Genomic DNA, 111,581 nt, shown 5'->3' with positions numbered 1-111,581 from the left:
GCCCCAGCGCCGGCGATCACACGCGCGCTACTGCTACCGAACGAACCGCCCTACACCGAAACCATCCTCAGCCGGCCACACGAAAGATCGAGGCTAGAGGGTTGTGGACGCGCCGATCTGACCGCGCGGGTCGCCGGTGTGCACCACGACCCCCGACGGGCCCGCGAACTCGGTGAGGATCGCGACGTCGCCGTCGGTCACGTCGCCGACGTCCCCGAGCAGCACGCACGCGTCGACACCGGTGGACCCGGAGGCGACCGCCATCGCGACCACCGCCTGCACCGCGCTCAGCTGCAGCGAGGCCAGCGAGACCGTGGCAGCGGCGTAGGTCCGGCCGTCGGTGTCGCGGACCGCGGCCCCCTCGGCCGCCTGGATCCGGGCGCGCGTGGCACGGGCGAGGGTGACGAGCTTCTTGTCCTCGGCGGAGAGATCCGACATGGGTCGATCATCCCGCCTGGTCGTCGGCGTCGGTCAGCCGGGTGATGAGCACCGTGCCGATCCGGTTGCGCCGGCCCGCGACCTGCTCGGCCTCGAACCTGAGCCCGTGCGCCTCGACCGACGCCCCGGCGATCGGCACCCGCCCGAGGTGCTTGGTGAGCAGGCCGCCCACCGAGTCGACGTCCTCCTCCTCGACATCGATGCCGACGAGCTCCTCGAGGTCGTCGACCGGGAAGCGCGAGGACACCCGGATCGAGCCGTCGGGCATGGGCTCCGGCTCGGCCTCGGCCTGGTCGTACTCGTCGGTGATCTCGCCGACGATCTCCTCGAGGAGGTCCTCGATGGTGATCAGGCCGGCGGTCCCGCCGTACTCGTCGATCACCACGGCCACGTGCTGGTGCCGGGCCTGCATCTCGCGCAGCAGGTCGTCGACGGGCTTGGACTCCGGCACCCAGTGGGCCGGGCGCATGATCTCCTCGACCTTCTGGGTCAGCTCGACGTCGGGCGCCTCGAAGTCGCGTCGTACGACGTCCTTCAGGTAGGCGATGCCGCGCACGTCGTCGAGGTTCTCGCCGATCACCGGCACCCGGGAGAAGCCGGAGCGCAAGAACAGCGACATCGTCTGGCGCAGGTTCTTGTGGGTCTCGATGTAGACGACGTCACCGCGCGGCACCATGACCTCGCGGACCGTGGTGTCACCGAACTCGAAGACCGAGTGGATCATCTTGCGCTCGTCGGCCTCGATCACGTCGGTGGCCTCGGCCATGTCGACGAGCTCGCGCAGCTCGGTCTCGGTGGAGAACGGCCCCTCGCGGAAGCCCTGGCCCGGGGTGATCGCGTTGCCGACCAGGATGAGCAGCTTGGGGATCGGGCCGAGCACCGCCGTGAGCGCGGAGAGCGGCCAGGCGCTGGCCAGCGCGACGCGCTCGGCGTGCTGGCGGCCGACCGTGCGCGGGCCGACACCGATGACGACGAACGAGACGACCAGCATCACCGCGACCGCGGCGAGGACGTGCAGGGCGGTGGTGCGGCCTTCGCCGAGGATCACCACCGTCACCAGGACGGTGGCGGTGATCTCGTAGAGCAGCTCCAGCAGGAGCGCGGTGTTGAGGTGGCGCGGGGCGTCGTCGAGGACGGCGACGAGCCGCTTCGCGCCAGGCCGCGCCTCGCCGAGGAGCTCGTGGGCGCGCGCCTTGGAGAAGGAACCGAGGGCGGCGCCGGCCGCGGTCAGCAGCCCGGCGAGGACGACCAGCAGGGCCGCCGCACCGAGCCGCCAGAGATCACCGGTGGCCATCGGCTACTGCGCGCGCCACTCGACGAGCAGCCGGTCCTGCAGCCCGAACATCTCCTTGTGCTCCTCGGGCTCGGCGTGGTCGTAGCCGAGCAGGTGCAGGATGCCGTGGGTGGTGAGCAGCTCGAGCTCGGCGAGGGTGCCGTGACCGGCCTCCGCGCCCTGCCGCTCGGCCACGACCGGGCAGAGGATGAGGTCGCCGAGCACGCCCTCCTCGGGCTCCTCGTCGACCATGCCGGGCCGCAGCTCGTCCATCGGGAAGGCGAGCACGTCGGTCGGGCCCTCCTTCTCCATCCACTGCTCGTTGAGCTGGGCGATGGTGTCCTCGTCCACGGCCTTGATGCACAGCTCGGCCTGCGGGTGGACGCGCATCCTGTCCATGACGAAGCGGGCGAGCCGCTCGAAGTGCCGGGCGTCGAGGCCGGTGCCGGACTCGTCGATGATCTCGATGCTCACTTGTCCCGCGTGACCCTTCGCTCGGCCTGCTTGCGCTGCTTGTCCTGCTTGGCCTGGACGAGGGCGTCGTGCTCGTCGTACGCCGCGACGATCCGGCCGACCAGCTTGTGCCGCACCACGTCGTGGGCGGTCAGCCGCACGAACGCGAGGTCCTCGATGTCCTCGAGGATCTCCTCGACGATGCGCAGGCCGGACCTGGTGCCCGTGGGCAGGTCGACCTGGGTGACGTCGCCGGTCACCACGATCTTGGAGCCGAACCCGAGGCGGGTCAGGAACATCTTCATCTGCTCGGGCGTGGTGTTCTGCGCCTCGTCGAGGATGATGAACGAGTCGTTCAACGTCCGGCCCCGCATGTACGCCAGTGGCGCGACCTCGATGGTGCCGGCGGCCATCAGCTTCGGGATCGACTCCGGGTCGAGCATGTCGTGGAGCGCGTCGTACAACGGTCGCAGGTAGGGGTCGATCTTCTCGCTCAGGGTGCCGGGCAGGTAGCCGAGCCGCTCGCCGGCCTCGACGGCCGGGCGGGTCAGGATGATCCGGTTGACCTGCTTGGCGTTGAGCGCCTGCACGGCCTTCGCCATCGCGAGGTAGGTCTTTCCGGTGCCCGCGGGGCCGATGCCGAAGGTGATCGTGTGGTTGTCGATGGTCTCGACGTACCGCTTCTGGTTGAGGGTCTTGGGCCGGATCGACCGCCCGCGGTTGCTCAGGATGTTGACAGACAGCACATCGGCCGGGCGCTCCGGTTGCTCGGCGCGCAGCATCGACGCGATCCGCTCCACGGTCTCGGTCGAGAGGCCCTGGCCGGTGCGCAGCAGCGCGACGGACTCGTCCATCACCTTCTCCGCGAGCGAGACCTCGGACGCCTCGCCGACCAGGGTGATCCGGTTGCCGCGCACGTGGACCTCGACGCCGAAGGTCCGCTCGATGAGACCGAGGTGCTCGTCGCCGGGCCCGAGCAGGCCGACCATGTCGATGCTGTTGGGGATCACCACGACGTGCCGGGTCACGGACGGGGTGCGGGGTTGGTCGGTCATCGGGTCTTTCTTGGTCGGGGCGGGGAGGTTTCCATGCTACTGGCGCCGCCCGGAGGGCGCCCACTTCCTTTCTTCGGCTGCGGAACCTTCGGGTCTGGCCTCGATCATCGGAAGGAGTGATGGACACCGACGCCGCCTTCAGCGAGTACGCCGCCGCCCGCTGGCCTGCCCTCGTGCGCACGGGCGTCCTGCTGGGCTGCGACGCCGCGACCGCCGAGGACCTGGCGCAGCAGACGCTGCTGCGCTGCTACGTGAAGTGGGCCGCAGTCGCCCGCGCCACGGACCGGGACGCGTACGTCGCGAAGCTCCAGCTCAACCTGCTGCGCCAGAGCCGGCGGCGACGCTGGTGGGGCGAGCGCGCGACCGCTGAGCCACCCGAGCGCGAAGTCGCCGATGCCACCTCGTCGGTCGACGACGCCGACGCCGTGTCCCGGGCGCTCGCTCAGCTGCCGACCGCCCAGCGCGAGGCCGTGGTCCTCCGCCACTACCTGCATCTCACCGAGCAGCAGATCGCCTCCGTCACCGGGGTCGCGCCCGGGACGGTGAAGAGCCGGCTCTCGCGAGCGCTCTCCGCCCTGGCCGCGAGTCCGGACCTGGCCGAGCTGCGGGAAGGACACCGATGAGTGACGAGATCCTGAGCGAGCTGCTGGAGCGGTCCGTGGCGGACGTGTCCCCGGCCGATCCTCCGCTGGCCGAGCTCCTCGCACGCGGCCGGGCCGTCCGGCGCAGCCGGCGTCGTACGACGGTGGTGGGGGCGGTCCTCGCCTGCCTGCTCGTCATCGGCGGGGTCGGTGTCCTCCGGTGGGTCGAGCGTCCGGAGGCGCCGTCGGTCTCGACGAGCCTGCCGACTCCGCCCTCCGGCACGAAGTGGGTAGGCGTCGGGCGCCAGGTCGTTGCGGTGCCGGCCTCATGGCCGGTGTTCCCGAACCGCGTGTGTGGCGGCCCTGGCACACCCTTCGTCACGGTCCTGGACACCGAGCTGCTGCGGCACGCCTTCACCTGTGCCCTGCCGCTGCAACCGGTTCCTCGCCACGTCACGATCAGCAGTGGGCAGGCCCGCAGCCTGAACGCCAGCGGCGCCACCGTCCACGCGACGTTGCCGCCGGATTGGCGAGCGATCCCCGTCGGACGACCGGACCCGACGACGGGCGACATGACGACCGATCGCGTCGTCTCCGCGCTGGAGGCAGCGGGCTTCCAGGCCGAGGTACGAGCGGCCACCACGGGCAGCATGTGGGCGCCGGTGACCACCGACCCCGCGATGGGAACGCCGGCACGCATCGGCAGCACCGTCGTGGTCTACGACCACGGAAAGCTTCCGTCGACGGCCAGACTCACCGGCACCTTGTCCTGGGTCGGCGGGCCTGCGCCGGGAAGCCCGCAGCCCCACTTCGGGTGGCTGCACGTCCTCAACGACGATCGCTCCTTCGAACAGCTCGCCCGCACCGAATCAGACGGCTCGTGGTCGCTCGACGTCCCACCAGGGACGTACACCGTCCTCGGGACTTCGCCGGGCTACCTGAGCCGCGCCGGCAAGCGCGACGCCTGCTCCTCCGAGGGCAAGATCACCGTCGCGGCACATCAGACGGTGCCCGCGAATGTCTACTGCCAGCTCTACTGAGGTCGCTCTCGGGGCTGGTCCTTGGCGGCCGCACCGTAGCCGACCGGTCCCCGCCGTCAAGGACGCCTTCGGCCCCGCTGCGCGGTCGCTTCGCGATCCTTGACCGCGGGTCCTTACCGGTCGGCTTGTACGGCGCGGAGTCGGCACGGGCTTCGCCCGCGCCGCCGCTACGCGGCCGCCACGGGGGTGCGCTCGACCGCGCCGCTGGTCGAGGCGGTAGCGCAGCAACCGACACGAGACCCGGCGCCATGCTCTCGGGGCCGGCCGGCGGTGGTCGCGCCGCTACCGACTATGGGTCACTCGACCCATAGCCCGTAGGCGTCCGACCCTCACGTCCTGCGGTGGAACCGGAAGTCGCCCGAGGCCAGCTTGGTCATCGAGTACCGGGTGTCGTGCGCCCGATGATGGTGGTGCGAGCACAGCAGCACGCCGTCGGCGAGGTCTGTTCTGCCGCCTTCGGACCACGGCTTCAGATGGTGCGCCTCAGTCCAGGCCGCCGGAATCGAGCAGCCCTCCGCGCGGCAGCGTTTGTCCCGCAGACACATGGCCTTGCGCTGATGGGGCGCATAGCGACGTCGACCCCGACCCAGGTCGAGGACCTCGCTCTTCCCGCCGAGGACGGCGGGGATGATCTTGGCGGTGCAGGCCAGGCGGCGTGCCTCGCTCGCCGAGATGACCGTGCTCCCCAGCATCGCGGACCCGAGATCGTCGACCAGGGCCTCGTAGGAGACGGTCACGATCACGGCCGTGGCGTCACCACCGTGGTCGGGCAGCCGGCTCGGGTCGAGCACTTCGAGGAATCGGCAGAACGCCTCACCACGGCTGCGGGACTTCGTCACGCGGGGTGAGTCCTCGGCATCGAGGTAGGTGGTGAGCCGCTCGGCGATCGAGTCGGGGACCAGGGCGGTGATCTTCGTGGTCCCGTCGCCACGGCGTTGGAGCTTCACCGAGCACTTGTCGCGGGCTGCTTGTTCCTCACGCTCCAGTGCCTTGCCGAGCTCGGCCTCGGCGATGTCGGGGGCGACGACTTCGAGGATCTTGGTTCCGAGGACCCGCAGGTCGCGGGGGTCGTAGGTCTGGGCGAGCTTGATGAGGTGCTTCTCGGCGCGGGTCTTGGTGAGGTCGTCGACCTGGTCGGACAGCCTCTCGATCGAGCGGATGATGACCCGCGCCTGCGCCTGGTTGACCTGGCCCGTGCGCATGGCGGCCGCGGTGAGCGGGTGCGCGATCAGGTCGCGGGCGAGGTGGAGGTCGGCACGTGCGGCGGTCGCGGTGGTGCGGGTGGCGTGGGCGTACCAGGTTCCGGCGTCGCGGGCAGCGTGCTCCTCGGCCACATCAGTAGCGGCGGCGAGGACACGGAGACGGAGCTCGGCCAGCTCTGCTTCGGCCCGCGCGAGCCGCAGCAGGGCCTCTTCCTTGTCGCGGGTGCGGAGGTAGTCGGCCGGCATCTCCGCGACGGAGCTCAGGGCCTTCTCGAGGTCTCGGGCGCAGGCGAGGATCGGGTGGCAGAGCACCTGTTCCACGGCCATCGAGACTCCCGAGATACAACTTGATCAACTACCTCCAATGATACCAGTGATCGAACAGACTATCGAGCGTTTCCACAAGCATCATCCCAGGTCAGAGCATGTTTTGTGGCGGCCGCGAAGCGGCGGCGCGGGCGAAGCCCGTGCCGACTCCGCGCCGTCCAAGCCCGTCGTGAGGGACCCGGGGTCAAGGGCGCCGCAGGCGTCGCGCAGCGATGCCGAAGGCACCCTTGACGCCGGGGCACGACGGGCTACGATGCGGCCGCCCGCACCAGCCCCGCAGAGACAGTCAGACCAGCGGCTTCCCCGCCCGGATCCTCCGCCGTACGTCCCACAGGTAGAGGTTGAACGGCAGGTTCCGCACCAGCCGCGGGAGCCGACGGTTCACCGCACCCGTGGTGCTGCAGACGAGGTCGAAGGCCTTCTGGTGGCGGCGCGTCCAGCGGAAGCCGAGCTTCTCGCGCAGCAGGGGCGGGGTGAAGCCGACGTTCATGAACTGCAGGAACCGCGCCAGCGGCCACACCCAGACGGGGAACATCTCGAAGCGGTAGAGCATCCGCACGAAGTCCCGGGTGGGGCCGTCGATGTCGGCGTCGACGAGCCGTCCCTCGAAGTACTCGCGGAACGCGGCACGGGAGGCCGGCCACATGCCCGGCCGCACCTGCAGCGTCGTGCCGAGGACCTCCATCTGCGCGTAGATCCGGTCCGCGAGCTCGTCGGGGAGCGGGCCGTGCAGCTTCTCCCAGGTGTCGACGATGCCGAAGTACAGGCAGGCCGCGACCCACAGCTGCAGGTCCGGCGAGAAGGCGTTGTACTTCACCGGGCTCTCGGGGGTGGAGTGCACGTGGCGGTGCGAGCTGTTGACCGCCTCGCGGTACGCCGCCCGGTCGACGTCGGTGCCGAGCACGGCGACGGCGAGGTAGGTGAGCGTGGTGCGACCGCGCTTGAACGGGTGCTTGTCGATCCGGCCGCTCTCGACCTTCGACTCCATGACGCCGTAGGCCACCCCCGGCGCACCGAGCATCTGCAGCGCGACGTTGGCGCTGCCGGCGTACAGGGCCGTGATGCCGTCCCAGTAGTCCCGCATCTCGACGGGCTCGGTGCTCATCAGGGTCCTCGGATCAGTCATGGTGCCTCATCAGCGCGATCGTGGTGAGCAGGTCGACGCAGTGGGCCACGAACACCTCACGGGGTACGTCGAGGCGGCCGCTCACGTAGAGGTAGAAGTCGTGCCCCAGCGCACCCACCAGGCTCGCGGACTTCAGCGCCCGCACCTCGTCGTCGTCCCGCGCCGGGATCTGGTCGGCGATCATGTGCGCCACGACCGGGAACCACTCGTCGCGCGCGGCGAACAGCGCCGGATCGGTGAGCGGGGCGACGAACAGGACCTGGCCCTTGGCGGGGTCGTCGAGCGCGAGGCCCACGACCGCGTCGACGGCCGCGGGCGCCACCTCGGCGGCGTCGGCGACCTCGGCCACGGCGTTCGCCACCGCCACGCCGCACTCCTCGGCCACCGACCGGAAGACCGCGACCACGAACTCGTCGCGGTCGGCGAACTGCTCGTAGAAGTAACGGGAGGTCAGCCCGGACTCACGGCAGGCGGCGCGCACGCTCACGGCCTGTCCCCCGCCCTCGGCGATGAGGGCGATGCCCGCCTCGAGCAGCCGGGTACGCCGGTCCTCCTGCCGCTCCGCCATGGTGCGGCCGGCCCAGGTGCGCTGGTCGTCGGCGGTCATCATCAGTACGACTTCGGCAGGCCGAGCATCGCGGTGCCGATGTGGGCGAGCACCAGCTCCTCGGCGACGGGGATGTTCTTGGCGATCCGGGCGTCGCGGAAGATCCGCTCGACCGGGTACTCCTTGGAGTAGGCCATGCCGCCCAGCGTCTGGAACGCCTGGTTCGCGGCCTCCCAGCCGACCTGCGCACCGGTCAGCTTCGCGATGTTGGCCTCGTTGCCGCACGGCCGGCCCTGGTCGAACAGCCACGCCGCCTGGTAGGTCATCAGCCGGCCGAGCTCGGTCTTCGCCTTGATCTGCGCGAGCGGGAACTGCAACCCCTGGTTGGCCCCGATCGGGCGGCCGAACACCTCCCGCTCGGAGGCGTAGTCGCAGGCGATCCGCAGCGCGGCGTCCGCCGTACCGATCCCGCCGGAGGCGGCCAGGATGCGCTCGGGGTTGAGGACGTCCCAGAGCACGCCGAAGCCCTCGTCGACCCGGCCCAGCACGTTCTCCGCAGGCACGCGTACGTCGTCGAAGAACACCTGGCTCGAGGCGAGGATGTTGCTGCCCATCTTCGGGATCGGGGTGAAGGAGAGCGTCCCGTCGGCGATCGCCTGCTTCACGTCGACGAGGAACAGCGTGAGGCCCGCCGTGCGGGACAGGCCGTGCTCGCGGGTGTCGGCGGCCGGGACGGTGCGGGTGACCGCCACCATCCAGTCGGCGTTCTCCACGTTGGAGATCCACACCTTCTGGCCCTTGACCAGGTAGTCGCCGGTGTTCTCGTCGAGGCGAGCGGAGGTCGTGATCTCGATCGCGTTGGAGCCCGCGTCGGGCTCGGTGAGCGCCAGGCAGAACTGGATCGACCCGTCCGCGAGACCGGGGAGGATGCGCTGCTTCTGCTCCTCCGTGCCGTGCCGGGTCAGCGTCATCGCGCCGAAGCCGGGCGTGGTCACGTAGAAGAAGGTGCCCGCCACACCACCGGACGCGCACAGCGTCATGTTGGCGACGGCGAGCTCGAGCAGGCCCTGCCCGCCCCCGCCGTACTCCTCAGGGATGCACAGGCCGAACCAGCCGCCGGCGCCGAGGTCGTCGAAGACCTCCTGCGGGAAGCGGTGCTCCTCCTCGCAGCGCGACCAGTACGCGTGGTCGTACTTGGCGGCCACGGCGGCCACGCCCTCGCGCACGGCGAGCGCGGACTCGGGGAGGTCGAAGTCCATGGGGGTCCTCTCGGGTGATGCGGGTCAGCGACGCTGGATCGAGCGGGCGACCAGGTCGTTGGTGGAGCGCTGGAACGCGCCGACGATGGCGTCGAGGGTGAGCTGCCGGAGCATCGCCACGGTGTGCTCGAAGTGCTCGACGTCGCCGCGCGCGTGCGTCGAGGAGCGGTAGGGCTCGAAGACCTGGTCGCGCATGATGTCGGACAGCTCGTGCGCGAGCTGCGCCATGGAACGGGTGATCGCCCGGCCGGCCTGGCGCATGCCGTCCACCGGGATGTCCAGGTCGAGGACCCGGACGCCGACGTCGAAGCCCTGGATCGGCGTGTAGCGGGCGCCCTTCTCGGTCTCGACGACCCGGACGATCCCCCACTCGACGGCCATCTCGAGCTCGTCGTCGGACAACCGCCGCTTCGCGTGCTGCTCGAGCTGGCGCCGCGACAGGTCCCGCGGACCGGGCAGCGTCCAGGAGGTCAGCATCGCGCGCTGCACGGCCAGGTCCTCCAGCGTCGCGTCGGCCGGGATCGAGCCCATGTAGCCCTCGATGGCCTGCAGCGTGAAGCCGTGCTCCTGCAGCGCGCGGATCATCTCCAGTCGGGCCAGGTGGGTGGCGCCGTACCAGGCCACACGACCGCGCCGTTGCGGCGGCTGGATCAGCCCGAGGCTGGCGTAGTAGCGGGTCGTGCGCACCGTCAGGCCGGCCGCGGCCGCGAGCTCGTCGACGGTCATCCCGGCGCCGTCCGACACCTCCCCACGGGGGCTCTCGATCGGCACCGCTGCACTCATGACTGTCACAGTAGAGCTGTCATCGAAACCTCGCAACTACCGATTTCACGCGCGTTTCCGACGGATCTCGGGAAAGTGTTGACGAAACTCCAACTGAGTACGACAGTTCTCACTGTCAACGTCGTGACCGCCTCGCGAGCACCCGAAGGAGACGCCGATGTCCGGTGGCAGCCCCGCTGTGCCGGCCGCCCTGCGCGGCCCGCTCGGCGAGGTGACCGGCCTGGTGCGCTTCACCCGGCGGACGATGATCGCCACCGGGCGCTCGATCGCCGGAGGCCGCTTCCCGCTGGCCGAGGCGGTGGTCCAGACCTGGTACGCCATCCGCGTCTGCACGCTGCCGGCGCTCGCGGTGTCGATCCCGTTCGGCATCATCCTGGCGCTCCAGGTGGGAGTGCTCGCCCAGGAGGTGGGGGCGGTCGCGTTCACCGGCGCGGGCAACACCCTCGCCGTCATCCGGCAGGCCTCCCCCATCATCACCGCGCTGATGCTCTCCGGCGTCGCCGGCTCGGCGATCTGTGCCGATCTCGGCTCGCGCCGGATCCGCGACGAGATCGACGCGCTCGAGGTGATGGGCCTCCCCGTGATCGAGCGCCTCGTCGTCCCGCGGATGTTCGCGATCGTGGCCGTCTCCGTGCTGCTCAACGGCGTGGTCATGTTCTTCACGATCATCACCACGCTGCTCATCTCGGTCGCGATGGAGAACCTCCCGCCCGGCAGCTACCTGGCGTCGGTGACGACGCTCGCGCAGACCTCCGACCTACTGCTGTCCCTGGTCAAGGCGGCCGTCTTCGCGGTCATCTGCGCCGTGGTGGCGTCGTACAAGGGGCTCAACGCGCAGCGCGGTCCGACCGGGGTGGGCGAGGCAGTGACCAGCTCGGTGGTCACGAACTTCGTGCTGCTGTTCGCGGCCAATTTCGTGATCTCGCAGGTCCAGTCGACCCTCTCCGGCGGGCCGCTCGGATGACGGCGACCCGACCGGCCACCCTCGTCGACGACCTCGAGGACGTCGTCCTCACGCCGATGGCGAGCATCGGCGCCCAGCTCGTGCTGGCGTGGCGCGCGATCGTCGCGCTCCCGCTCGCGGTCACCCGCTACCGCGGCGAGATCTCCCGGATCCTGTCCGACGTCGCGCTCGGCTCCGGCATCTTCCTGGTCGGCGGCGGCGTGGTCGGCGTGGTGCTGCTGCTCTCGACCCTGACCGGGACCGAGGTCGGCCTGGAGGGCTACCAGGGCCTCGACGTCATCGGTCTCGCGCCCCTGACCGGCTTCATCTCCGGCTACGCCAACACCCGCGAGCTCGCCCCCATGATCGCCTCGCTCGGCTTCGCCGCGCGGATCGGCTGCGGGTTCACCTCGCGCCTCGGTGCGATGCGGATCAGTGAGGAGATCGACGCCCTCGAGGCGATGGCGATCCGGCCCATCCCGTACCTGGTCAGCACCCGGCTGATCGCGTCCTGGATCGTCGTGCTGCCGCTCTACCTGATCGGGCTGGTCGGCACGTACGTCGCCACCGACCTGATGGTCACCACCTTCTACGGCCAGTCGCACGGCACCTACGACCACTACTTCCGCACGTTCGTGGCGCCGGTCGACATCATCTACTCCGGCATCAAGGTCGTCATCCTCACCACCGTCGTCACGCTGATCCACTGCTACCACGGCTACACGGCCAGCGGCGGTCCCGAGGGCGTCGGCCGCGCCACCGGCCGCGCGATCCGGGCCAGCATCATCTCCCTGACCGTCGTCGACATCCTGCTGACGCTGACCCTGTGGGGGGCGGACCAGCAGGTGCAGATCTCGGGCTGAGCGGCCTCACCGATGTCCGACATCCTCTTCCCGCACACCCGGCTGTCGCGCCGCGCCCTGCGGCTGCGGCTGGCCGCGGTCGGTGTGGTCGGCGCCGTGGCGATCGGTGGGGTCACCGGGGTCCTCGGCATGGAGACGCTCGGGATCATGTCCGGCGACGTGCGCGTCACCGTCCACCTGCCCACGACCGGCGACACCCTGGGCATCAACTCCGACGTGAAGTACGCCGGCCTGCGCGTCGGCCGCGTCGTGTCGGTCGACCCCGGCGTCGCCCGGCACGACCCCACTGCGGTCGTGCTGGTGCAGCAGCGGGACGCCGCCGAGATCCCCGCCGCGGTGAGGGCACGCGTGCTGCCGGGCACCCTCTTCGGCAACGAGTACGTCGACCTGGTGGCCGCCGGCTCCGGAGCAGTGGCCACGACCGACCACCTGACGAGCGGCGTCGACGTACCGGCGGACCGGTCGGCGCGCACCCTGCGGCTGATGGACACCTTCGCGGCCACCCAGCGCCTGCTCGCCGCGGTCGACCCGTCCCATTGGGACACCGCGCTGTCGCAGCTGGCCGGCGCCCTCGCGGGGCGGGGCGACGACATCGCCCGGTTCATGGCCGACGCCGAGAGGATGCTCGGCCGGTGGACGAAGCTGCAGCCCGCCGTGATCCGCGACCTCCACCTGCTCGCGACCGACGCCGACACCGCCGACGGGATCGAGCCGCAGTTGGTGCGGGCGCTGCGCGCGTCCCGGCCGCTGGCCCGCACCCTCGTCGCGCACGCCCACGACACCGACACGCTCCTCGGCGACACCGTCGGCCTGCTCGACGGTTCGACCGGGATCACCACGTTCCTGGCGCTGCACGGCCCGGACGTCGCGCGCCTGCTGGACGCGACCGCGGCCACGCTGCAGACGTTCGCCGACCGGCACCCCGCGTTCGCCTCGCTGCTCGCGAAGGTCCCGTCCCTGCTGCGCAACGGCGCGGCCGCGGTGAAGAACGGCCGGATCCAGATGGAGGGCGTCCTCGCGCCCCAGATGATGAGCCCGTACGGCGCCGCCGACTGCCCGCGCTACGGCGACCTCGCCGGACCCGACTGCCCGAAGGCGGCCCACTGATGGGCCGCCAGCTCAGCGAGCTCCGCCGGCACAAGGGCCCGACGCTCGGTGTCGCGCTCTTCGCGCTCGTGGCGCTGCTGCTCACCTCGATGGTGGCGGGCACGCTCTCGCGCAGCGCGGGCGGCGACACGATGACGGTGACGGCGGTGTTCCGGGACGCGACCGGGTTGCGAGCCGGCGACGACGTCCGCCTGGCCGGCGTACGCGTCGGGCGGGTGACGGGCACGCGCCTCGGCACCGGCGACCAGCGCGGCCTCGCGATCGTGACCCTGCACGTGCAGTCGGACCAGCGGATCGCGGGCAACACGATCGCCGCGATCGACTACCTCAACATGATGGGCCAGCGGTACGTCGCCCTGGAGCCGCCGACCGGCGCCGCTGCCGGACGCCTCACCGACGGCGCCACGATCCCCGTGGCGGACACACGGCCGGCGCTCGACCTGACCGCGATGTTCAACGCGTTCCGGCCGATCTTCGACCTGCTCGACCCGGCCGACGTCAACCAGCTCGCGACCAACGTCATCGGCGCGCTGCAGGGCGAGGGACCGACCCTGCGCGTGCTGCTGCAGCAGACCGCCGCCCTCACCCATGGCCTGGTCGACCGCGAGGCGGTGCTCACCCGGGTCAGCGACAACGTGATCGCGGTGCTGCAGGCCACCGACCAGCACCGGGCGGCCTTCACCCGGCTGCTCGGCGGGCTCGCGCGGCTGAGCACCGGCCTGGCGGGCGACCGGCGCCAGATCGCCGACGGCCTCGACTCCCTCGCCCGGCTCAGCCGGGAGACCTCGCGGGTGATCGAGCAGGCCGGCCCGAGCATCGTGGACGACGCCCGGCTCAGCGCCGCGTGGTTGCGCTGGCTGCAGCTCCACCGCTCCCAGGTCGTGGGCGCGGGCGGCGCACTGCCGACCCAGCTGCGCACCTACCTGCGCACCCTCGACTACGGCAGCTACCTCAACGTCTACGTGTGCTCGCTCGGGATCCGGCTCAAGGGCACGAGCACGACCCTCGACGTCGGCCCCGGCGACCGCCACTCCGCGAGGTGCCGGTGATCGCCTCCGTACGCCGGCTCGGCCGGCCCCTCCAGGTGGTCGTCGCGGTCGTGGCGATCGGGCTCGTCGCGCTGGCCGTGCACGTGCTGCAGGGCGCGCCGACGTACCACGTCCGGCTGCACTCGGCCGCCGGCCTCAAGCCGGGCGCGGAGGTCCGGGTCGCGGGGCTCAAGGTCGGCAGGGTGACCGCCGTGAAGGCGGTGCGCGACCAGGTCGACGTGGCCTTCCGCCTCGACGCCTCCTCCGCCGCCGACGGCATCACGGGCGACAGCCGCTCGGAGGTCAAGCTGCTCTCGATCCTCGGCCAGCGCTACCTGTCGCTCGCTCCGGGGACCGGTCCGGCGCTCGCCGACGGCGGCACGATCGCGATCACGCACGCGCTCGACACCTACCCGATCGAGCGCTTCTGGCTGGACAGCGTGCCGGACGTGGAGAAGCTCGACCTGCCCGTGCTGCAGCGTGCCGTGACCGTGCTCAGCCGGTCGATGGCGGTGGACCCGGGCCAGCTGCACGACGCGCTGACCGGGATCGGCGGCGTGGCCCGCCTGGTCCGTAGCCACGAGGGCCAGCTCGACGCCCTGCTCAACGCGACCCACCAGGTCACCCGCCTGGTGCTCGGCCAGACGCGCAACTTCGACGCGATCCTCGACAAGGGTGGCCAGGTCCTGGCCACCGTCTACCAACGCCGCGCGCTGCTCGCGGAGATGCTGCGGCAGGCCCACCGCTTCGTGACCGGGCTGACCGCCGTCGTACGCGCCAGTGCGCCGCAGCTCGAGCCCGGTCTGCGCGACCTGCGCGGGGTGCTGGCGACGCTGGACCGGCACCGCCGCCAGATCGACCAGACGCTGCGCCTCGCCGGACCGACCATCCGGGTCTTCACCAATGCGGCCGGCGACGGGCCGTGGCTGGGCGTCAACGCGCCGTACGCGATCTTCCCCGACGACATGGTCTGCTCGATCACCCCGGAGAAGTGCTCGTGAGGCGCCGGGTCGTGCTGGGCGTCGTCGCGCTGCTGCTGCTCGGCGGCGTGCTGCAGGGCGCGCGGGTGGCCGGTTGGCTCGGTGGTACGCCGGGCGACGACCTCGTCGTCACCGCCGACTTCGTCGACACCACCGGTCTGTACGTCGGCAACCAGGTGACCTACCTCGGCGTCCCGGTCGGCACCGTGGTCGACGTCGAGCCGCGCGGCGCGTCGATGCGGGTCGTCCTGCACCTGCAGCCCGGCACCCAGGTGCCCGCCGACGCGGGCGCGGAGATCCTGCAGTCGTCCCTGGTGACCGACCGGTACGTCGAGCTCGGGCCGGCGTACACCGGCGGACCGACCCTGGCGTCCGGCGCCCACATCACCGCCGCGCACACCCGGTCCCCGGCCGGCGTCGACGAGATCGCGACCGCCATCGACAACCTGGTCAAGGCGCTCAACGGCAACCTGCGGACCGGCCGCGGAACGCTCGGGAGCGGTCTCGGGACGCTGCTGGCGACCACTGCGAAGGCGCTCCGCGGCAACGGCACCGCCCTCCGCTCCGCGCTGTCGAACGGGCAGGGCGCCCTCCAGGTACTGACCTCCAAGGACGCCGCGCTGACCCAGGTCAGCAACGACCTGCGCGGCCTCGTCGACGTGCTCGCCCGTCGCGACCGCCGGATCCGGACGTTCACCCGGCAGTCCGACGCCACCCTCGGCGTGCTCGCCGGCCAGAGCGGCGAGATCGCCGCGACGATGAAGGCGCTCGACCGGCTCTCCGTGCTGGGCAGCGCCTTCCTGCGCCGCAACGCGGGCGTCCTCGGCCAGGACCTGGCCGGGGTGGACGACATCGTCGGGATCGTGCGCCGGCACCAGGCGTCCCTGGCCGAGGCGTTCGACGACATGCCCACGCTGGCGCAGAACTACGCCCAGGCCTACGACTGGAAGACGCAGCGGCTGCGGGTGCAGTTCTCGTTCGCGGCCGGCCCGTTCTCGTCGCTGTTCCGCGCGCACACCTGCCAGCTGTTCGCCGCCGCCCTGCCCGGCGCCGCCGCCTTCTGCGACGCGCTCGACAACCCCGACGGCACCGGTCTGCTCGACGGGATCCTCGACGGCCTCTACAACTCACTGCCCGGGAACACGCCGTGAAGCGCGTGTTCGGCCTGGTCGTCGCCGCACTCGCGCTCTGCTCGGGGTGCGGTCTCACGCTCACCGACGTCCCGATGCCGAAGCTGGTCAGCGGGCCGACGTACACCTTGCGGCTGGAGTTCGGCGACGCGCTCAACCTGCCCGTCGACGCCCCGGTGAAGCTGGAGGGGGCCACCGTCGGGCAGGTGACGTCGGTGGCCGCCGACGGCTACCGCGCCGACGTCGAGGTCGCCATCTCGACCGCGGTGCACCTGCGCAGCACGAGCACCGCCGAGATCCGCCTCACCGCGCCGATGGGTACGTCGTTCGTGGAGCTCAGCCAGGGCCGCACCGGCGGCTACCTGCCCGCGGGAGGCACGATCGCCCTCGCCGCCACCAGCGAGGCGCCGGACGTGTCGGACCTCCTCAGCGCGCTCTCGACAGTCGTGACCGGCGGCAGCTTCGGCGACATCTCGACCATCATCAAGCAGCTCAACGTCGCCCTCACCGGGCACACCGGCACCGTCCGGGCGCTGCTGTCACGACTCGACACGGCGGTGACCGGGCTCAACCGACAGCTCCCCACGCTCGACCGGCTCACCGGGTCGCTGGACCGGCTGACCCGGCGGCTGCGCGGCGACCTGCCCACCATCACCGCGTCGCTCACCGACCTCAGCCGGCTCATCGGCACCCTCTCCCGGCAGCGGGTGCGGATGATGGGCACCCTCGCCGCGCTCCGCCGCTTCGAGCTGCAGGCGACGCCGTTCACCGAGGCCACCCGCGCCGCCGTCGTCAGCCAGCTCGGGTCGCTGCGCACCGTGTTCCACACCCTGCTCGGCAGCAGCAGCGACATCAACGGCGTGATGGCCGGCCTCGCCGCCTTCGCGAAGGGCAGCGACCGGGCCGCACCCGGCGACTTCGCGAACTTCGACCTGACCCTGCTGCTGGACCCGAGCACCCTGGCGGCGTACGAGAACGGGACCGGAGGCGTGAAGAGGTGAACAACCCCGCCGACATCGCCGCCGCGGGAGCGCGCCGGGTCAGGCGTCGCGCCCACCTGGCCCAGGTGCTCATCCTGGCCGTGCTCGTCGCCGGCACGGTGTACGTCGCCGACACCGTCGTGGGCGGCTCGCTGTTCCACCACCCCTACCACCTGACCGTCGAGCTCGACCAGGCCGCCGGCCTGCACCAGGGCTCCGTCGTCACCTACCGCGGGCAGCGGATCGGTGAGGTCACCGACGTGCGGCTGTCGGGGCGCACCACCGGGGCACGGGTCGTCGCGGAGGTCTCCATCGACAAGGGCGTCGAGGTCCCGCGCAACAGCACGATGAAGGTGCTCGACCTGTCCGCCGTCGGCGAGCAGTACCTCGACATCCAGCCCAGGTCCGCCACCGGCCCCCTGTACGCCGACGGCGACACCGTGTCGCTGGCCCACACCACCACCCCGGTCAGCGTGCCGCAGGTCCTGGTCGACGCGCAGGCCCTGATGCGTCACCTCGACGTCCGCGACGTGCGGACCATCGCGCACGAGACGCAGCGCGTGTTCAGCGGCTCCGACGTGGACCTGCGGGCCCTCTCCATCGACCTGGAGTCGGGGTTCGCGATGCTCCGTCGCCTCGAGCCGACGCTGACCCACCTGGTCCGCACGGCCCGGGTGCCGCTGACCACCGGCGTGGTGCTGAGCCCCGCACTCCGGCGGATCTCCGCCGCCCTGGCCCGCGTGACGGCTGCGCTCCGGTCGGCGACCCCCGCGATCCGGCGTACCGTCGTCAACGCGACGGACCTGCTCCCCCGGCTCGACCGCTGGTGGCGCGCGAACCGCACCACCCTCGTCGCGCTGCTCGACCGCGCGCTCCCGCTCGCGGTGATGTCGGCGCGCCACCTCCGCGGCCTCAACACCTGGCTGGACTGGGCGCCGCTGCAGGCCGTTGCCATGGCCGGCAGCACCCGCGGCGGCAGCGGACGCGTCCTGCTCGTGCCCAAGATCCTGAAGAACTGCGTCTACTCCCCGATGCACCAGCGCGACCTGTACGACCTGAGCCGGCGCCCGCCGCTGCTGGACGAGCGGTGCACCGACCCGCCGGCCGGCACCCAGGCACGCGGCTCGGCCAACGTCCCCCGTCAGTGAACCGAGAGGAAGCCCCATGACCGACACCCTCGACACCCGCGCCCGGATCGAGGCGTCCATCGCCGGCGACACGCTGCCCGCGGCGTTCGCCCGCACGGTCGCCGAGCGCGGCGACACGATGGCGTATGCCGACAAGGTCGGCCTCGACCTGAGCGCCGGCTACGCCCCGGGGTGGCGGTCGCTGACCTGGCGCGAGCTGGCCGGACAGGCCGAGGCGGTGGCTGCGGCGCTGATCGACGCGGGCGTCGCGGCCGGCGACCGGGTCGCGTTCATGTGCGGCAACCGGATCGAGCACGTGGTCGCCGACCTCGGCGCGATGCACGCCGGCGCCGTCACGATGTCGGTCTACAACACCCTGTCGGTCGACCAGGTCGCCTTCGTCGCCGGGCACAGCGAGCCGACCGTGGTCGTGCTCGAGACCGCCGACCACCTGGCGCGGTGGGAACGGGCGCTCGCCGAGAGCTCCTCGCTGCACACGGTCGTGCTGATCGACGCCGAGCCGCCAGCCGGCGACGAGCGGTTCGTCCGCTGGGAGGACTTCGTCGCGGCGGGCTGGGGGTCCGCCGCGACGAACCCCTCGGCCGTGGCCGAGCGCGTGGCCGGCGTAGGTCCTGACGATGCGGTGACGATCCTCTACACCTCCGGCACCACCGGCGACCCCAAGGGCGTCGTGCTCACCCACCACGCGGTGCTCTACGAGGCCGCCTGCTCGCTCGAGGCTGCGGGCGCCACGGGCGACATCGTCTTCATCTCCTACCTGCCGTTCGCGCACATCGCCGAGCGGATGCTCGGCATGTACATCCCGCAGGTCATCGGCGGCGAGATCCACCTGATCGCCGACCCCGCGCACCTGCTCGGTGCCCTCGCGGAGGTCCGGCCGACACGGTTCTTCGGGGTGCCGCGGGTCTGGGAGAAGATCAAGACCGGCATCACGGCGCGGCTCGCCGCCGAGCAGGACCCGGAGAAGCGCGCCCAGATCGATGCCGCGCTCGCCACCGGCCTGGAGTACGTCGAGGCCCAGCAGCTCGGGCACTCCCCTTCCGCCGAGCTGACCGCCCGTTTTGAGGCCGTCGACGCCGCCCTGCTCGGCTTCCTCCGCGCCCTGCTCGGCCTGGACCGCTGCGCGTGGGCGGCATCGGCCGCCGCACCGATGCCGCTCGAGGTCGCGCGGTTCTTCGCGGGGCTCGGCATGCGGATCTACGACGTCTACGGGATGACCGAGACCTGCGCGGCGGTGACGGCCGGCGGGCCGGCCTCCTTCCGGTTGGGGACCGTCGGCCGGCCACTGCCTGGCATCGAGATCTCCCTGGCCGACGACGGCGAGATCCTCGCGCGCGGGCCGGTGGCCTCGCGCGGCTACTACCGGCTTCCTGCTGCCACGGCGGACCTGATCGACCCCGACGGCTGGGTGCACACCGGCGACATCGGTGTCATCGACGAGGACGGCTTCCTCTCGGTCGTGGACCGCAAGAAGGAGCTGATCATCACCTCCACCGGCAAGAACATCGCGCCCTCCAACATCGAGAACCACCTCAAGGAGAGCCCGATCCTCGGCCACGCGCTGGTCTTCGGCGAGGGACGTCCGTACGTCGTCGCCATCCTCACCCTCGACGCCGAGATCGCCCCGCTGGTGGCCGCCCAGCTGGGCCTTCCCGCCGGGCTGTCGCTGGCCGAGCTCGCCCAGCACCCCGCTCTCCTGGCCGTGGCGCAGGCGGCCGTCGACGCGGCGAACGCGAAGCTCTCCCGCCCCGAGCAGGTCAAGGCCTGGGAGCTGCTCCCGGTGGAGTGGACCGCCGAGTCCGAGGAGCTCACGCCCACCCTCAAGCTGAAGCGCCGAGTCGTGCACGCGAAGTACGCCGACGTCCTGGACCGCCTCTACGGCTGACGGTCGGTGACGCAGAAGACTCGCCCGGTCGGGTCGGCGAGGACCGTCCAGCTCTCGCCGTCCCTCACCCGCCGCGCACCCAGGCCGACCAGGCGGGCGACCTCGGCGGGCCGGTCGGTGGTGGCGAGGTCGAGGTGGGCACGCACCGTCGTCGACGGGTCGTCGGGCCCGAGCCGCTGCAGGAGCAGGCGCAGGGGCTGCTCCCGCGGCCGCACCAGGGAGCGGAACTCCGCCAGATCGGTGGGCTGGTCGGCCCAACCGGTGAGGGCGGCCCAGAACCCCACCTCCGCGTCGTACGCCGGCGCAGGGATGTCGAGGCAGACCTGGTCGACCAGCGAGGAGTGGCCGTCCGGCCAGATCGGCGCGGCGGCGCGCTGCGACTCCTCGCCGGCCGGCACGAGGCAGAACGCCAGACCGCCGGGGCTCCGGAGCACGACGTAGCCGCGGTCGGCCACCTCGTCCGCGCCGAGCGCGACCGCGGCGTCGGCAGCCGCGCGCGGGTCGTCGACGTGCAGGTCGAGGTGGAGCCCGGCAGCCCCGGCGTCGATCCGTTGCAGCCGGAGGTGGGCGTCTCCGGAGGGAGGCACCAGCGTCGCGAACTCGTCGCGCTCGCCTCGCGTGGGTGAGATCCGGCTGCCGGTCGCGGCCGCCCAGAACGCCCACGACGCGTCGGCCGTGCCGGGAGCACCGTCCAGGAACGCCGTCAGCCAGCTGATCATCGCGATGCCCCCAGCGCCGGCGCCAGGTCGCCGCGCCGCGCCACGACCACGTCGTCGAGGTCGAGCCAGCCGGCGAGCCGCTGCAGCTCGGCCCGCAGCTGCTCGGCGGTGTCGGGAGGAGCGGCGGGCTCGGCGTACGCGCCCTGGACACGGAGCACGCGCCGGGGCCGGTCGGCCTTGAGGTCGACCCGAGCCACGACCCGGTCACCCAGCAGGAACGGCAGCACGTAGTAGCCGTGCACGCGCTTGTGGGCGGGCGTGTAGATCTCGATCCGGTAGTGGAAGTCGAACAGCGCCTCGGTGCGCGCCCGCTCCCACACCACCGGGTCGAACGGGCTGAGCAACGCTCGCGCCCCGACGCGGCGCGGGAGGCGCGCCGCGCTGTGGAGGTACGCCGGGCGGCGCCAGCCCTCCACCCTTACCTCCTCGACCTCGCCGGACCCGATCAGGGTCACCAGGGCGCGCGTCGTGTCGGCGACCGACATCCGGTAGTAGTCGGCGAGGTCCTTCGCGGTGGCCACGCCGTGGCTGCGGGCCGCTCGGCGTACCAGCTCGACGTGGGCCTCCTCGGGCGTCGGCGTCGGCAGCGCGAGCACCGATGCCGGGAGCACCCGCTCGGGCAGGTCGTAGCGGATCTCGAACTGGCTGTTGCGCCCGGCGATCGCGAGCTCCCCGGTCATGTAGAGGTAGTCGAGGGCGATCCGGGTCTGCGACCAGTTCCAGCCCCAGTGCTCCTTGGCGCGGGGCGCGCCGGTGTCGAGCTCGCGCGCGGTCGACGGGCCGCTGTCGCGGATCGCGGCGAGCAACCCGTCGTGGAGGTCGTGCGGAACGTCCTTCCACCACTTGAACTGGCGTGCCCGGTAGTGGTCCATCCGGTGCTGCATCACTGGCCACAGGTCAACCGGCATCAGCGCCTGCACGTGCGCCCAGTACTCCACCAGCCGGCGCGGGCGGCCCTCACCCGCGCGGCGGAGCAGGTCGACGTCGTAGGGACCCATCCGGGAGTAGAGCGGCATGAAGTGGGCCCGCTGCAGCACGTTGACGCTGTCCACCTGCAGCACCCCGGTCCGGGCGAGCGTCCGGTCCAGCGTCCGCATCGTGGGTACGGCGTGGGCCCGGTCGGTGAACCCCTGTGCGGCCAGCGCGACGCGACGCGCCTGGGCCAGCGACAACGCCTCCACCGCCGACCTCAGCGCGCGACGCGAGCGGCGATCGCCACGTCGTATCCTGCACAGACCGCGGGGTACCACCCCGGCAGCCGCGAGTCCGGGCTGGCGCCGCGCAGCGCGTCGAAGAGCGCGTGCGACGCCCAGCCGCCGGCCAGGACCCGTCGCGCGGTCGCCGACTCCCAGTGCGCCGCCGACGCGGCCAGGGCTCCCGTCGCCGCCACGACCGCCGCCTCGACCACGAGCCCCCCGGTGCCGACCGAGCGGCGTGCCGCCGGGTAGATCAGCGCCGCGACGACGAGCCCGCCACCGATGCCGACCACCTCGGCCCTCCCGCGCATCCGACGGGCGAGCTCACCGCTGGCCCAGCCGGCGGCAGCGCCGACCCCCACACCCGCGACGTTGCTGAGAAGTCCCATGCCGCCCATCCAACCGCAAGCGACCGACACCCGTCCGGCAGTGGAGTCGGACGCGCGCCCCAGGACGGACCGATCGTGAGCAGAGGGGCAGGGTGGCCTCATCGGTACTCGTTGTGCCCCACCGGCCCCGATCGGTCCGCCGCCGGGCAGCACCGAAGTCCTGCCGCCAGACCAAGGCAGGACCTACGGCGGCCAACCGCGAGCGCGGCAGCGCGGCGCCGCCGACGCCGAGCCGGGGTTCACCCGCAACCGAGCGGAGCGAGGGCGCGGGTGAACCCCGGGAAGCGTCGATCAGCGGCGACGCGCTCGCGCCCAAAGAAGCTAGTCGAGCTCGACGATCTTCTCGCGGACCGCGAACATGACCGCCTCCATCCGCGAGTGCAGCTGGAGCTTCTCGAGCATGTTGCGCACGTGGTTCTTGACCGTGTTCTCGCTGATCCGGAGCCGCCCCGCGACCTCGCGGTTCGACAGCCCCTTGGCGACCAGGCGCAGCACCTCGAGCTCGCGCTCGGTGAGCTTGAGCGCCGGGCCGTTGCGCTCGGGCTTCGACATCGTCTTGAACTCGTCGATGAGCTTGGCGGCCATGGAGGGCGAGATGAGCGACTGGCCGTCGGCGACGACCCGGATGCCCTGGGCGACCTCCTCGATCGAGGAGTCCTTGAGCAGGTAGCCCGAGGCACCGCTCTTGACCGCCTCGTAGAGGTCGCCCTCCTCGTCGGACATCGTGAGCATGATGATCTTGGTGGAGGGCAGCGCCTCCTTGATCTGCACGCAGGTCTCGATGCCCGACTGCTTCGGCATCCGTACGTCGAGCAGGACCACGTCGGGCGCGGTGCTGATCGCCAGCTCGGCGCCCCGGACGCCGTCGCCGGCCTCGCCGACGACCTCGATGCCCTCCTCGACACCGAGCAGCATCGTGAGGCCGCGCCGGAACAGCTCCTGGTCGTCGACCACGAGGACCCGCACCGGCTCGGAACCTGCCGGTGTCATCACACTGCTCACGCCCGAGATCATGGCATGGTGCTCCGATCGAACAGCGGTCTAGACCCTCTTTCGGCCCGCTACTCGCCGCCCAGGTCGAGCGAGATCACCCCGTAGTCGTAGCCGCGCCGGCGGTAGACGACCGAGGGGCGCTCGCTCTCCTTGTCGACGAAGAGGTAGAAGTCGTGACCGACCAGCTCCATCTCGTACAGCGCCTGGTCCAGCGTCATCTTGGTGGCGGGGTGCGTCTTCTCGCGGACGACGAGCGGGCCGTCCCCGGTGACCGTGATCGGGCCCACCTTGCGCTCCTCGACCTCCACCTCCGTGGCGACCTCCGCGACGGTCGTGGCTCCGCCGGCCAGCGCCTGGCCCACGGACACCGGCGTACGCCGGCCACGGTGCACCCGGCGGCGGTCGGCGGCGCGCCGCATCTGGGCGGCCATCTTGTCGAGGGCCAGGTCCAGGGCCCCCATCTTGTCCTCGGCGGAGGCCTCGGCCCGGATCACGGGACCCTTGGAGAAGGCGGTGAGCTCTACGTGGACGGCGTGGTCGTGCTGGCGCGGATTGGGTTCGCAGTCGACCTCGACCTGGACCCGGATGATCCGGTGATCGTGCTTCTCGAGCCTGCTCAGCTTGTCAGTCGCGTGCGCTCGGAACCCGTCCGAGATCTCGCAGTGCCGACCGGTGACCACAACGTCCATCGTGAACCTCCATGTGCGGATTGATGGTGCGGAGTCGCGACGGAACCACCGACGTCGATGCGGCGGCCGCAGCCCTGGACCGCCTCGCGTCGAGATGACACGGAAGAGGCATCCAGGTGGACTCCATGCAAAGACGTTAGTGCGCCACGGCCGGTCAGGAAAGGGATTGGCTGCCCGAATTGGCGGAACCTGATGAGTTGCGGCGCCGGGTCGCGGCGACGCAGGCGATCGCGTGGACGCCGATGCCGGCCGCCTCGAGCGCCCGCTGCGCCTCGCGCGCGGTCGCGCCGGTCGTCAGCACGTCGTCGCACACGAGCACCCGGGCCCGCACCCCCGCGTGACGACGGACCAGGCCGCTCGGGCACCACATGCTGCCGGCCAGGTTGCGGGAGCGCTGGTCGGCGCCGAGGCCCGCTTGGTCCAGGACCGGACCGCGCAGCCGCAGGACGGGCGCGACGCCGACGGCCCGTCCGTCACCGCGCAGGACCCGGGCGGCGTGCCGGACCATCGCCCCGGTCGGGTCGTAGCCGCGCTGCCGCTGCGCCGCGCGCCGGGACGGGACCGGCACCAGCAGCACGCCGTGCGCCGGGTCCGCGACGGCCGAGCGGACCGCCACGGCGAGCAGCTCGCCGAGCGGCCGGGCGAGGGCGAGGAGCCGGTCCTCCTTGTGACGGACGACGAGGGCGCGCAGGCCGTCGGCGTACTCCCCGACGGCGTACGGCGGAGCCAGGCCGGGCGGGGTCGGCGTCGGCCAGGCAGGGGCCGCGGTGGAGGGCAGCTCCGCGTGGCACGCCCGGCACAACGGACGACCCGGACGCCCGCAGGTCACGCAGGCGGCGCCGAGCACGAGGTCGGCGAAGGCGTCGTACAGGCCGGCGGTCACCCGGCCATGGCACCAGCCGTCGTCCGCCCCCGCAACCGGGGCCCGCCGGGCTGTGGATCAGCCCGGGTAGGTGAGCTGGCCCAGGCGTGCGGCCACCGGGGTGCTGACGCGCGTGCGTACGTCGACGAGCGCCCCGTCGAGCACCGCGTAGGTCGACTGGTCCGGGTCGGGCGATCCGGCCAGAGCCGTGACGTGGCCGCCGATGACGGTCGAGACGCTGCCCGCGCCGATCGTCGACCCGTCGGCCGGCACGATGTCGACCTGGTAGAGGCTGCCCGGCCGGGTCGGCGACAGCACAGCGAGCAGCGTCGGCGAGGCCCAGGCGATGTCGTCGACACCGCGCCCCGGCCCGATCGGGACCTGGAACGGCGCCACGAGGCGGCGTACCCGGCCGTCGGGGGCGGTGGCGACGCGTGCGCCGACGATTCGATCGCCGCTCGGCCGGTGGACGACGGCGACCAGCCGGGTGCCGTCGCGCGAGACCAGGAGGCGGCGGACCTCCTGACCGGTCGCACCGGGAAGGACGAGCGTGGTCAGGTGCCCGTCCTGCCAGCACCGGACCACGGCGCCGCGGGACCGCCGGTCGACCAGCCACACCCGGCCGGCCAGGTCCACCGTGGGTCGCGCGAGCGACGAGGCACCCGAGAGCAGGATGCGGACCCGCGGGTGCAGCAGCGACGTGGTGGGCGCCTCGATCGCGGTCGTGCCGCCGTCGGTGACGGCCACCGCGTTCCGTCCGTCCGGCACCATGGCAAAGCTGTCGATCGGGTAGCTGCCGTCGCCCAGCGGTCCGGGCACGGGCAGCAGCCGGCTCGGGTCGCCGCCGACCAACCGGCCGCGGGCCACGCCGTACAGGATGCTCGGGGTCTGTGCCATCGCCATCATGCCGGCGTCCAGGTCGACCGGGTGGACGCGGTCCGACCCGCCGACCGGCTGGCCGTTGAGCCGCAGCCGGAACCCGGTGAGGTCGGCGTCCTGCCGCAGGGTGGCCGCCACCTGAGCCAGGATCAGGCGCGCCTCCTCGGCCGACGGCTGGGTGCGTCCACCCGCCAGGTCCACCTGGGCGACGCCGTTGGTGACGGGCACGGACAGGCTGAGGCTGAGGCCGGCCGGGAGGAACGTGCGGACGACGCCGGCGAGCCCGTTCGGCGGGCCGGCGAGCAGGGCCGTCATCAGCGCGGTCGGGAGCTGGTCGCCGCGGGGCGCGAACACCGGCTCGGGCACCAGGTAGCGCGCCGCCGGGTCGAAGTAGGAGAGCGCGACCTCGCTGAAGCGCTGCTGGAACCAGGTGGTCGGCACCAGCATCTGGTCGGGCGGGTCGGCGATGCGGTACTCGCCGTCCTCCCGCACCACGTCGAAGGAGATCGTCCGGTGGGCGGCGGGCACGGCGCCGCGCCACGCGCCGGCCGAGTCGAGGCGCGCGGCCCCGCGCAGCCGCAACGACACCCGGTGGCCGTCGTCGGTCGGCGGGTCGTAGGTGGCGTAGACGACCATCGACGCGACCGGGTTCCACTCCCGTGCCGCATCGGAGGTGAGGTACTCCTTCGCCACCCGCGTGGTGATCGGCCACGCCGTCATCGCCTCGAGGAAGCCGTTGACCACGTCGAGGCGCGACTCGCCGGGCTGCGGCGGCTCCGCGTCGATGTCGGAGGGGGGACGCGTCGTGTCGGCGCCGCGCGACGCGACGCTCACCACCGGACCGGTGTCGGGCAGCTGGACGCAGCCGGCGACCAGCACCGGGAGGAGCAGCACCGTGGCCGCCAGCGATCGCCTCATCGCGCGGTCCCGCCGTCCAGGTGGGCGACGTCGGCCGCAGGAGTCAGGACGTCGTCCTCGGGGGCCAGCGGGAGCGGGCTGGAGTGCAGGGTCTCGCCGGCGTGCCGGGGCACGGTCAGCCGGAACTGGGCGCCCCCGCCCGGTCGACCCCAGGCCTGCAGCCACCCGCCGTGCAGGTGCGCGTCCTCCAGGGCGATGGCCAGGCCGAGGCCGGTGCCGCCGGTGGTGCGGGCGCGGGCGGGGTCCGAGCGCCAGAAGCGGTTGAACACCAGGGCCGCCTCCCCCGCCGCCAGGCCGACCCCGTGGTCGCGCACCGTCACGGCGACGGCGTGGTCGTCCGCGGCCAGCCGCACGGCCACCGGTCGGTCGACGAGCGTCGGGTCGGCGTGGTCGATCGCGTTGCTGACCAGGTTGCGCAGGACACGCTCCACCCGGCGTACGTCGACGTCGGCGAACACCGCCTCGTCCGGGGCGTCCACCTCCACCCGTACGCCGCGCTTGTCGGCCAGCGGGATGCACGCCTCCACCACGCGGCAGGCCACCCCGACCAGGTCGACGTTGTCGGTCTCCAGGACCGCCGCGCCCGCGTCGAACCGGCTGATCTCGAGCAGGTCGCCGAGCAGGTCCTCGAAGCGCCCGAGCTCGCGCTGCAGCAGCTCGGCCGACCGGGCGGTGGCCGGGTCGAAGTCCGCGCGGGACTCGTGCAGGAAGTCGCTCGCCATCCGCACCGTCGTCAGCGGCGTCCGCAGCTCGTGGGACACGTCGGAGACGAACCGGCGCTGCAGCCAGCTCAGCTCCTCGAGCTGGCGGATCTGGCGCTGCAGGTTGGTCGCCATCTGGTTGAACGACAGGGCGAGGCGGGCGAGGTCGTCCTCACCCGAGACGCGGAGCCGCTCCTGGAGGCGGCCGGCGGCGAGCCGCTCCGCGACCTGGCGCGCGAGCCGGATCGGCGTGACGACCTGGCGGATCACGAGCCAGGTGATCCCCGCGAGGAGGGCCAGCAGCAGGGTGCCGGCGACGAGCAGGCCGCCCGCGACGAGGTCGAGGGGGTCCTGCTCCTCGTTGAGCGGGAACAGGAAGTACAGCGGGTAGGTCCGGCCGTCGGCGGGCAGCTGGAGCTCCGCGCCCACCGCGACGCCCGGTTCGGAGACCCTCCCCCCGTCGGGGAGCGTGCGCGTGATCGTCGTGTACGTCCAGGCCGTCCCGAGGCCGACGCTGTCGAAGTGCTGCTGCAGGCCCGCCGGGACGCTGCTCAGGTCGAGGCCGCTGGTGTACTGACCGCCGCCGTCCTGCACCGAGAGACCGGCGCCCACCGGAGGTCCGAGAACCACCAGGTAGCCGCGGCTGGCGCCGCGCTCGATCATCGGGTCGAGCAGGTCGCGCTGCTGGCGGCCGACGTTGACCTCGGTCCCGGAGGCGGCCTCGAGCCGCACGGTCGCGTCTGCCATCTCGCTGTTGACCTCGCCGACGGCGACGTCGACGCGGTGCTGCAGCAGCCCGTCGCGGGTGTGGGCGAGCAGCAGCCATCCCACGGCCGTCACCACGAGCGCCGACATCACCACGGTGCCGACCACGACCCGAGCCTGGATCGAGCGCCGCCAGAACGTCAGCGCCCGACGCAGCCCGCGGGTCAGGACCTTCACGTGGCGGCGCCGGCCTTGTAGCCGACGCCGCGGACCGTCACCACGATCTCCGGGTGCTCGGGGTCGTGCTCGATCTTGGAGCGCAGCCGCTGGACGTGGACGTTGACCAGGCGGGTGTCGGCGGCGTGGTGGTAGCCCCAGACCTCCTCGAGGAGGACCTGGCGGGTGAAGACCTGCCACGGCTTGCGGGCCAGGCAGACGAGCAGGTCGAACTCCAGCGGCGTGAGCGGGAGCTGGACGCCGTCGCGGGTGACCTGGTGCCCCGCGACGTCGATGGACAGGTCCCCGATGCCGAGCGTCTCCGAGGAGGCGCCGTCGCGCCGGCGCACACGCGCACGGATGCGGGCCACGAGCTCCTTGGGCTTGAACGGCTTGACGATGTAGTCGTCGGCCCCGGACTCCAGACCGAGCACCACGTCGACGGTGTCGCCCTTGGCGGTCAGCATCACGATGGGTACGCCGGACTCCGCCCGGATCTCCTTGCACACGTCGATGCCGTCCTTGCCGGGCAGCATGAGGTCCAGGAGCACCAGGTCGGGCCGGTAGTCGCGGAACGCCGCGAGCGCCTCGTCACCGCGCGGGCAGACCCGCGACTCGAACCCCTCCTGCACCAGGACGATGCCGAGCATCTCCGCGAGGGACGCGTCGTCGTCCACGACCAACACCCGTCCCCGGGTGGGGTACGTCGACTGCTGACTCACGTCTCACATCGTAGGCAGATCGGCCGTCGATCCACCGATTCCGCGCCCATTCGCCGGCACCGGCGGCGTTCTCCGGAATCCTTCCATCGCTACACGGTGTAGCGGTAACGTGGGGAACGTGACGCTCACCGAGACCCGCATGGACTACGACGCCACGCTGCGGATGCTCTCCGAGGCATCGGCGGTGCAGCACTTCCAGGCCTTCCGCGACATCGACTGGGACGCCCCCGAGATGCAGTTCCCCGCCGACGACGAGCGGTGGATCCTGCCCGCGTCCGACCCGATCTCGCGCCATCCCTGGTACACCGCGCTCCCCCGCGACCGGCAGATCGCCGTCGGCCGGCACCGGCTCACCGCGCTCACCAAGACCGGGTCGCAGTTCGAGCAGCTGCTGCTCCTGGGCGGCACCCAGTTCCTGATGGGGCTGCGCAACAGCAACCCCGAGTTCCGCTACTTCATGCACGAGCTCACCGAGGAGACCCACCACATCCAGATGTTCCAGGAGTTCACCAACCGGGCGTGCCCGGAGGTGAGCGGCTGCCCGCGCTGGCTGCTGCGGCTGTTCCCGCTCGTCGGCCACCTGGGCGCACTCACCCCGGCGCTGTTCTTCGCGATCATCCTCGCCGGCGAGGAGCCGATCGACCACGTGCAGAAGAACCAGCTGCGAGGCGGCGGCGTCCACCCACTGCTCGACCGGATCTGCTCGATCCACGCCGCCGAGGAGGCCCGCCACATCGGCTTCGCCCACGCCTGGCTCGAGCACCACTCCCCGAACCTGAGCCGCTTCCAGCGCTGGCTGATCGGTGTCCTCACCCCGGTCGTGATGCGGATCGGCTCCGACGCGATCCTGGTCCCGTCGCGCGCCGACCGGAGGATGATGGGCATGCCCCGCTCGGTGATCCGCGACTGCTTCGGCCGCGCGCCCGAGGCCGCGAAGTTCCGCCGCGACCTCTTCGCCGACGTCCGCACGGTCTTCGACCGGATCGGCATGCGCACCCGCTGGACGCTGTGGGCGTGGCGCTGGATGGGGGTCGACGGTCGCCCGTCGCGCTACCGCGGCGAGCCCGCGGCCCCGTCGCACTGACCCACGAGCGGGTCGCTCGGTCGTCCTGCGTCCCGGCTCCGGGCTCCGAGGGGCACCCGGGCCTCCGGTCGTGGGAGGGCTCCGAGGGGCACCAGGTCGGCGAGGCGTCACCCCCTATGGGTCACCACCCGAGATCGGTCACGTCATCGAAACGGCATCCGGGAGGTGACCCATAGGGGGTAGTCCTCGACGACCTGGTGCCCCTCGGAGCCCGGAGACGGACCGGAGGACCGGGTACCCCTCGGAGCCCTCCCACGACCGCGGGACGACCGAGCGGCCCGCACCCCGAAGGGTGCGAGCCGCTCGACGCGAGTCGGTGAGGGTGACTCAGTACCGGTAGTGGTCCGACTTGAAGGGACCCTCGACCGGGACGCCCAGGTAGTCGGCCTGGGCCTGCGACAGCGTGGTGAGCTCGACACCGATGGCGTCGAGGTGCAGGCGGGCGACCTCCTCGTCGAGGTGCTTGGGCAGGACGTACACGCCGACCGGGTACTCGTCGGTCTTGGTGTAGATCTCGATCTGCGCCAGCACCTGGTTGGTGAAGGAGTTCGACATGACGAACGACGGGTGGCCGGTCGCGTTGCCGAGGTTCAGCAGGCGGCCCTCGGACAGCACGATGACCTTCTTGCCGTCCGGGAAGATCCACTGGTGGACCTGGGGCTTGATCTCGTCCTTGACGATGCCCGGGATCTTCGCCAGGCCGGCCATGTCGATCTCGTTGTCGAAGTGACCGATGTTGCCGACGATGGCCTGGTTCTTCATCCGCTCGAAGTGCTCGACGCGGATGATGTCGAAGTTGCCCGTCGTGGTGATGAAGATGTCGGCGAAGTCGACGACCGACTCGAGGCGCTTGACCTCGTAGCCGTCCATGGCCGCCTGCAGCGCGCAGATCGGGTCGATCTCGGTGATGATCACGCGAGCGCCCTGGCCGCGGAGCGACTCGGCCGAGCCCTTGCCGACGTCGCCGTAGCCGCAGACGACGGCGGTCTTGCCGGCGATCATCACGTCGGTGCCGCGGTTGATGCCGTCGATGAGCGAGTGGCGGCAGCCGTACTTGTTGTCGAACTTCGACTTGGTGACCGAGTCGTTGACGTTGATCGCCGGGAAGAGGAGCGAGCCCTCCTTGAAGCGGTCGTACAGGCGGAGCACACCGGTGGTGGTCTCCTCGGTGACGCCCTTGATGCCGTTGGCGATGTTGGTCCACCGCTGCGGGTCGTTCTCGAGGGAGCGCGCGAGGACCCGGAGGACCTCCTTGTACTCCTCGTTGTCGGTGGAGTCCTGGCCCGGCACGGCGCCGGCCTTCTCGAACTCGACACCCTTGTGGACGAGCAGCGTGATGTCGCCGCCGTCGTCGAGGAGCATGTTCGGACCGACCGGGTTGCCGGCCTCGTCCTTGAAGTCGAAGACCTTCTCGGCCTCGTCCCAGTACTCCGCCAGGGTCTCGCCCTTCCAGGCGAAGACGGGGGTGCCCTGCGGGTCCTCCGGGGTGCCCTTGCCGACGACGATCGCGGCGGCGGCGTGGTCCTGGGTGGAGAAGATGTTGCAGGTGGCCCAGCGGACGTCGGCGCCGAGCGCGGTCAGCGTCTCGATGAGGACACCGGTCTGGATCGTCATGTGCAGCGAGCCGGCGATGCGCGCGCCCTTGAGCGGCTGCGAGTCGGCGTACCGCCGACGCATCTCCATCAGGCCCGGCATCTCGTGCTCGGCGAGCGTCAGCTCCTTGCGGCCGAACTCGGCCAGGGAAAGGTCAGCAACCTTGTAGTCCACGTGCATGGGTCCTTCGTGGTCGAAGTGTCGTCTGCGGCGCATCTGCGCTCCTACGGGATCTCCCGCGCAGGACGTGACCCACCTTAAACGGTCGGCGCCAGCAGCGGGGAACTACGACAGGTCGCGGTAGTGGTCGAGGAGACCGGTGAGCGTGGTGACGGCGCGCTGGAGCTCGTCGAGGTGGCCGGCGTCCAGCCCACCCAGCATCTGCTTGATCGAGGTGCTCGAGACGCCCTTGGTGCGCGGCAGGTAGACCACCTCGCACAGCTCCTTCAGGTCGTCGAACTTGCCGGTCCAGTCGTCGCCCATCACGAACACGTCGACGTCGTGGTCGACGATGTCGGTGCGCTTCTGCTCCCAGCTGTTCTCCGGGATGACCAGGTCGACGCCCTTGATCGAGGACACGATGTCGGCGCGGTCCTGGTAGGACACGACGGAGGTCTTGCCCTTGCCCGCGTTGAACTCGTCGGTCGAGACGCCGACGACGAGGCGGTCCCCCATGGCGGCCAACCGCTCGATCAGCCGCAGGTGGCCGACGTGGAACAGGTCGAAGGTGCCGTAGGTCAGGACGGTCTGCATTCGACGGATCCTAGTGAGCGGCAGCGGACCTGCGCGGCAGCAGGTGCATCACGAGCACCACGACCGCCCCGACCAGCAGGCCCACGACCGCCGACACGGCCGTGGCGCTCAGCCAGGCGAGGACCGGGCCGAGCACGGCGACGTCGACGTGGTGGTGCACCGCGTGCTCGAGGTGGTGCAGGGCGTCGTACGGCGCGTGCCAGCCGACCTCGCTCGACTGCGCGAGGAGGATGTGACCGCCGACCCACAGCATCGCGACCGTGCCGATCACGGCGATGCCGGCCAGCACCTTCGGCATCGCCCTGACGAGGGCGGCGCCGAAGCGGGCCACCGCTCCCCTGCCCCGCTCGGCGAGGGCCAGGCCCACGTCGTCCATCTTCACCAGGATCCCGACCAGCCCGTAGACGCCGACGGTGATGACCAGCGCCACCACCACGAGGATCGCGGCGCGGACCCAGAAGCCCTCGTGCGCGACGGAGTCCAGGGCGATGACCATGATCTCGGCGGACAGGATGAGGTCGGTCCGCACCGCGCTGCGCACGACCGCGGCCTCGTCCGGCGCGGTGTCGGCCGGGTCCGGGGTGGGGAGGTCGCCGACGTGGTCGTCGTGGTGGCTGATCCCGCGCGGCAGCGCGTCGTGAGGCCCGCTCAGGAAGCTTGCTTCCCCCTCGACGGGCCGGAGACGCGCTCGCGCAGACAAGGTATGCCAGACCTTCTCGGCGCCCTCGAACGCGAGGTAGGTGCCGCCCAGCATCAGGATCGGCGGCAACAGGCCGGGCAGGAACTCGCTGAGCAGCAGCGCCACCGGCAGGATGATGAGCAGCTTGTTGCGCAGGGAGCCGATCGCGATCTTCTTGATGATCGGGAGCTCGCGGTGCGCGGCGATGCCGTGGACGTACTGCGGGGTGACCGCGGTGTCGTCGATGACGACGCCCGCGGCCTTCGTGGTGGCCTTCCCGGCGGCGGCCCCGATGTCGTCCATGGACGCGGCCGCGAGCTTGGCCAGGGTGGCGACGTCGTCGAGCAACCCGAAGAGTCCGGCGGACATGCTTTCGGTCGACCCCTCAGTCGACCAGGCCGAGGCGGAGGTACTCGGCGGCGTAGGTGCCGCTGAGCAGCAGCGAGGCGTAGCGGGCGACGTCGCCGTCAGCCTCGGTCGACACCGTCTCGATGCGTACGCCGTGGGTGCCGGCCGCGTCCTCGAGCCGCGCCCGCTGCTCGACGAGGACGGGCTCGTCGGCGCCGTCGTCAAGCACGACCAGGACCGGGCGCAGGTCGCCCTCGTCGTCGGCGAAGGGGTCGTCGAAGACGGTGCGCGGGCGGGCGGCCTCGATGACGGGCAGCAGGTGCTCGGCGTCGCCCGCGAGCGCGGTGCGTCCGGAGGTACGCCGGATCGACTCGGCCACGCGGCGGGCCGCGCGGGCGGCGAGGACCGACCCGCCCCACACCAGCGGGTTGGCGTCGGCGAGCGCGATCGCGAGCATCTTGGCCGGGTTGATCGAGATGTCCCGGCGCGGGGCGCAGTCGATCGCGACCGCGTCGAGGGCCTCGGCGACCGCGTCGGGGCTCGCCACCGGGCCGAGGGCGACCTGGTGGAGGAAGGACAGCATCGCGACCGCGATGGCGAGCTGGTCGCCGGTGCTGGTCGGCAGGATCGTCGCCCACTTCGAGCCGGTGTGCTCGGCGACCATCGAGCTGGGCGGGCACGCCACGACCAGCTGGCAACCCCGGCGCGACGCCTCCGCGACCGCGGACGCGGCACCGGGGTCGTTGCCCTCGGGAGCGAGCACGACGACCAGGTCCAGGGCACCAGCCCAGCCGGGCAGCGAGGGGTTCGGCCACGCCACGAAGGGCACCGGGCAGACCGGCTCGAGCACCGCGCGCAGCAGGCGCGAGTCGGGCCCCGCGGCGATCACGGCGCGCGGGCGGGCCTCGGCCGCGCGGGCCACCGCCTCGGCGATCGCGTCGGCGGCGTCACCGACCTCCCGGCGTACCCGCGCACCGGACTCGGCGAGCGTCCGCAGCCGGACGTCGGCCGACCCCAGGGCGATCTCGTCGTCCAGCCGCGACTCGTCGAACCAGGTCATGGCGACGGCTTCCGTGCCTCGTCGACCAGGAGGACCGGGATGCCGTCCACGACCGGGTAGGCGAGGCCGCAGGTCGTGCAGACCAGCTCGTCGCCCGTCGGCTCGAGGCTGCCGCGGCAGTCCGGGCAGACGACGATCTCGAGCAGCTCGGCGGACAGCTCGGCGGCGCTCATGCGGTGCCCCGGATGATCGCGAGGGCCTCGTCGCGGACCCTCGCCATGATCGCCTCGCCCCTGCCCTCGGCGTTGAGCCGCAGCAGCGGCTCGGTGTTCGAGGCGCGCACGTTGAACGCCCAGTCGGGGTGGGTGACGCTGAGGCCGTCCAAGTGGTCGAGCTCGACCCCGTCGCGGCCGCCGTACGTCGCCTCGAGCTGCGCCAGCACGGCCTGCTGGTCGGCGACGGTGGAGTTGATCTCACCGCTCATCGGGTAGCGCTCGTAGGCCTTCAGCAGCTGCGAGAGCGGCTGGTCGGTCTCGGCGAGCGCGGCGAGGGCGTGGAGCGCGGCGAGCATGCCGGAGTCGGCACGCCAGAAGTCGCGGAAGTAGAAGTGCCCGCTGTGCTCGCCGCCGAAGATCGCGTCTGTCTCGGCCATCGTGGCCTTGATGTAGGAGTGGCCGACCCGGGTACGGACCGGCTTGCCGCCGAGTTCCTCGACGATCTCCGGCACCGCGCGGGACGTGATCAGGTTGTGGATCACCGTGGCGCCCGGCTCCTTGGCCAGCTCGCGGGCCGCGATGAGCGCCGTCAGCGTGGACGGCGAGACCGCGACGCCGCGCTCGTCGACGAGGAAGCAGCGGTCGGCGTCGCCGTCGAACGCCAGGCCGATGTCGGCCTTCTCGGCCAGCACCCGCTTCTGCAGGTCGACCAGGTTGGCGGCCTCGATCGGGTTGGCCTCGTGGTTCGGGAAGGTGCCGTCGAGCTCGAAGTACATCGGCACGAGCTCGACCTGGTCGCCGAGCCGGTCGAAGACCGCGGGCGCGGTGTGGCCGGCCATGCCGTTGCCGGCGTCGACGACGACCTTCAGCCGCCGGCCGGAGACCGGCGCGAGGGCGAGCAGGTGGGCGGCGTACGCCTGCAGCACGTCGGTGTTGCTGATCTCGCCCTCACGCGGGCTCGACGCCGAGACGCCCGAGGCGACCCGGTCGCGGATCTCCGCGAGGCCGCTCTCCATGCCGACGGGCTGGGCGAGGGCGCGGCACATCTTGATCCCGTTGTACTGCGCCGGGTTGTGGCTCGCGGTGAACATCGCGCCGGGCAGGTTCAGGTGGCCCGAGGCGAAGTACAGCTGGTCGGTCGAGGCCAGGCCGATCATCGTCACGTCGGCGCCCGCGGAGGTCGCGCCGTCGGCGAAGGCACCCGCCAGGCCGGGCGAGCTGGGTCGCATGTCGTAGCCGATCACGAGGGCGTCGACGCCGAGCACCTCGACGTACGCCGCACCGGTCGCCCGGGCGAGGTCCTCGTCGAGCTGGTCCGGCACCGTGCCGCGCACGTCGTAGGCCTTGAAGACCTTGGTCAGGTTGTCCGTGGAAGTGGTGCCACTGGGCATAGGACGGACCCTAGTGGATGCGGCCTGGGCGACGTAGGTCAGTCGGAGCTGAGGACCCGCAGGTGACCTCGCCGCGCGACCTCGCGACCGGGCTCCTTCGGGACCTCGACCTCGACCGGGGCGCGCTGGATGAGCGGCCGGCCGGCCTCCCGGACGGCGTCAGCGAGCGCGAGCAGGTCGTCCTCGGACGGCTGCGGCTCCTGGGTGCCGAGGGCGAGCCGCACGACCTCCCAGCCGCGCGGCGCGGACAGCCGCTCGCTGTGGAAGGCGCACAGGTCGTAGGCGTGCGGCTCGGCGTACGTCGCCAGGGGGCCGAGGACGGCCGTCTGGTCGCCGTAGACGTAGGTCAGCGTCGCCACGGCGGGACGCTGACACGCCGTACGGGAACAACGCCGGGCCAGACTCACGTCGCGAACGCTACCGCTCGCGCGTGCGCGCGGCGGATAGGCTCGCTGTCATGGATCAGCAGGCCCGGCGACGCGACCGTCGTGGCCGTGGCCAGCGGGGTCCGGCCGTGCTGCCGTCGCCGCTCGCGCCGCAGCCGCCGCTGACCCGGATCCGGCGCGAGTCCTTCGACCGCACGGTGCTCGACATCGTCACCGAGATCGACGCCCGGTGGGCCGAGCACCTCGGTCCCATCGAGTACGCCGTGGAGGACATCCCCGTGCTGCCCGACGACTGGAAGGACGGGCAGGTCCCGCTGTCGTCGGTCGTGCGCAAGAAGGGTGCGCCGACCCGGCTGGTCGTGTTCCGCCGGCCCGTCGAGCACCGCTGCCGCGACCGCGCCGACGTCGAGGCGCTGGTCCTGACCGTGGTGGTCGAGCAGGTCGCCGACATCCTCGGCATCGAGCCGTCGCAGGTCGATCCCCGCTACGTCGACGAGGACTGACCGCACCGTCAGCTCGGGATGACCGCCGGCACCGACGCCGTGCGCACGCTGTCGCGGACCGGGACCACCGAGCTGCCCTTGCGGCCGGCGGTGACGATGCTGGCCGAGATCGGGGTGTTGCGCGGGTCGAGGGTGACCACCGCGGCGCCGGTGGGCAGCACGACAGAGACACCGGCCTGCGCGGTCACCGGGACGGCCTTCTGGGCGAGCACCCGGCCGGCGGCGTTGCGGAAGGTCAGGTTGACCGTGCCGGTGCGCGTGGCGCCCGCGATCACGAGCCGGGACGGCCCGTCGGGCACGACCGCGGCGGTCGGCCCGGTGACCGTGGGCGACATGCCGACGACGCCGAGATCGCCGCCGACCATCCCGCGCGCCTCCGCGAGCAGGGGCTGGTCGGACTGCACGACGAGGCCGAGCATCCCGCTCAGCGCCGACTTCGGCACGACGTTGCGCAGCGGCACCCGCACCAGGCTCTGCGGGGGTACGACGACGGGCTTGGTGCCGGTCGGGGTGAACACCGACTCACCGCTCAGCACCCGGATCGTCGCGCTGGCGGGCTCCTCGCCCGGGTTGGACAGCATCAGGGTTTGACCGGTGACGGTCGCACCGAGCAGCAGGCCGTCCGTCGACGGCTCGTCGAGCGCCGGCAGGTAGTCGCTCACGATCGCCGCGCCACCGAGGCGGTCGTAGCGGTGCTCGACGCTCACCCCGACCCGGCCGCGCGACACCAGCACGTGCGCGGCCAGGGTGAACCGGCTCGGAGCGCGCTTCCCGAGGTCGACGGTGAGGGCGCGGCGCCCGGGCACGACCATCCCCCGCAACGCGGACGCCGAGGTCGCGCCGTTCGGACCGAACAGCTCGATGTCGACGACCGCCTGCCCGCCGTCCGGGTTGACGAGGGTCAGGACCGAGTCGTTGACGGCCGAGGCGCCGACGCCGACGTACCACTCGTCGTACGCGGGGGTCAGGCACGAGGCGGCCGCCTCGGGCTCGCGACGGCCGGCGACCAGGCCGGGCGCGGCGGTCCCGGACGCGGTGATGACCGACGGGCCGCCACCGGCGATCCGACCGGACCGGTCGAGGGTCGCGGTGACCTTGCTCCCGGCGACGAGCCGGCCACCGGCACCGGGACGGCTGACCTGGACGGCTCCCCCGGGGACCTGCGGTGCGCGCGCCACGAGGACGGGCTCGGCGTGCTTGTGCAGCGCCGCGGGGCAGACCAGGGTCGCCGAGGTGAGCCCGGTCGAGACCGGCGGAATGCTGCCGACCGAGGTGCTGCTGCCCCCGCCGACGGCGGCCAGCGCCAGGGACGCGACCGCGGGGAGCGCGACCGCGAGTGCCACGAGGAGGTCGACCCGGCGGCCGCCGCCGGAGCGGCGTCCCGGTGCGCTCGCGTGGGTGTCGGCCCGGCGGGTCGAACGCGGCTCGGTCATGACCTGCTCCTTCGGATCTCGGGCAGCGCGAGGACGACGACGACCAGCACGGCGACGAGCTGGACGACGAGCAGCAGGACCCGCGGCCAGTCGTGCGGCCCGGCGGTGGCGTCGGCGGGCGGCTGGCCCACCACCTCCCAGGCCCGGGTCTCCCGGTCGGCCGTGCTCGCGCGGACCAGGCCGGCGGTCGCGTCGAGGCGCTGCGCCACCGCGCCGTCGCCCGGCGCGGGCTGCACGATGTACTCGATGCCGCGGTTGCGGAGGTCGGCGACGGCCGTCGGCGACGGCACGGTCACGAGGTCCTGGAGGACGGCGTGGACGGCCGACGAGGCCGGCGTCAGCGCCTCGATCTCGTCCTCGCCGACGGTCGGTCCGTCGCCGCGGATCACCTGGTAGGTCAGGCCGTCGGCGACGCTGCCGCGCAGGACGAGGATCCCGTACTGGTCACCCCGCTCGGCCTGCTGCTGCATGAAGACGGGGACGCCCGTGTCCGCCTCCGCGGGCAGCTCGTTGCCGCCTCCGACGGCGAACCAGCCCAGCCCCGCGACCGGTACGGCGATGGCGAGGATCCCGAGCACGGCGACCGCGGCCTGGGCGACCTTGGGCAGGACGACGTCGCGGAGCGCGAGCGATCCGAGCAGGATCGCGGTCAGCCAGGCACCGCCGAGCACCAGCACGACCGCACCGAGGCCGGGCTGCTGGTGCTGCAGGCCCGGGAGCGTCACGGTGATCCGGCCCATCGGCAGGGCCACGACGGCGGCCACCGCCGCGACGAGCCAGCAGACGACGACACCGGCGCGGGTGGCGCGCGGGATCAGGGCCAGCAGCGCCAGGGCCGGCACGAGGACACCGAGCCAGGCGGGCGCGCCGACGCCGCCGAGCCGGCCCAGGACGAGGTCGAGGCCGCTCGTGGGCTGGGTCGGCCAGCGGCCGATGTCGAGGAGCAACCCGGCGCCGGCGCCCTCCCACAGCGACGGCAGCCACCACGGCGCGAGCAGCACGAGCGGGAGGCCCAGCGCTGCGACCGGCGGGCCCCACACGGACCGGTCGGCGACGGCGGCACGCACGACGACGGTCGCGAGGCCGAGCACAGCCACGGCGAGCAGCAGGAACAGCCACCACAGCAGCGGCGCGAACGCGGTGAGCAGGGCGAGCAGCAGCCCGGCCCGCCAGGCGGCACGCCAGCGGCGCGCAGGATCGGGGTCGGCGAAGCCGAGCGCCGCGTGACCCATCCAGGGCAGCACGGCGGCGGCGACGACGACGCCCCAGCGGCCGCTCCCCCACGCCCCCGCGACGAGCGGGACCAGCGCGTAGCTGGTCGAGGCCCAGAGCAGCAGCCACTTGTTCGCACCGCGCGGCGAGGCGAGTCGGGCGACGACACGCAGGAACCGCCACGCGCCCCACAGCGCGGCAGGAGCGGCGCCGATGAGGAGCAGCGACATGGTGAGCCCGGGCCCGAAGACGGTGCCGAGGAGCGCGAGCGGGGCGACGTACGCCGGAGCGGGGACGCCGGTGCCGAACCCGATCGCGTGCCAGCTCTCCAGGTGCAGCGCCCACCAGGTGCCGCGCCCCGACGGCGCCGGGGAGAGCGCTCCGCCGGCGACGTCGCCGAAGGCGCTGCGGGCCCCGACGACGAGGGCGAACCCGATGACGGCGAGGGCGATCGCGATGGGGCTGGTGAAGAACCGGACGATCCAGCCGGTGTCCTCGAAGTCCTCCTCGTCGGTGCGGTGCCGGGCGACGACCTGCTGGTTCGGGTCCTTCTCGGCAGCCGCGATCCGTCGGCGCTCGGCCACGTCGGCGGCCTGGTTGCTCGCAGCGGTGAACAGGTCGACCAGGAAGTCGAGCCCGTGCCGGTAGGGCAGCCACCAGGCGGGCAGCAGCCGGCGTACCCGCTCGCGGTCGTAGCCGGCGGCCGACCGCTCGCGTCGCATCCGGCGCGCGGCGAGGATCTGGAAGGGGTGGGCGAGGACGGCGAGGGTCGCGGCCATCTCATCGAGCGCCTCACCGACGCTGCGGACCACCAGGAAGCCGATCATCCGCACCAGCGAGCCGACCAGCAGCCGCAGGCCCTGGAACGGCAGCCACGCCGGGTGGCAGTTGGCCAGCAGCGTGTAGATCGCGGCGCGCCGCTCCTGGTAGTGGGTGTGCCGCCCCGTCAACGGCGTGCGTCGTACGCCGCGGTGCGCGGACTCGGCGTGGAAGACGACGGCCTGCGGGACGACGAGCGTGGTCCGTCCCGCGGCGGCGGCGCGCCAGCCCAGGTCGATGTCGTTGCCGAACATCGGAAGCTGCTCGTCGAACCCGCCCAGCTCGTCGAGGACCGTGCGCCGGATCAGCATGCCGGCGCTGTTGACGGCGAGGACCTCGCGGACCTCGTCGTGCTGGCCCTGGTCGTACTCGCCGCGCTCCAGGCCGGTCTCGCGCCGGCCGGTGCCGCTGATCGTGACGCCCAGCTCGAGCAGCCGCTTCAGCGAGGGCCACTCGCGCAGCTTCGGGCCGAGGATGGCGGCATCCGGGCGGGCCTCGGCGGCCGCGAGCAGGGTGGCGAGCGCATCCGGGTCGGGGTTGGAGTCGTCGTGCAGCAGCCACAGCCACTCCGGCTCGTGGCCGTTCTCGGCAAGGGCGCGCGTCGCATGGGCGACGGCCTGCGGGTACGACGTGCCGGCATCGGCGCGGAGGACCGCCGCGGGGACCGACCCGGCGCCCAGCTCGGACTCGATCAGGTCCGCACTGCCGTCCGTGCTCCCGGTGTCGACGGCGACCACCGAGGCGATAGGCGCGGTCTGTGCCGCGACTCCGGCGAGAACCGGGCCCAGCCAGGAAGCGCCGTCGTGGCTGACCAGGACGACTGACACCGACGCTGACACAAGTGGCGAGCCTACTGGGCGCACCTGCCAGGCACGAAAGCCTTGCCGCCAGGCTCAGGTGAGCCCTGCGCGAGGCAACCGCGCGCGCGGCAGCGCGGCGCCGCCGGCGTCGAGCCTGGGTTCTCCCCGGAACGAAGAGACGGGGAGAACCCAGGGAGAACGCCGGTCAGCGGCGACGCGCTCGCGCCATCAGACCGCCCTCTTCTTCAGCTTGCGACGCTCGCGCTCGGAGAGCCCGCCCCAGATGCCGAAGCGCTCGTCGTTGCCGAGCGCGGCCTCCAGGCACTCACCGCGGACCTCGCAGGTCTGGCAGACCTTCTTGGCCTCGCGCGTCGAGCCGCCCTTCTCCGGGAAGAATGCCTCGGGATCGGTCTGGGCGCACAGCGCGCGCTCCTGCCAACCGGTCTCCTCGGACTCCGCCTCTACGAGAAATAGTTCCCTCACGGTTCCGCCCCTTTCGACCCCAGACGGATGATCCGCCTGCGTTCGCCGTCCCCCGCCGGAAGCGCCTGTCGAACTTCCCCTGTCAACCGGCCACGCCGGAGAACGACACAGATGAAATTACACGCATGTCATACCCGTGAGTCAACCCCGAACCCTGCTATAACCCGGCGGTCCCGTACCTGATCAGGCCTCCGTCCCGGCCGCGGAGACCGTTCGGGCACAGTTGTGCCATGCGAAGTGAGCCGATCCGCCGCCTGACCGTGCTCTCCGGAGGCATGGGCGGGGCGAAGTTCCTGCAGGGCCTCCTGCACGGCATCCGCGGCGGCACGCTGCCCGGTGTCGCGCCCGACGCGGCGGTCACCGTGATCGCCAACACCGGCGACGACTGGTGGATCCACGGGCTCAAGGTCTGCCCCGACCTGGACACCGTGATGTACACCCTCGGCGACGGCATCGATCTGGACCGCGGCTGGGGCCGGCGGGCCGAGACGTGGAGCGCGAAGGAGGAGCTGGCGGCGTACGGCGTCGAGCCGACCTGGTTCGGCCTCGGCGACCGCGACATCGCCACCCACCTGGTGCGCACGCAGATGCTGGAGGCCGGCTACCCGCTGTCCCAGGTCACCGACGCGCTGTGCCGGCGCTGGCTGACGCCGGTGTACGGCGACGCGCTGCGCCTGCTGCCGATGACCGACGATCGCGTGGAGACCCACGTGGCGGTCGCCGACGCGGAGGCCGCGAGCGGGCGCCGGGTGATGCACTTCCAGGAGTACTGGGTGCGGCTGCACGCCGAGGTCCCCGCCGAGACGGTCGTCGCGGTCGGGATCGAGAACAGCACGCCCGCGCCGGGCGTCCTCGAGGCCATCGCCGAGACCGACCTGGTCGTGCTGCCGCCGTCGAACCCGGTCGTCTCGATCGGCACGATCCTCGGCGTGCCCGGCATCCGCGACGCCGTCCGCGCCACGGCCGCCCCCGTCGTGGGCCTCTCCCCCATCGTCGGGGAGTCGCACGTGCGCGGGATGGCCGAGCAGATGCTCACCTCGATCGGCGTGGAGGTGAGCGCCGCCGGGGTGGCGCTCGACTACGGCGCCCGGAGCGCCGGCGGGGTGCTCGACGGCTGGCTCGTCGACACCCGGGACGCCGCCCAGGTGGAGCGGGTGACCGCGGCGGGGATCGCCTGCGCCGCCGTACCGCTGATGATGACGGACCACGACGCCACCGCGGCCATGGCCGCCGCCGCGATCGCGCTCGTCTGATGCTCGAGGTCGTCGCCCCCGACGGGGTGCCGGAGATCGCCGAGGGCACCGACCTCGCCGACGTGCTGCTGCCGCTGCTCGACCTGCGCGACGGCGACATCGTGGTGGTCACCAGCAAGGTGGTCAGCAAGGCCGAGGGCCGGGTCGTGACTGGCGACCGCGAGGAGTGGATCACCCGCGAGACCGACCGGGTCGTCGCGACCCGTGGCGCCACGCGCATCGTGCGCAACCGCCTCGGGCTCACCATGGCCGCGGCCGGCGTCGACGCGTCCAACGTGGCGGTCGGCTCGATCGTGCTGCTGCCGGAGGACCCGGACCGCTCCGCGCGTGCCCTGCGCTCGGCGGTGGCGTCGCGCACGGGCCGCAACGTGGGCGTGATCGTGACCGACACGGCCGGCCGCGCCTGGCGCGAGGGCCAGACCGACATCGCGATCGGGGCGGCCGGCGTCGTCGTCGCGGAGAGCTTCGTCGGGCGCGAGGACGCCCACGGCAACCCGCTCGTCGTCACCGCACCGGCCGTCGCCGACGAGATCGCCTCGGCGGCCGAGCTCGCCCAGGGCAAGCTCGGGGCGCGGCCCTGCGCGGTCGTGCGGGGCCGGGCCGACCTGGTGCTCGCCCCCGGCGACGACGGGACCGGCGCGGTGGCGCTGATCCGCGCCGACGGCGGCGACCTGTTCGGGTACGGCGCCCGCGAGGCCGTGCTCCGTGCGCTGACCGGAGACCCTGACGACGCCGTGGCGTTCGGCGCCCCCGTCACCGCCGAGGAGCTCCGTGACGTGCTGGCGCGGGTCGGGGTGGAGACGACCCGCGTCGAGGACGGACTCGAGTGCGGCGCGGACCGGGGCGAGGTCACGGGAGCGGTCGCGTTCGCGCACGGCTGGACGTGCTCACCAACCGGTGGCCGTCTGCGCCTCCGCCCACGACTTCCGTAGACTCACGCCGACCGTTTCGCCTGACAAGACCTCGAGGTACTGCGACCGTGGCCAAGCCCAGCAAGTCCGAACGCTCGGAGCGCCAGAAGGTCATCGACGACATCCGGCGCAAGCAGAAGCGCGCCGCCAACCGGCAGGGCACGATGATCGTGGCGATCTGCGTGATCGTCGCGCTGGGCATCATCGGGGCGGCGGCGTACAAGCCGATCAAGGACTGGGCCGAGAACCAGAAGTACAAGGGCAAGGCGCTCAGCGACATCGGTGCGGCCGCGTCGGTGTGCCAGCCGATCATCACGCGCGACGCGGGCAAGGCCCAGCAGCACGTGCCGCAGGGCACCACGGTCACCTACGACCACGCGCCGCCGGCGTACGGCAAGCACTGGAACGTCGCCGGTGTCGCGCCGGCCCCGATGGAGCAGCGCTTCTACGCCGAGTCCGACCCGATCCGCCTCGAGCAGCTCGTGCACAACCTCGAGCACGGCTACACGATCCTCTGGTACGACCAGACCGCCGCGGCGAACTCCAGCTTCATGGACCAGATCAAGGGCATCGCCCGGGTCCTCGACGTCAACGACACCAACAACCGGCTCTCCTTCAAGGCCGTCCCGTGGACCGCTGCCGACCAGAAGCAGGTCAAGCAGGGTCAGCCGACGACCTTCCCCGACGGCACCCACATCGCCTTCACGCACTGGACCGCGGGCGGCACCACCGGCAAGGCCCTGGGGGTCTGGCAGTACTGCTCGGCCCCGAGCGGGGCGGCCCTGGCCGACTTCATGAAGAAGTACCCCTACACCGACGCCCCCGAGCCCATCGGCGGCTACCAGATGCCGACGCAGTAGGGCAGGACCACCGCCAGGCTTGCCGCCACGCGCAGCTGCCACCTACGGAGGGCAGCTGCGCGCGCGGCTCGCGCAGTTCTACGTGAGGTCGGACCGGCCCTTGTCCTTGAGGGCCGCCACGACCGACTTCACGGCCTGGGCCCGGTCGCGGGTGGTGACCAGCAGCGCGTCGGGGGTGTCGATGACCACGACGTCGTCGAGGCCGACCACGGCCACGATCCGGCCGGCGGCGGGCACGACCAGGCCGGTGGCCTCCTCGGCGTGCAGCAGCCCGGGGTCGCCGAGGACGGTGAGCTCGTGGCGGTCGCCGAGCAGCCCGGCCAGCGAGTCGAAGTCGCCCACGTCGTCCCAGTCGAACGCACCCGGTACGACGGCGACCCGGCCGGCCGCGGCGGCCGGCTCGGCGACGGCGTGGTCGATCGCGATCCGCGGGAGCGTCTCCCAGAGCTCACCCAGCCGCGACGGGTCGGCCGCGATCGCCCGCAGGGAATTCGCGAACTCCGGGTCGCGCTCGCCGAGCAGGTCCAGCAGCACCGTGGGTCGTACGACGAACATGCCGGCGTTCCAGCGGAAGTGCCCGGTCGCGACGTACTCCTGCGCGACGGGGACCGACGGCTTCTCCACGAACTCCACGACGCGGTAGGCGCCGTCCAGCCCGGGCAGCGGCTCGCCCTGGTGGATGTAGCCGAAGGCCGAGGACGGGAACGTCGGCTCGATGCCGATGGTGACCAGCCAGCCCTCGCGGGCGGCGGCCACGGCTCGGCGTACCGTCTCGGCGAAGGCCTCGGACTCGTTGATGACGTGGTCGGCGGCGAAGGAGCCCATCACCTCGGCGCCCTGGGCCTCCAGGACCGCCGCGGCGAGGCCGATGGCCGCCATCGAGTCACGTGCCGAGGGCTCGGCCCAGACGGCGTCGTCCCCGAGCTCGGTGAGCTGCGCGCGCACCGCGTCGCGGTGGCGCTCGCCGGTGACGACGAGGAAGCGGTCGTCGGCGAGCGGCGCGAGCCGGTCGTGGGTCTGCTCCAGCAGCGTCCGGCCGTGACCGGTCAGGTCGTGCAGGAACTTCGGCGACCCGGACCGCGAGAGCGGCCACAGCCGGGTGCCTGCTCCCCCGCAGGGGATCACGGCCCAGAAACCCTCGATGCTCTCGGACATGCGGCAGACAGTAACGGGGCGCCTCCTACGCTCTGACCGTGGCCACACCCGACACCTTCGCCGCCGTCCTCGCCGACCGCCTGCGCCGTGATCCCGGCCAGCCGCTCGTCACCTTCTACGACGACAGCACGGGCGAGCGCGTGGAGCTGTCGGTGACGACCTACGCCAACTGGGTGGCGAAGGCGTCCTCGCTGCTCGTCGACGAGCTGGGGCTCGAACGTGGCGACACGATCCGGATCGACCTGCCCACCCACTGGCTCGGCACGGTCTTCCTCGGGGCGGCCTGGACCGCCGGCCTCACCCTGTCCGGCGACGACGCCCCGCACGCGGTCGTCTGCGGCCCCGGCACGCTCGACGCCTGGGCCGCCCGCACCGCGACCACCGAGGTCCTGGCCTGCTCGCTGCTCCCCCTGGGCGTCCGGTTCCGCGAGCCGGTGCCGCCCGGCGTGCACGACGTCGGTATCGAGATCTGGTCGCAGCCCGACGCGTTCCTCCCGTACGACGCCCCCACCGGCGCCGACCTCGCCCACGACGAGCCGGCGACCTCGCAGGCGGAGATGCTGGAGGCGGCCGCCGTCGGGAGTCTCCTCACCGACGGCGGCCGCCTCCTGTCGGTCGCGAACCCGGCTTCCCCACCGGGGCTCGCGACCTTCCTCGAGCCGCTCGTTCGCGGCGGCTCGCTGGTCCTGGTCGCTCAGGCCGACCCGTCGCGGCTCCAGGCGATAGAACACGCCGAGCGCACGACCAGCCGCTTCCCTGCCTGAGCAACCAGGACCCGTCTGGGAGCCTCTCAACCGAACAGGTTGTACCCCTTCGCGTAGCCGACGGGGATGGGCGTGCGCGGCGTCAGCCCGGTGGTGCCCGGCACCACCCACATCCGGCCGTTGCCGTCGCGGACCACGAGGTCGGTGTGCCCGTCGTTGTTGGCCGAGGACACCGCCACCACCTGGTCGTACGGCGAGGCGTCGAAGGCCAGCGTCTGCGAGCCGTTCAGCAGGCCGGGGCCGTTGCCGTAGTAGACGGTGAGCGTCGAGGTCGACGTACGGACCAGGACGTCGGGTGCGCCGTCGGCGTCCCACCGGCCCACGCCCATCTGCTTGCGCACGGGCACGTGGCCGCTCACGGCGTACCCGACGCCGACGCCGTTCACCCCGTAGCCGGGGAACAGCCACATCGGGCCGGTGGACGTCTCGCCCATCAGGTCCGGGTGGCCGTCGCCGTTGAAGTCGCCGACCGGCGCCAGCATCTGCACGCCCTTCATCGCCGAGGTCAGCAGCGTCGGGGCGGCGAAGGTGCCCCGGCCGTTGCCGCGGTAGAGCCAGAGGTCCTGCGGGTCGGCCTTGCGGCGTACGACGACGTCGCCGAACCCGTCGCCGTCCCAGTCACCGACCTTGAGCAGCGTGGTGACACCGGTCAGGTCGATGCGGGTGTCGATCGGCCTGCCCAGCGACGGGATGCCGTCGGAGTTCACGTTGATCGGCAGGATCACGCCCTCGCCGTCGTTGGTACGCCGGGCGATCAGGTCCGGACCGGTGGTGCCCGCCAGGTTGGAGTGCAGCCCCCGCTCCGCCCAGCTCGCCTGGAGCTGCGTGGCCAGCGTGCGGATCGTGGGGATCTTCGCGTAGAGGTACTTGCCCGGGCACAGCGTCTGGCCGACGTCGCGGTGCCCGTTGATCGCGTTCAGGTAGCGCTTGGTCACCCACTGGTGGGTGGAGTTCGCCCGCACGCCGGCCAGCGAGAGCTTCCACGCGAAGAGGGCGGCGTAGGCCTGCACCATCGCGTTCGTCGGCTGGACCTCCTGGTAGTTGCCGATGGCCGACGCGGCGAAGGCGTCGTCGTTGTAGCCCAGGGTGTGCGCGCCGACGGGGTCGCGGTCGACGCCGCCGTACCGGCCCTCCCAGATCCGGCCGAAGCGGTCGACCAGGTAGTTGTAGCCGATGTCGCTCCAGCCGCGGACCTGCGTGTGGTAGTAGTAATCGGCCCGGATCAGCGCCGGCACCTCGGCCCGCGTGTAGTTGTTCGCCTGGACCGTGTGGTGGATGAAGCCCGCGTGGACCTGGCCGTAGTGCAGGGACGACGCGTCCCGCATCCGCTCGTCCGCGCCCCACTGCGCCCGCGAGTAGATCTGCGGCTTCGGGGTCACGCCCGACGCGGCGAGCGTCGAGGTGGTCGTGGTGGTGGTGGTGGTGGTGGTCGTGGTGGTCGACGACGTCGTCGTACGCCGGAGCAGGGCCTGCTGGTCACCCGGGGTGCCGTTGAGCCGACCGGTGTCGATGGCGGGGCGCTCCAGGCGGGTGCGCTTCGGCGTACCCGGGTCGATGACCGACAGCCGCATGCCGTGCGGCACGGGGCGGGAGCTGCTGACCCGGACCTGCACGCGGTCGACGCGGCCGACGAACAGCGCCTCGGTGCCACCGCGCTCGCCGCGCGCCTCCGCCGTCCCGGCGTCGGGCGAGACGTCGTCGGCTCCGAGCGCGGTCCAGCCCGACCAGGCCCCGCCGGTCCGGGTCCGCGCCTGGATCGAGAGGGCGGACCAGCGGACCTTCTGGCCGGGCGCCCAGGACACACCGACCGCGCCGAAGTCCTTCACCGGCAGCGCGCGGGTGAGGATCGAGGTGCCACCCCGCGCGGAGACCCGCGGGGCGAAGGTCGAGCCGCTCGCGGCCCCGAGGGCGTAGTTCGCGACCTTCGCCTTGACGACGCCCGCAGGGACGACGGAGGGCGTCGAGCTGGCCCGGACGTACGCCGACAGCGTGGCCGCACCGACCCGCGGGGTCTCCCCGCCCAGCGGCATGGGCCGCACGTCCATGGTGATCGTGCGGGCGGCCGGCGTGAGGACGGCGAGGACGACAGCCAGGGCGAGGACCTGCTGACACACGGTCACGAACCGGGTGCGGAGGGCCCGCGGGGTCGGCTGCTCAGACATGACAGTTGCTCCATCGTGTGGGGGGAAGGAACCACACGAGCAGCAACTTTCACACCAGTCACACCGGTTGGGAAGAGTTCGTGAGTAACTACAATGATGTAATTTCCACTCGACACGCCGATGAACACGAGATTCCTGAAGATCTCATCGGCCCGCGCGCCGAGTCCTGAGCTCTGGTCGACCGAATCCAGGGTTTCGGTCGACCAGAGGTCGGAACTCGGCTGGCTCGCGCTAAGAGCCGGCGCGGGCGGCGCGGCGCTGACGACGCTCGTCACGCGCCTTGCGCAGACGGATCAGGCCGTCGGCGTACAGGACCAGGTCGGAGACCGCGGTGGCCACCGGGTCGGGCGTGCTCCCCCACTCGGCGGGGCCGACCGAAGCCCGGCGCAGGCGGCGCTTGAAGCGCTTGGCGCGCTCGGGCTTGAACAGCCGCCGGGAGCGTCGGTCGACGAGCCGGCGCATCCGGCGCAGGCCGAACTCGGCCGCCTCGAGCAGCTCGGCGTCGGTGGGCGGCTCGTGCCGCACCTCGACGGCGTGCGAGGGCTGCGCGGTCACCGGAAGGTCGGCGAGGTCGCCGTGGACGCGTACGCCAGAGCCGGCGATCACCTCGCGGGTCGCGGCGTTCCAGCGCAGCGCGGCCTCGAGCGTCCGCGGGTCCAGCCGGGCCCGCCGCTCGACCGAGCGTCGGCGCCCGAGGGTGTTGTGGCCCAGGTCGTCCTTGACGACGGTGTGGTGGCGGACCCGCTCGATCTCGATGATCTCGTTGACCCGACGAACCAGCTCGGCCGACGGATAGCCGAGGGACTCGTTGGCGTTCCTGCCGGGCTCGGGGGCCGCGGCCGGGTCGACCTCGAGCACCTCGCAGAACAGCTGCCAGAGCCGGTCGCGCGGAGAGTCGGGACCCGGTACGACGACCACGTGGATCCGCTCCGCCGGCAGGACGGCGGTCCACACCCGGAGGATCCGGGCGATGTTCACCGCCTCCTGGAAACGCACGGCGGTCGGCAGCCGCACCTTGCTGAGCACGGCGGCGCCGGTGCCGCGACCACGCGCCGCCCACCGGAAGGCCGTGCGGAAGCGCGGCCAGGTCACCGTGCCCCCGCTGGTGACGGTGGTCTGCCACAGGGCCGGTACGACGGCAGCGGTGTCCCGGACCGTCAGGACCACTTCGACGTCGCAGTCGGCGAACGACTCCACCGCACGGCGGGCCTGGCTGCGGTTCGCGAACGCGAAGAACTCCATGGTGAGCAGCGAGGTGCGCGTCGTCGCCGCGTGCACCATGTCGACGACCGCCTGCCACCGACCCTGGTTGCGGCGCTGCAGGTCGGCGTCGCCCTTGCCCATCCCGAGCAGGTCCTGCACGCCCCAGACGACGTCGGCCCAGCGCACCCCGGGCATCGACACGCCGGCGGCCTCGAGCGACTCACGGTTCGCGTACGCCTTGCCCTGCAGGTACGTCGTCCCGGTCTTCATGGCCCCGATGTGCAGGACGACCCTGCGCCGCACCTCGGTTGCCACGGGCGCCACTTTAGAGGTTCCTGGTGGCTGCGCAGGAACGCGGACCCTGCCCTCTACCCTTGGAGCCGTGCAGCGATCCCCCACCCAGGCCTCCGGCCGCGCCTGGGGATGGCTGGCCGCCCTGCTCGACGGATCGGTCACCCCGTGGCGGGAGTCGACGGTCACCGCCGAGCCCCGGCTTCCCTTCTTCCCGGCGGCGCAGCAGCTCGAGTCGCTGCGCCGACTGAACATCGCCGCGGCCGCCTCCGGGCGCCGGGTCTCCCCGGAGCTCGCCCGCGCGCTGCTCGTCGACGGCATCACCGACCGCAACCGCGGCGACCTCCGCCTGGTCGGCGAGGACGAGTGGCCGTTCGGTCCGCCGGCGGTCCGCCCCAGCCGGCTCCCGGCACGCGACCTGCTGCCCGTCGTCGCCGGCCCGCTCGCCCGCCGGCTCGCCGCCCTGCCCGAGCGCGCGCCACGACGGCCGCTCCCCCTCGTGCGTGGCGTGCGCCTCGACGGCGACCCGTGGGCGGTGGCGCTGGCCGAGATCCAGCAGGCCGCCCGCGGGCGCGCCCGGACCGGCCGCCGGGCGATGGTCCTCACCGACGACTTCGCCACCGTGGCCCTGCGTGCGTGGGGCCACCAGGCGGTCTCCGGCGGCGTCCTCGGCCCGCAGGACTGGATGACCAACCGGATCCGCTCCGAGGTCCCTCCCCCGGCCCTGCGGCTCGCGAAGCAGGCCCACCGCGTGGCCGCCGAGGTCGGCGTACGCCACACGCTCGTGGTCGTCGGCCCGCAGCCCGTCGCCGGCCTGCGCCCCACCCCGGCCTTCGACCCGGTCGCGGTCGACCTGGCCCGCTGGGTCGGGAGGCCGCTCGGCGTGCTGGTCTCCCCGGAGCGCCGACGCCACCTGCTGCTGGAGTCGCTGGTCCCCGAGGCCACCCGCCCGACCGGGCCGCTGACGGTCCCCGCTCCCTGGCACGACCGGCTCACGGCGTACGCCGAACGCCAGCGGAGCCTGCTGCGGCAGGCCGGATACCCTGTGCTCGGCTCGCTGGACGGGCTGCTCCCGGCCCCCGCGTCGGCGTCCGCGTTCCACCGCGACGGCGACGTGCTCGACCGGGCGCTGGAACTGCTGCTCGACCCGCGGGAAGGGGTCTCATGACTCGACGCATCCTGGTGCACGTCGGTACGCCGAAGACCGGGACGTCGTACCTGCAGGACGTGCTCCTGCGCAACCGGCGCACGCTGCTCAACGACGCCGGCATCCTCTACCCGGCCGACCGCTTCGACGCGCACTTCCTGGCCGCGCTCGACCTGATGCAGCTGCCCTGGGGCGGCCTGGAGCAGCAGGCGATCGGTGCCTGGGACCGGCTCGCCGAGCAGGTGCGCTCCACGCCCGAGAGCCGGGCGCACACCGTCATCATCAGCCACGAGATCCTCGCCCGCGCCGGTCGCGCGCAGGTCGACCGGGCGCTGACCTCGCTGGGCCGCGACGAGGGCGTCGAGATCCACGTGCTGCTCTCGGTCCGCGACCTGCAGCGCCAGCTCCCGGCCGAGTGGCAGGAGAACGTCAAGCACCGCGCGACGCTCAGCTACCGCCAGTTCCTCGACCAGGTGACCGACCCGGACCGCACCGGCCGCGTGGGCTCCTGGTTCTGGGGCGTCCAGGAGATCCCGGACATCCTCGCCCGCTGGGCCGCCGACATCCCGCCGGAGCGCGTGCACCTGATCACCGTGCCTCCCCCGGGGTCGCCGTCCGGGCTGCTGTGGGAGCGCTTCGTCGAGGCGTTCGGCCTCGGCGGCCTCGACCTCGAGCTCGGCAGCGAGCGCGCGAACCCGTCGCTCGGCGTGCCCGAGACGACCCTCGTACGCCGGATCAACCGCGCCGTCAACGCCGACCTGCAGCCCGCCGACTACCGCCCGCTGGTGCGTGAGCTCCTCGCCCACCAGACCCTGTCGCTGCGCACGTCCTCACCGCGCCTGTCGGTGCCGCCGTCGCTGCTGCCGTGGGTGCAAGACGTCGAGGCCGCCTGGTGCGCGGAGATCGCGGAGCGCGGCTACCACGTCATCGGCGACCTGGCCGAGCTGCGCGGCGCGGGCGCCAGCACTCAGGCCGAGGTCTGGGACGACCCGGACGAGCCGGACGAGGCCCAGGTGGCCGACGCCGCGCTGACCGCGATCAGCGCGCTGCTGGGCGAGGCCGCGGAGGCTCGGCGCGAGATCGAGCGGCTCCGGACGCAGCTCGGCGAGACCGAGCGCCGCCTGGAGCGGTCCTACCTGCGCCCGACGTACCGGCTGCGCGAGAAGGTCGTCCGCCGGCTCGGCGAGAACCCGGCCGGGCAGAAGGCCCTGAAGGCCTACCGCTACGCGCGGAAGCGCTGAGCGCTCCCCCGGGCTACTCGCCGCCGAAGTCCCCGCCGTCGATGTCGCCGTCGAGCTCGGTGGTCTGCTCGTCGTACTCGTCCTCGTAACCGAGGAAGCGGATGCCGTCGTCGGTCGGGCCGTCGAAGACCATCCGGCCCTCCTCCAGCACGATGACCCGGTTGCACATGCTGCGTACCGAGGACGTCGCGTGGCTGACGTAGACGATGGTGCAGCCGCTGTCCTTGATCTCGGCCATCTTGTCCATGCACTTGAGCCGGAACGGCCGGTCACCGACCGCCAGGACCTCGTCGGCGAGGAAGATGTCGGCGTCGACGTGCACGGCGATCGCGAACCCCAGCCGCGCCTGCTGGCCCGAGGAGTAGTGGCCGACCTGGGTGTCGAGCTTCTTCTCCAGCCCCGCGAAGTCGACGATCGCGTCGAACTTGCGCGCGATCTCCTTGTCGGACATGCCGAGGATCGCGGCGTTGAGCATCAGGTTGTCGCGCCCGGTCAGCTGCGGGTGGAAGCCCGCACCCGTGGCGATCAGTCCGGCGATCCGGCCCCGGGTGAGGACCTTTCCGCCGTCGGGGCGCATGACGCCGTTGACCATCTTCAGCAGCGTGCTCTTGCCCGAGCCGTTCAGGCCCATCAGGCCGACCGCCTCGCCCTGCTCGACGCTGAACGACACGTCGTTCACGGCCTGGAAGGTGTGGCTGGTCTGGTTGCCGCGCGCCATCGCGACGGTGATGTCCTTGAACGTGCGGTGGTAGCGCAGCGTGAAGTTCTTGGTGACGTTCTCGCAGACGATCGAGGTGGCCATCTCAGAGCATCTCCGGGATCTTGTTGTCGAGGCGGCTGAAGATCACCTGGCAGATGCCGAGCAGCACCAGGCTCCCGCCCACCATCACGACACCGCGGAACAGCAGGTGGTCCGGCATCTGGGTGGCGACGGTGTACGCGCGGTCGTCGGTCGTGCCGACCCAGAACGCCCGCTGGAACAGTACGACGGCCTCGGCGAGCGGGTCGAGCATGTAGTACTTCGCGAACGAGCCGAAGCGCTCGTGCACCATCGAGTACGAGTACATCATCGGTACGCCGAAGCGGACGAACATCAAGATGATGTTGACGATGTTGCCGAAGTCGCGGAAGAACACGTTGGCGACGCTGAACAGCAGCGCGGCGGCGAGGCCGAGGATCATGATCAGCGCCAGCGCGAGGACGAGGGCGATCATGCCGGCGGGGTCCGGCGTCCAGCCGGTGACGCCCGCCGCGATGAGGAGGATCACCACCTGCGGGCCGACGTGGTACAGCGAGGTGAGCATCGTCGCGACCGGGAACATCTCGCGCGGCATCGCCATCTTCTGCACGATGGTCCGGTTGCGCACGATCGAGCGGGTGCCGGCGCCGAAGGTCTCGGTGAAGAAGTGCACGATGACCAGACCCGCGAACAGGTGGATCGCGAAGTGCTGCAGGTCCTTGTGCAGCCCGAAGATCATGCCCATCACGACCCAGTAGGTCACGAAGTGCGCGAACGGGTTGATGTAGGACCACAGCAGGCCCAGGAAGGAGCCCTGGTAGCGGGCGCTGATCTCCCGGCGTACCAGCAACTTGAGCAGGTAGCGGCGGTGGAAGACGCCCACCAGCCCGTTGTCCGCGGTCGGCGGCGCCAGCTCGGCGCCCGAGCGGGACACCTGGAACTTGATCGGCTCGATGACCCGCTGCACGGTGACGCCGCTGGACGTCTGCTGCGCGGTGTCGCTCACGGTGTCGCTCACGCGTCGCCTCCCTCGTCCTGACCGGTCCACGGCGCGAACGTGCGCTCCCACGCCTCGGGCGAGGTGATCTCCCCGAGCTGGTCGCGGTAGGTCTTCGCCAGCGTCGGCCACTCCTTGCGGAACCGCTCGTGCAGCGCGAGGGTGCGCTTGAGCTGCGAGCGGAACAGCTCGGGGTCACGCTGGTAGAGCGCGGCCGAGGTGCCGTCGTTCATCGACACGATCGCTGAGTCGAACTTCGCGAGCTGGTACCACTTCGCGTCCAGCGCCGGGATCTCGACCTCCGGGTACTCCCGGGACAGCGCCCGGGGCGACTTCAGCTGGCGCAGCGGCCCGGTGACCGCCGAGATCAGCTGGGAGCGACGGCTCGGCACGTGCGAGATGTGCATGCCCTTGGCCCGCGGCTTCTCCCGCTTGACCGGCGGGAGGTCGTCGCGGTCGGCGACCAGCACGGCGTCGTTGAACTGCTTGCGCAGCGCGTTCACCTCGGCCAACCGCGTCGGCAGCATCTCGTGCAGGTGCCCGGGGCCCTGCAGGATGTCCTCCATCGCCTGGAGCCGCAGCTCCGCGGTGGAGTACTGCATGCCGACCAGGTGCGCGATCTGGTTGTTCAGGCTCTCGCGCAGCAGCCGGCCGCCCTTGGGGTACGTCGAGTGCAGCAGCGCCGCGATCAGCCGGTTGCGGTGGTGGAAGTACGCCTGCCAGTCGAGCGCGTCGTTCTTGTCGCTCCACGGGACGTGCCAGACGGCGGCGCCGGGCAGCGTGACCGTCGGGAAGCCGGCCTCCTTGGCACGCAGGCCGTACTCGGAGTCGTCCCACTTGATGAAGACCGGCAGCGAGAGGCCGATCTCCTCGAGCACGACCCGCGGGATCAGGCAGGAGAACCAGCCGTTGAAGTCGACGTCGCACCGCTTGTGCAGCCAGCGTGCGGAGCGGATGTTGCGGGTGGAGAAGTCCCACGAGCCGTACCCGTCGGGCGGGGTCATCCAGAGGAACCGCCACGGGTTCACGATCTCGCCGAAGCTGTGCAGCCGCGAGCGCGAGTAGATGTTGAACATCATCCCGCCGACGATCGTGGGCCGCCGCGCGAGGTCACCGAAGGTGACCTGGCGGATGATGCCCTCGGGCTCGCAGATGACGTCGTCGTCCATCATCAGCGCGTACGTCGCCGTGCCCTTGCGCACGCACTCCAGCTGGCCGCGCGCATAGCCGCCCGAGCCGCCGAGGTTGCCCTGCTGCAGGACGCGCAGCTTGCCGCCGAGCATCTTCTCCGCAGCGGGGAACTCCTCGTCGTCGACGACGAGCTTGGTGCCCTGCTCCATCACGAAGACGGTGTCCAGGTAGGGCAGCAGGTCGGGGTCGGCCATCTGCTGGAGCAGCTTCGCGCACCAGTCCGGCCGGTTCATCGTGGTGATCGCGATGTCCACGGTGCCGTGCTCGGCACGGTCCTCCGGCACGTCCGCGAACCACTGCGCGGACACCACCGCGGGCGTGTCGCCGGCGATGACGTCGTACCAGTACCAGCCGCCGTCGACGAACGGGCCGAGCGAGAGGTCGAAGGCGAAGGTCTGCTCGCCGGACTCGGTGACGACCGCCGCGTCGACGCGCTGGCTGTTGCCGTTGGCGAGCGACTTGTTGACCACGACGTGGGCCCCGCGGCCCTCGACGGTGACCTCGAGCCGGACGCGGTCGACGATGGTCCAGCGCCGCCAGTACGACGCCGGGAAGCCGTTGAACAGCGACCCGAACGAGACGCTCTGGCTCGCGAGCACCTTGAACCGGGTGCGGTCCAGGAGCTGCTCGGGCGCGACCCGGCGCCCGTTGCCGGTGCCCTGGCGGATCTGGGCGTTGTTGATCGCCTTGGCGGCGGAGTCGCCGCCGACGACGTACTTGTCCTCGTCGAGGCGCGCGTCCTCGAGGTCGACGTACAGCGACATGACCTCGAGGTCACGGTCCAGCGGCATGATCTGCCGCTGCAGCAGTCGGCGGGTCACTCGTCCACACCTCCGGACTTGAGCTCGGCACCGTCGGCGAAGTGCGGCGCGAGCTTGTTGTCGAACATCGACAGCGCTGAAGCGATCGCCATGTGCATGTCGAGGTACTTGTAGGTGCCGAGCCGGCCGCCGAACAGGACCATCGGCTCCTTCTCGGCGAGGTCGCGGTACTGCAGGATCTTCTCCCTGTTGTCCGCGGTGTTGATCGGGTAGTACGGCTCGTCGCCGTCCTCGGCGAAGCGGCTGTACTCGCGCACGACCACCGTCTTGCCCTTGGTGTACGACGCCGCGCGCTCGGGGTGCAGGTGCTTGAACTCCAGCTCCCGGGTGAACGGGACCTCGGGGTCGTTGGCGTTGACGACGCCGGTGCCCTGGTAGTCGTCCACGTCGAGGATCTCCGACTCGAGGTCGACGGTGCGCCACGAGAGCTTGCCGGCGGAGTAGTCGAAGTACTCGTCGACCGGGCCGGTGTAGACGATCGGGACCTTGCCCTTGTAGTCGTCGACGACGTCGAAGAAGTCGACGGAGGTGCGCACCTCGATGTTGGGGTGGTCGGCCATCCGGGTCAGCCACGCGGTGTAGCCGTCGGTGGGCAGTCCCTCGTACTTGTCGTTGAAGTAACGGTTGTCGAAGGTGTAGCGGACCGGCAGCCGGGTGATGATGTCCGGGCTCAGGTCCTTGGGGTCCTTCTCCCACTGCTTGGCCGTGTAGCCCTTGATGAACGCCTCGTACAGCGGGCGCCCGATCAGCGAGATCGCCTTCTCCTCGAGGTTCTGGGCGCCCTCGGTGTCGAACTCGCTGGCCTGCTCGGCGATCAGCGCCCGCGCCTCGTCCGGGGTGTGCGACTTGCCGAAGAACTGGTTGATCAGGCCCAGGTTCATCGGCAGCGAGTAGACCTGCCCCTGGTACTTCCCGAACACCCGGTGCTTGTAGTCGGTGAACGTGGTGAACCGGTTGACGTACTCCCACACCCGCTCGTTGGAGGTGTGGAACAGGTGGGTGCCGTACTTGTGCACCTCGATGCCCGTCTCCGGCTCGAACTCGGAGTAGGCGTTGCCGCCGATGTGGTCGCGCCGGTCGATCACCAGGACCTTGATGCCCAGCTCGGTGGCACAGCGCTCGGCCACGGTCAGGCCGAAGAATCCGGCACCGACGACGAGGAGGTCCGGGAGGGAATCAGCAGTCGACACGGGGCGTGAGTCTAACCGGGTGCGGGCCACGAACCGGCTTCGGCAAGCCGCGGCAGGGACGTGGTCTTCGTCAACTATCCTCGCTCGGGTGATGAGGGACAGCGCCGCTTTCCGCTCCGCGCGGCTGTTCGGGCTGGCCTGGGCGTGCGGCGTGCTGCTGACGATCCTGATGGTCGTGATGGCGGTCAGCAAGCACCTCCCGGTGCGTGACGCGGACGACACGATGCTGCGGTTCCCGGCGATCCTGGCGGCGGCGATCGCGCTCGACGTCGTACCCCGGATGATCCGGCGGGGCGAGGTCCGCTCCGTGATGCAGGAGCGCTGGCCGGCCCGGCACTGGGCGTTCGCGCTGAGCGGCCTGGGCGCCTGGTACCTCTGCTACGCGACCTTCCGCAACGTCAAGAGCATGGTCCCGTTCGTCAACCACCACCTGTACGACGACCGGCTGGCCTCCATCGACCGGTGGATCTGGGGCGGGCACACGCCGGCGGTCGTGCTGCACGACGTGCTCGGCACCCATCTGGCGGCTCACCTCTTCTCGGCCGTCTACATCGGCTGGATCGCCCTGGTGCCCGTCTCGATCGCGATCGCCCTGGTGTGGACCCGGTCCACCTCGGCCGGCTCCTGGTACGTCACGGCCGTGGCCGTCGACTGGGTCCTCGGCGCCGTGCTGTACCTGCTGGTCCCGACGCTCGGCCCCGTCTACAGCTCGCGCGCCGACTTCGCGACGCTCCCCCACACCTACGTCACCGACCTGGTCAACAGCCTGTGGGACGACCGGGTCGCGGTCACCGCGCACCCGTGGGCGTCCGGCACGCTGCAGACCATCGCCGCGTTCCCGTCGCTGCACGTCGGGATCATGACGACGATCGTGCTGTCGGTGACGCTGTTCGGGCTCCAGCGCTGGATCCGGGTGGCGGCCTGGGTCTTCTGGGTGCTGACGGTCCTCGCCACGCTCTACATCGGCTGGCACTTCTTCTGCGACATCATCGGCGGCACCGTGGTCGGTGCGTTCGCGGTGTGGATCTCGGCGATGACGACCGGCAACCACGTCGGCCTCCGCCCGCAGCTGCGGCGGACCCGCGACCGGATCAGGGAAGAGCCCGCGGGTCGGGGCGGCGCATCCGGCGCGCATCCCGCACCGCTCGGATGACGTTGCGGGCCTCGGCCCGCCCACCCCGCACGGGGCTCAGCAGCACCACCACGAGCGCGATCAGCCACGGCTTGAGGCGGACGGCCGGGTTCTCGGCGTACCGGAAGTGCACCGCGAACAGGTTGCGGTACATGTAGTAGCCCTTCCAGCCGGACAGGTCGTGCTGCTGGTTGAAGTCGAGCTGGCGGACCAGCACCGCGTCGCGCACCGCAAGGATCGGGAAGCCCGCGCGCCGGGCGCGGATCGCGTAGTCCACGTCGTCGTAGAAGATGAAGAAGCTCGGGTCCGGCAGGCCGATCCGGTCGACCACCTCGCGGCGTACCAGGAAGCCCTCGAAGGCGACGTTCTCCACCGCGACCGTGGCCGGCATCGCGGCCCGGGAGGAGTACGTCGAGTCGATGCTGGCCGTCTTCGGCCGGATCGCGAGCGGGTTGCGCAGGTCGAAGCGGAGCGCGGCCTTCTCGATCAGCTCACCGCTCAGGTCCTCGCGCACGCTGATCAGGCAGCTCGCGTCGACCTCGAGCAGCCGGGTGAGGCAGTCCGGCGCCGGGACGACGTCGTCGTCCATCAGCCACATCGCGTCGAAGCCCTGGTCGTAGGCGGCCTTGAGGCCGAGGTGGAAGCCGCCGGCGCCGCCCAGGTTCTCGGTGGTCCGGATGGTCTGCAGCCCCGGCAGCGAGCTCGCCGCCAGCACGTCCGGGGTGTGGTCGGTGCTGGCGTTGTCGACCACGATCACCGCGTCGGGTGCGCGGTCGAGGCCGGAGAGGCCGTCGAGCATCCGGGCCAGCAGGTCCGCTCGGTTGTAGGTGACGACGACCACCGCGACGCGCTCGGTCACCGCAGGTACCTCTCGTGGCCGGTGAAGTCGCCGCGCAGCCCGGCGTACGCCGCCCGCGCGCTCGTGGCGATCCGCGCGGGCTGCGGGCGCGTGAACAGGTAGAACCAGACCGTCTTCACCCAGAACAGCAGCACGTGGAGCCAGCCGCGGTAGCGCAGCAGGTTGACGGTGTTGTTGCGGGCCATGCAGTAGTGCTTGAGCTCGCTCGGGCTGTGGTTGTACGTCGTCCTGCCGAACATCATGGGGGTGCCGAGGCTGCCCACCGACGGGTGGCGGACCGTGGCGTCGACGATCGTCGCGATGCGGGCGCCCGCGGCCTCGGCCCGGAGCCGGTACTCGTGGTCGTCGCCCCAGATGAAGAACTCTGCGCGGGGGTAGCCGATCCGCTCGACCAGGGCGCGGGTGACCAGGACGCCGTTGAACGGGATGACGATGTCGTCGAGGCGGCCGTCGCGCGCAGCGGCACGCACGTCGGCGAGGTCGTGGACGACCCGGGTGCCGCCGGGCAGCCGGATCGGGAAGACGAGCCGGTCCGGGGCGGCCTGGTCGACCACCACCGGGCCCCAGAAATCGAGGTCCTGCTGCTGCAGGAGACGGTCGAGGCAGTCGGGATCGGGCAGCCCGTCGTCGTCCATCAGCCACACCAGGTCCGCGTCGGTCTCCTCGACGGCCCAGCGCAGGCCCTCGTGGAAGCCGCCCGCTCCCCCGGTGTTGGTCGCGAGGGTGCGGTGCTCGACACCGTTCGCGGCCAGCCAGGCGCCCGTGCCGTCGGTCGAGGCGTTGTCGATGACGAGGACCCGGTCCAGCGCATCGATCGAGCGCAGCCGCGCGACCAGGGTCTCCAGCAGGGGCAGGCGGTTGAAGGTCACCACCACCGCCACGACTGCCACGACTGCCACGGCCGCCACCCTAGTGGAGGGCTCCCGATAGCCTGGGTTCGTGGACACCGCTGAGGTACTCGCCCTGCTCCAGGACGTCGCCGCGGAGGTCATCACCCCGCGCTTCCGGGCCCTCGCGGACGCCGAGGTGTCGGAGAAGAACCCGGGCGACCTCGTCACGGTCGCCGACCACGAGTCGGAGGCGCTGATCACCGAGTCGTTGCAGGCGGCGTACCCGGACGCGCTCATCCTGGGCGAGGAGGCGATGGCCGCCGACCCGACGCTCATCGACCGGTTCTCCGCCGCCGAGCACACCTTCACCGTCGACCCGGTCGACGGCACCAAGAACTTCGTGCACGGCTCCCCCGACCACGCCGTGATGGTCGGCGAGGTGCTCCGCGGCGAGATCGTGCGGGGGTGGATCTGGCAGCCCCAGCACGAGGCGGCGTACGTCGCCGAGCGCGGCGCGGGGGCCACCCTCAACGGGGAGCCGCTCCGGGTGGCCGATCCGGGCGCTGCGCCGTACCGCACCGCCAGGCGGCACTGGGTCGGCCGCGACCTGCCCGGCCTGGGCACCCTCGAGCTCACCTGGGCCTGCTGCGGTGTCGACTACCCGCGGCTGATCGCCGGCGAGGCGCGGGTCCTGCTCTACAGCCGCAGCATGCCGTGGGACCACCTGCCCGGCGCGCTGATCCTCACCGAGGCGGGCGGCACGATCGGCACCCACGACGGCAGCCCGATCAACCCGCAGCGCCTCGGGGGCGGCCTCGTGGCCGCGCCGGACCGGGCGACGTACGACGCCGTGGTGACCTCCCTGCGCTCCTTCTAGCGAAGGCTTGCCGCCAGGCCGAGGCATGGCCTACGGATGCCGCCTGCGAGCGCGGCAGCGCGGCGCCGCCGACGCCGGTTGCCGAGCCTGCGGGGAGCGATCCCGGAGGAAGCGAGGAACGAGCGACCGGAGGGTCGCGCCCCGCAGGTGAGGCAAGGCGCCGATCAGCGGCGACGCGCTCGCGCGATTATCAGCAGCTGGCGCCGAGGTCCGAGGTGTCGTTGGCCGTGTAGCCGGTCTGGTAGGAGCCCAGCGAGCCCTCGCCCATCTGGGTCGCCCGCTCGTGCTTCTTCTTCGCTCCCCCGCTCGTCCCGTGCTCGGACTTGTCGATCGCCGCGGCGATCATCGCGTGCACCTTGGCGATGTCCGGGTTCGACGTGCTGACGGCCGGGGGAACGATCGAGACCGTCGCCACCTTCTGGCTGCGGGCCTTGAGCGCGAGCTCGGCGAACCGCGGCACCTCGGAGGACGGGAGGTCGGTCGAGATCGTGCCCGTGGTGGCCTTCTCCAGCGCGCTGAAGTGCTTGACGACGTCCATCGGGCTGATCTGCTGCAGCATCGCGCTCATCACGCACTTCTGCCGCGCCATCCGCGAGTAGTCGTCGGAGGTCGCGCGGGACCGGGCGTACCAGAGCAGCTGGTCACCCTCGAGCTTCTGGCGGCCGGCCGGGATGTAGCCCTTGACGTCGCCGGTCTTGCCGATGGCGATCGGCTGGCGGACGTTGAGGGTGACCCCGCCGACCGCCTTGGACAGGTCGCGGAAGCCCTGCAGGTCGACCATCGCCCAGTAGTTGATCTGCAGGCCGGACACACCCTCGATGGCCGAGATCACCGCTTCCTTGCTGGCCTTGTCGGGGTCGCCGCCGAACAGCCGGGCGTGGTCGACGGCCCAGGTGCTGACGGCGTTCAGCTCACAGCTGGGGATGCCACAGTCGAACCCGTGGGGCCACTGCCGGGCCATCACCGAGCCCGGTGCGAACGGGAAGTTCTGCAGGTTGCGCGGCAGGCCGATGAGCACCGTCTTGCCGGTGTGGGCGTCGATCGAGGCGATCGTCATCGAGTCGGTGCGCATGCCCACCCGGCTCTTCCCGGAGTCGCCGCCGAGCAGCAGGATGTTGTAGCGGCCGTCGTGGGCGCCGGTCACGGCCCCGTCGCCGAACATCGCGGACAGGAACGCGTCACCGGTGGCGGCGAGGTGGGCACCGAAGAGCAGCCCGCCGGCCACCGAGAAGCACAGCAGGCCGTTGACGCCGGTCATCATCAGCCGCTGCTGGCGGACCAGGGTGAGCGGCTGGCCGATCCGCCACGCGTCGACGAAGAGGTAGACCCAGCCGAGCGCCAGCGCGATCATCGCGACCCGCGCGATCGCGAACAGGTGGAGCTTGATGGCCAGGCCGAGCATGAAGAACGGCCACAGGTAGGTGCCCAGCAGGCCGAGCGCGCCGAGCGCCAGCACCGTGAGCCAGATCCGCAGCGCCAGCCGGCCGACGGCGCGGTTGCCGGCGACGAGCTGGGCCGAGCCGGGCACGAGCAGCGTGAACGCCATCAGCACGACCGCGCGGCGGAACCGCACGCTGGCGGCGCGCTCCGCGACGGACTGCGGCGCGGGCCCGACGGTCGCGGCGGTGTAGGTGGCCATTCGGCGGCATCTCCTGCTGGGGAAGGAAGCAGTTCGAGCCAGTATCACCAGTCACACAGGCAACAGCCGTCCCGACGCGCCGAGAGAGCCGGTGCCCGAAGAGCTACTGCAGGCCGCCCAGGCTCGGCCGCGCCGCCTTGAGGTCGACGCACTGCCACGAGGACCGGTCGCCATGGGCGTTCTCGGCGAAGACGCAGGTGCTGCCGCCGCGGTTCTCGACCTTGATCGTCACCCCACGCGGCGGGTCGAACCGGTGCCCGCCCACGAAGGCGGGCTGGCCGTGCTTGACGACGATGTCCTGCGCGGGCTTGCCCTCCTTGAGGAGGTCCCACTGCAGGCCCTCCATCTGGAGCAGCGCGCGGTACATCGGGCGGCGCCGGTCGGCGCGCTTGTCCAGCATCAGCGACGCGGCGACGAGGCCGATGATGACAACGACGGTCACCACCAGGGCGATGACACGTTTCGGCGACAGCAGACCGCGGAGCATGGACGGCATCCTACGGATCACCAGGTGGAACCCTGGATTTCCCTACGGTGTGATGCCGCGCGCGTGGTCGATCTCGCGCCGACCCGCGAGCCGGTGCGCGCGGCGGATCTCCGCCTCCCGCCAGCGGCGGTGCTCGTCCTCGTCCTGCAGGTCGAGCGGCGGCACCGGGCGCGCCTGCCCGCTGCCGTCGATCGCCACGAACACGAAGTACGCCGAGCCGACGTGCCGCCACTCGGTCGCCGCGTCCCAGGGCTGGGTCTCGATCCGCACCCCGATCTCCATCGACGACCGCCCGACCCAGTTCACCTGGCCGTAGGTGCGCACGATGTCGCCGACGCGCACCGGCTCGAGGAACGCCATCTCGTCCAGCGCCGCCGTGACCGCCGGACCACCGCTGTGCCGCTGCGCGACGACGCCCGCCGTGGAGTCGGCGAGCTTGACCACCTCACCGCCGTGGACGTTGCCGAGCAGGTTCGCCTGCGCACGCGACGTCACCGCCGCCAGCTCGATGCGGGAGTACGACGGCGAGCGTGCCGCCAGGGATTCGCTCACGGGCTGACGGTAGCGTCTCGGACCATGGCAGGGGGTAGTGACGACACCGACGGCTCCGACGAGTTCGGCTGGATGTACGGCGACCAGGCGAAGGGCCGCCCCAGCGGCGCGAGCCGTCCCGCCGGCGACCCCGAGCCGACCCGGAAGATCCCGACCGTGCCGCGTTCCGGCGCCGGCACGCCACCGCCGAGCCGCGGGCTCCCGCCGGCGCGCCCGTCGGAGACCCGCTACGGGGCGAGCGTGGAGCCGCCGAAGCCGCCGCGCCCGGCCTGGTCGAAGGGCCCGAGCGGGTGGAAGCAGCCGAGCCGCTGGGTGAAGGTGGTCGGCGCGCTCGTCGTGCTGTGGCTCGTCTACACGCTGGCGGTCCCGTTCTTCACCTGGACCCGCGTCGCCAAGATCCCCTACGAGCCGACGGGCGCGCGCCCGGCGGACCAGCCCGGGACGACGTACCTCATGGTGGGCAGCGACTCCCGCGCCGGGCTGACCACGGCGCAGAAGAAGGAGTACCACACCGGTCTGCACCACAACGAGAACCTGTCGGACACCATCATGATGCTGCACACCGGCTCCGGGCCGGACGTGCTGATCTCCTTCCCGCGCGACTGGTACGTCCACGGCAGCAGGATCAACGGGTACTTCAAGCAGGGCGACGCGCGACCGCTCGTGCACGCGATCGAGGAGGAGACCGGCGTCCGCATCGACGACTACGTCCAGGTCGGTCTCGGTGGTGTCGCGGGCGTGGTCGACGCGGTCAGCGGCATCACGATCTGCCCGAAGAGCCGGATGGACGACAAGGACGCCGGACTGCACGTGAAGAAGGGCTGCCAGGAGGCCGACGGGCGCACCGCTCTGGCGTACGCACGCTCGCGGCACGCGCAGCGCCTCGGCGACCTGGACCGGGTGGCGCACCAGCGGGAGGTCGTCGCCGCGATCGGCAGCAAGGTCTTCTCGCCGTGGTCGGTCATCAACCCGTTCCGCTGGTGGAAGCTCAACCAGGCGGTGCCGGACTTCTTCTCCTTCGGCGACGGCACGAACCAGCTCGCCGTGGCCAAGTGGGCGCTCGCCATGCGGCACGCCGGCGGCAAGGGCGGCCTGACCTGCACGATGCCGGTCACCGACGGGTCGGCCCACTACATGGACGAGTCGCGCGCGAAGCCGCTGTTCAAGGCGATCATCGAGGACCGAACGCAGGACATCACCAAGAAGGAGTGCACGGCCTCCGGGCTCCCCTCATGACCAGCTACGAGACCCTCGACTGGAGCGTCGACGCCGACGGCATCGCCACGCTCACCCTGCACCGTCCCGACGCGCTCAACGCGTTCAACCTGACCATGGCCCGCGAGCTGCACCAGGTGTTCCTCACCGACGCGCGCAGCGACGAGGTGCGCGCGGTCGTCGTCACCGGCTCGGGCCGGGCGTTCTGCGCCGGCATGGACCTGTCGGCGGACGGCAACGTGTTCGGCCTCGACGAGAGCCTGTCGCCGACGCCGGAGGAGTTCCGGGCGGCGTACGACGAGGCGCCGTACGACGCGGGCATCCGCGACACCGGCGGCAAGGTCACCCTCGCGATCCACGCGCTGCCCAAGCCGGTCATCGCCGCCATCAACGGCCCGGCGGTCGGCATCGGCGCGACGATGACGCTCGCCATGGACCTGCGGCTGGCCTCGACCACGGCGCGGATCGGCTTCGTGTTCGGCCGCCTCGGGATCGTGCCGGAGGCGTGCTCGACGTGGTTCCTGCCGCGGATCGTCGGCATCCAGCAGGCGCTGGAGTGGGTCTACTCGGCCGACATCCTCACCGCCGAGCAGGCGTACGCCGGCCGGCTGGTGCGCAGCCTGCACGAGCCCGACGAGCTGCTGCCCGCGGCGTACGAGCTGGCGCGGAGCTTCGTCCGCGACCGCTCCCCCGTCGCGCTCGCGCTCGCCAAGCAGATGCTCTACCGCAACGGTGCCGCGGGCGACCCGCTCGAGGCGCACCTGTCCGACTCGCTGGCGATGTACTACACCTCGATCGCCGACGGGAAGGAGGGCGTGGCCGCGTTCCTGGAGAAGCGCACGCCCAGCTTCACCGGCAAGGCGTCGGAGGTCCCGCGGATCTACCCCGCCTGAGCCCGACTCTCCGCGAGTTCAGGCTTGTGGTCAGCCGAAACGGTGGTTTCGGCTGACCACGAGGCCGAACTCGCGGAGAGTCACGTGGCCATGAAGAGGATCTCTTCCCTCGAGTACTCGCGGCCGGGGTGCTCGGCGGCGAGGTGTTCCTGCACCTTCTCGACGAGCTCGTCGTCGGTCTCGCCACGCAGGGTCGTGTCACAGGGGCAGCGCAAGGACGGCATGGTCCGAGCGTAGGTCATGTCTCCTCGTCTGGCGCCGCCGCGCAGCAGGCGTCAGACGAGGAGACGTGGCCTTGGTGCTCGGAGCATGCCGTCCGCGATGGTTCTGTTCTGGATCAGGCGTGGGCCGGGGTGCGGCGCCGGCGGCCGGCGTAGGTCGCCGCGCCTCCCGCGAGCACGAGGCCGAAGCCGGCGATCAGCCACCACTCCGAGGGGCCACCGGTGTTGGGCAGGCCGCCCCCACCGCCGCCGCCGTTGGTGTGGTGCTCGCCCGCGACTCCCTTGGTGCGGAAGTTCCCGAAGCACTGGCAGTCGAGGTAGACGCCCGGGTCGGCGGTGAACTTCGCGACGGCACGGTAGCTGCCGCGCTTGAGGACCGGGCCGGTGATCGACAGCGGGGTGCCGTTGTAGTGGACGGTCTTGCTCCAGACCGTCGTCGCGCGCGCAGCCGTGCGGGGCGCGCTGCCGGAGCGGAACACCTCGATCGTGACGTCACCGGAGATGGTGCTCGACGCGTTGCCCTTGACGTCGATGAACGCCGAGATCGGCTTGCCTGCCTGCGCGCTGACGTTGACGTTGCACGAGGTGCTGACCCCGTTGCCGTAGCCCGATGCAGCGCCTCCGGACGCGACGACGAGCACCGCCGCCAGCCCGGACGCGATGCAGGTGATGAGCCTCCCGAACATGCTCCTACCCCCTTCAGAGGTCCACGTGTCCCCAGACAACGACAACACTAGGGGTCAGGTGACGCACCCCACGCCAGTTTTCACCATCCGGCACGGTCGGTTTTTTGCGAGCCTCGGTAAAGCCTGGTACTGCGACAGCGTGTCACAGGCGTTTCACAGGGTCCGCGCCAGGAGCGACCGGAGCGCGTCGGCAGCCCGCTCCGCGGCCGCCTCGTCGTACGACGAGGTGTCGGCCATCGTGTAGCCGTGCTGCGCTCCGGCGTACACCTCGTTGGTGGCGGTGAGGCCGGCGGCGGCCAACGCCTCCCCCAGCCGAGCGACCGCGTCGGGCGGCATCGAGGGGTCCAGGTCGGCGTGGCCGTACACGACCTCGGCGCGCGCGTGGGCGAGCAGCAGGTGCGGGCTGTCCGGGTCCTCGGTGGCGAGACGACCGCCGTGGAACCCGGCCGCGGCGGCCACGTCGTCGGGGTGGTTGCCGGCGGCGCGGGTGGCCAGGCGGGCGCCCATGCAGTAGCCCGTGACGCCGATCGGCCCGTCGCCGACCTCCGGCCGCGCGCGCAGGGCGGCGAGGTAGGCCACCGTGTCGGCATCGGAGCGGTCCGGGGTGAGCGCCGCGAAGTGCGGGCGCAGGGTCGCGAAGAACCGCTCACGCTCCTCGGGGATCCGCAGGTCGGCGGTCGGGGCGATGTCGGCGACCGTGCCCGTGCGGTGGAAGACGTTCGGCGCGAGCACGACGTACCCCCACGCGGCGATCCGCTCGGCCATCGCCTCGATCTGCGGGCGCAGACCGAACGCGTCCATGAAGAACAGCACGCCGGGGCGGGTCTCCCCCGGGGCGAGGTCGGGCGGGAGGGCGAGGTACGCCTCGACGGTCCCGTCGGGCAGGGGCAGGTCGATCATCGGCACAGAGCCGAGGTTACGACCTGCCCCGAGCCCCTCAGCTCGTGACCAGGGGCGCGTCCCAGGCGTGCAGCGGGTTGCTGCTCCACTGGCCGTACGCCGAGTCCGGGAACGCGATCCACGAGGTGCCCCAGCGGGCGTCGTACTGGTCGACGAGCTGCTGCTGACGCGCCGCGGTGGCGCCCTTGAACTCCTGGGAGAAGTCGGTCAGCGAGTCGCCGAGCTCGAGCACGATGTCGTGGTCCTTGCTCACGATCGCGCGGCGCTGGGCCTTGGTGGGGCCGTAGAGCAGCACGTGGTCGTTGCTGACCTGGGGCAGGCCGAGCTGGCGCAGGGTCGCGAGGGTCGACGGCTTGTTCTCCTGGAACCGGTCGGAGATGTAGTAGACGGCGAGGCCGAGCCGGTCGGCCTCGGCGAAGAACGCGGCCGCGCCGGGGATCAGCGTCGGGTTGCCGTTGACCTCCCAGTCCGACCAGGTGTCCCAGGTCGTGTAGGTGTGGCAGGCCTGCAGGTCGCGGGCGAGCAGCGCGGTGTTGTCGAGGACGGTCTCGTCCAGGTCCGCGACGACGGCGAGGTGGCCGTTGCGCTTGACCAGCCCGGCCCGCCCGCCGTTGCCCTGGTAGGCCTGCATCGGACCCACGAGGTCCTCCAGCCGGTCGGTCGCGAGGCGGTAGGACTGCTTCTGCAGCGCTGCCACCGACGCGGACTGCTGGTAGCGCAGCGCCATCGTGTAGTCAGTCACCGGGCACCCGGCCGACTCGTCCGTGGACGACGCCGGCTGGGCCATGACGAACCCGGTGATGACGCTCGCCGCGGCCGCCGCGAGACCGGCACTGAGGAACCTCTTCACGAAACCACTTCCTTCTCTCCTACGTGCAGGGCGGAGCTGCCGAGCACGGACCTGGGGGCGCTCAGGTGCGTTCAGCGCAGGACGAGCAGCAGGTCGCCGCCGTCGACGGCCTGCGGGCCGGAGACGGCCACGCGGTCGACCACGCCGGCGACCGGGGCCGTGATGCTGGCCTCCATCTTCATCGCCTCGATGGTGGCCACGACGTCGCCGGCCTCGACCTTGTCGCCCGTCCCGACGGCCACGGTGACGACGCCCTGGAACGGCGCGGCGACGTGACCGGGGTTGCCGGCGTCGGCCCGCTCGGCGCTCACCACGTCGGTCGAGATGGCGCGGTCGCGCACCGAGATCGGACGCAGGTGCCCGTTGAGGGTGCACATCACTGTGCGGTAGCCGCGCTCGTCGGGCTGGCTGATCGCCTGCACCCCGACGACGAGCTTCACGCCGGGCTCGAGCTCGACGACGTGCTCGTCGCCCTCGCGCAGCCCGTAGAGGTAGTCGAGGGTGTCGATGACGGACAGGTCGCCCCAGCGCTCGCGGGCGTCGAGGAACTCGCGCGTGGGACCGGGGAAGAGCAGCCTGTTGAGGGTCGCCCGCCGATCGGTGCGCAGGCCCTCCTCCGCGTCCGCGGGGAGCGTCTCGTCCGGCGCCGACCACGGCTTGTTCCCGATGGCGCGGGTCCGGAACGGCTCAGGCCACCCTCCCGGCGGGTCGCCGAGCTCACCGTGGAGGAACCCGATGACCGAGGCCGGCACGTCGTACGACGCCGGGTCGTCCTCGAACGCCGACGGGTCCGCGCCGGCGGCGACCAGGGACAGGGCCAGGTCGCCGATCACCTTGGAGCTCGGGGTCACCTTGGGGACCCGGCCGAGGATGTCGTCGGCGGCGGCGTACATGTCCTCGATCTGCTCGAACTTCTCCCCGAGCCCGAGCGCGATCGCCTGCTGGCGCAGGTTGGACAGCTGGCCGCCGGGGATCTCGTGGGTGTAGACGCGGCCGGTCGGTGCCGGCAGGCCGGACTCGAAGGGTGCGTAGACCCGGCGTACCGCCTCCCAGTAGGGCTCCAGCGCGTTGACTGCGGCGAGGTCCAGGCCGGTGGCCCGGTCGGTGAAGTCGGTGGCGGCCACGAGCGCCGACATCGGGGGCTGCGAGGTGGTGCCGGCCATCGCGGCGCACGCCACGTCGACGGCGTCCACGCCGGCGTCGATGGCGGTGAGGACGGTGGCGAGCTGGCCGCCCGGGGTGTCGTGGGTGTGCAGGTGGACGGGCAGGTCGAACCGGCTGCGGAGCGCCGTGACCAGGGTCCGCGCGGCGGGCGCCCGGAGCAGGCCAGCCATGTCCTTGATCGCGAGCACGTGCGCGCCGGCCTCGACGATCTGCTCGGCCAGGCGCAGGTAGTAGTCGAGGGTGTAGAGGTCCTCGGCCGGGTCGGAGAGGTCGCCGGTGTAGCAGAGCGCGACCTCCGCGACGGTCGTGCCGGTGGCCCGGACCGCGTCGATGGCGGGGCGCATCTGGTCGACGTCGTTGAGCGCGTCGAAGATCCGGAAGACGTCGATGCCGGTGGCCGCGGCCTCCTCGACGAAGGCGTCGGTCACGGCGGTGGGGTACGGCGTGTAGCCGACCGTGTTGCGGCCGCGCAGCAGCATCTGCAGGCAGATGTTCGGCACCGCCTCGCGCAGCCCCGCCAGCCGCTCCCACGGGTCCTCGCCGAGGAAGCGCAGCGCGACGTCGTACGTCGCCCCACCCCAGCACTCCAGGGACCAGAGCTCCGGGGTGGTGCGGGCGACGTGCCCGGCGACGCGCAGCAGGTCGGTGGTGCGCACCCGTGTGGCGAGCAGCGACTGGTGCGCGTCGCGGAAGGTGGTGTCGGTGACGGCGACGGCCTCGGCGGCGCGCAGCCGGGCCGCGAACTCCTCCGGTCCGGTCTCGCGCAGCAGCTGGCGGCTGCCCGCGGGCGGCTCGCCCGGCTCCAGCGGCGGCAGCTTGCTGGCGGGCGCGACACTCACCGGCGCCTCGCCGTACGGCCGGTTGACGGTGACGTCGGCCAGGTAGGACAGCAGCTTGGTGCCGCGGTCGCCGGAGCTGCGGGCGTCGAGCAGCTGCGGGTGCCGGTCGATGAAGGAGGTGGTGAGCCGGCCGGCCTGGAAGTCCGGGTCGCGCAGCAGCGCCTGCAGGAACGGGATGTTGGTGGAGATGCCGCGGATCCGGAACTCGTCGACGGCCCGCCGGGCACGGCGTACGGCGTCGTCGAAGGTGCGGCCGCGGCAGGTGAGCTTGGCCAGCATCGAGTCGAAGTGCGGGCTGACCTCGGCGCCGGTGAACGTCGTACCCCCGTCGACGCGGACGCCGGCTCCGCCGGGTGAGCGGTACGCCGTGATGGTGCCCGTGTCGGGACGGAACCCGTTCGCGGGGTCCTCGGTGGTGATCCGGCACTGCAGCGCGGCGCCGCGCAGCCGGATCTCGTCCTGCGCCAGCCCGAGCTCGGCGTGCGTGGCGCCGGAGGCGATCCGCAGCTGCGCCTGGACCAGGTCGACGTCGGTGACCTCCTCGGTGACCGTGTGCTCGACCTGGATCCGCGGGTTCATCTCGATGAAGAAGTAGTCACCGGCCGGGTCGAGGAGGAACTCGACCGTGCCGGCGTTGCGGTAGCCGATGTGCTGCGCGAAGCGCACCGCGTCGGCGCACATCCGGTCGCGCAGCTCGGGGTCGAGGTTCGGCGCGGGCGCAATCTCGACGACCTTCTGGTGGCGCCGCTGGACCGAGCAGTCCCGCTCGAAGAGGTGCAGCACCTCGCCCTCGCTGTCCGCGAGGATCTGGACCTCGATGTGCCGCGGGTCGACGACGGCCTGCTCGATGAACACCGTCGGGTCGCCGAACGCGCCGGACGCCTCGCGCATGCAGGTCTCGACCGCCTCGCGCAGCGCCTCGGGCCGCTCGACCATCCGCATGCCACGGCCGCCACCACCGGCGACCGCCTTCACGAACAGCGGGTAGCGCAGGCCCTCGGCGGCGGCGACCAGCTCGTCGGCGTCGTCGGTGGGAGCGATCGACGCCAGGGTCGGTACGCCGGCCTCGCGGGCCGCCGCCACGGCGCGGGCCTTGTTGCCCGTCAGCTCCAGGACCGGCGCGGGCGGGCCCACGAAGGTGATGCCGGCCTCCGCGCACGCCTCCGCGAGCGCGGGGTTCTCCGAGAGGAACCCGTAGCCCGGGTAGACCGCGTCGGCGCCGGCCTCGACCGCGGCCGCCACGATGGCGTCGGGGTCCAGGTAGGCGCGCACGGGGTGGCCGCGCTCGCCGATCTGGTAGGCCTCGTCGGCCTTCAGCCGGTGCTCGGAGCCCCGGTCCTCGAAGGGGTAGACGGCGACGGTGCGGGCGCCGAGCTCGTTCGCGGCACGGAACGCACGGATCGCGATCTCTCCGCGGTTGGCGACCAGGATCTTCTCGAACATGACACTCCTCAGGGGCGGGGACTGCTCGGCACGGGACGCCCGGCGGCGCTGCCGGGGCTGGGGCGCTATGGCGCTGTGGTCAGCGGACGGCGGAACCCGTCGGCGTACCGAGGCGTTCGACCTGTACCCGCCGCCACGCCTCAGTCTCGGCCACCTGGTTGAAGGTGAACAGGTGCAAGCCGGCCACGTTGGCCTCGGGCTCCGAGGCCGCCACTGCGACGGCCGTGAGGAAGCGCATCGGCTCGTAGCCGCCGGGCGACATGATCCGGGTGAAGAGCGTGCGGTTCTTGGCGAGGAACTTCGTCGACTCGCCGACGCCGATCTTCGTCGCCATCTTCAGCAGCGGCCCACGGTCGACCGGGCCGACGAGCCCGATCAGGATCGGTGTCTGCACGCCCCGGGCGCGCACACGGTCGATCCAGCCGGCGACCACCTTGGGGTCGAAGACGAGGTTGCTGACGATCTGCGTGGCGTGCCGGCGCTTGTCCCACATCGCCTGGACGGTGACGTCATCGCCGATGTGCGGGTGGGACTCGGGGTAGCCGGTGATGCCGACCTGCGGGAACGGGTCGCCGAGGGCCTCGAGGTCGGCGAGCAGGTCGAGCGCGCCGCCGTAGGCGCCGGGCGCCGGGTCGGCGTCGCCGGCGGGCACGAACACGCTCGTGACTCCGGCCTGTCGCAGCCGGGCGCAGATCTCCTCGAGCTCGGCACGGCCCGCGATCATCCGCGCCGCGAGGTGGGGTACGACGTCGAAGCCGCGGCCGGCCAGCTCCTCGGCGCAGTCCAGGGTCGCGGCCAGGCCCTTGCTCGGCGAGGCGGTGACCGTGACGGTCGCGCCGGGGCTCAGGTGCGTCGAGACCTCGTCGACGATGCGAGCCGTCGGAAGGACCTCGAAGCGGGCGTTCTCCAGCCAGGCGCGTGCGGCGGCGCGGGTGCGGGCCCTCATCGGGCGACCGCCGCGGTCAGGCCGGACGCCGCGGCACCCGCGGCCGCGCGGGCGAGCCGGCCGACGACGCGAGCGCCGGCCACGGCGGGCGCGGGCGCGTGGACGCGCACGCCCCACACCCCCTGTGCCGCGACCACCGCCGCGCCGGCGCTGGAGACGTCCTCGCGTGCGAGCGGGTCGCTCGGATCGGCGTACGCCGGGACGCAGTCGGCGAGGAAGCGCTTGCGCGAGGCCCCGATCAGCAGGGGCAGGCCCAGCGACTGCAGCCGCGGCAGGGACGCGAGCAGCTCCCAGCTGTGGTCGGCGTCCTTGGCGAAGCCGAGGCCCGGGTCCAGCACGATCCGCTCGGGACGTACGCCGGCGGCGACCGCCGCGTCGACGCGGCGGCCGAGATCGGCGCGCACGTCCTCGACCACGTCGGCGTAGACGGCGAGGTCCTGCATCGTCGCCGCGTGCGAGCGCCAGTGCATGAGCACGCACGGCACCTCGGCCTCGGCCAGGAACGGCAGCATCGCGGGGTCGGCGAGACCGCCGGACACGTCGTTGACGAGCACCGCGCCGGCCTCGACGGCGGCGGCCGCCACGCGGGCGCGCATGGTGTCGATGGAGACGCCGATGCCGGCGGCGCTGAGCGCGGCGACGACGGGCACGACCCGACGCAGCTCCTCGGCCTCCTCGACCCGTGCGGCACCGGGTCGCGTCGACTCCCCGCCGACGTCGACCAGGTCGGCGCCCTGGTCCGCGAGCCACCGGCCACGCGCGACGGCCGCGTCAGTCCCGGCGTACCGACCACCGTCGGAGAAGGAGTCCGGGGTGACGTTGAGGATGCCGAGCACCTGGCAGCGCTCGTGCGGGGTCACGAGGCGCTCCCGGCCGGCACCGGCCGCGCGGCGGTCTGCCGCTCGGCGATCTCCACGATGTTGGTGAGCAGCATGGCGCGAGTCATCGGTCCCACCCCGCCGGTCGCGCCGCTCAGCTTGCCGGCGACCTCGCCGACCTGCGGGTGGACGTCGCCGAGGATGCCCTCGACGGTGCGGGTGACGCCGACCGACAGCACCGTCGCGCCGGGCATCACCCAGTCCGGCTTGACCAGGTGGGCGACCCCCGCGGCCGCGACGACGACGTCGGAGGCACGGGCGTGCGCGGCGACGTCGAGGGTCGCCTCGTGGCAGAGCGTGACCGTGGCGTGCTCGGTGGGGCGGGTCAGCATCAGCCCGAGCGGGCGGCCGACGGTCAGCCCGCAGCCGATGATGCAGAACCGCTGGCCGGTGATCGGGACGTCGTGCTCGCGGAGCAGCTCGATGATGCCGCGCGGGGTGCACGGGAGCGGCCCGGGGATGCCGAGGACGAGCTTGCCGAGGTTGGCCGGGTGCAGGCCGTCTGCGTCCTTGTCCGGGTCGATGAGCTGGAGCACGCGGTGGGTGTCGACGTGCGGTGGGAGCGGCAGCTGGACGATGAACCCGGTGCAGGCGGGGTCGTCGTTGAGGCGGCGTACCGCCTCCTCGATCTCGTCCTGGGTCGCGGTGGCCGGCAGCTCCACCCGGATCGAGGCGATGCCGACGTCGGCGCAGTCACGGTGCTTGCCGGCCACGTAGGAGTGGCTGCCCGGGTCGTCGCCCACGAGGATCGTGCCGAGGCCCGGCAGGCTGCCCTGGGCGCGCAGCGCGGCGACCCGCTCGGCCAGCTGCTCCTTGAGTGCGGCCGCAACGCGCCGCCCGTCGATCTTCGTCGCGGTGACCACGGGTCGCCCTCCTGGACATCAGATTGGTGCGAATCACACAACAGACCTCGTTATGCGCAACAGTCTGGAGAGCGCTGCGGACTGTGTCAAGGGCCACATCGGGTCGCCCAACTCCCGTGCATCCTCCAGAAGCGCGGTTATGGTTGCGTCATGAGCAACGAGACGCGCGAGACGAAGGCCCGCACGGCACGGAGCGGCACCGAGGGATCGGGAGGCGTGCAGTCGGTCGACCGCGCCATCACCGTCCTGGAGATCCTCGCCCGCGAGGGCAGCGCCGGCGTGAGCGAGGTCGCCGCCGAGATCGGCGTGCACAAGTCGACCGCCTTCCGCCTGCTCGCGGCGCTCGAGGAGCGCGACCTCGTCGAGCAGAACATGGACCGCGGGAAGTACCAGCTGGCCTTCGGCATCCTGCGCCTGGCGAGCGCCATCCCCGCCCGCATCGACATGGTGCGACAGGCCCAGCCGGTCATGGACGAGCTCGCCGTCGAGCTCGACGAGACCATCAACCTCGCCGTGGTGCGCGAGCAGTACGTCGTCAACGTGCAGCAGGCCCGCGGCTCCGCAGCCGTCTCCAGCCACAACTGGGTGGGGCAGCTGACCCCGATCCACGCCACCTCCAGCGGGAAGATCCTGCTGGCCCACATGAGCCCCGCGCAGCGTGACGAGGTGCTGGGGACCGGCCAGCTGGCGTCGTACACGGAGCACACGGTGACGTCCCGCCGCACCCTGCTCGCCGAGCTGGACCGGATCCGGGCCGAGGACTACGCCACGACCTTCGAGGAGCTCGAGGCCGGACTGAACGCGTCGGCCACCTCGGTCCGGGACCACACCGGAGCGGTCGTAGGCGCGCTGAGCGTCTCGGGCCCGGCCTTTCGCTTCGACAAGGCCCGGATCGAGGCCGTCGAGGACCAGCTCAAGGCTGCCGCCGCGCAGATCAGCCACCGCCTGGGATGGCCGGGCTGAGCCGGACCGACCCCGTCGAGCGACGACGGCGAGCCCTGCAGGGCTCGCCGTCGTCGCGTTTTTCGCCGTACCCCGAGAAACCGTCGGGAACCCCTTGACCGGCCTCACCCTGCCGAGGCATTGTGTTGCGTATCACTCAATCTGTTGTGTAATACGCAAAGGAGAAGCCGATGGCGCCCGACCCCCGCCCCGGCCAGGAATTCGTCCTGACCCTGACCTGCCCGGAGGCCCCGGGCATCGTCTTCGCCGTCAGCCGCTTCGTCATGGAGCACGGCGGCAACATCAGCGCGAGCCACCAGTTCGACGACCGGCTCACCGACACCTTCTTCATGCGGGTGCAGTTCCGGGTCGCGGAGGGCTCGGTCGACGACCTGCGCCGCGACTTCCTGCCGATCGCCACCCAGCTCGGCATGGCCTGGCAGCTGCACGACCTGCAGACCCCCACCCGGACGCTGCTCATGGTGTCCAAGTTCGGGCACTGCCTGAACGACCTGCTGTTCCGCACCTCGACCGGTGCGCTGAACATCGAGATCCCGCTGATCGTCTCGAACCACCGCGACTTCGAGGGCGAGGCAGCCGCGCACGGCATCCCGTTCGTGCACGTCCCGGTCACCCCCGAGACCAAGCCCGAGGCGGAGGCCCGCCTCCTCGAGCTCGTCGATGAGTACGACGTGGACCTCGTCGTACTCGCTCGCTACATGCAGGTGCTGTCCAACGAGCTGTGCGGCAAGCTCGAGGGCCGCGCGATCAACATCCACCACTCGTTCCTGCCGAGCTTCAAGGGCGCCAAGCCCTACCACCAGGCGCACGCCCGCGGCGTGAAGCTGATCGGTGCCACCGCCCACTACGTCACGTCGGACCTCGACGAGGGCCCGATCATCGAGCAGGACGTCGCCCGGGTCGACCACTCCCTCGACCCTGCCGAGATGACCGCCGCCGGTCGCGACGTGGAGGCCCAGGTGCTGGCCCGCGCCATCCGCTGGCACAGCGAGCGTCGCGTCCTGCTCGCCGGCAGCCGGACCGTCGTCTTCCGCTGACCCGCTCGCCGAGTCCGGCCTTGGGGTCGACCGAACCAGGCGTTTCGGTCGACCACGAGGCCGGATTCGCGCATCACGGGGCCGGGTCAGCACTCGATGACGTTGACGGCGAGGCCGCCGCGGGCGGTCTCCTTGTACTTGTCCTTCATGTCGCGGCCGGTGTCGCGCATGGTCTTGATGGCCTTGTCGAGGCTGACCTTGTGGATGCCGGTGCCGTTGATGGCGAGGCGGGCGGCGTTGATGGCCTTGGTGGAGGCGATCGCGTTGCGCTCGATGCAGGGGATCTGGACCAGGCCGCCGACGGGGTCGCAGGTCAGGCCCAGGTTGTGCTCGATGCCGACCTCGGCGGCGTTCTCGACCTGGGCAGGGCTGCCGCCGAGGACCTCGGCGAGGCCGCCGGCGGCCATGGAGCAGGCCGAGCCGACCTCGCCCTGGCAGCCGACCTCGGCGCCGGAGATGGAGGCGTTGGTCTTGAACAGGATCCCGACCGCGGCCGCGGTGAGGAGGAAGCGGACGATGCCGTCCTCGTCGGCGCCGGGCACGAAGCGCACGTAGTAGTGCAGCACCGCGGGGATGATGCCGGCGGCGCCGTTGGTGGGTGCGGTGACGACGCGGCCGCCGGAGGCGTTCTCCTCGTTGACCGAGAGCGCGAACAGGTTCACCCAGTCCATGACGTGCAGCGGGTCGCGCTCGCCGTTGGCGGTGAGGTCGCGGAACATCTGCGGCGCGCGGCGCGGGACCCGCAGGCCGCCGGGCAGCACGCCCTCGCGGTGGAAGCCGCTCTCGACGCAGGCGGCCATGACCGACCACAGGTGCAGCATCCCGGCACGGATCTCGTCCTCGGTGCGCCAGGCCTGCTCGTTGGCGAGCATGACGTCGCTGACGGACAGGTGCTCGCGGTCGCAGATCTCGAGGAGCTCGGCGCCGGTGCTGAAGGGGAACTTCAGCGGGGTCTCGTCGACCACGATCCGGTCCGCGCCGGTGGCCTCCTCGTCGACGACGAAGCCGCCACCGACCGAGTAGTAGGTGCGGGCGTCGAGCTCGTGGCCGTTCTCGTCGTACGCCGCGAAGCGCATGCCGTTGGGGTGGGCGGGCAGGCTCTTGCGCCGGTGCATCACCAAGTCGGTGTCGACGTCGAACCGGACCGGCGTGGTGCCGGCGAGCAGCAGGATGCCCTCGTCGCGGATCTGGGCGATGCGGCCCTCGGCGCGGTCGGTGTCGGTCGTGGCCGGGTCCTCACCCTCCAGGCCGAGCACGACGGCCTTGGGCGACCCGTGGCCGTGGCCGGTGGCGCCGAGCGATCCGAACAGCTCGGCCTGGACCCGGCGTACGTCGCCGAGCCGGCCGGCCTCGGCCAGGGTGTCGACGAACCGCTTCGCGGCCCGCATCGGGCCCACCGTGTGCGACGACGAGGGCCCGATGCCGATCGAGTAGAGGTCGAAGGCCGACAGCGCCATCAGACCGGGCTGCCGTCGCGGAGGCTGTCCCGGAAGTCGGAGCCGAACTCCTGCATCGCGTCGAGCAGCCAGGCGGCGACGTACTGCGCGAACGAGGCCCGGGGCAGCAGCCGGTACGTCGTCGGGCCGACCTGCCACAGCAGCAGCGGGACCCGGGCCAGCGTGGTCGTGATGGCCGTGCCCGGACCGAACGCCCGCGGGTGCAGGTCGGTGGGGCAGCCCTTCTCCAGCACGGCGCGGGCCGCGACACCGGAGAGCTCGATGACGGTCCGGTTCGCCGAGACGTCGACGATCGCCGGGGAGCCGTCGCCGGCGGCCACCGCGGCCGCCCGCAGCTCAGGAAGCAGCAGCTCGGCGCTCATGTCCGAGACCACCAGCCACTCGTCGGGGCCCAGCCACAGCACGCTGTGCGGGCCGTGCGCGGTGACCTCGCCGGACCGGGCCGGCAGGCCGGCGCCGAGCACGTCGCCCAGGGCCCGGGCCGCGGCGGAGTCCGGCGCGACGCGGACGCTGATCATGGTCGCGTAGCGCGCCTCCGAGACGCGCACGTTGCGCGCACCGGTGATCGACTTGTCCATCATCTCCCGCGCCATGGCGCCCAGCGGGCTGCGCCGCAGCATCGTCAGAGCACTGGTCTGGTCAGCCATCTCGCTTGGTCCCTTCGGGGTCGTAGAGCACGTGCGAGGTCACCTCGACCTCGACGAGGCGGGAGCCGACCGGCGCGATCAGCACCTCGCCGATCCGGTCCGCGCCGCCCTTGACCAGGGCGAGCGCGAACGGCCGCTCCAGCGCGGCGCTGTCGTAGCTGGAGGTCACGTGGCCCAGCATCGGCACCGGGTCGGAACCCGAGTCGATCCCACCCTCGGCCACGGCCCCGGCCTCGATCACCTGGCTGCCTTCCGGCAGGACCGTACGACGGTCCACGGGCAGCAGCCCGACCAGCTGCTTGCGGTCGCTGCGCAGGTTCTCCTCGCGGGTGTAGGAGCGGTTGCCGACGAAGTCCTTCGTCTTCGACACCACCCACGACATCCCCAGGTCCTGCGGGGTGATCGTGCCGTCGGTGTCCTGCCCGACGATCGGGAAGCCCTTCTCGGCCCGGAGCACGTGCATCGTCTCGGTGCCGTACGGCGTGATGCCGAGGTCGGCTCCGGCGGCGTACACCTGCTCCCAGACCGCCCGGCCGTACCAGCCGGACACGTTGATCTCGAAGGCCAGCTCACCGGAGAACGAGATCCGGCACACCCGCGCCGGGATCCCCGACGCGAGCGTCGTCTCCTGGAAGGTCATGAACGGGAACGCGTCGTTGGACACGTCCAGGTCCGGGCACACCTGAGCGATGACCTCGCGCGACCGCGGGCCGACCACGGCCACCGTCGACCACTGCTCGGTCACCGACGTGCACCGCACGTCCAGCTCCGGCCACTCGGTCTGCAGCCACTCCTCCAGCCAGTCCAGCACGCCGGCCGCACCACCGGTGGTGGTGTGCAGGTAGAAGGTGTCCTCGTCCAGGCGCAGCACCACGCCGTCGTCCAGCACCATGCCGTCCGGCTTGCACATCACGCCGTAGCGTGCGGCGCCGACGGCCAGCTTCTTGTAGGCGTTGGTGTAGATCCGGTTGAGGAACTCCCCGGCGTCGGGGCCCTGGACCTCGATCTTGCCGAGCGTGGAGGCGTCCATCATCGCGACGCCGGTGCGGGCGGCACGGCACTCGCGCAGCACCGCCGCGTCCATGTCCTCTCCGCGCTGCGGGTAGTAGCGGGGGCGCAGCCACTGGCCGACGGTCTCGAAGACCGCGCCGTGCTCGGCGTGCCAGGAGTGGATCGGGGTGGTGCGCTCGGGGTCGAAGAGCTTGCCGCGCTCGCGCCCGGCCAGCGCCGAGAACGAGACCGGCGAGTACGGCGCGCGGTAGGTCGTCGTACCGATCTCACCCATGCTCTCCGCGCCCCCCAGGGCCGCCGCGATCACGCCGATCGCGTTCACGCCCGAGGTCTTGCCCTGGTCGGCACCGGTGCTGATCGACGTGTAGCGCTTGACGTGCTCGACGCTGCGCATCCCCGCACCCACCGAGCGCCACACGTCGGCGACGGTCTGGTCGCGGCCGAGGTCGACGAAGTGCTCGTCCCACTCCCCCGGCTCGCCCTCGGCACCGGGCACCAGCCAGAGCTGGCGGACCTCACCGACCTCGGTGAGGGCGCTGGTCGCGCTGAGCGCGACCGGCTCGGCCGGGAAGCCGGCACGGGTGGCGGCCTCCGCACCGGCGCCGGCCCCGTGGGCGAGGCAGTCGGCCAGCAGCACGGCACCGGCCGCGGAGCCGACGACCTGCTGGTCGGCGACCTCGCCGTCGGGGACGAACGCCGCGAGGGCGTCGTCCCAGCGGAGCCGGCCCTGGCGCTGGCTGTGCAGGTGGACGACCGGGCTCCAGCCGCCGGAGACGGCCAGCAGGTCGCAGTCGAGGTCCTCCCAGCAGGTGGGCACGTCGTCGTCGCCGAGGGTGCCGACGTGGACCTGGGTGATCCGGCCGGTGGTCTCGTCGACCTCGGTGCCCTGGACGGTGCTCGAGAGCAGGACGCGTACGCCGTGCTCCTCGAGGACCGCCGCGCGGGCGGAGAGGACGTCACGGGCGTCGAGGACGCCGACCACCTCCGCGCCCGCGGCGCGGAGCGCGTCGACGGTGTCGTAGGCGCTGTCGTTGGTGGTGGCGACGACGACCCGGTCGCCGGGCAGGACGGCGTACCGGTTGACGTAGGTGCGGACCGCGCCGGCGAGCATGACGCCGGGCCGGTCGTTGCCGGCGAAGACCAGCGGACGCTCGTGGGCGCCGGTGGCGAGCACGACCTGCCGGGCACGGACGTGCCAGACCCGCTGGCGCGAGACGCCGATCGGGGTGGCCGCGTCGAGGTGGTCGGTGCGGTTCTGCACGGCGAGCACGTAGTTGTCGTCGTACGAGCCGAAGGCGGAGGTGCGCGGCAGGAGGGTGACCTCCGGCGCGGCGGCCAGCTCGGCGAGAGCGGCGTCGAGCCACTCCAACGCGGGCAGTCCGTCGATCGTCTCGTCACGACCGCTGAGCAGCGACCCGCCGAGCTCGGACTGCTCGTCGAGCAGCACGACGCGGGCACCGGAGCGCGCGGCCGACAGCGCGGCGGCGATGCCGGCGGGTCCGGCGCCGACCACGAGGACGTCGGTGTGGGTGAAGACCTTGTCGTACGTCGCGTCGTCGCCGATCGGGTCGAGGACACCGAGGCCGGACAGGGTGCTGGCCGACAGGCCGTCGGTCAGCGCCCGGACCGTGGCGGGCACCATCGGCTCGGGGCAGTCGCCACCGACCTGGAGCAGCGCGTTGGGCTCCTCCACGCCAGCGGCGAGGATGCCGCGGGGACGAGACCGGTAGATCGAGTCGCCGACCCGGATCCGGCCGTTGGCCAGCAGCGCCGAGGCGACGGTGTCACCGGGGTGTCCGACGTACGAGCGGCCGTCGATGGTGAAGCTCAGGCTCCGGTCGCGGTCGATCCGGCCGCCGGTGGGGAGCCGGCGGGGCTGGGTGCTCATCGGGCTCCTCCTGAGGTGACGATCGCGGGGCGGGGGTCGGTGTTGGTGTAGGTCGCGAGCACCTCGTAGGTGCGGGTGTCGCGCACGACGTTGAACCAGCGACGGCAGCCCGTGCTGTGCGACCAGCGCTCGGCGAACGGGCCCTTGGGGTTGTCGCGGAAGAACAGGTACTGCGCCCACTCCTCGTCCGACAGCGCGCTGGGGTCCTCGGGGTAGGCCACGTGGGCCTGGCCGCCGTAGTGGTACTCGGTCTCGTCCCGCGGGCCGCACCACGGGCAGGTCAGCTGCAACATCGCTGGGTGCTCTCTTCCTTGTGCTCGCAGATCAGGTCGGTCAGTGGGCCACGGCGGCAGCGCCGTGCTCGTCGATCAGGTGGCCGGTGGTGAACCGCTCCAGCCCGAAGGGCTTGTTCAGCTCGTGGGGCTCGCCGGTGGCCATCGTGTGGGCCATCGCCCAGCCCGCGCCGGGGGTGGCCTTGAAGCCGCCGGTCCCCCAGCCGCAGTTGACGTACAGGCCCTGCACCGGGGTGGCGCCGATGATCGGCGAGGCGTCCGGGGAGACGTCCACGATGCCGCCCCAGGTGCGCAGCAGGCGCGCCCGGCCGAAGATCGGGAACAGCTCCAGGGCCGCGGCCATCTGGTGCTCGATCACGTGGAAGGACCCGCGCTGGCCGTAGCCGTTGTAGGCGTCCACGCCCGCGCCCATGACCAGCTCGCCCTTGTGCGCCTGGGAGACGTAGACGTGCACGTGGTTCGACATCACGACCGTCGGGTGCACCGGCTGGTAGAGCTCGGAGACCAGGGCCTGCAGCGGGTGCGACTGCACCGGCAGCCGGAACCCGGCCTTCTCGGCCAGCACGCTGGAGTGACCGGCCGCCACGAGACCGACGGTGTCGGACAGGATCCGGCCCCGGTTGGTCTCCACACCGACCACGCGCTCGCCGTCCTTGAGGAAGCCGGTGACCTCGCAGTTCTGGATGATGTCGACACCCATCGCGTCGCACGCCCGCGCGAACGCCCACGCGACGTGGTCGTGCTTGGCGATGCCGGCACGGGGCTGGAAGGTCCCGCCCAGCACCGGGTAGCGCACGTCCTGCGAGACGTTGACGATCGGGCACACCTTGGCGACCTCGTCGGGCTCCAGCCACTCCGCGTCCACGCGGTTGAGCCGGTTGGCCTCGATCCGGCGGCGCGAGTCACGCACGTCCTGCAGCGTGTGCGCGAGGTTGAGCACGCCGCGCTGGCTGAACAGGAAGTCGTAGTCCAGCTCCGCCGGCAGCAGCTCCCACTGCTTGAGCGCGAACTCGTACATCGCCGCGCTCTCGTCCCACAGGTAGTTGGACCGGATGATCGTGGTGTTGCGGGCCATGTTCCCGCCGGCCAGCCAGCCCTTCTCCAGGACCGCGATGTTGGTCAGGCCGTGGTTCTTGGCCAGGTAGTACGCCGTGGCCAGGCCGTGCCCGCCACCACCGACCACGATGGCGTCGTACGACGACTTCGGGTCGGGGTCGCGCCACAGCCACTCCGGGTGCTCGCCGGGGAAGGGGTTGCCCATCACGCCTCCAGGTCGGGGTAGAGCGGGAACCGCTCGGCGAGCGCCTCGACACGAGCCCGCAGCTTGGCCAGCTCGCCCTCCTCGCCGGACCCGGCGAGCGTCTCCGCGATCACGTCGGCGACCTCGGCGAAGGCCTCCGCGTCGAAGCCGCGGGTGGCCAGGGCCGGCGTACCGATGCGGACGCCGGAGGACACCATCGGCGGGCGCGGGTCGAACGGGACCGCGTTGCGGTTGACCGTGATGCCGACCTCGTGCAGCCGGTCCTCGGCCTGCTGGCCGTCGACCTCGGAGTCACGCAGGTCGACCAGCACCAGGTGCACGTCGGTGCCGCCGGACAGGACCGTGATGCCGGCCGCGGCCACGTCGGCCTGCATCAGCCGCTCGGCGAGGATCCGCGCGCCCTCCAGCGTGCGCTGCTGGCGCTCCTTGAACGCCGGCTCCAGCGCCATCTTGAACGCGACCGCCTTGGCCGCGATGACGTGCTCCAGCGGGCCGCCCTGCTGACCGGGGAACACCGCGGAGTTGATCTTCTTGGCCAGCTCGGCCTTGGAGAGGATCACGCCACCACGCGGACCGCCGAGGGTCTTGTGCGTCGTCGTGGTCACCACGTCGGCGTACGGGACCGGGCTCGGGTGCAGACCGGCGGCGACCAGCCCGGCGAAGTGCGCCATGTCGACCATCAGGTACGCGCCGACCAGGTCGGCGATCCGGCGGAACTCCGCGAAGTCCAGCTGGCGCGGGTACGCCGACCAACCGGCCACGATCAGCTTCGGCCGGTGCTCGACCGCGAGCCGCTCCACCTCGGCCATGTCGATCCGGAAGTCCTCCGGCGACACCTGGTAGGCCACGACGTTGTAGAGCTTGCCGGAGAAGTTGATCCGCATGCCGTGCGTCAGGTGACCGCCGTGCGCGAGGTCCAGGCCCAGGATCGTGTCGCCCGGCTCCAGCAGCGCGAACATCGCCGCCGCGTTCGCCTGCGCACCCGAGTGCGGCTGCACGTTGGCGGCCTCGGCACCGAAGAGCTCCTTGATCCGGTCGATCGCGAGCTGCTCGATGACATCGACGTTCTCGCAGCCGCCGTAGTAGCGGCGGCCCGGGTAGCCCTCGGCGTACTTGTTGGTGAGGACCGAGCCCTGCGCCTGCATCACCGCGGTCGGCGCGAAGTTCTCCGACGCGATCATCTCCAGCGTGCTCTGCTGGCGCACCAGCTCACGCCGGACCTGCTCGGCGACCTCCGGATCGAAGTCCGCCAGGGTCTGGTCGAGGACGGGGTTCGAGTTCGAGGACATGAGGTCTCCCATGGGGTCAGGCCCGGACCATGCCGTGCGGGTCGATGACGAACTTCTGGGCGGCGCCCTTGTCGAAGGCGGCGTAGCCCTGGGCGGCCTCGTCGAGGGTGATCGTGGTGGCGTTGACGGCCTTCGCGATCTGCGCCTTGTCGGCCAGGATCAGGTTCATCAGCTGGCGGTTGTACTGCTTGACCGGGCACTGACCGGTGACGAGCGTGTGCGACTTCGCCCACCCCAGACCCAGGCGTACGCCGATCTGGCCGATCTTCGCCGCCTCGTCCACCGCGCCCGGGTCGCCGGTCACGTAGAGGCCGGGGATGCCGAGCGAGGCACCGGCGCGGGCGATGCTCATGACGTCGTTGAGGACCGTGGCCGGCGCCTCGGCGGCACCGGCACCGTGGCCGCGCGCCTCGAAGCCGACGGCGTCGATCGCCGCGTCGACCTCGGGCTCGCCGAGGATGTCGGCGACGATGTCGGCCAGCGCGTCCCCCTTCGACAGGTCCGCGGTCGCGCAGCCGAAGCTCGCGGCCTGCGCGAGCCGGTCGGCGTTCATGTCGCCGACGATGACGGTGGAGGCACCGAGCAGCTGCGCGGAGTGCGCGGCCGCCAGGCCCACCGGGCCGGCCCCGGCGACGTACACGGTGGAGCCGGTGGTGACGCCCGCGGTGTAGGCACCGTGGTAGCCGGTCGGGAAGATGTCCGAGAGCATCGTCAGGTCGAGGATCTTCTCCAGCGCCTGGTCGCGGTCGGGGAAGCGGAGCAGGTTGAAGTCGGCGTACGGGACCATGACGTACTCCGCCTGGCCACCGATCCAGCCGCCCATGTCGACGTAGCCGTACGCCGCACCGGCGCGCGCCGGGTTCACGTTCAGGCAGATGCCGGTCTTGCCCTCGTTGCACATCCGGCAGCGCCCACAGGCGATGTTGAACGGCACCGAGCAGATGTCGCCGACGTTGTGGAACAGGACGTCGTCACCGATCTCGACGATCTCGCCGGTGATCTCGTGACCCAGGGTCTGACCGACGGGTGCCGTCGTCCGGCCGCGGACCATGTGCTGGTCGCTGCCGCAGATGTTCGTCGTGACGAGCTTGAGGATCACCGCGTGCGGGGCGGCCTGCTTGATCCCGAGGCCCTGGGCGACCTCCGCCGGGATCTCCAGCTTGGGGAACTCGATGTTCTCGATCGCGACCTGGCCAGGTCCCGCGTAGACGACGACTCGGTTGTCAGCCATGGGTGGACTCCGTTTTTCTCGCTAGTGGTGAAGGGTGAGCTGCTCGGGCGATCAGGCGTCGAGGGTGAGGTCGCTGAGCGGCTTGGAGCAGCACGGGAGGAACTTGCCGGCGGCGACCTCACGGGGGCGGATGCCGCCGTTGTGGTTCATGTCCACCTCCCCGGACAGCTTGGGGATCTTGCAGGTGCCGCACATGCCCTGGCTGCACGACGACGCGAGCCGTACGCCGGCCGCGAGCGCCGCGTCGAGCACGAACTCGTCGGCGCGGCAGGTGACGGTGCGACCGGTCTTCGCGAACTCGACGGTGAAGGTCGCCACCCCGTCGTCGGAGGCGGGAGGCGTCGGCACCGCGATGTCCTCGTAGGCGACACCGTCGGGCGGCGGCGTGGCGCCGGGGACCGACGGGTCGTCGAAGGTGAAGCTCTCCTCGTGGTAGCGGCTGAGGTCCGAGCCGAGCTCGCCGAGGATGCGGCGTACCGCGTCCATGTACGGCGCCGGACCACAGTTGTACGTGGTCCGCTCCAAGAAGTCCGGCACGACCGTCTGCAGCATGGTCGGCGAGATCCGGCCGCGCATGCCGCCCCACCGCTCGGAGGGGTAGTCCGCCTCGCAGATGTGCACGACCCGCAGGTTCGGCATCAGCATCTCGATCGCCGCGAGCTCGCTGCGGAAGACGATGTCGCTGGGCGTGCGCGCGCTGTGCAGGAACACCACGTCGGCGTCCGACCCAAGGTCGTAGAGCGTGCGCAGCATCGACATCAGCGGCGTGATCCCGCTGCCGGCAGAGAGGAAGAGCAGCTTCTCGGCCGGCTTGCTGGTGAGCGTGAAGGAACCGAGCGGCGCCAGGGTGGGGATCTTGGTGCCGGGCACGACGTTGTCGTGGATCCAGTTCGAGACCTTGCCGCCCACGACCCGCTTGACCGTGATGGCGATGCGGTTCGGGCGGGTCGGCGGCGACGAGATCGTGTAGCACCGGTTCACCGGGGTGCCGTCGATGTCGAGCTTCAGGGTCAGGAACTGACCCGCGTCGAACTCGAAGAGCTGGCCGCCCTCGGGCTCGAACACGAAGTTCTTGACGTCGTGGGTGACATCGCTGACCGCGGTGCACACCAGGACGGTCTCGTCCTCCTCCGCCCAGCAGACCGGGGACTGCAGGGACGGCACGAGGCTCTCGAGCTCCGGTGACGACATCTCTTTCTCCTGCCGATGAATCAGGTGGTGGCTACTGGCCCGCGACGGCGTTGAGGTGGCCGAGCCGCTCGACGCTCTCGCGGTGCGGAGCGAGGTAGTCGTGGAGGCGGCCGACGTACCAGTTGATGAAGGCCTCGACGTCGTCCTCGATCAGGGCGTAGGGACCGGGGGCGTAGCCCGGGTCGGTGACGCCGCGCTGTGCCTTCTCGACGAGCACGCGGTCCTGGTCGTTGGTCGCCTTCCAGACGCTGGTCAGTCCCTCGATCGTGTAGTCCTCGCCCTCGACGGCGTCGGGGTGGACCAGCCACGTGGTGCGGACCAGTGACTTGTCGGGCCCGAGCGGCAGGACGCTGAAGACGATGACGTGGTCGCTGAGGAAGTGGAACCACGAGTTCGGCTGCATGTGCAGCGACAGGTCGCCGAACTTCTCGGTGGGCGCGTCGCCGATCAGCTTCTTGCAGACCTGGGCACCATCGATGCCGAACGAGGCGCCGTCGCCGTCCAGCGGGAGACGCATGATCATGAAGCCGGTCTCGCGGGTGTCGAGCTCGTGGACGAGCTCGCGCGGGACGCTGTTGAGGCGGCAGACGTTGTCGAGGTCCTCGGTCGCCTTCAGGTAGCGCTCGTAGAGCGGCTGCAGGCGCGGCGTGACGTCGGCCTCCTCGTACTGCAGGAACGGGAAGTACGACGTGATCAGCTCGGGGTGGGACGCGTCGCAGTGGTGGCACTCGCGGTTGTTCTCCATCACGAGCTTCCAGTTGCCGTTCTCCACCAGGTCGGTCTGGTGGGCGACCTTCGCCTCCGCGATCCGGTAGGTGCGCAGGTAGGGCTCGATGACCGCGGCGACCTCGTCGAAGTCCGCCGGCGGCTCGTCGGCGAGGCAGATGAAGATCAGGCCGGCGACGGTCCGGACGTGCACCTGCTTGAGGTTGAACTTGGACTTGTCGAACGTCGGCGGCTGGCTCTCGGCGTACATCAGCTCGCCGTCCGGCCGGTAGGTCCACTGGTGGTAGGGGCACACGATGTTGCCGATCGAGCCGCACGGGTCCTCGAGCAGGCGCGAGCCGCGGTGGCGGCAGATGTTGCGCAGCGCGCGGATCTCCTCGTCGTCGTCGCGGGTGATGATCAGCGACTGGGTGCCGATCTCGACCGTGACGAAGTCGCCCGGCTCCGGGAGCTCCGCCTCGCTCGCGACGAAGATCCAGTGCTCGCCGAAGATCGCCTTGATGTCGAGGTCGTAGACCTCCTTGCTGGCGTAGAACGCGGACTCGAGGCTGTAGCCCACCTCGCGACGCTCGACCATGGCGGCGATCTCGGCCATGTTGGCCGCGGGGGCGGTCTTGAAGCTCACAGGAAACCTCCGGAAAGAGAAGAGTGGGGAGAGAGGGGCGATCAGCCGCGGAGGCGGGTCATCGTGGGGTCGAACAGGGGCTCGGCCGTGACGACGGCCGGGACGCGCTGGTCGAAGTAGCCGATCTCGACCTCGGTGCCGACCTCGGCGACCTCCAGCGGCAGCCACGCGTAGGCGATACCCTTCTCGATCGTGTAGCCGTACGCCGCCGAGGTGACGTAGCCGACCGGCCGGCCGCCGGCGTACACCGGCTCCTTGCCCATCACGACGTCGACCGAGCTGTCGATGGTGAGGCAGGCCAGCGTCCGGGTCTGGTTCTCCTTGCGCTCGACGAGCGCGTCCCGGCCGACGAAGTCGCCCTTGTCGAGCTTGACCGCGAAGCCGAGGCCCGCCTCGTACGGGTCGTGCTCGTTGGTCATGTCGCCGCCGAAGGACCGGTAGCCCTTCTCCAGGCGCAGGCTGTTGAAGGCCCCGCGGCCGGCGGCGATGATGCCGTGCTCCTGACCGGCCTGCCACAGGGTGTCCCAGAGGCGCTGGCCGAGGTCGGCGGTCGTGTAGATCTCCCAGCCGAGCTCACCGACGTAGGACAGCCGCCACGCCGTGACGGGCACGTTGCCGATGGTGAGCCTCTTGGCGCGGAAGTACTTCAGGCCGGCGTTGGTCATGTCCGCGTCGGTGACCGTGGCGAGCACCTCGCGGGCCTTCGGGCCCCACAGACCGATGCAGCAGGTGCCCGGCGTGATGTCGGTGACCTGGACGGTGCCGTCCTCGGGGAGGTGCCGCTCGAACCAGTCGATGTCGAGGGCGCCGTTGGCGCCGACCTGGTAGTGGTCCTTGCCGAGCCGGGCGACCGTGATGTCGCTGCGGATGCCGCCGTCGACGTCGAGCAGCAGGCTGTAGACGACCGAGCCCACCGACTTGTCGACATCGTTGGTGCAGAGCCCCTGCAGGAAGTCCACGGCGCCGGGGCCGGTCACGTTGATCCGCTTGAGCGCGGTCATGTCGTACATCGCGACGCCCTCGCGGGTGGCCTTCGCCTCGGCCCCGACGATCGGGTCCCAGTAGCGGGCGGCCCAGGCGTTGGGGGTCGGGACGTCGTACCGCTCGAGGAGGCCCTGGTTGGCGGCGTACCAGTGCGGCCGCTCCCAGCCGTTGGCCGGCAGGAAGAAGGCGCCGAGCTCCTGCTCGCGGGCGTGGAAGGGCGAGAGCCGGACGTCGCGCGGGGAGTCCATCGGCTGCAGGGGGTGCAGGATGTCGTAGACCTCGCGGAAGTTCTGGCAGTCGCGCTCGAGCACGTAGTCGGGGGCGAGCTGGTAGTCCTCGAAGCGGTTGACGTCGCACTCGTGGATGTCCCAGGACTCGCAGTAGCCGTTCGCGATCCACTCGGCGACGGCGCGGCCGACGCCGGCGGAGTGCGTGACCCACACGGCCTCGGCGACCCAGAAGCCCTTGACCTCGCGCGACTCCCCCAGCAGCGGCATGCCGTCGGTGGTGAAGGAGAAGAGGCCGTTGATACCCTCCTCGATCTTGGTGTCGGCGGTCGAGGGCAGCAGGCGCTGGGTCTCCTCCCACGCGGGCTCGAAGTCCTCGGGGGTGAAGGTGAGGACCGACGGCATCTCCTCGGTCTCGTCGACCGCGCGGATGTCGAAGGCCGAGATCGGCATCGCCTCGTGGTGGTAGTAGCCGATGCCGACGCTCTCGTAGCGGTCGCGGTAGTAGAGGCCGGAGTCCTGGTGGCGCAGGATCGGGCGGACCGCCTCCTGCGTCTGCCCCTTCATCGCCGGGACCTCGGCGGTCCAGGCGAGCTGGTGCGCGAGCGGGGTCAGCGGGAGGTCCAGGCCCACGAGCGAGGCGACCTTCGGGCCCCAGATGCCGGCGCAGGACACGACGATGTCGGCGGGCAGCTCGCCCTTGTCGGTGACGACGGTGGTCACCCGGTCGTCCTCGACGACGATGTCGGTGACCTCGTGGCGGGCGAGGAAGGTGACGCCGCGGGCCTTGGCCCGCTCGATCTGGGCGTCGACCGCCCAGACCGCCTTGGCCAGACCGTCGGTCGGGCACCACAGGCCGCCCAGGACCACGTCGCGGTCGACCAGGTCGTGGAGCTCGACGCACCGGTCGACGTCGACGACCTCGGCCTCGACGCCCCAGGAGGTGAGCCAGCCCTGGCGGCGGTGCAGCTCGGCGAGGCGCTCGGGCGTGGTCGCGACCTCGAGGCCGCCGACCTGCAGGAAGCAGGACTGACCCTCGTGCTGGAGGTCGACGAACTTCTCGACGGTGTAGGTCGCCAGCTCGCTGAGGATCTTGCTGCCGCTCGCCTGGAACACGAGGCCCGGCGCGTGGGACGTCGAACCGCCGGTGGCGGGCAGGTCGCCCTGGTCCACGACGGTGATGTCGGTCCAGCCCAGTGCCGACAGCTCGTCCGCGAGCGCCGCGCCCACGACTCCGGCACCGATGATGACGGTCCTACGTCCGACCATGCCCTGGCCTCCTGTTGCGTATGTTGCACTCGATTGCGGCACAAGCAACAATGCAGTGGTCCGGGTCACAGCGTCAAGAGGGTCGGCCGGATTGGATCGATGAATTTCCGACGGAGCCCTCCGGCCGGCGCGGCGGCATGATGGACGGCATGGGCCCGAGCACCGATCCGGCCCCTCGACAGGACCTCACCCGCCCTCGGGGCGCCCGTTTGTTAAAGCCGTGTGACAGTTGGGCGGACCCCTTGACATGTGGCCCAGGTCACCTATTCTCCTCTACACAAGACGTTGCGAACTAAGCACCGAGTTGTGCAGATCGCAACAAATGGCTCCAAGTCCGAAGCGGGCGAAAGGAACGGCCCATGCCTGAGTTGTACATCGCCGGCGAGTGGGTGGCCGCGGCGGAGGGGGGCACGCGCACCATCGCCTGCCCGGCCGACGGCACCGTCGTGGGCGAGGTCGACGAGGCCTCCGCGGTCGACACCCTCGCTGCCATCGCCGCCGCCCACGCGGCCTTCGCCGACGGCGAGGGCGCTTGGGCACGCACCCCCGCGCGCGAGCGCGGCGCGCTGCTGCTGCGGGTCGCGGACCTGCTCGAGCGCGACACTGCCGAGATCGCCCGCGCGGAGTCGATGGACACCGGCAAGCGCCTGGTCGAGAGCGAGTACGACGTCGCCGACGTCGTCTCGGTCTTCCGCCACTACGGTGCGATCGCCGCCGAGTCGGCCGGCCGGGTCATCGACACCGGACGCGCGGACGTCGCCAGCCGGGTCGTCCACGAGCCGATCGGCGTCTGCGCCCTCATCACCCCGTGGAACTACCCGCTGCTGCAGGCCGCGTGGAAGGTCGCGCCGTGCCTGGCGGCCGGCAACACCTTCGTGCTCAAGCCGAGCGAGCTGACCCCGCACACCAGCATCCTGCTGATGCGCGCGCTCGCCGAGGCCGGCCTGCCCGCGGGCATCGGCAACCTGGTGCTCGGCGCCGGCCCCGCGGCCGGCGCGCCGCTGTCGGAGGACCCGCGCATCGACCTGGTCTCCTTCACGGGCGGCATCGACACCGGCCGGCGGCTGATGGCCACCGCGGCGGCCACCGTGAAGAAGGTGGCCCTCGAGCTGGGCGGCAAGAACCCCAACATCGTCTTCGCCGACGCCGACCTCGACGTCGCCCTCGACTACGCGCTCACCGCGGTGTTCCTGCACTCCGGGCAGGTCTGCTCCGCGGGCGCCCGGCTGCTGGTCGAGGAGAGCATCCACGACCGGTTCGTCGAGGCCCTCGTCGCCCGCGCGAGCAACATCCGGCTCGGCGGTCCCGAGGATCCCAAGGCCGAGACCGGTCCGCTCATCAGCGCGGCCCACCGCGACAAGGTGGCGGCGTACGTCGAGCGCGGCATCGCCGAGGGCGCCGTGCTCCGCTGCGGCGGCTCCGCCCCCGAGGACCCTGCCCTCGCCGGCGGCTTCTACTACCTGCCCACCGTCCTCGACGGCTGCACCAGCTCCATGTCGGTCACCCAGGAGGAGTCCTTCGGCCCGGTGCTGACCGTCGAGACGTTCCGCACCGAGGACGAGGCCGTGGCGATCGCCAACGACTCCATCTTCGGCCTGGCCGGTGCGGTCTGGTCCCAGGACGCCGGGAAGGGCCAGCGGATCGCGGCCCGGCTGCGGATGGGCACGGTCTGGATCAACGACTACCACCCCTACGTGCCGCAGGCCGAGTGGGGCGGCTTCAAGCAGTCCGGTACCGGACGCGAGCTCGGCGAGGCCGGCTTGGACGAGTACCGCGAGATCAAGCACGTGTGGCAGAACCTCAGCCCCACCGTGCAGAACTGGTTCCAGGAGTAGTGGTGCGTCCAAGAAGTTCTGAAGCGCTTCGCGCACCCACAGCACGCACCTCGCGGCGTTGCCGGCGCTTGCGAGACGACCCGGTATGGCTGCGCACCGGCGCCTTGCGATCCACGCACCGTGAGCACGCCAACCGTTCCACAACTTCTCGGACGCACCACTAGGAAGGCTCAGAATGCGCCAGGAACGCTACGACATCGTCATCGTGGGAGGTGGCTCGGCCGGCTCGGCGCTGGCCAACCGCCTCTCCGCGGACCCCGGGACCAGCGTGCTCGTCCTCGAGGCAGGACACTCCGACTGGCGGATCGACCCGTTCGTGCACATGCCGGCGGCGCTCCCGATCCCGATCGGCAACCGCTTCTACGACTGGAAGTACGAGACGGACCCCGAGCCGCACATGAACGGCCGGCGCGTCTCCCACGCCCGCGGCAAGGTGCTCGGCGGCTCCTCCAGCATCAACGGCATGATCTTCCAGCGGGGCAACCCGATGGACTACGAGCGGTGGGGCGCCCAGCCGGGCATGAAGGAGTGGGACTACGCCCACTGCCTGCCGTACTTCAAGCGCATGGAGTCGCTCCACCTGGTCGACGGCAGCAACGGTGCCGACGAGTGGCGCGGCGGCGACGGCCCGCTCAACCTCGAGCGCGGCCCGGCCACCAACCCGCTGTTCGGCGCCTTCTTCGAGGCCGCTCAGCAGGCCGGCTACCCGCTGACCGACGACGTCAACGGCTACCGCCAGGAGGGCTTCGCCCGCTTCGACCGCAACATCAAGAACGGCCGGCGCTGGTCGGCCGCCCGGGCCTACCTGCACCCGGCGATGTCGCGGAAGAACCTGAGCGTCCAGACGCTCGCGATGGCCACGAAGGTCCGCTTCGAGGGCAAGCGTGCGGTCGGCGTCGAGTACCTGCGCGCCGGGCGGCCCCGCTACGTCGCGGCCCGCGAGGTCATCCTCTGCGGTGGCGCGATCAACACCCCCCAGCTGCTGCAGCTGTCCGGTGTCGGCGACCAGGAGCACCTGGCGCAGGTCGGCGTACCGCTCGTGCACCACCTGCCCGGTGTCGGCGAGAACCTCCAGGACCACCTCGAGGTCTACATCCAGTACGCCTCCAAGCAGCCGGTCTCGATCGCCCCCGGCCTGCGGATGCGTGCCCGCCCGGGCATCGGCTACCAGTGGCTCTTCCACCGCCGCGGACTCGGCGCCACCAACCACTTCGAGGGTGGCGGCTTCTGTCGCAGCAACGAGGACGTCGACTACCCGAACCTGATGTTCCACTTCCTCCCCGTCGCCATCCGGTACGACGGCACCCAGCCCACCGAGGGCCACGGCTACCAGGTGCACATCGGCCCGATGTACGCCGACACCCGCGGCCAGGTGCGGATCAAGTCGCGTGACCCGAAGCAGCACCCGTCGATGGTGTTCAACTACCTGTCGACCCCGAACGACCGGCGCGAGTGGGTCGAGGCGGTCCGGGTCGCCCGCGACATCCTGAACCAGCCGGCCTTCGCGCCGTACAACGACGGCGAGATCTCCCCCGGCCCCTCGGTGGAGACCGACGAGGAGATCCTCGACTGGGTCCGCAAGGACGCCGAGACGGCGCTGCACCCCTCCTGCACGGCGGCGATGGGCATCGAGGAGATGTCGGTCGTCGACCCGTCCAGCATGAAGGTCCACGGCGTCGAGGGCCTGCGCGTGGTCGACGCGTCGGTCTTCCCGTTCGTGACGAACGGCAACATCTACGCCCCCGTGATGATGGTCGCCGAGAAGGCCGCCGACCTGATCGCCGGGAACACCCCGCTGCCCCCGTCGGACGCGCCTTGGTACCGCTACCGCGACGGCAGCCAGCTCTACCCGCCGGGCGACCCCCGCAACAACGAGGAGTGAGCATGTCCACGACGATCCCCAACCCGGCGGCGACGAAGCCCGCCAACGGCAGCACCGTCGAGCCCGCCGTCCACGTCGAGGGCCTGTGGAAGGTGTTCGGCCCGCGTCCCGACAAGATCATGGCCTGCTCCGACAAGGACCTGAGCCGCAAGGAGCTCCAGGAGAAGACCGGCCACGTGGTCGGCATCCGGGACGTCAGCTTCGACGTCGCTCCGGGTGAGGTCTTCGTCGTGATGGGCCTGTCCGGCTCGGGCAAGTCGACCCTCGTGCGCCTGCTCACCCGTCTCATCGAGCCGACCGCCGGCACGGTGAAGCTGTACGGCGAGGAGGTGACCGGCATGTCCGACAAGGCCCTGCTGGACACCCGCCGCCGCAAGGTCTCGATGGTCTTCCAGCACTTCGGCCTCCTCCCCCACCGCAAGGTCGTCGACAACGTCGCGTTCGGCCTGGAGGTGCGCGGGGAGAACAAGACCCAGCGCCGCAGCCGGGCCCAGGAGATGGTCGACCTGGTGGGGCTCTCGGGCTACGAGAACAACTTCCCCGACCAGCTCTCCGGCGGCATGCAGCAGCGCGTGGGCCTGGCCCGGGCGCTCGCCGCCAACCCGGACATCCTGATGTTCGACGAGCCGTTCTCGGCACTCGACCCGCTGATCCGCCGCGACATGCAGAACGAGGTCATCCGCCTGCACCACGAGGTCGGCAAGACGATGGTCTTCATCACCCACGACCTCAGCGAGGCGCTGAAGCTGGGCGACCGGATCCTCATCATGCGCGACGGCGAGGTCGTCCAGATCGGTACGCCGGACGAGGTCGTCGCCGCTCCGGCCGACGACTACGTCGCCGACTTCACCCGCGACGTCCCCAAGTCCCACGTGCTGACGCTGCGCTGGGTGATGCGTCCCCCGACGCCGGGCGAGGTCCTCGACGGGCCCGTCCTGCGCTGCGACCAGATCGTCCGCGACGCCGCCCGCATCGTGCTCGCCCACAAGGGCCCGTGCCGGGTCGTGGACGGCGACCAGGTCGTCGGCGTCGTGACCGAGGAGGACATCCTCCGGGTCGTCGTCGCGGAGGAGGCCGGATGACCACCGCGACGACCGAGCCGACGGGCACGGCGGCCGCGCCCGAGGAGCGACGTACCGGCGCGGGGCTGAAGCGACCCAGCACGCCCGTGCTGCTGGCGGCCATCGTCGTCGTGTGGGTGGCCGGCTGGCTGGTCTTCCGCGGCCAGGACACCCTGGTCCGCCCGTTCCAGGACCTCAACGGCTTCGACCGGTGGCTGAACGGGATCCGGGACTGGGTCAGCAACGCCTCCCTCAACAACTGGTTCTTCCACGGCGTCCTCGGCCACTTCTCGACCTTCGTCAACTGGCTGGTCACCGAGGTCGGCCAGCTGGTCTCGCACCCGACCGGCGGCCGACCGGTCCCCGCCATCGGCTGGGTCGGCGTGCTCGCGATCCTCACCTGGCTGGCGTACGCCGCCGCCGGGCTCCGCTCCGCCGTGCTGGTGGCCGTGTCGATGTTCCTCTTCGCCTGGATGGGCTACTGGACCGACAGCATGGACCTGCTCATCGTCACGGCGCTGGCCGTCGCGGCGAGCCTGCTCGTCGGCATCCCGACCGGCATCCTGATGGCCCGCAGCAAGCGGCTCTCCAACGTCCTGACGCCGGTCCTCGACGCGATGCAGACGATGCCGTCCTTCTGCTACCTGCTGCCGTTCTTCATGCTCTTCGGCCCGGGCGCGACGTGCGCGATCGTCCTGACCGCCGTCTACTCGCTGCCGCCGCTGGTCCGCATCACCGAGCACGGCATCCGCTCCGTCCCGGCCACCACCCTCGAGGCGGCCCGCTCGCTGGGCGTCACGCGGAGCCAGCTGCTGCGCCAGGTGCAGCTCCCGATGGCGCGGCGCACGATCGTGCTCGGCATCAACCAGTGCACGCTCGCCGCCATCTCGATGGCGGTCATCGCCGCGCTGGTCAACGGCCCCGGCCTCGGCACCGACGTCGTGTCGGCGCTGGCGAGCCTCAACGTCGGCCAGGCCGCCGTGCCCGGCCTGCTCATCGTCCTGATGGCCATCGTCCTGGACCGCACGACCTCCGCGGCCAGCGAGGCCAGCGAGAAGCGCAGCCGCAACCTCGCGGGCGCCACGCGCCGACGCCTGGTCCTGGCCGGCGGACTCGTTCCCGTCGTCGTCGCGGTCTACCTGTCGCGCAGCTACCTGGACTTCGCGAAGTTCCCCGACGCCTCGACCCAGGGCGCCCGTCTGGCGACCTGGATCAACGACGTCACCAACGGCATCGTCAACCACATCGACAAGATCACGCTCGCGTTCAAGAACGTCATCAGCTACGGCATCCTCAACCCGCTGCAGAGCCTGCTCACCGACTGCCCATGGTGGCTGATCGCCGCGGTCATCCTGGCCCTCGCCTACGTGCTGGGCGGCCTGCGTCCGATGCTGATCACCCTCGCCTGCGAGACCGTGATCCTGCTGCTCGGGCTGTGGAACGACTCGATGGTCACGCTGACCTCGACCATCGTGGCGACCGCCCTGGTGATGATCCAGGCGGTGGTCCTCGGGGTGTGGATGGGGCGCAGCCGGCGCGCGGACACGGTGATCCGCCCGGTACTCGACGCCTTCCAGACGATCCCCGCGTTCGTCTACCTGGTGCCGGCGCTGGCATTGTTCGGCTCGACGCGGTTCACCGCCATCGTCGCGGGCGTCGCGTACGCCGCCCCCATCGCGGTCAAGCTCGTCGCGGACGGCATCGTCGGCGTACCCGCGACCACGGTCGAGGCGGCACGCTCCAACGGCGTCACGTCCTGGCAGATGATCCGCAAGGTGCAGCTGCCGATGGCGCTCCCCTCCCTCGTCCTGGCTGCCAACCAGGGACTGCTCTACGTCCTGTCCATGGTCGTCATCGGCGCCATGGTCGGAGCGGGAAGCCTGGGCTACCTCGTGGTCTCCGGCTTCTCCCAGGCCCCTCAGTTCGGCAAGGGACTGGCGGCCGGCATCGCGATCACCGCGCTCGGCATCATGCTCGACCGGATCGCCAAGGGCGCTGCCGAGAGGCAGAAGGCATGACTGCGCGTCGCCGCGACGAGCAGATCTCGGACCCCTGTGTTGCTCTAGAGAGGAAAACCCGCATGACCCGTGGCATCAAACCCGCCGCACGCCGCATGGGCGTCCTGGCTGCCGTGGCTGCCCTGGCCCTGACCCTCGCCGGGTGTGGCGGCGGCAGCATCAAGGACACGACCGTCGCGGGCGGCCAGTCCTGCGGGACCGTCAACATGGCCCTCAACGCCTGGGTCGGCTACACCGCCGACGCCTACGTGCTCGGCAACGTGCTCGAGCAGAAGCTCGGCTGCACCGTCAACTACGTCAAGCTCGCCGAGCAGCCCAGCTGGGCCGGCATGGCGAACGGCACCGTCGACACGATCGTCGAGAACTGGGGTCACGACGACCTGGTCGCGAAGTACATCACCCAGCAGCACACCGTCCAGGACGCCGGCCCGACCGGCAACACCGGCGTCATCGGCTGGTTCGTCCCGCCGTGGATGGCCCAGAAGTACCCGGACATCACCAACTGGCAGAACCTGAACAAGTACGCCTCGCTGTTCAAGACCAGCGAGTCGGGCTCCCAGGGCCAGCTGCTCGACGGCGACCCGAGCTACGTCACGAACGACCAGGCGCTGGTGACCAACCTGCACCTGAACTACAAGGTCGTCGTCGGTGGCTCCGAGGCGGCGCTCATCCAGAGCTTCCGCACCGCCGAGGCCAACAAGACCCCGCTGCTCGCCTACTTCTACGAGCCGCAGTGGTTCTTCTCGGAGATGAAGCTGGTCAAGGTCAACCTGCCCAAGTACACCCCGGGCTGTGACTCCGACCCGGCGAAGGTCGCGTGCGACTACCCGCCGTACAAGCTCAACAAGCTGATCTCGACGAAGTTCGCGAACTCCGGCTCCCCCGCGGTCAAGGTGATCAAGAACTTCCACTGGACCAACGACGACCAGAACGAGGTCGCGAAGGCCATCGCGAAGGACGGGAAGACCCCGGACCAGGCGGCCCAGGCCTGGATCTCGGCCCACTCCAGCGAGGTCGACGCCTGGCTGCAGTGACGTGACGAGGGCCGGTGCCGGGACGCGCGTCCCGGCACCGGCCCTCGGCGTCTGCGCCTCCTAGGCTCATGCCCATGCACGCTCCGGACCTCGACCACACCTCCTTCGCCGTCCCCGACGCCCTCGCGGTCGCACGTCGGTTGCGGGCCGAGCTCGGCGCCGTGCCGATCTTCGGCGAGACTCTGGCGGAGTTCCGCTACGTCACGCTCTACGCCGGCACGACCGAGGCGGGCGCGAACATCGAGCTGCTGGAGCCCACCGGGCCGGGCTTCCTGACCCGGTTCCTGGACGCCCGCGGCGCCGGTCCGCACCACATCACCTTCACCGTGCCGGACCTGGCCGCCTCCGTCGCGCAGGTGCGCGAGCTCGGCCTGACCGTGGTCGGTGAGAGCTACGACCACGCGCCGTGGCGGGAGGCGTTCATCGCGCCGGACGGTGTCCACGGCACGGTCATCCAACTGGCGCAGACAGACCGGCCACATCCCCCGCTCGCCGAGATCCTCGGCACCCGGGAGCGCTGTCCGGAGGACTTCCCCGTCGGCGCCGGTGCGACCGACCTGGACTGGTGGACGCCGGTGTGGGACACGGAGCCGGGGGCGCAGGGCCGGCTCGGGGCGACGTACCTCGGCACGACCGACCCGGACCTCTCGCACCGCCTGTTCAGCGGCGTGCTGGGCGCGACGGCCTCGCCGGAGGAGGACGACGTCCGGTTCACCTGGCCGGGCGGCTCGCTGCTCGTCGACACGACCGCGACGCCGGGCGTGCGCGGGATGGAGATGAGCGGCGGCCCGACCGGAGGGATCCCGATCGGGCCGGCCCGGCTGGGCCTGTGACCGTCAGAGGGTGCTCTGGATGCCGGCGAGGAGCTGGCGGGCCATCACGATCCGCTGGACCTGGTTGGTGCCCTCGTAGATCTGGGTGATCTTCGCGTCGCGCATCATCCGCTCGACCGGGTAGTCACGCGTGTAGCCGTAACCGCCGAGCGCCTGGACCGCGTTCGTGGTGACCTCCATCGCCACGTCCGAGGCGAAGCACTTCGCGGCCGCGCCGAAGAAGGTGAGGTCGGCGTCGCCGCGCTCGGAGCGCCCGGCGGCCGCATAGGTCAGTTGACGGGCGGCCTCGACCTTCATGCCCATGTCCGCGAGCAGGAACTGCAGGCCCTGGAAGTCCGCGATCGGCTTGCCGAACTGCTGCCGCTCCTGGACGTAGCCCAGCGCGTAGTCCAGCGCCCCCTGCGCGACACCGACCGCTTGGGCGGCGATCGTGATCCGGGTGTGGTCCAGGGTCTTCATCGCGATCTCGAAGCCCTTGCCCTCCTCGCCGATGATCCGGTCGCCGGGGATGCGGACGTTGTCCAGGTAGACCTCGCGGGTCGGGGAGCCCTGGATGCCGAGCTTCTTCTCCTTCGCGCCGAAGGACACCCCCTCGTCGGACTTCTCCACCACGAAGGCGCTGATCCCCTTCGAGCGCTTCTCCGGGTCAGTCATCGCGAGGACGGTGTAGTACTCCGAGACGCCGGCGTTGCTGATCCAGCGCTTGGTGCCGTTGAGCACCCACCCGTCACCGTCGCGCACCGCGCGGGTCTTCTGGTTGGCCGCGTCCGACCCGGCATCGGGCTCGGACAGGCAGTAGGAGAAGCCGCCCTCCCCGCGCGCGAGCGCGCCGAGGTACTTCTTCTTGAGCTCCTCCGAGCCGCCGATCTGGACCGGCAGCGAGCCCAGCTTGTTGACCGCCGGGATCAAGGACGCGGACACGTCGGCGCGGGCGATCTCCTCGATCACGATGACCGTTGCCAGCGCGTCCGCGCCCACGCCGCCGTACTGCTCCGGCACGTGCGGAGCGTAGAAGTCGGTCTCCAGCAGGGCATCGTGCGCCTCCTGCGGGTACCGCGCCTCCTCGTCGACGGCCGCCGCGTGGGGCGCGATCTTCGCGTCACAGATCTCGCGGATCGCCTTGCGGATCTCCTGCTGCTCCTCGGAGAGGCCGTACATCGGGAAGTCGCTCATGGGAATAATCGTAGGACGTCCAACATTCTGCGGATATGGCGCCCTGGACCAATCCTGACGTGATCGATGTGTTGCTCGACGACAGCGAGGTGTGGGCCGTGGTGGGTCTCGGTGGCGACCCGTACCGCACCGCCTACTCGATCGCGCAGGAGCTGCAGCAGCACGGCAAGAGGGTGGTGCCGATCCACCCGTCGGCCGACGGGACCAAGAAGGTCCTCGGTGAGCTGGTGTACGGCACGCTCGCGGAGGCGGCCGAGGCCGTGGGTCGGATCGACGTCGTCGACGTGTTCCGGAGGTCCTCCGAGGCCGGTCAGTACGCCGACCAGGCGGTCGCCGTCGGGGCGGGAGGCGTCTGGTTCCAGATGGGCGTGGTCGACGAGGCGGCGTACGAGCGCACGGTGGCCGCCGGCGTACCGATGGTGATGGACGTGTGCCCGAGCCAGGTGTGGTTCCAGCGTGCCCGGCGAGCTTGACCTGCGCATCGACCCGGGCCCCGGCCTTCCCGACGGCCTGGTCGTCCCCGCGGCCGAGCTCGTCGAGCGGTTCAGCCGCTCCTCGGGCCCGGGCGGTCAGTCGGTGAACACGGCCGACAGCCGGGTCCAGCTCGAGCTGTCGGTCGAGTCGTCGACGGCGTTCACGGAGACCCAGCGCGCTCGGCTGCTCGATCGGCTCGGTCCGGTGGTCGCCGTGGCGGCCTCCGAGCACCGCTCGCAGCACCGCAACCGGGTCGCGGCGCGCGAGCGGCTCGCCGCGCTGATCCGGGACGGGCTCGCTCCCCCGGCGGCTCCGCGCCGCCCGACCCGACCCAGCCGGGGCTCGAAGGAGCGTCGGCTGCAGTCGAAGCGGGAGCGCTCGGAGACGAAGTCGCTGCGCGGTCAGGTGCGCCGCGAGGACTGACGTCACGGCCTCACTCACGTGTGAGTGAATCCGATTCACTCACACGTGAGTGAGGGGACGTGGGGTCCGGCTCAGAAGCCGGCGCGACGGCCGGACTGGGCCGAGCGGACGACCTCGCCCTTGGCCTGAGCCGCTGCCTTCAGGTCGGCCTGGAAGGCCGTCATCTTTTCCTGGAGTGCCGGGTCGGTGGCGGCGAGGATGCGCACGGCCAGCAGGCCCGCGTTGCGCGCTCCCCCGACGGCGACCGTGGCGACCGGTACGCCGGCCGGCATCTGCACGATGGAGAGCAGCGAGTCCATGCCGTCGAGGTACTTCAACGGCACCGGTACGCCGATGACGGGCAGCGGCGTGACCGACGCGAGCATGCCGGGCAGGTGGGCCGCACCGCCGGCGCCGGCGATGATCACCTGGAGACCGCGGCCGGCCGCCCGCTTGCCGTAGTCGAGCATCTCCTCGGGCATCCGGTGCGCGGACACCACGTCGGCCTCGTGCTCGATGCCGAACTCGGCCAACGCCTCAGCCGCCAGCCGCATCACCGGCCAGTCGGAGTCCGAGCCCATCACGATGCCCACGCGCGCAGTCATGCCCGAAGGCTATCGAGAAGGTCCTGTGGTGCCGGGGATCGGCACCTCAGACCGACGCGCGGCACCCGCGTCCGTCCCTAGCGTCGGTGGCATGACAAGTCCCGTCCTGCTGGCGGACCCGCGGGTCCACGCGATCCCGCTCGTCGAGTCCGGCGATCCCCTGGTCGAGCTGCCGCCGGCCCTCGCGGCCCCCGGCGTGCTGGTCCGGGTCGGTCTGGCCGAGCGGTTGCGGGTCGCGGCCCGCTCCCTCCCACCGTCGGTGCGGCTGCACGTGGTCGAGGGGCACCGCAGCCCGGCCGACCAGCAGCGGATCATCAACCGCTACTCCAGCGAGGTGTGCGCGGCCCGTCCCGGGTGTGGCCCGGCCGAGCTCGACCGCCTGGTCAGCCGCTTCGTCGCGCCGCTCGCCGTGGCACCGCACGTCGCGGGTGCCGCCGTCGACCTCACCCTGACCGACGCCGACGGCGCTCCCCTGGACCTCGGGACGCCGATCGACGCGACCCCCGAGCAGAGCGGCGGCCGCTGCTACTTCGCCGCCGTCGACATCAACCCCGCCGCACGCGCGCGCCGCGACCTGCTCGCCGGTGTGCTGACCGCCGCCGGGTTGGTCAACTACCCGACCGAGTGGTGGCACTGGAGCTTCGGCGACCGGTACTGGGCGCTGCTGACCGGCGCCGCGCACGCGACGTACGGGCCGGTCGAGGTGCCCGTCCCCGCAGGGGCGCTGCGATGAGCGCGCTGGCCGTCGCGCCGGCGTACGACGCCCGACGGGGTGCCGCCCTGACGGTCGACCTGACCGCCGTCGCCGACAACACCCTGCGTCTCGCGGCCCGCGCGAGCGGCGCGCTGATGGCCGTGGTGAAGGCCGACGGGTTCGGTCACGGCGCGAGCGCGGTCGCCCGCACCGCCCTGCACCACGGCGCCTCCTGGCTGGGTGTGACCAGCATCGACGAGGCGCTCGCGCTGCGCTGGGACGGCCTGAGCGCTCCGGTGCTCAGCTGGCTGAACCCTGTCGACGCCGACCACGCCACGGCGCTCGCGCACGGCATCGACCTCGCGGTGCCCGGTCTGGACCACCTCGCCGCCATCGAGCGCGCCGCCGCGCGCACGGGGCACCTGGCCCGGGTCCACCTCCAGCTCGACGTCGGCATGGCGCGCGACGGAGCCGCGCCCGCGGCCTGGGCGCGGCTGTGCGCCGCCGCGCGCCGTGCCGAGCGGTCGGGCACGGTGCGGGTGGTCGGGCTGATGGGGCACCTGGCCTGCGCCGACCGACCCGCGCACCCGAGCAACGCGGTGGGCCGCGACCGCTTCCTGTGGGGGCTGGCGGTCGCGCGGCGGCACGGCCTCCGGCCGCCGCTGCGCCACCTCGCCGCGACCGCGGCCACCCTCACCGACCCGCTCAGCCACCACACGCTGTGCCGGGTCGGCGCGGGCCTGGTCGGCATCGACCCGACCGGCACGACCCGGCTGCACCCGGCGATGACGCTCACCGCGCCCGTGGTCTCGATCCGCGACGTGGCTCCCGGGGCCTCGGTGGGCTACGGCCACACCTGGAGCGCACCCCGCGCGACCCGGCTCGCCCTGCTGCCGGTCGGGTACGCCGACGGCATCCCGCGCACCGCCTCCGGTCGCGCCCAGGTCTGGCTGCACGGCCGCCGCTGTCCGGTGGTCGGGCTGGTGTCGATGGACCAGGTGGTGGTCGACGTCGGCACCCTGCCGGTGCAGGTCGGCGAGGTGGCGACGATCTTCGGCAGCGGCACCCAGGGCGAGCCGAGGGCCGCCGAGTGGGCCACGTGGGCGGGCACGATCGAGCACGAGATCGTGACCGGCATCGGATCGCGGGTGCGGCGATGAGCGCACTGGTGGACGACGGCCGGATCAGGGTCGCCGTCGTCGGAGGCGGCGCGAACGGTGAGCACGAGGTGTCCCTGGCATCGGCGGCCGCGGTGTGCGCGCACCTACCCGCCTCGGCGTACGACGTGGTGCCGCTGACCATCTGCCCGGACGGGGGCTGGCGCGACCGCGGCGGCCGGCCGCTCGGCCTCCGCGGTGCGCTCGCCGTGCTCACCAGCTGCGACGTCGTCTTCCCCGCGGTGCACGGTGCGGGCGGGGAGGACGGCACGCTCGCCGCCCTGTGCCGGGTCCTCGGCCTCCCCTGCGTCGGCTCTCCCACCGCGGCCGGCGCGATCGCGATGGACAAGCACCTCACCAAGCTGGTCGCCGCGGCGGCCGGCATCCGGGTGGCGGCAGGGACGCTGCTGACCCGGTCCTCGGCGTACCGCTGGACGGGGCCGGTCGTCGTGAAGCCGGCGGGGGCCGGTTCGAGCCGGGGCGTCTCACTGGTGGAGAACCGCGAGGACCTCGCCGCCGCGCTCGACGAGGCGTTCACCTACGACGACCGGGTGCTGGTCGAGGAGGTGGTCGCCGGCCGGGAGATCGACGTCGCGGTCTTCGGCAGCGCCGACGGCGGCCGGCTCGTCGCGCCACCGCTCGAGATCGTCGGCCCCGGGCTCTTCGACTACGAGAGCAAGTACGGCGGCGGCGCCGACCTGCGCGTCCCCGCCGACGTCACGACCGCCGAGCGCCGGGACCTGCGCGACACTGCCGTCCGGATGTACGACGCCCTCGGCTGCCGCGGGCTCGCGCGGATCGACTTCTTCCTCACCGACGACGGCCCGGTCCTGCTCGAGGTCAACACCATGCCGGGGCTGACCGAGCACTCCCAGGCGCCGCGGATGTTCGCCGCCGCGGGTGTCTCGTACGCCGAGCTGCTGGACCTCATGGTCCGCGACGCCCTCCGGTGAGCCGGCTGCGCAGCGCCGGGCTGGACCAGCTCCGCGGGATCGCGATCGCGCTGGTGCTGCTGCGGCACCTGACCGACACCCTGCTGCCCGGCCCCGGTGTCGTCGGGGTGGTGATGTTCTTCTCGATCAGCGGCTACCTGATCACCGGCGTGCTGATGCGCGACCTGGCCGAGCACGGCCGGTTCCGGGCCGGGCACTTCTACGCGCGCCGCGCGTGGCGGCTGGTGCCGGCGCTGCTCGTGGTCGTGGCGGTCCTCGTCGTCGTGACGCTCGTGCTCGACCCCGTCGGCGACCGCGGCCGGCTGCCGCGCACGGTCGCGGTCGCCCTCACCTGGACCGCGGACCTCCCGTTCCAGCACGGCAGCACGGCGATCTTCCACCTGTGGACGCTGGCGATGGAGGAGCAGTTCTACCTGCTGTGGCCGCTGGTGCTCGTCCTCGCGGTCCGGACCCGGCGTCCGGCCCCGGTGCTCGCCGGCGCCGGGCTGCTCTGCCTGCTCGCGTGCGTGGTCACGGTCGTGCACTACCGGCACGCCCTCGACCTGGCCTACCCGCTGCCGACGTCGTGGGCCGGCTGCTTCGTCATCGGCGGCGCCGCCCGCTGGTGGTCGGACCGGGTGCCGGTGGTGACGCGCAGCTGGCCGCTGCTCCTCCCGCTCGTGGTGCTCTGCTTCGTCCCGCTGCGCGGGCACGCGGCGACGTACCTGCTCGGCGCGCCGCTCATCGCTGCCCTCACCGCGGTCCTCGCGCGGTCCTGGCACGATCGGAACGTGCAGAACCGGATCGGAGGCGCCCTCGCCGCGCTCGGGACGGTCTCGTACGCCGCCTACCTGTGGGACTACCCGCTCACCGTGTGGCTCCGCCCGATCGGTTGGTACGGCGGGCCGCTGGCCCTGCTGCTGACGCTGGTCGCCGCCGCGGCCTCCTGGCGCTACCTCGAGCGGCCGCTGCTGCGGTGGCGCGACCGCGAACGAGCGCCGTCGGCCGCCCTCGCAGGAGCCCGATGATCGAGCGGATCCGCACCTCCGCCTGGACGCCGGCCGTCGTGATCGGCGTCGTCGTGCTGTTCCTCGGCATCTGGGAGATGGACCACGAGGACGTCGTGGCCATCCCCTCGACCCGCGACCAGGTGCTGTTCGTCGTCGTGTTCGCGGTCGCCGTCGCGGCCTACCGGCTGGGCCCCGCCCTGGCACTCGTCCTGCTGTGGTGCCTGGCGCTCGCCCAGCTGCTGCGCGGGTTCCCGGTGCTGCCGGTCGAGGCCGCGGTGGCGATCGTCGCGTACGGGTGCGCGCGCTACGGCTCGGTCGCGACGCTGGTCGCGAGCGCCTCGTCGGTCCCGGCGATCGCCCTCATCGCCGAGCTGGCGGTCCGGACCGGGCGGATCGTGCGGTTCTCCGATGCTCGGCTCTACACGCTGCTCGGCCCCGGCAGCTCGATCCGGTCCCTGGTGGGCCACCTGCTGCTGGTCGGGGTCGGGCTGCTGATCGTGCCGTGGCTGGTCGGACTGCTGCTGCGCGTCCTGCGTCGCGAGGCGGCGACCCGCGCCGAGCAGATCGAGACCGCCCGCGAGCGGGACCAGGCCGCCGAGCTCGCCGAGCTGCGCGAGGGCCAGGCGCGCCTCGCACGCGACGTCCACGACGTGGTCGGCCACTCGCTCGCGGTGATCCTGGCGCAGGCCGAGTCCGCGCAGTACCTCCCCGACGACGACCCGGCCCGGCTCAAGGAGACGTTCGCGACCATCGCGACCTCCGCCCGCAGCTCGCTGCAGGACGTGCGGCACGTGCTCGGCGCGACCGACAGCCGGCCCCCGAACGGCGGGCTCGACACCCTCATCGACGGTGTGCGCTCGAGCGGGCACGAGGTGCTCTCCTCCGAGGTCGGCGAGCCGCGCCCGCTGCCCCCGGAGCTGGCGACGGTGGCCTACCGGGTGCTGCAGGAGATGCTGACGAACGCGATCCGGCACGGTCGCCGGGACGAGCCGGTGCGGGTCGAGCGGCACTGGCAGGACGAGCTCAGGATCGAGGTCAGCAACGTGGTGGACGACCAGGACGCGGTCGCTTGCTTGCCGGCAGGTAACCACTTACCTGCCGGCAAGCAAGCGGAGACGGGCAGTGGCCTGAGCGGCATGCGCCAGCGCCTGGAGTCGGTGGGCGGCCGGCTCGACGTACGGCCGCGGACCGTGGACGGCGTAGCCACCTTCACCGTGACCGCGTGGCTGCCGGTGGGTGCCCGGTGACCGCCCCGATCCGGGTGGTGCTGGTCGACGACCAGGACCTGTTCCGCGAGGGCGTCCGCGTCATCGTCGACGCGCAGGAGGGCATGGAGGTCGTCGGTACCGCCGCCGACGGCGTCCAGGCGATCGCCGTGGCCGAGGAGACGGCGCCCGACGTGGTGCTGATGGACCTGCGGATGCCCGAGATGGACGGCGTCGAGGCGACCCGCCAGCTGCTCGCGCCCGAGCGTGCCGCCCGGCGCGAGCGCCCGCTGCGGGTCGTCGTGCTCACCACCTTCGACCTCGATGACCGCGCCGCCACCGCGATCCGGTACGGCGCCAGCGGGTTCCTGCTCAAGGACACGACCCCGCAACGGCTGGCCGAGGCGATCCGCACCGTGGCGGCCGGCAACGCCGTGCTGGCACCCGCCGACCTGGCCACGCTGCTCGATCGCAGCTTCACCGCGCGGGTGGCTCCCCCGGCGGCGTACCTCGCGCTGACCGACAAGGAGCGCGAGATCTTCACGGCCGTCGCGCGCGGGCTCTCCAACAGCGAGGTCGCCGGCACGGTCCACCTCAGCGAGTCGACGGTCAAGACCCACGTCGGCGCGATCCTGCGCAAGCTGGGCCTGCGCGACCGCGTGCAGATCGTGGTCTTCGCCCACGAGCACGGGCTGCTCTGACCACCGTTGGTTGAGTAGTCCGAGCCGCTAGGCGAGGACGTATCGAAACCAACAAGGACCCCAGCCGCTACTCCGACTCGTTCCCCAAGTCCCCGCGGAACCACGACGCGGCGTGCCGAGCGCGCGACAGCACCTCGTCGAGGTCGTCGCCGTAGGCGTTGACGTGGCCGACCTTGCGGCCCGGCCGCAGCTCCTTGCCGTACAGGTGCACCCGCAGCCGCGGGTCGCGCGCCATCGCGTGCGGGTAGCCGTCGTAGAGCCGGCCCACCGACGGGTCGGACGAGCCGAGGATGTTCACCATCACCGTCCACGGTGCTCGCGGCTCGGGCGAGCCGAGCGGCAGGTCGAGCACCGCGCGCAGGTGGTTCTCGAACTGGGAGGTCACGGCGCCGTCCTGCGACCAGTGGCCCGTGTTGTGCGGACGCATCGCCAGCTCGTTGACCAGCAGCCGGCCGTCCACGGTCTCGAACAGCTCGACCGCCATCACCCCGGTCACTCCGAGCTCGCCGGCGATCCGCAGCGCGAGTGCCTGCGCCTCCCCGGCCATCTCGGCTGACAGCGACGGTGCGGGCGCGATCACCTCGTGGCAGATGCCGTCGAGCTGGGTGGTCTGCACGACGGGGTACGCCGCCGCCTGGCCGCTGGGCGAGCGCGCCACGATCGCGGACAGCTCGCGGCGGAAGTCCACCAGTTCCTCGGCGAGGATCTGCACACCTGCAGAGGCCGCGACGGAGAACGCCTCCTCCGCGTCGGCGGCCGAGCGGACGACCCAGACCCCCTTGCCGTCGTACCCGCCGCGGGCGGTCTTGAGGACGCAGGGCAGGCCGAACGCCTCGACGTCCGCGACCGTCGACACCAGCGCGTTGCGCGGGCAGGGCGCGCCCAGCTCACCGAGCCGCGCCCGCATCAGGCCCTTGTCCTGCGCGTAGACCAGCGCGTCCGGACCGGGCCGGCAGGCGACCCCGGCGGCGTCGAGCGCGCGCAGGTGCTCGGTCGGGACGTGCTCGTGGTCGAAGGTGACGACCGCGCAGCCGTCGGTCACCGCCTGCAGCGTGGCCAGGTCCCGGTAGTCACCGACCACCTGGTCGGGGATCACCTGGGCGGCCGAGACGCCCTCGGCCTCCGCGAGCAGCCGCAGCGGTACGCCGAGCGCCACCGCCGGCTGGGCCATCATCCGGGCGAGCTGACCGCCGCCGATCACGGCGATCCGAGGAGCGAAGGACACCCCCGCACCCTAGAGGCTCGGGCCTCAGGCGACCGACTCCTGGTTGCCGATCTCGAAGCGCAGGCCCTGCCCGCGGATCGTCGTGATCAGCCGGTAGGGATGGCGATCGTCGCCGAGCTTGCGGCGCACCCATCCGACGTGGACGTCGATCGTCTTCGACGACGTCCAGAAGGTCGCCTGCCACACCTCGCGCATCAGCTCGTCACGGGACACGATCTCCCCAGCGCGCGACATCAGCGCGTGGAGCAGCTCGAATTCCTTGCGTGTGAGCCGGATCTCCCGATCCCCCCGCCAGGCACGACGAGCGGCCGGGTCCAGCCGCACATCCTGTACCTCGATCACACCGATCAAGGTAGGGACAGGAAGCCTCGCGTGCGCCCTGTTTGGAAAAGTTTTGTCCGATCAATAGCGCTGTGACCTGCAGGAACGTGCAACACGTCCACGAAATAGTGGGTCCGGAAAGCCTGCGGAGATCCTACGGCCGTCGTACGGCGACCGGCTCGACCACGCCGAACCCCCGGACCGGTCGCGCGGGCAGCCGGCGGGACTCGATCTGCTCCTCGGGCAGCAGGTCGGCGGTCTCCTGGTCGACGATGATCCGGTTGCGCCGCGCCACCTGGGTGAGCCGGCTCGCCAGGTTGACCGGCGGCCCGAACACGTCGCCCAGCCGGAGCACCACCGAGCCGGTGGCCAGGCCCACCCGGACGTCGGGCATCCGCTGGTCGCGCCCGATCACGTTGATGATGCCCTCGGCGGTCTCGAAGGCGTGCAGCGGATCGTCGTTGACGAACAGCACCGCGTCGCCGATCGCCTTGATCAACCGGCCGTGCCGGCTCGCGATCACCTCGCCGCACCGGGACTCGAAGATCTCCACGAGGTCGCCGATCCGCTCCCGGCTGACCTCGTTGGACAGGGCCGTGAAGCCGACGATGTCGGCGAACCCGACGGTCAGGTGGGTGGTGCCGGGCGCCTCCTCGATCGCGCGGGCGGCCTCCATCCGACCGGTGGCGGCCACGAGGTGACGGCGCCAGGCGTAGATGAGCAGGTCCTCGAAGCGGTCGCCGTACTCCTGGGTGAGCCGGACGGCCGCGGGGACCGCGCTCGGTGCGCCCCCGTGGGCGGCGTCGCGGGCGGCGTACATCTCCTCGGCCCGCTGGATCAGCGCCCCGACCTCCCAGTCGGCCAGCCGGGACATCGTCAGCCCGATCCCGCGCGCGACGTTGAGCACGCTGTCGAAGTCGACCAGGCCGTCCTCGAAGAAGGAGACGAACAGCCCGAGGGCGGCGACGTCGGCCTCGGTGTACGCCGCCTCGTCACCCCGGTCCGGGAAGCCGAGCGTGCGCCACAGCCGTCGCGCCCGGCCGACGGGTACGCCGGCGGCGGCGGCGGCCTCCTCGGCCGTCAGCCGGGGCCCGTCGCCGAGGACCTCCTGCTCGAAGCCGCTCTCGCTCACGCTCTCGCTCACGCGTCGGGTTCGGCGGACTGCGGGGTGCCGCCCTGGTGCAGCTGGAAGAGCAGCTCGTTGAGCCGGCGCTGCACCGACTCGACCTGCGGGATGTCGTTGAGCCGCGTGGTGCCGTTCGTCGACGCGTCGGAGATGAGCAGGCTGCCGCAGCCGAACGGCCGGTCCATCAGGTTGATCTCGATCTCGATGTCGCTGACCCGCGACAGCGGGATGTCGTGGCCGCGGCGGGTGAGGATGCCGTGCCGGGTGATGATCCGCCGGTCGGTGAAGCCGTAGACCGTGGCGAGCCAGTCGAGGAACGGGCGGACGAAGAACCAGACCACGCCGATGAGGACGAGGACCCACACCGTCCAGCGGATCCAGGCGTGGTGGTCGGCGGCGACCTGCACCGCGACCCCGACCGCCAGCAGCACGACCAGCACGAGGACCGGGCCGAACAGCTTCTTCACGTGCTGGCGGCAGCTGAGGACGAGGTGCTCGCCGGGGTTCAGCAGCTTGCTGGAGATGGCCACGGCGGCATCATCGCATCACAGCGCGGTCAGGCGGGGCGGACGTGCACCACGTCGCCGGCGCCGACCGCGCGCGGGCCGTCGGCCGTCTCCACCACCAGCCGGCCGTGCTCGTCGATGTCGGTGGCCTTGCCCTCGAGGCTCCCGCCGCCGGGCAGCTCGGCCCGCACCTGCTGGCCGACCGTCACGCAGTTGGCCAGGTACGACGCCCGCAGCCGCTCGTGCGCGGGGT

At 71.7% G+C, this 111,581-nt stretch carries 104 protein-coding genes (1 of these 104 only partly in view); 39 read left to right on the top strand and 65 right to left on the bottom strand.

The window, feature by feature from the left end; genetic code table 11:
• Window positions 1–93 precede the first annotated feature (93 nt).
• Genes ACYVAQ_RS01725 through ACYVAQ_RS01710 form a run of 4 tightly spaced genes read right to left on the bottom strand, consistent with a single transcriptional unit; the run spans window position 94 to window position 3,219 of the window.
• Window positions 94–438 carry a cytidine deaminase gene (locus ACYVAQ_RS01725; RefSeq protein WP_460786705.1) on the bottom strand — a complete coding sequence of 115 codons (345 nt, stop codon included), beginning with the start codon at window positions 436–438 and terminating at the stop codon, window positions 94–96.
• A gap of 7 nt (window positions 439–445) precedes the next feature.
• Window positions 446–1,732 (bottom strand): hemolysin family protein, encoded by a 1,287-nt coding sequence (locus ACYVAQ_RS01720; RefSeq protein WP_460786704.1) that lies wholly within the window; start codon window positions 1,730–1,732, stop codon window positions 446–448.
• 3 nt (window positions 1,733–1,735) lie between these two features.
• Window positions 1,736–2,185 (bottom strand): rRNA maturation RNase YbeY, encoded by a 450-nt coding sequence (ybeY, locus tag ACYVAQ_RS01715; RefSeq protein ID WP_460786703.1) that lies wholly within the window; start codon window positions 2,183–2,185, stop codon window positions 1,736–1,738.
• On the bottom strand, window positions 2,182–3,219 hold the full coding sequence (locus tag ACYVAQ_RS01710) for a PhoH family protein (RefSeq protein ID WP_460786702.1): 1,038 nt from the start codon (window positions 3,217–3,219) through the stop codon (window positions 2,182–2,184). Before ACYVAQ_RS01710 ends, ybeY begins: the two co-directional genes overlap by 4 nt.
• Before the next feature lie 119 nt (window positions 3,220–3,338).
• On the opposite strand from ACYVAQ_RS01710, the gene ACYVAQ_RS01705 reads away from it, so the two are divergent.
• Window positions 3,339–3,842 carry a SigE family RNA polymerase sigma factor gene (locus ACYVAQ_RS01705; protein WP_460786701.1) on the top strand — a complete coding sequence of 168 codons (504 nt, stop codon included), beginning with the start codon at window positions 3,339–3,341 and terminating at the stop codon, window positions 3,840–3,842.
• Window positions 3,839–4,840 (top strand): PASTA domain-containing protein, encoded by a 1,002-nt coding sequence (locus ACYVAQ_RS01700; RefSeq protein ID WP_460786700.1) that lies wholly within the window; start codon window positions 3,839–3,841, stop codon window positions 4,838–4,840. Before ACYVAQ_RS01705 ends, ACYVAQ_RS01700 begins: the two co-directional genes overlap by 4 nt.
• A gap of 329 nt (window positions 4,841–5,169) precedes the next feature.
• Here the strand turns inward: ACYVAQ_RS01700 and ACYVAQ_RS01695 are convergent, their stop codons facing one another.
• The 5 genes from ACYVAQ_RS01695 to ACYVAQ_RS01675 form a co-directional block, all read right to left on the bottom strand.
• Window positions 5,170–6,369 (bottom strand): HNH endonuclease signature motif containing protein, encoded by a 1,200-nt coding sequence (locus ACYVAQ_RS01695; RefSeq protein ID WP_460786699.1) that lies wholly within the window; start codon window positions 6,367–6,369, stop codon window positions 5,170–5,172.
• A gap of 286 nt (window positions 6,370–6,655) precedes the next feature.
• Window positions 6,656–7,495, bottom strand: coding sequence for an oxygenase MpaB family protein (locus ACYVAQ_RS01690; RefSeq protein ID WP_460786698.1), 840 nt, complete (start codon window positions 7,493–7,495; stop codon window positions 6,656–6,658).
• On the bottom strand, window positions 7,488–8,105 hold the full coding sequence (locus ACYVAQ_RS01685; protein WP_460786697.1) for a TetR family transcriptional regulator: 618 nt from the start codon (window positions 8,103–8,105) through the stop codon (window positions 7,488–7,490). The genes ACYVAQ_RS01690 and ACYVAQ_RS01685 overlap by 8 nt, the downstream gene beginning before the upstream one ends.
• On the bottom strand, window positions 8,105–9,301 hold the full coding sequence (locus ACYVAQ_RS01680) for an acyl-CoA dehydrogenase family protein (protein ID WP_460786696.1): 1,197 nt from the start codon (window positions 9,299–9,301) through the stop codon (window positions 8,105–8,107). Before ACYVAQ_RS01680 ends, ACYVAQ_RS01685 begins: the two co-directional genes overlap by 1 nt.
• Window positions 9,302–9,325: 24 nt before the next feature.
• Window positions 9,326–10,084: a MerR family transcriptional regulator gene (locus tag ACYVAQ_RS01675; protein ID WP_460786695.1), complete on the bottom strand. Its 759-nt coding sequence runs from the start codon at window positions 10,082–10,084 to the stop codon at window positions 9,326–9,328.
• A gap of 157 nt (window positions 10,085–10,241) precedes the next feature.
• Here ACYVAQ_RS01675 and ACYVAQ_RS01670 point away from each other — a divergent pair, with 157 nt between their 5' ends.
• From ACYVAQ_RS01670 to ACYVAQ_RS01630, 9 genes are read left to right on the top strand one after another with little or no spacing between them, the layout of a single operon-like run.
• Complete coding sequence (locus tag ACYVAQ_RS01670; protein ID WP_460786694.1) at window positions 10,242–11,048, top strand: MlaE family ABC transporter permease; 807 nt, start codon at window positions 10,242–10,244, stop codon at window positions 11,046–11,048.
• Window positions 11,045–11,890: an MlaE family ABC transporter permease gene (locus ACYVAQ_RS01665; protein WP_460786693.1), complete on the top strand. Its 846-nt coding sequence runs from the start codon at window positions 11,045–11,047 to the stop codon at window positions 11,888–11,890. The genes ACYVAQ_RS01670 and ACYVAQ_RS01665 overlap by 4 nt, the downstream gene beginning before the upstream one ends.
• Before the next feature lie 12 nt (window positions 11,891–11,902).
• Window positions 11,903–12,997, top strand: coding sequence for an MCE family protein (locus tag ACYVAQ_RS01660; protein WP_460786691.1), 1,095 nt, complete (start codon window positions 11,903–11,905; stop codon window positions 12,995–12,997).
• Window positions 12,997–14,046, top strand: a complete 1,050-nt coding sequence (locus tag ACYVAQ_RS01655; RefSeq protein ID WP_460786690.1) for an MCE family protein — start codon at window positions 12,997–12,999, stop codon at window positions 14,044–14,046. The genes ACYVAQ_RS01660 and ACYVAQ_RS01655 overlap by 1 nt, the downstream gene beginning before the upstream one ends.
• Window positions 14,043–15,026 carry an MlaD family protein gene (locus ACYVAQ_RS01650; protein WP_460786689.1) on the top strand — a complete coding sequence of 328 codons (984 nt, stop codon included), beginning with the start codon at window positions 14,043–14,045 and terminating at the stop codon, window positions 15,024–15,026. Before ACYVAQ_RS01655 ends, ACYVAQ_RS01650 begins: the two co-directional genes overlap by 4 nt.
• Window positions 15,023–16,156 carry an MCE family protein gene (locus ACYVAQ_RS01645; RefSeq protein WP_460786688.1) on the top strand — a complete coding sequence of 378 codons (1,134 nt, stop codon included), beginning with the start codon at window positions 15,023–15,025 and terminating at the stop codon, window positions 16,154–16,156. Before ACYVAQ_RS01650 ends, ACYVAQ_RS01645 begins: the two co-directional genes overlap by 4 nt.
• Window positions 16,153–17,136 (top strand): MCE family protein, encoded by a 984-nt coding sequence (locus ACYVAQ_RS01640; protein ID WP_460786687.1) that lies wholly within the window; start codon window positions 16,153–16,155, stop codon window positions 17,134–17,136. Before ACYVAQ_RS01645 ends, ACYVAQ_RS01640 begins: the two co-directional genes overlap by 4 nt.
• Window positions 17,133–18,263, top strand: a complete 1,131-nt coding sequence (locus ACYVAQ_RS01635) for an MlaD family protein (protein ID WP_460786686.1) — start codon at window positions 17,133–17,135, stop codon at window positions 18,261–18,263. The genes ACYVAQ_RS01640 and ACYVAQ_RS01635 overlap by 4 nt, the downstream gene beginning before the upstream one ends.
• A gap of 16 nt (window positions 18,264–18,279) precedes the next feature.
• The gene (locus ACYVAQ_RS01630; RefSeq protein WP_460786685.1) at window positions 18,280–20,148 is read left to right on the top strand and encodes an AMP-dependent synthetase/ligase; all 1,869 of its coding nucleotides are present in this window, start codon (window positions 18,280–18,282) and stop codon (window positions 20,146–20,148) included.
• Here ACYVAQ_RS01630 and ACYVAQ_RS01625 read toward each other — a convergent pair.
• From ACYVAQ_RS01625 to mtrA, 9 genes are all read right to left on the bottom strand, one after another.
• Window positions 20,139–20,867, bottom strand: coding sequence for a VOC family protein (locus ACYVAQ_RS01625; RefSeq protein WP_460786684.1), 729 nt, complete (start codon window positions 20,865–20,867; stop codon window positions 20,139–20,141). The genes ACYVAQ_RS01630 and ACYVAQ_RS01625 overlap by 10 nt on opposite strands.
• A complete protein-coding gene (locus ACYVAQ_RS01620; RefSeq protein ID WP_460786683.1) occupies window positions 20,864–22,048 on the bottom strand; it encodes a winged helix-turn-helix domain-containing protein in 1,185 nt (394 codons plus the stop codon). The genes ACYVAQ_RS01625 and ACYVAQ_RS01620 overlap by 4 nt, the downstream gene beginning before the upstream one ends.
• An 8-nt stretch (window positions 22,049–22,056) precedes the next feature.
• Window positions 22,057–22,452, bottom strand: a complete 396-nt coding sequence (locus ACYVAQ_RS01615) for a hypothetical protein (RefSeq protein WP_460786682.1) — start codon at window positions 22,450–22,452, stop codon at window positions 22,057–22,059.
• Window positions 22,453–22,773: 321 nt separating this feature from the next.
• On the bottom strand, window positions 22,774–23,454 hold the full coding sequence (locus tag ACYVAQ_RS01610) for a response regulator (RefSeq protein WP_460786681.1): 681 nt from the start codon (window positions 23,452–23,454) through the stop codon (window positions 22,774–22,776).
• Between the two features lie 59 nt (window positions 23,455–23,513).
• Window positions 23,514–24,134, bottom strand: a complete 621-nt coding sequence (gene hpf / locus ACYVAQ_RS01605; RefSeq protein WP_460786680.1) for a ribosome hibernation-promoting factor, HPF/YfiA family — start codon at window positions 24,132–24,134, stop codon at window positions 23,514–23,516.
• A gap of 154 nt (window positions 24,135–24,288) precedes the next feature.
• On the bottom strand, window positions 24,289–25,017 hold the full coding sequence (locus ACYVAQ_RS01600; protein ID WP_460786679.1) for a ComF family protein: 729 nt from the start codon (window positions 25,015–25,017) through the stop codon (window positions 24,289–24,291).
• A gap of 57 nt (window positions 25,018–25,074) precedes the next feature.
• Entirely contained in the window at window positions 25,075–26,793 is a 1,719-nt protein-coding gene (locus tag ACYVAQ_RS01595; RefSeq protein WP_460786678.1) for an LpqB family beta-propeller domain-containing protein, read from the bottom strand.
• Complete coding sequence (mtrB, locus tag ACYVAQ_RS01590; protein WP_460786677.1) at window positions 26,790–28,436, bottom strand: MtrAB system histidine kinase MtrB; 1,647 nt, start codon at window positions 28,434–28,436, stop codon at window positions 26,790–26,792. The genes ACYVAQ_RS01595 and mtrB overlap by 4 nt, the downstream gene beginning before the upstream one ends.
• A complete protein-coding gene (gene mtrA, locus ACYVAQ_RS01585) occupies window positions 28,433–29,137 on the bottom strand; it encodes an MtrAB system response regulator MtrA (RefSeq protein ID WP_460786676.1) in 705 nt (234 codons plus the stop codon). The genes mtrB and mtrA overlap by 4 nt, the downstream gene beginning before the upstream one ends.
• 118 nt (window positions 29,138–29,255) lie before the next feature.
• On the opposite strand from mtrA, the gene ACYVAQ_RS01580 reads away from it, so the two are divergent.
• Entirely contained in the window at window positions 29,256–30,221 is a 966-nt protein-coding gene (locus tag ACYVAQ_RS01580; protein ID WP_460786675.1) for an AurF N-oxygenase family protein, read from the top strand.
• 327 nt (window positions 30,222–30,548) lie between these two features.
• Here ACYVAQ_RS01580 and ahcY read toward each other — a convergent pair whose 3' ends face one another.
• The 7 genes from ahcY to ACYVAQ_RS01545 all read right to left on the bottom strand — a co-directional run bounded on the left by ahcY (window position 30,549) and on the right by ACYVAQ_RS01545 (window position 36,607).
• Entirely contained in the window at window positions 30,549–31,994 is a 1,446-nt protein-coding gene (ahcY, locus tag ACYVAQ_RS01575) for an adenosylhomocysteinase (RefSeq protein ID WP_460786711.1), read from the bottom strand.
• 105 nt (window positions 31,995–32,099) lie between these two features.
• Window positions 32,100–32,567, bottom strand: a complete 468-nt coding sequence (gene tagD, locus ACYVAQ_RS01570; protein WP_460786674.1) for a glycerol-3-phosphate cytidylyltransferase — start codon at window positions 32,565–32,567, stop codon at window positions 32,100–32,102.
• Between the two features lie 10 nt (window positions 32,568–32,577).
• Window positions 32,578–33,615 (bottom strand): DUF808 domain-containing protein, encoded by a 1,038-nt coding sequence (locus ACYVAQ_RS01565; protein WP_460786673.1) that lies wholly within the window; start codon window positions 33,613–33,615, stop codon window positions 32,578–32,580.
• Between the two features lie 16 nt (window positions 33,616–33,631).
• A complete protein-coding gene (locus tag ACYVAQ_RS01560) occupies window positions 33,632–34,654 on the bottom strand; it encodes an SIS domain-containing protein (RefSeq protein WP_460786672.1) in 1,023 nt (340 codons plus the stop codon).
• Window positions 34,651–34,827, bottom strand: coding sequence for a Trm112 family protein (locus ACYVAQ_RS01555; RefSeq protein WP_460786671.1), 177 nt, complete (start codon window positions 34,825–34,827; stop codon window positions 34,651–34,653). Before ACYVAQ_RS01555 ends, ACYVAQ_RS01560 begins: the two co-directional genes overlap by 4 nt.
• Entirely contained in the window at window positions 34,824–36,200 is a 1,377-nt protein-coding gene (locus ACYVAQ_RS01550) for a phosphomannomutase/phosphoglucomutase (protein WP_460786670.1), read from the bottom strand. Before ACYVAQ_RS01550 ends, ACYVAQ_RS01555 begins: the two co-directional genes overlap by 4 nt.
• Before the next feature lie 38 nt (window positions 36,201–36,238).
• Window positions 36,239–36,607 (bottom strand): DUF3499 domain-containing protein, encoded by a 369-nt coding sequence (locus ACYVAQ_RS01545; RefSeq protein ID WP_460786669.1) that lies wholly within the window; start codon window positions 36,605–36,607, stop codon window positions 36,239–36,241.
• A 50-nt stretch (window positions 36,608–36,657) separates the two neighbouring features.
• On the opposite strand from ACYVAQ_RS01545, the gene ACYVAQ_RS01540 reads away from it, so the two are divergent.
• On the top strand, window positions 36,658–37,089 hold the full coding sequence (locus ACYVAQ_RS01540; protein WP_460786668.1) for a metallopeptidase family protein: 432 nt from the start codon (window positions 36,658–36,660) through the stop codon (window positions 37,087–37,089).
• Between the two features lie 8 nt (window positions 37,090–37,097).
• Here the strand turns inward: ACYVAQ_RS01540 and ACYVAQ_RS01535 are convergent, their stop codons facing one another.
• The 3 genes from ACYVAQ_RS01535 to ACYVAQ_RS01525 form a co-directional block, all read right to left on the bottom strand.
• Window positions 37,098–38,522 carry a DUF5719 family protein gene (locus ACYVAQ_RS01535; protein ID WP_460786667.1) on the bottom strand — a complete coding sequence of 475 codons (1,425 nt, stop codon included), beginning with the start codon at window positions 38,520–38,522 and terminating at the stop codon, window positions 37,098–37,100.
• Window positions 38,519–41,380 (bottom strand): glycosyltransferase family 2 protein, encoded by a 2,862-nt coding sequence (locus tag ACYVAQ_RS01530; RefSeq protein WP_460786666.1) that lies wholly within the window; start codon window positions 41,378–41,380, stop codon window positions 38,519–38,521. The genes ACYVAQ_RS01535 and ACYVAQ_RS01530 overlap by 4 nt, the downstream gene beginning before the upstream one ends.
• Window positions 41,381–41,581: 201 nt before the next feature.
• A complete protein-coding gene (locus ACYVAQ_RS01525; protein WP_460786665.1) occupies window positions 41,582–41,836 on the bottom strand; it encodes a WhiB family transcriptional regulator in 255 nt (84 codons plus the stop codon).
• Between the two features lie 230 nt (window positions 41,837–42,066).
• On the opposite strand from ACYVAQ_RS01525, the gene cofD reads away from it, so the two are divergent.
• Genes cofD through ACYVAQ_RS01510 form a run of 3 tightly spaced genes read left to right on the top strand, consistent with a single transcriptional unit; the run spans window position 42,067 to window position 44,860 of the window.
• Window positions 42,067–43,089 (top strand): 2-phospho-L-lactate transferase, encoded by a 1,023-nt coding sequence (cofD, locus tag ACYVAQ_RS01520; protein WP_460786664.1) that lies wholly within the window; start codon window positions 42,067–42,069, stop codon window positions 43,087–43,089.
• Window positions 43,089–44,021, top strand: a complete 933-nt coding sequence (cofE, locus tag ACYVAQ_RS01515) for a coenzyme F420-0:L-glutamate ligase (protein ID WP_460786663.1) — start codon at window positions 43,089–43,091, stop codon at window positions 44,019–44,021. Before cofD ends, cofE begins: the two co-directional genes overlap by 1 nt.
• A gap of 47 nt (window positions 44,022–44,068) precedes the next feature.
• Window positions 44,069–44,860, top strand: a complete 792-nt coding sequence (locus ACYVAQ_RS01510; RefSeq protein ID WP_460786662.1) for a DUF3105 domain-containing protein — start codon at window positions 44,069–44,071, stop codon at window positions 44,858–44,860.
• A gap of 78 nt (window positions 44,861–44,938) precedes the next feature.
• Here ACYVAQ_RS01510 and ACYVAQ_RS01505 read toward each other — a convergent pair whose 3' ends face one another.
• Window positions 44,939–46,015, bottom strand: a complete 1,077-nt coding sequence (locus ACYVAQ_RS01505; protein ID WP_460786661.1) for a mannose-1-phosphate guanylyltransferase — start codon at window positions 46,013–46,015, stop codon at window positions 44,939–44,941.
• 38 nt (window positions 46,016–46,053) lie between these two features.
• Between ACYVAQ_RS01505 and ACYVAQ_RS01500 the strand changes: the two genes are divergently transcribed.
• Window positions 46,054–46,779, top strand: a complete 726-nt coding sequence (locus ACYVAQ_RS01500; protein WP_460786660.1) for a TIGR03089 family protein — start codon at window positions 46,054–46,056, stop codon at window positions 46,777–46,779.
• Between the two features lie 26 nt (window positions 46,780–46,805).
• On the opposite strand, the gene ACYVAQ_RS01495 is transcribed toward ACYVAQ_RS01500, so the two are convergent.
• Entirely contained in the window at window positions 46,806–48,941 is a 2,136-nt protein-coding gene (locus tag ACYVAQ_RS01495; protein ID WP_460786659.1) for an FG-GAP-like repeat-containing protein, read from the bottom strand.
• A gap of 231 nt (window positions 48,942–49,172) precedes the next feature.
• On the bottom strand, window positions 49,173–50,459 hold the full coding sequence (locus ACYVAQ_RS01490) for a hypothetical protein (protein ID WP_460786658.1): 1,287 nt from the start codon (window positions 50,457–50,459) through the stop codon (window positions 49,173–49,175).
• Window positions 50,460–50,526: 67 nt separating this feature from the next.
• Here ACYVAQ_RS01490 and ACYVAQ_RS01485 point away from each other — a divergent pair, with 67 nt between their 5' ends.
• Window positions 50,527–51,603 carry a hypothetical protein gene (locus tag ACYVAQ_RS01485; protein ID WP_460786657.1) on the top strand — a complete coding sequence of 359 codons (1,077 nt, stop codon included), beginning with the start codon at window positions 50,527–50,529 and terminating at the stop codon, window positions 51,601–51,603.
• Window positions 51,600–52,823, top strand: a complete 1,224-nt coding sequence (locus ACYVAQ_RS01480; RefSeq protein ID WP_460786656.1) for a hypothetical protein — start codon at window positions 51,600–51,602, stop codon at window positions 52,821–52,823. Before ACYVAQ_RS01485 ends, ACYVAQ_RS01480 begins: the two co-directional genes overlap by 4 nt.
• 13 nt (window positions 52,824–52,836) lie before the next feature.
• On the opposite strand, the gene ACYVAQ_RS01475 is transcribed toward ACYVAQ_RS01480, so the two are convergent.
• The 4 genes from ACYVAQ_RS01475 to glf are packed head-to-tail and all read right to left on the bottom strand — an operon-like array spanning window position 52,837 to window position 57,761.
• Window positions 52,837–53,625, bottom strand: coding sequence for an ABC transporter ATP-binding protein (locus ACYVAQ_RS01475; RefSeq protein WP_460786655.1), 789 nt, complete (start codon window positions 53,623–53,625; stop codon window positions 52,837–52,839).
• Between the two features lies 1 nt (window position 53,626).
• The gene (locus tag ACYVAQ_RS01470; protein ID WP_460786654.1) at window positions 53,627–54,580 is read right to left on the bottom strand and encodes an ABC transporter permease; all 954 of its coding nucleotides are present in this window, start codon (window positions 54,578–54,580) and stop codon (window positions 53,627–53,629) included.
• The gene (locus tag ACYVAQ_RS01465) at window positions 54,577–56,571 is read right to left on the bottom strand and encodes a glycosyltransferase (RefSeq protein WP_460786653.1); all 1,995 of its coding nucleotides are present in this window, start codon (window positions 56,569–56,571) and stop codon (window positions 54,577–54,579) included. Before ACYVAQ_RS01465 ends, ACYVAQ_RS01470 begins: the two co-directional genes overlap by 4 nt.
• Entirely contained in the window at window positions 56,568–57,761 is a 1,194-nt protein-coding gene (glf, locus tag ACYVAQ_RS01460) for a UDP-galactopyranose mutase (protein ID WP_460786652.1), read from the bottom strand. Before glf ends, ACYVAQ_RS01465 begins: the two co-directional genes overlap by 4 nt.
• 91 nt (window positions 57,762–57,852) lie before the next feature.
• On the opposite strand from glf, the gene ACYVAQ_RS01455 reads away from it, so the two are divergent.
• A complete protein-coding gene (locus tag ACYVAQ_RS01455) occupies window positions 57,853–58,914 on the top strand; it encodes a phosphatase PAP2 family protein (RefSeq protein WP_460786710.1) in 1,062 nt (353 codons plus the stop codon).
• Here ACYVAQ_RS01455 and ACYVAQ_RS01450 read toward each other — a convergent pair.
• Window positions 58,853–59,752 (bottom strand): glycosyltransferase family 2 protein, encoded by a 900-nt coding sequence (locus ACYVAQ_RS01450; RefSeq protein ID WP_460786650.1) that lies wholly within the window; start codon window positions 59,750–59,752, stop codon window positions 58,853–58,855. The two genes, ACYVAQ_RS01455 and ACYVAQ_RS01450, sit on opposite strands and share 62 nt — an antisense overlap.
• The gene (locus ACYVAQ_RS01445; protein WP_460786649.1) at window positions 59,749–60,651 is read right to left on the bottom strand and encodes a glycosyltransferase family 2 protein; all 903 of its coding nucleotides are present in this window, start codon (window positions 60,649–60,651) and stop codon (window positions 59,749–59,751) included. The genes ACYVAQ_RS01450 and ACYVAQ_RS01445 overlap by 4 nt, the downstream gene beginning before the upstream one ends.
• A gap of 40 nt (window positions 60,652–60,691) precedes the next feature.
• Between ACYVAQ_RS01445 and ACYVAQ_RS01440 the strand changes: the two genes are divergently transcribed.
• The gene (locus tag ACYVAQ_RS01440; protein ID WP_460786648.1) at window positions 60,692–61,459 is read left to right on the top strand and encodes an inositol monophosphatase family protein; all 768 of its coding nucleotides are present in this window, start codon (window positions 60,692–60,694) and stop codon (window positions 61,457–61,459) included.
• A 190-nt stretch (window positions 61,460–61,649) separates the two neighbouring features.
• Here the strand turns inward: ACYVAQ_RS01440 and ACYVAQ_RS01435 are convergent, their stop codons facing one another.
• From ACYVAQ_RS01435 to ACYVAQ_RS01425, 3 genes are all read right to left on the bottom strand, one after another.
• Window positions 61,650–63,098, bottom strand: coding sequence for an LCP family protein (locus ACYVAQ_RS01435; RefSeq protein ID WP_460786647.1), 1,449 nt, complete (start codon window positions 63,096–63,098; stop codon window positions 61,650–61,652).
• Between the two features lie 103 nt (window positions 63,099–63,201).
• On the bottom strand, window positions 63,202–63,585 hold the full coding sequence (locus tag ACYVAQ_RS01430; RefSeq protein ID WP_460786646.1) for a hypothetical protein: 384 nt from the start codon (window positions 63,583–63,585) through the stop codon (window positions 63,202–63,204).
• Window positions 63,586–63,627: 42 nt separating this feature from the next.
• On the bottom strand, window positions 63,628–64,137 hold the full coding sequence (locus tag ACYVAQ_RS01425; protein WP_460786645.1) for an acyl-CoA thioesterase: 510 nt from the start codon (window positions 64,135–64,137) through the stop codon (window positions 63,628–63,630).
• A 24-nt stretch (window positions 64,138–64,161) separates the two neighbouring features.
• Here ACYVAQ_RS01425 and ACYVAQ_RS01420 point away from each other — a divergent pair, with 24 nt between their 5' ends.
• Complete coding sequence (locus ACYVAQ_RS01420; protein ID WP_460786644.1) at window positions 64,162–65,373, top strand: LCP family protein; 1,212 nt, start codon at window positions 64,162–64,164, stop codon at window positions 65,371–65,373.
• Window positions 65,370–66,245: a crotonase/enoyl-CoA hydratase family protein gene (locus ACYVAQ_RS01415; protein WP_460786643.1), complete on the top strand. Its 876-nt coding sequence runs from the start codon at window positions 65,370–65,372 to the stop codon at window positions 66,243–66,245. Before ACYVAQ_RS01420 ends, ACYVAQ_RS01415 begins: the two co-directional genes overlap by 4 nt.
• An 80-nt stretch (window positions 66,246–66,325) precedes the next feature.
• On the opposite strand, the gene ACYVAQ_RS01410 is transcribed toward ACYVAQ_RS01415, so the two are convergent.
• From ACYVAQ_RS01410 to ACYVAQ_RS01375, 8 genes are all read right to left on the bottom strand, one after another.
• On the bottom strand, window positions 66,326–66,469 hold the full coding sequence (locus ACYVAQ_RS01410; protein ID WP_460786642.1) for a DUF1059 domain-containing protein: 144 nt from the start codon (window positions 66,467–66,469) through the stop codon (window positions 66,326–66,328).
• 113 nt (window positions 66,470–66,582) lie between these two features.
• Window positions 66,583–67,152, bottom strand: a complete 570-nt coding sequence (locus tag ACYVAQ_RS01405; protein WP_460786641.1) for an LPXTG cell wall anchor domain-containing protein — start codon at window positions 67,150–67,152, stop codon at window positions 66,583–66,585.
• Window positions 67,153–67,305: 153 nt separating this feature from the next.
• Entirely contained in the window at window positions 67,306–68,052 is a 747-nt protein-coding gene (locus ACYVAQ_RS01400; protein WP_460786640.1) for a dienelactone hydrolase family protein, read from the bottom strand.
• 37 nt (window positions 68,053–68,089) lie between these two features.
• Window positions 68,090–68,902, bottom strand: coding sequence for a 5'-nucleotidase, lipoprotein e(P4) family (locus tag ACYVAQ_RS01395; RefSeq protein WP_460786639.1), 813 nt, complete (start codon window positions 68,900–68,902; stop codon window positions 68,090–68,092).
• A gap of 71 nt (window positions 68,903–68,973) precedes the next feature.
• Window positions 68,974–72,348, bottom strand: coding sequence for a pyruvate carboxylase (locus ACYVAQ_RS01390; protein ID WP_460786638.1), 3,375 nt, complete (start codon window positions 72,346–72,348; stop codon window positions 68,974–68,976).
• Between the two features lie 79 nt (window positions 72,349–72,427).
• Window positions 72,428–73,294, bottom strand: coding sequence for a methylenetetrahydrofolate reductase (locus ACYVAQ_RS01385; RefSeq protein WP_460786637.1), 867 nt, complete (start codon window positions 73,292–73,294; stop codon window positions 72,428–72,430).
• Window positions 73,291–74,154, bottom strand: coding sequence for a dihydropteroate synthase (gene folP, locus ACYVAQ_RS01380; RefSeq protein ID WP_460786636.1), 864 nt, complete (start codon window positions 74,152–74,154; stop codon window positions 73,291–73,293). Before folP ends, ACYVAQ_RS01385 begins: the two co-directional genes overlap by 4 nt.
• Window positions 74,151–75,035 (bottom strand): bifunctional methylenetetrahydrofolate dehydrogenase/methenyltetrahydrofolate cyclohydrolase, encoded by an 885-nt coding sequence (locus tag ACYVAQ_RS01375; protein WP_460786635.1) that lies wholly within the window; start codon window positions 75,033–75,035, stop codon window positions 74,151–74,153. Before ACYVAQ_RS01375 ends, folP begins: the two co-directional genes overlap by 4 nt.
• 150 nt (window positions 75,036–75,185) lie before the next feature.
• Between ACYVAQ_RS01375 and ACYVAQ_RS01370 the strand changes: the two genes are divergently transcribed.
• Both ACYVAQ_RS01370 and purU read left to right on the top strand, forming a co-directional pair.
• The gene (locus tag ACYVAQ_RS01370; protein WP_460786634.1) at window positions 75,186–75,998 is read left to right on the top strand and encodes an IclR family transcriptional regulator; all 813 of its coding nucleotides are present in this window, start codon (window positions 75,186–75,188) and stop codon (window positions 75,996–75,998) included.
• A 170-nt stretch (window positions 75,999–76,168) separates the two neighbouring features.
• Entirely contained in the window at window positions 76,169–77,035 is an 867-nt protein-coding gene (gene purU / locus ACYVAQ_RS01365; protein ID WP_460786633.1) for a formyltetrahydrofolate deformylase, read from the top strand.
• An 86-nt stretch (window positions 77,036–77,121) separates the two neighbouring features.
• Here the strand turns inward: purU and ACYVAQ_RS01360 are convergent, their stop codons facing one another.
• Genes ACYVAQ_RS01360 through ACYVAQ_RS01315 form a run of 10 tightly spaced genes read right to left on the bottom strand, consistent with a single transcriptional unit; the run spans window position 77,122 to window position 91,134 of the window.
• A complete protein-coding gene (locus ACYVAQ_RS01360) occupies window positions 77,122–78,492 on the bottom strand; it encodes an L-serine ammonia-lyase (protein WP_460786632.1) in 1,371 nt (456 codons plus the stop codon).
• Entirely contained in the window at window positions 78,492–79,139 is a 648-nt protein-coding gene (locus ACYVAQ_RS01355; RefSeq protein ID WP_460786631.1) for a sarcosine oxidase subunit gamma, read from the bottom strand. The genes ACYVAQ_RS01360 and ACYVAQ_RS01355 overlap by 1 nt, the downstream gene beginning before the upstream one ends.
• Window positions 79,132–82,038 carry a 2Fe-2S iron-sulfur cluster-binding protein gene (locus tag ACYVAQ_RS01350; protein WP_460786630.1) on the bottom strand — a complete coding sequence of 969 codons (2,907 nt, stop codon included), beginning with the start codon at window positions 82,036–82,038 and terminating at the stop codon, window positions 79,132–79,134. Before ACYVAQ_RS01350 ends, ACYVAQ_RS01355 begins: the two co-directional genes overlap by 8 nt.
• On the bottom strand, window positions 82,035–82,331 hold the full coding sequence (locus ACYVAQ_RS01345) for a sarcosine oxidase subunit delta (protein ID WP_460786629.1): 297 nt from the start codon (window positions 82,329–82,331) through the stop codon (window positions 82,035–82,037). The genes ACYVAQ_RS01350 and ACYVAQ_RS01345 overlap by 4 nt, the downstream gene beginning before the upstream one ends.
• Before the next feature lie 40 nt (window positions 82,332–82,371).
• Window positions 82,372–83,592: a sarcosine oxidase subunit beta family protein gene (locus tag ACYVAQ_RS01340; RefSeq protein WP_460786628.1), complete on the bottom strand. Its 1,221-nt coding sequence runs from the start codon at window positions 83,590–83,592 to the stop codon at window positions 82,372–82,374.
• Window positions 83,592–84,881, bottom strand: coding sequence for a serine hydroxymethyltransferase (glyA, locus tag ACYVAQ_RS01335; RefSeq protein WP_460786627.1), 1,290 nt, complete (start codon window positions 84,879–84,881; stop codon window positions 83,592–83,594). Before glyA ends, ACYVAQ_RS01340 begins: the two co-directional genes overlap by 1 nt.
• A gap of 16 nt (window positions 84,882–84,897) precedes the next feature.
• The gene (fdhA, locus tag ACYVAQ_RS01330; protein WP_460786625.1) at window positions 84,898–86,112 is read right to left on the bottom strand and encodes a formaldehyde dehydrogenase, glutathione-independent; all 1,215 of its coding nucleotides are present in this window, start codon (window positions 86,110–86,112) and stop codon (window positions 84,898–84,900) included.
• Between the two features lie 51 nt (window positions 86,113–86,163).
• The gene (locus ACYVAQ_RS01325) at window positions 86,164–87,303 is read right to left on the bottom strand and encodes an FAD-binding oxidoreductase (protein WP_460786624.1); all 1,140 of its coding nucleotides are present in this window, start codon (window positions 87,301–87,303) and stop codon (window positions 86,164–86,166) included.
• Between the two features lie 31 nt (window positions 87,304–87,334).
• Window positions 87,335–88,654: an aromatic ring-hydroxylating oxygenase subunit alpha gene (locus ACYVAQ_RS01320; RefSeq protein ID WP_460786623.1), complete on the bottom strand. Its 1,320-nt coding sequence runs from the start codon at window positions 88,652–88,654 to the stop codon at window positions 87,335–87,337.
• Window positions 88,655–88,695: 41 nt separating this feature from the next.
• Window positions 88,696–91,134, bottom strand: coding sequence for a GcvT family protein (locus ACYVAQ_RS01315; RefSeq protein WP_460786622.1), 2,439 nt, complete (start codon window positions 91,132–91,134; stop codon window positions 88,696–88,698).
• Window positions 91,135–91,493: 359 nt separating this feature from the next.
• Here ACYVAQ_RS01315 and ACYVAQ_RS01310 point away from each other — a divergent pair, with 359 nt between their 5' ends.
• From ACYVAQ_RS01310 to ACYVAQ_RS01285, 6 genes are all read left to right on the top strand, one after another.
• Window positions 91,494–92,969, top strand: coding sequence for an aldehyde dehydrogenase family protein (locus tag ACYVAQ_RS01310; protein ID WP_460786621.1), 1,476 nt, complete (start codon window positions 91,494–91,496; stop codon window positions 92,967–92,969).
• A gap of 175 nt (window positions 92,970–93,144) precedes the next feature.
• Window positions 93,145–94,851 carry a choline dehydrogenase gene (gene betA, locus ACYVAQ_RS01305; RefSeq protein ID WP_460786620.1) on the top strand — a complete coding sequence of 569 codons (1,707 nt, stop codon included), beginning with the start codon at window positions 93,145–93,147 and terminating at the stop codon, window positions 94,849–94,851.
• A 2-nt stretch (window positions 94,852–94,853) separates the two neighbouring features.
• Window positions 94,854–95,933: a quaternary amine ABC transporter ATP-binding protein gene (locus ACYVAQ_RS01300; RefSeq protein ID WP_460786619.1), complete on the top strand. Its 1,080-nt coding sequence runs from the start codon at window positions 94,854–94,856 to the stop codon at window positions 95,931–95,933.
• Entirely contained in the window at window positions 95,930–97,930 is a 2,001-nt protein-coding gene (locus ACYVAQ_RS01295) for an ABC transporter permease (RefSeq protein ID WP_460786618.1), read from the top strand. The genes ACYVAQ_RS01300 and ACYVAQ_RS01295 overlap by 4 nt, the downstream gene beginning before the upstream one ends.
• Window positions 97,931–97,992: 62 nt before the next feature.
• The gene (locus tag ACYVAQ_RS01290; protein ID WP_460786617.1) at window positions 97,993–98,964 is read left to right on the top strand and encodes an ABC transporter substrate-binding protein; all 972 of its coding nucleotides are present in this window, start codon (window positions 97,993–97,995) and stop codon (window positions 98,962–98,964) included.
• A 74-nt stretch (window positions 98,965–99,038) separates the two neighbouring features.
• Entirely contained in the window at window positions 99,039–99,797 is a 759-nt protein-coding gene (locus ACYVAQ_RS01285) for a VOC family protein (protein ID WP_460786616.1), read from the top strand.
• A gap of 3 nt (window positions 99,798–99,800) precedes the next feature.
• On the opposite strand, the gene ACYVAQ_RS01280 is transcribed toward ACYVAQ_RS01285, so the two are convergent.
• The gene (locus ACYVAQ_RS01280; protein WP_460786614.1) at window positions 99,801–100,970 is read right to left on the bottom strand and encodes an acyl-CoA dehydrogenase family protein; all 1,170 of its coding nucleotides are present in this window, start codon (window positions 100,968–100,970) and stop codon (window positions 99,801–99,803) included.
• Window positions 100,971–101,029: 59 nt separating this feature from the next.
• On the opposite strand from ACYVAQ_RS01280, the gene ACYVAQ_RS01275 reads away from it, so the two are divergent.
• Window positions 101,030–101,443 (top strand): CoA-binding protein, encoded by a 414-nt coding sequence (locus ACYVAQ_RS01275; protein WP_460786613.1) that lies wholly within the window; start codon window positions 101,030–101,032, stop codon window positions 101,441–101,443.
• Window positions 101,427–101,867 carry an alternative ribosome rescue aminoacyl-tRNA hydrolase ArfB gene (gene arfB / locus ACYVAQ_RS01270; protein WP_460786611.1) on the top strand — a complete coding sequence of 147 codons (441 nt, stop codon included), beginning with the start codon at window positions 101,427–101,429 and terminating at the stop codon, window positions 101,865–101,867. The genes ACYVAQ_RS01275 and arfB overlap by 17 nt, the downstream gene beginning before the upstream one ends.
• 71 nt (window positions 101,868–101,938) lie before the next feature.
• Here arfB and purE read toward each other — a convergent pair whose 3' ends face one another.
• Window positions 101,939–102,451 (bottom strand): 5-(carboxyamino)imidazole ribonucleotide mutase, encoded by a 513-nt coding sequence (gene purE / locus ACYVAQ_RS01265; protein WP_460786609.1) that lies wholly within the window; start codon window positions 102,449–102,451, stop codon window positions 101,939–101,941.
• A gap of 91 nt (window positions 102,452–102,542) precedes the next feature.
• Here purE and ACYVAQ_RS01260 point away from each other — a divergent pair, with 91 nt between their 5' ends.
• Genes ACYVAQ_RS01260 through ACYVAQ_RS01235 form a run of 6 tightly spaced genes read left to right on the top strand, consistent with a single transcriptional unit; the run spans window position 102,543 to window position 108,150 of the window.
• Window positions 102,543–103,184: a M15 family metallopeptidase gene (locus ACYVAQ_RS01260; RefSeq protein WP_460786608.1), complete on the top strand. Its 642-nt coding sequence runs from the start codon at window positions 102,543–102,545 to the stop codon at window positions 103,182–103,184.
• Window positions 103,181–104,305, top strand: a complete 1,125-nt coding sequence (gene alr, locus ACYVAQ_RS01255) for an alanine racemase (RefSeq protein ID WP_460786607.1) — start codon at window positions 103,181–103,183, stop codon at window positions 104,303–104,305. Before ACYVAQ_RS01260 ends, alr begins: the two co-directional genes overlap by 4 nt.
• On the top strand, window positions 104,302–105,255 hold the full coding sequence (locus ACYVAQ_RS01250) for a D-alanine--D-alanine ligase family protein (protein WP_460786606.1): 954 nt from the start codon (window positions 104,302–104,304) through the stop codon (window positions 105,253–105,255). Before alr ends, ACYVAQ_RS01250 begins: the two co-directional genes overlap by 4 nt.
• Window positions 105,252–106,262, top strand: coding sequence for an acyltransferase family protein (locus ACYVAQ_RS01245; protein ID WP_460786605.1), 1,011 nt, complete (start codon window positions 105,252–105,254; stop codon window positions 106,260–106,262). The genes ACYVAQ_RS01250 and ACYVAQ_RS01245 overlap by 4 nt, the downstream gene beginning before the upstream one ends.
• A complete protein-coding gene (locus tag ACYVAQ_RS01240) occupies window positions 106,259–107,491 on the top strand; it encodes a sensor histidine kinase (RefSeq protein WP_460786604.1) in 1,233 nt (410 codons plus the stop codon). Before ACYVAQ_RS01245 ends, ACYVAQ_RS01240 begins: the two co-directional genes overlap by 4 nt.
• On the top strand, window positions 107,488–108,150 hold the full coding sequence (locus tag ACYVAQ_RS01235; protein ID WP_460786603.1) for a response regulator: 663 nt from the start codon (window positions 107,488–107,490) through the stop codon (window positions 108,148–108,150). Before ACYVAQ_RS01240 ends, ACYVAQ_RS01235 begins: the two co-directional genes overlap by 4 nt.
• Before the next feature lie 67 nt (window positions 108,151–108,217).
• Here ACYVAQ_RS01235 and ACYVAQ_RS01230 read toward each other — a convergent pair whose 3' ends face one another.
• The 5 genes from ACYVAQ_RS01230 to ACYVAQ_RS01210 form a co-directional block, all read right to left on the bottom strand.
• The gene (locus tag ACYVAQ_RS01230; protein WP_460786602.1) at window positions 108,218–109,375 is read right to left on the bottom strand and encodes a 5-(carboxyamino)imidazole ribonucleotide synthase; all 1,158 of its coding nucleotides are present in this window, start codon (window positions 109,373–109,375) and stop codon (window positions 108,218–108,220) included.
• Window positions 109,376–109,399: 24 nt separating this feature from the next.
• Complete coding sequence (locus ACYVAQ_RS01225; RefSeq protein WP_460786601.1) at window positions 109,400–109,717, bottom strand: winged helix-turn-helix domain-containing protein; 318 nt, start codon at window positions 109,715–109,717, stop codon at window positions 109,400–109,402.
• A 133-nt stretch (window positions 109,718–109,850) separates the two neighbouring features.
• A complete protein-coding gene (locus tag ACYVAQ_RS01220; RefSeq protein ID WP_460786600.1) occupies window positions 109,851–110,840 on the bottom strand; it encodes an adenylate/guanylate cyclase domain-containing protein in 990 nt (329 codons plus the stop codon).
• Complete coding sequence (locus ACYVAQ_RS01215; RefSeq protein WP_460786599.1) at window positions 110,837–111,352, bottom strand: PH domain-containing protein; 516 nt, start codon at window positions 111,350–111,352, stop codon at window positions 110,837–110,839. The genes ACYVAQ_RS01220 and ACYVAQ_RS01215 overlap by 4 nt, the downstream gene beginning before the upstream one ends.
• A 26-nt stretch (window positions 111,353–111,378) precedes the next feature.
• A protein-coding gene (locus ACYVAQ_RS01210) for a biotin--[acetyl-CoA-carboxylase] ligase (protein WP_460786597.1) crosses the window boundary here: on the bottom strand, window positions 111,379–111,581 show its 3' end. The gene runs 589 nt beyond the window's last position; the window shows 203 of its 792 coding nt (coding positions 590–792); its start codon lies beyond the right edge, outside the window; its stop codon occupies window positions 111,379–111,381.

The sequence above is a fragment of the Nocardioides maradonensis genome, assembly GCF_054777115.1.
The sequence above is the reverse complement of the archived record's forward strand: the minus strand, read 5'-3'. Positions and strand labels throughout refer to the sequence as shown.

Coding starts and splice junctions, on each gene's coding strand:
- ACYVAQ_RS01405 (WP_460786641.1), bottom strand. CDS start 67,152: ATGTTCGGGAGGCTCATCACCTGCATCGCGTCCGGGCTGGCGGCGGTG.
- ACYVAQ_RS01455 (WP_460786710.1), top strand. CDS start 57,853: ATGAGGGACAGCGCCGCTTTCCGCTCCGCGCGGCTGTTCGGGCTGGCC.
- ACYVAQ_RS01355 (WP_460786631.1), bottom strand. CDS start 79,139: ATGGCTGACCAGACCAGTGCTCTGACGATGCTGCGGCGCAGCCCGCTG.
- ACYVAQ_RS01360 (WP_460786632.1), bottom strand. CDS start 78,492: ATGGCGCTGTCGGCCTTCGACCTCTACTCGATCGGCATCGGGCCCTCG.
- ACYVAQ_RS01480 (WP_460786656.1), top strand. CDS start 51,600: ATGACTCGACGCATCCTGGTGCACGTCGGTACGCCGAAGACCGGGACG.
- ACYVAQ_RS01325 (WP_460786624.1), bottom strand. CDS start 87,303: ATGTCGTCACCGGAGCTCGAGAGCCTCGTGCCGTCCCTGCAGTCCCCG.
- ACYVAQ_RS01505 (WP_460786661.1), bottom strand. CDS start 46,015: ATGTCCGAGAGCATCGAGGGTTTCTGGGCCGTGATCCCCTGCGGGGGA.
- ACYVAQ_RS01725 (WP_460786705.1), bottom strand. CDS start 438: ATGTCGGATCTCTCCGCCGAGGACAAGAAGCTCGTCACCCTCGCCCGT.
- glyA (WP_460786627.1), bottom strand. CDS start 84,881: ATGTCCTCGAACTCGAACCCCGTCCTCGACCAGACCCTGGCGGACTTC.
- purU (WP_460786633.1), top strand. CDS start 76,169: ATGGCGCCCGACCCCCGCCCCGGCCAGGAATTCGTCCTGACCCTGACC.
- ACYVAQ_RS01400 (WP_460786640.1), bottom strand. CDS start 68,052: ATGATCGACCTGCCCCTGCCCGACGGGACCGTCGAGGCGTACCTCGCC.
- ACYVAQ_RS01430 (WP_460786646.1), bottom strand. CDS start 63,585: ATGCTCCGCGGTCTGCTGTCGCCGAAACGTGTCATCGCCCTGGTGGTG.
- ACYVAQ_RS01595 (WP_460786678.1), bottom strand. CDS start 26,793: ATGAGGCGATCGCTGGCGGCCACGGTGCTGCTCCTCCCGGTGCTGGTC.
- ACYVAQ_RS01615 (WP_460786682.1), bottom strand. CDS start 22,452: ATGGGACTTCTCAGCAACGTCGCGGGTGTGGGGGTCGGCGCTGCCGCC.
- ACYVAQ_RS01390 (WP_460786638.1), bottom strand. CDS start 72,348: ATGTTCGAGAAGATCCTGGTCGCCAACCGCGGAGAGATCGCGATCCGT.
- ACYVAQ_RS01625 (WP_460786684.1), bottom strand. CDS start 20,867: ATGATCAGCTGGCTGACGGCGTTCCTGGACGGTGCTCCCGGCACGGCC.
- ACYVAQ_RS01300 (WP_460786619.1), top strand. CDS start 94,854: ATGTCCACGACGATCCCCAACCCGGCGGCGACGAAGCCCGCCAACGGC.
- ACYVAQ_RS01660 (WP_460786691.1), top strand. CDS start 11,903: ATGTCCGACATCCTCTTCCCGCACACCCGGCTGTCGCGCCGCGCCCTG.
- ACYVAQ_RS01345 (WP_460786629.1), bottom strand. CDS start 82,331: ATGTTGCAGCTGACCTGCCCGTGGTGCGGCCCGCGGGACGAGACCGAG.
- ACYVAQ_RS01290 (WP_460786617.1), top strand. CDS start 97,993: ATGACCCGTGGCATCAAACCCGCCGCACGCCGCATGGGCGTCCTGGCT.
- ACYVAQ_RS01385 (WP_460786637.1), bottom strand. CDS start 73,294: ATGAGGGCCCGCACCCGCGCCGCCGCACGCGCCTGGCTGGAGAACGCC.
- ACYVAQ_RS01340 (WP_460786628.1), bottom strand. CDS start 83,592: ATGGGCAACCCCTTCCCCGGCGAGCACCCGGAGTGGCTGTGGCGCGAC.
- ACYVAQ_RS01540 (WP_460786668.1), top strand. CDS start 36,658: ATGGATCAGCAGGCCCGGCGACGCGACCGTCGTGGCCGTGGCCAGCGG.
- ACYVAQ_RS01415 (WP_460786643.1), top strand. CDS start 65,370: ATGACCAGCTACGAGACCCTCGACTGGAGCGTCGACGCCGACGGCATC.
- ACYVAQ_RS01295 (WP_460786618.1), top strand. CDS start 95,930: ATGACCACCGCGACGACCGAGCCGACGGGCACGGCGGCCGCGCCCGAG.
- fdhA (WP_460786625.1), bottom strand. CDS start 86,112: ATGGCTGACAACCGAGTCGTCGTCTACGCGGGACCTGGCCAGGTCGCG.
- ACYVAQ_RS01565 (WP_460786673.1), bottom strand. CDS start 33,615: ATGTCCGCCGGACTCTTCGGGTTGCTCGACGACGTCGCCACCCTGGCC.
- ACYVAQ_RS01280 (WP_460786614.1), bottom strand. CDS start 100,970: ATGAGCGACTTCCCGATGTACGGCCTCTCCGAGGAGCAGCAGGAGATC.
- ACYVAQ_RS01710 (WP_460786702.1), bottom strand. CDS start 3,219: ATGACCGACCAACCCCGCACCCCGTCCGTGACCCGGCACGTCGTGGTG.
- ACYVAQ_RS01475 (WP_460786655.1), bottom strand. CDS start 53,625: ATGGCCACCTCGATCGTCTGCGAGAACGTCACCAAGAACTTCACGCTG.
- hpf (WP_460786680.1), bottom strand. CDS start 24,134: ATGGACGTTGTGGTCACCGGTCGGCACTGCGAGATCTCGGACGGGTTC.
- betA (WP_460786620.1), top strand. CDS start 93,145: ATGCGCCAGGAACGCTACGACATCGTCATCGTGGGAGGTGGCTCGGCC.
- ACYVAQ_RS01315 (WP_460786622.1), bottom strand. CDS start 91,134: ATGGTCGGACGTAGGACCGTCATCATCGGTGCCGGAGTCGTGGGCGCG.
- ACYVAQ_RS01665 (WP_460786693.1), top strand. CDS start 11,045: ATGACGGCGACCCGACCGGCCACCCTCGTCGACGACCTCGAGGACGTC.
- ACYVAQ_RS01250 (WP_460786606.1), top strand. CDS start 104,302: ATGAGCGCACTGGTGGACGACGGCCGGATCAGGGTCGCCGTCGTCGGA.
- ACYVAQ_RS01550 (WP_460786670.1), bottom strand. CDS start 36,200: ATGCCCAGTGGCACCACTTCCACGGACAACCTGACCAAGGTCTTCAAG.
- ACYVAQ_RS01260 (WP_460786608.1), top strand. CDS start 102,543: ATGACAAGTCCCGTCCTGCTGGCGGACCCGCGGGTCCACGCGATCCCG.
- ACYVAQ_RS01705 (WP_460786701.1), top strand. CDS start 3,339: ATGGACACCGACGCCGCCTTCAGCGAGTACGCCGCCGCCCGCTGGCCT.
- ACYVAQ_RS01285 (WP_460786616.1), top strand. CDS start 99,039: ATGCACGCTCCGGACCTCGACCACACCTCCTTCGCCGTCCCCGACGCC.
- ACYVAQ_RS01670 (WP_460786694.1), top strand. CDS start 10,242: ATGTCCGGTGGCAGCCCCGCTGTGCCGGCCGCCCTGCGCGGCCCGCTC.
- ACYVAQ_RS01495 (WP_460786659.1), bottom strand. CDS start 48,941: ATGTCTGAGCAGCCGACCCCGCGGGCCCTCCGCACCCGGTTCGTGACC.
- ACYVAQ_RS01680 (WP_460786696.1), bottom strand. CDS start 9,301: ATGGACTTCGACCTCCCCGAGTCCGCGCTCGCCGTGCGCGAGGGCGTG.
- ACYVAQ_RS01690 (WP_460786698.1), bottom strand. CDS start 7,495: ATGACTGATCCGAGGACCCTGATGAGCACCGAGCCCGTCGAGATGCGG.
- ACYVAQ_RS01370 (WP_460786634.1), top strand. CDS start 75,186: ATGAGCAACGAGACGCGCGAGACGAAGGCCCGCACGGCACGGAGCGGC.
- cofD (WP_460786664.1), top strand. CDS start 42,067: ATGCGAAGTGAGCCGATCCGCCGCCTGACCGTGCTCTCCGGAGGCATG.
- ACYVAQ_RS01630 (WP_460786685.1), top strand. CDS start 18,280: ATGACCGACACCCTCGACACCCGCGCCCGGATCGAGGCGTCCATCGCC.
- ACYVAQ_RS01695 (WP_460786699.1), bottom strand. CDS start 6,369: ATGGCCGTGGAACAGGTGCTCTGCCACCCGATCCTCGCCTGCGCCCGA.
- ACYVAQ_RS01240 (WP_460786604.1), top strand. CDS start 106,259: ATGATCGAGCGGATCCGCACCTCCGCCTGGACGCCGGCCGTCGTGATC.
- ACYVAQ_RS01435 (WP_460786647.1), bottom strand. CDS start 63,098: ATGGCCACCTACACCGCCGCGACCGTCGGGCCCGCGCCGCAGTCCGTC.
- ahcY (WP_460786711.1), bottom strand. CDS start 31,994: ATGCACGTGGACTACAAGGTTGCTGACCTTTCCCTGGCCGAGTTCGGC.
- tagD (WP_460786674.1), bottom strand. CDS start 32,567: ATGCAGACCGTCCTGACCTACGGCACCTTCGACCTGTTCCACGTCGGC.
- ACYVAQ_RS01675 (WP_460786695.1), bottom strand. CDS start 10,084: ATGAGTGCAGCGGTGCCGATCGAGAGCCCCCGTGGGGAGGTGTCGGAC.
- ACYVAQ_RS01655 (WP_460786690.1), top strand. CDS start 12,997: ATGGGCCGCCAGCTCAGCGAGCTCCGCCGGCACAAGGGCCCGACGCTC.
- ACYVAQ_RS01535 (WP_460786667.1), bottom strand. CDS start 38,522: ATGACCGAGCCGCGTTCGACCCGCCGGGCCGACACCCACGCGAGCGCA.
- ACYVAQ_RS01700 (WP_460786700.1), top strand. CDS start 3,839: ATGAGTGACGAGATCCTGAGCGAGCTGCTGGAGCGGTCCGTGGCGGAC.
- cofE (WP_460786663.1), top strand. CDS start 43,089: ATGCTCGAGGTCGTCGCCCCCGACGGGGTGCCGGAGATCGCCGAGGGC.
- purE (WP_460786609.1), bottom strand. CDS start 102,451: ATGACTGCGCGCGTGGGCATCGTGATGGGCTCGGACTCCGACTGGCCG.
- ACYVAQ_RS01350 (WP_460786630.1), bottom strand. CDS start 82,038: ATGAGCACCCAGCCCCGCCGGCTCCCCACCGGCGGCCGGATCGACCGC.
- ACYVAQ_RS01310 (WP_460786621.1), top strand. CDS start 91,494: ATGCCTGAGTTGTACATCGCCGGCGAGTGGGTGGCCGCGGCGGAGGGG.
- ACYVAQ_RS01420 (WP_460786644.1), top strand. CDS start 64,162: ATGGCAGGGGGTAGTGACGACACCGACGGCTCCGACGAGTTCGGCTGG.
- ACYVAQ_RS01555 (WP_460786671.1), bottom strand. CDS start 34,827: ATGAGCGCCGCCGAGCTGTCCGCCGAGCTGCTCGAGATCGTCGTCTGC.
- ACYVAQ_RS01685 (WP_460786697.1), bottom strand. CDS start 8,105: ATGATGACCGCCGACGACCAGCGCACCTGGGCCGGCCGCACCATGGCG.
- alr (WP_460786607.1), top strand. CDS start 103,181: ATGAGCGCGCTGGCCGTCGCGCCGGCGTACGACGCCCGACGGGGTGCC.
- ACYVAQ_RS01560 (WP_460786672.1), bottom strand. CDS start 34,654: ATGACCTGGTTCGACGAGTCGCGGCTGGACGACGAGATCGCCCTGGGG.
- ACYVAQ_RS01720 (WP_460786704.1), bottom strand. CDS start 1,732: ATGGCCACCGGTGATCTCTGGCGGCTCGGTGCGGCGGCCCTGCTGGTC.
- ACYVAQ_RS01410 (WP_460786642.1), bottom strand. CDS start 66,469: ATGCCGTCCTTGCGCTGCCCCTGTGACACGACCCTGCGTGGCGAGACC.